We start from the raw sequence: 115,343 nt of genomic DNA, 5'->3' as shown, positions 1-115,343 counted from the left end.
GGTCCGATTGACGGACCGAACGGGCCGCTCCTACATTGAGGGAACCGATGCCGCCCAGCAGGGCCCAAACCGCGTATCCGATGACAGGAGTTTTACCCGATGAGCCGTATCGAAACCGACAGCCTTGGCCAGGTTGAAGTCCCCGATGAAGCCTACTGGGGCGCCCAGACACAGCGCTCCATGATCAACTTTGCCATCGGCGACGAACGCATGCCCCTGTCGGTGTTGCATGCCCTGGCGCTGGTCAAGAAAGCCGCCGCGCGGGTCAATGACCGCAATGGCGACCTGCCCGCCGACATCGCCCGCCTGATCGAGCAGGCGGCCGACGAAGTGCTGGCCGGCCAGCATGACGACCAGTTCCCCCTGGTGGTGTGGCAGACCGGTAGCGGGACCCAGAGCAACATGAACGTGAACGAAGTGATCGCCGGGCGCGCCAACGAGCTGGCGGGCAACCCCCGAGGCGGCAAGACCCCGGTGCACCCCAACGACCATGTCAACCGGTCCCAGAGCTCCAACGACTGCTTCCCTACCGCCATGCACATCGCCGCCGCCCAGGCCGTCCATCAGCAATTGCTGCCGGCCATCGCCGAACTGTCGGGCGGGCTCGCGGAGCTGGCGGCGCGTCACATGAAGTTGGTCAAGACCGGACGTACCCACATGATGGATGCCACCCCCATCACCTTCGGCCAGGAACTGTCGGCCTTCATTGCCCAGCTCGACTACGCCGAGCGGGCGATCCGTGCCGCATTGCCGGCGGTCTGCGAACTGGCCCAGGGCGGTACCGCCGTGGGTACCGGGCTGAACTCGCCCCATGGCTTCGGCGAAGCGATTGCCGCTGAACTGGCGGCGTTGTCCGGCCTGCCCTTCGTCACCGCGCCGAACAAGTTCGCCGCGCTGGCGGGTCATGAGCCCCTGACTACGCTGTCCGGTGCGTTGAAGACCCTTGCCGTGACCCTGATGAAGATTGCCAACGACCTGCGCCTGCTGGGCTCCGGGCCTCGTGCCGGCTTCGCCGAGGTGAAGCTGCCCGCCAACGAACCGGGCAGCTCCATCATGCCCGGCAAGGTCAACCCGACCCAGTGCGAAGCCTTGTCGATGCTGGCCTGCCAGGTCCTGGGCAACGACGTGGCCATCGGTTTCGCCGCCAGCCAGGGCCATCTGCAGCTGAATGTGTTCAAACCGGTGATCATTCACAACCTGTTGCAATCGATCCGCCTGCTGGCCGATGGCTGCAGCAACTTCCAGCAACACTGCATCGCCGGTCTCGAACCCGACGGCGAGCAGATGGCGGCGCACCTGGAGCGCGGCTTGATGCTGGTCACTGCGCTGAATCCGCACATCGGCTACGACAAGTCCGCCGAAATCGCCAAGAAGGCCTACAGCGAAGGGCTGACCCTGCGTGAAGCGGCGCTGCAACTGGGGTATCTGACCGACGAAGAGTTCGATACCTGGGTACGTCCGGAAAACATGCTGGAAGCGGGTAGCCAGGGCTGAGTCACGGTTGACGGAGAGCGAGCCTGCTCGCGATGGGCAGGTCGACACTACATCCTGTCGCCTGCCAGGCCGCTACCGTCCCAGCGCCAACCGCTCGCGCCGGGCCCTGAGCCCGGCCAGCAGCGAAGGGCCCAGGGCCACCAGGGCCGAACCCAGCACCACCAGCACCGCTCCGCCATACCCCAGCAGGTTGATCTGCTCGGCATGGACATAGTCGGGCCACCACCAGGCAGCCAGGGCCACCGCGGCGAAGGTCACCAGTGGCGTGATGGCCAGGGTCGCACTGACCCGGGAGGCCTCCCAGTGGGCCAGGGCCTCGGCGAATGCACCATAGGCAATCAGCGTATTGAGGCAGCACGCCAGCAGCAACCAGCCTTGCAGCGGGCTCAGTTGCAGCGCTTCCAACGGATGTACCCAAGGCGTGAGCAGCAACGCGCAGAACAGGTAGATCACCATCATCACCTGCAGGGAATTCCATACCGTCAGCAATTGCTTCTGGCCCAGGGCGTAGAACGTCCAGACCGTCGAAGCCAATAACACCAGCAAGACCCCGGCGGTGTAGTCGCTCAAGGACGTCAGCAGTTCCGCGAGGCGCTGGTTGAAAAACAGCGCGAAACCCACCAGCAACACCAGCAGGCCAATGCCCTGTCCCAGGCTGAAACGCTCCTTGAACACGAACAGGCTGGCGACCAGCAGCATGATCGGCCCCATCTGCACCACCAGTTGCGCGGTGCCCGGGCTCAGGCGGTTCAGTCCCATCAGGTACAGCACGTAGTTGCCCACCAGCCCCAGCACCGCCATCGCCACCAACCAGCCGCCACGCGGGCCCAGCACTTTGCGGGAGGGCAAGCGCCGGGTGGCTGCCAGGTAGATGAACAGCAAGCCGCCGGATACCAGCAAGCGAAACCAGGTCACGGTGACCGGGTCCATCACTTGCAGCACCTGTTTGAGTTTGATCGGCAGGATTCCCCACAACAGGGCGGTCAGCAGGGCGAGGAACAGGCCATAGACCCAGCGACCGGACGAAATGTGCATGCAATCCCCGAAGCTCAAGAAAAGAGCGACTATTCTAGTTGGAGATTGTCCGATCACACAGGGACAGTTGGGCTTGAACAGTTCCGGGGTAAATAATGGCACATTGCCGTCCATCGACTGGCCAAGCGCCAGTTAACGGCAACACGTAAGCTTCATTCACTTGATCTCGATGCTTTCTGGAGTTCCCATGCTTGGCAAACGCGCCCAGGACGTCGCCCCGGCGATGGTCTTTCCCAGTGACCGGATTTGCCGGATCAACGGCGAATTCTATTTCAGTACCCGGGAAGGCACCCAGGAAGGCCCCTTTGCCAGCCGTGAGGCGGCAGAGCGAGAAGTGGCGGCGTATATCGAGCGGATACAGAAAGCCGTTGCGGCCGCCAGTTGAGACGCGGCTCCAACATTTACCCCAGTAATCGTGGCAAGGGCGCCAGGGCCCTCGCCACGCTGGTTTTCGGTCTTTTGCGATTCGGCGCTACCTGACCGCCTCGAATAGCCCTGTCGCCCCCATCCCGCCACCTACGCACATGGTCACGATGCCGTAGCGCAGGTTGCGCCGTTGCAGTTCACGCACCAGGTGCCCCACCTGGCGCGAGCCGGTCATGCCGAACGGATGGCCGATGGCGATCGAACCGCCATTGACGTTGTATTTCTCGTTATCGATTTCCAACCGGTTCCGGCTGTACAGGCATTGGGAGGCGAACGCCTCGTTGAGCTCCCACAGATCGATGTCGGCGACGCGCAGGCCCTTGGCCTTGAGCAGCTTGGGCACGGAGAATACCGGGCCGATGCCCATTTCGTCCGGTTCGCAACCGGCCACGGTAAAACCGCGGAAAAACGCCTTGGGCTTGAGTCCCAGCGCGAGGGCTTTTTCCAGGCTCATCACCAGGGTCATCGAGGCGCCATCGGACAGTTGCGACGAATTGCCCGCCGTCACCGATCCGTCTTCGGCGAACACCGGCTTGAGGGCCGCCAGGCTTTCATAGGTCGTATCCGGACGATTGCAGTCGTCGCGATCCACCACGCCGTCGAGGATCTGCACCGCTCCGCTGTTCTTGTCCTCGACCCGGTACTTGACTGTCATCGGGACGATTTCGTCATCGAACAGCCCGGCCGCCTGGGCCGTGGCGGTGCGTTGCTGGCTCTGCAAGGCGTAGCGGTCCTGCTCCTCGCGGCTGACCTGGTAACGGCGCGCCACCACTTCGGCCGTCTGGCCCATGGGGAAATAGATCCCGGGCACCTGCTCCTTGAGCAGCGGGTTGATCAGGTTGTCGGTATTGACGCTTTTCATCGTCAGGCTGATGGACTCCACCCCACCGGCCACGATGATGTCGCTGCAACCGGAGGCGATCTGGTTGGCGGCGATGGCGATGGCTTGCAGGCCCGAGGAACAGAAGCGGTTGAGGGTCATGCCGGCGGTGCCGGTACCCAGCCGTGAAAGCACCGCCACGTTACGACCGATGTTGTAGCCCTGCGCCCCTTCGTTGGAGCCGGCGCCCACAATGCAATCCTCGACTCCGGCCGGGTCGATGTCGTTGCGCGTCAACAGCGCATTGACACAGTGCGCCGCCATGTCGTCAGGGCGGGTCTGGTTGAACTTGCCGCGAAAGGACTTGGCCAGGCCGGTCCGCACGCTGTCGACGATCACCACTTCACGCATGGCTCTACCTCATTGTCGTTGTCGGTTTAGGTGACAACGAGCATAGAGCCAGCGCATCAGCGGCCGCGACGATCATTCATCCCGCGTATGCATATCCATCGCCCGCTACTTCTTGCGGGCCCGCTTTGCACTGCGCTCGAACGCAGCCTCCAGCGCTTCGTTGAGGGTGCGCAAAACCTTGACCCGAGCCCAGCGCTTGTCGTTGGCCTCCACCAGTGTCCACGGGGAAATCTCGGTGCTGGTGCGATCTACCATGTCGCATATGGCCGTCCGGTAGTCGTCCCACTTGTCGCGATTGCGCCAGTCGTCCTCGGTGATCTTGAAGCGCTTGAACGGGATTTCCTCGCGCTCCTGGAAACGTTCGAGCTGGGTCTGCTTGTCGATGGCGAGCCAGAACTTGACCACCACCACGCCGGCATCGGCGATCTGCTCCTCGAAGTCATTGATCTCGCCATAGGCCCGCATCCAGTCGGCCCGGCTGCAGAATCCTTCGACCCGTTCCACCAGCACCCGGCCATACCAGGAGCGGTCGAACATGGTGAACTTGCCCCGCGCCGGAATGTGCCGCCAGAACCGCCACATATAGGGGTGGGCGCGCTCTTCCTCGGTGGGCGCGGCGATCGGCACGATGCTGTACTGGCGCGGATCGAGGGCGGCCGCCACCCGCCGGATCGCCCCGCCCTTGCCCGCCGCATCGTTGCCCTCGAACACCGCCACCAGGGCATGCCGGCGCATGCGCTTGTCCCGCAGCAGCCCCGCGAATCGCGCCTGCTCGGTGATCAGTTGTTCTTCATAGTCGGCCTTGTCCAGGCGCAGGGTCATGTCCAGGCTGTCGAGCAAGGTAATCTGACTGTCCAGCGCCGGCAGCGGGGCCACGCTGACCTTTTCCGGCTTGATCCTGTGGCGGTCCAGTGCCTGGCGCAGGCCTTCGAGCAGGATCCTGCCGACGGTGAGGCTGCGGTAGCAGGCGTCCATGCCCTCGATGACGTGCCACGGCGCGTAATCGCGGCTGGTCCGGCGCAGCACCCGCTCGCCGTACTTGACGAACTTGCCGTAGGTCTGGGATTGCTGCCAGTCCAGCGGGCTGATCCGCCAGCTGTGCAACGGATCGTCCCGGAGCCCCTTGAGCCGGGCCTTCATCTGTTTCTTGGAAAGGTGGAACCAGAACTTGAAGATCAGTGCACCCTCGTCACAGAGCATTTTCTCCAGGCGCTCGGCGGCATTGATGGCCTGGTCGAGCCGGGGGTCCTTGAACTCCCCATGAACCCGTCCCTGCAGCATCTGGCTGTACCAGTTGCCGAAGAAGATGCCCATGCGCCCCTTGGCCGGCAGCATCCGCCAGTAGCGCCAGGCCGGTGGCCGCGCCAGTTCCTCGTCGGTCTGCTGGTCGAAGGTGCGCACCTCGATCAGCCGCGGGTCCATCCATTCGTTGAGCAACTTCACCGTTTCGCCCTTGCCCGCCCCTTCGATGCCGTTGATCAGCACGATCACCGGAAAGCGGCTCTGCTGATGCAGCTCGAATTGAGCCTCCAGCAGCGCTTCACGCAAGGCCGGTACTTCGGCGTCATAAGTGTCTTTATCGATAACGTGGCCGATCTCGGCGGATTCGAACATACGCAGCTCCTTCCAGGAATGGGCAAAGACTAGCGGATTGGATGCGGCACCGTGCAGCAGATTCCATCCAGATGCTCAGTCTGTTGCGGTGGGTCAAGCAAGCCGACAGCGATCGGCTAGAATGGCCATCCAGTTTTCACCGAGCCTGCCATGACGCCCATCCAGTACCACGCCCAACTCGACTGGGACGACCAGGGTCGCCCGCGCTCGCGGGTGTTCGACGACGTGTATTTTTCCGACCAGTCCGGGTTGGAAGAGACCCGCTATGTGTTCCTCGAACAGAACAACCTGGCCGAGCGCTTTCGCGCGTTGCCGGACCACGGGCGGCTGGTGATCGGCGAAACCGGCTTCGGCACCGGCCTGAACTTCCTCTGTGCCTGGCAGTTGTTCGAACAACACGCGCCGGTCGGGGCGCGGTTGCATTTTGTCAGCGTCGAAAAGTACCCCCTCACCCCCACGGACCTGCGCCGCGCCCTGTCCCTCTGGCCATCGCTCAAGGAACAGGCCGATCAGTTGCTCGCGCAGTATGTGGCAATTCACCAGGGCTTCCAGCGCCTGGTAATGGCGGGTGGGCGTGTGACGCTGACCTTGATGATCGGCGATGCATTGGAGCAGTTGCCACAGCTGGACGGCCAGATCGACGCCTGGTTCCTGGACGGTTTCGCGCCGGCCAGGAACCCGGACATGTGGACCGCCGAACTGTTCGCCGAACTGGCGCGGCTGGCGGTCCCCGGCACCACCCTCAGCACGTTCACCAGCACCGGTTGGGTACGACGATTGCTCAACGCCGCCGGTTTCAAGATGAAACGCACACCGGGCATCGGCCATAAGTGGGAAATCCTTCGAGGAACTTATCTCGGCGGGCCGGAGCAGACGCCGGCACCATCCCCGGCGAAGCCATGGTATGCGCGCCCCGCCCCACTGGCCGGAGAGCGCCGCGCATTGGTGGTCGGCGGCGGCCTGGCCGGTTGCGCCAGTGCGGCCAGCCTAGCGGCACGAGGGTGGCAGGTCACGCTGCTGGAACGCCACGCCGGATTGGCCGAAGAAGCGTCCGGAAATCCCCAGGGCGTGCTGTACCTCAAGCTTTCCGCCCACGGCACGGCGTTGTCGCAGATGATCCTTAGCGGATTCGGCTACACCCGACGCCTGCTGGGGCAACTGCAACGAGGCGTTGACTGGGACGGCTGCGGTGTCTTGCAACTGGCCTTCGACCACAAGGAGGCCGAACGCCAGGCGCAACTGGCCGGGGCATTCCCGACCGACTTGCTGCACCGGCTGGAGCGCCCGGAAGCCGAGGCACTGGCTGGCATCGGCCTGGCCTGTGGTGGTCTGTTCTATCCCGAAGGCGGCTGGGTCCATCCACCGGCGCTGTGTCGCTGGCAGGCTTCGGCGCCGGCGATCGAGGTGTCGCTCCACCATGAGGTGCTGGACCTGCGCCGCGTCGACGGGCAATGGCAAGCCTGGGACGGCGAACGCTGCCTGGCCAGCGCACCGGTGGCGATCCTCGCCAGCGCCGCCGAGATCAAGCGTTTCGAACCGGCGGCGGGGCTGCCGCTCAAGCGCATTCGCGGACAGATCACCCGGCTACCCCAGACTGCCCGCAGCCAGGACCTGCGCACCGTGGTCTGCGCCGAAGGCTACGTGGCACCGGCGCGCCTGGGCGAGCATACCCTTGGGGCCAGTTTCGATTTCAAGAATGACGACCTGACGCCCACCGCTGCCGAACATGCCGGCAACCTGCTTATGCTGGAGGAAATTTCCGCCGACCTGGTGGATCGCCTGGAGGCCGACACCCTGGCTCCGGAAAACCTCGAAGGCCGCGCGGCGTTCCGTTGCACCAGCCCGGACTACCTGCCCATCGTCGGTCCCCTGGCCGACGGCCAGGCCTTCGCCCGAACCTATGCCGTACTGGCCAAGGACGCCCGTCAGGTTCCGGACAGCCCCTGCCCCTGGCTCGATGGCTTGTACATCAACAGCGGCCATGGGTCCCGGGGCCTGATCACCGCACCGCTGGCAGGGGAACTGATCGCCGCCTGGCTGGACAACGAACCCTTGCCCCTGCCCCGCAGCGTCGCCGAGGCTTGCCACCCGAATCGGTTCGCATTGCGGACGCTGATCCGGGGCAAACTCAACGACTGATGCCCCGCCCCAAATCTTGTGGGAGCGAGCCTGCTCGTGACGGCGGTGTATCAGTCGGCGTCAGGGCAGACTGAGTCAGCGCCATCGCGAACAGCCCGCACACAATCAGCGCAGCCCGGCCCCTTCTGTCGCCTTATAACGCATCGATATAAAACTCACGGCAATCCCCCCGGTCAGTTCCAGAGTACCCGCCATTTCGGCGCGTGCGGCTTGACCCCTCCCCAACGGAAAAACCGGTAAGGACTTATGTGCGGATTAGCTGGAGAGTTACGTTTCGATCAACAACCTGCGGACCTTGCGGCCGTGGAACGCATCACCCACCACCTCGCCCCTCGTGGCCCCGACGCGTGGGGTTTTCATAGCCAGGGCCCGATCGCCCTGGGTCATCGTCGCCTGAAAATCATGGACCTGTCCGACGGCTCGGCCCAGCCGATGATCGACAATCAGTTGGGCCTGTCCCTGGCCTTCAATGGCGCGATCTACAACTATCCGGAGCTGCGAGCCGAACTCGAAGCATTGGGCTATGGCTTCCATTCCGGCGGCGACACCGAGGTGCTGCTCAAGGGTTATCACGCCTGGGGCCAAGCGCTGCTGCCCAAGCTCAACGGCATGTTCGCCTTTGCCATCTGGGAACGCGACGCCAAGCAGCTGTTCATCGCCCGCGACCGTCTCGGCGTCAAGCCGCTGTACCTGTCGCGCACCGGCCAGCGCCTGCGTTTTGCCTCGGCGCTGCCGGCCCTGCTCAAGGGCGGCGATATCAACCCCGTGCTCGATCCCGTCGCGCTCAATCACTACCTGAACTTCCACGCCGTGGTCCCGGCGCCGCGTACCTTGCTGGCGGGCATCGAAAAGCTGCCACCGGCCACCTGGATGCGCATCGGAGCCGATGGCAGCACCGAGCAGCAAACCTGGTGGACCCTGCCATACGGCCCGCGGGCCGATGAACAGCAGCTGAACCTGGAGGACTGGATCGACCGGGTGCTCGACAGCACTCGCGAAGCGGTCGCCATTCGCCAGCGAGCCGCGGTGGATGTCGGCGTTCTGCTGTCCGGCGGCGTGGACTCGAGCATGCTGGTGGGGCTGTTGCGAGAGGTCGGCGTGCAAGACCTGTCCACCTTTTCCATCGGTTTCCAGGATGCCGGCGGCGAGCGCGGTGACGAATTCCAGTATTCGGACCTGATCGCCCGACACTACGGCACCCGGCACCACCAGTTACGCATCGACGAAAAGGAAATCATCGAACAGTTGCCAGCGGCCTTCCGCGCCATGAGCGAGCCGATGGTCAGTCATGACTGCATCGCGTTCTACCTGTTGTCGCGGGAAGTGTCCAAGCATTGCAAAGTGGTGCAAAGCGGCCAGGGCGCCGACGAACTGTTCGCCGGTTACCACTGGTATCCACAGGTGGATGGCGCCAGCGACCCTTATGCGGCCTATCGCGCGGCCTTCTTCGACCGCAGCTATGAAGAATATGCCGCCACCGTACAGCCCAAGTGGCTGGTGGCCAACGACGCGGCCGGTGACTTCGTCAAGGATCACTTCGCCCGACCTGGCGCCGACGCGGCCGTGGACAAGGCGCTGCGCCTGGACAGCACGGTTATGCTGGTGGACGACCCGGTCAAGCGTGTCGACAACATGACCATGGCCTGGGGCCTGGAGGCGCGCACGCCGTTCCTGGACTACCGACTGGTGGAGCTCTCGGCGCGGATCCCGGCGAAGTTCAAGTTGCCCGACGGCGGCAAGCAAGTGCTCAAGGAAGCGGCCCGGCGGGTGATTCCCGGCGAAGTGATCGACCGCAAGAAAGGCTACTTCCCGGTACCGGGACTCAAGCACCTGGAAGGCAACACCCTGGCCTGGGTCCGCGAACTGCTGCTGGACCCGAGCCAGGACCGCGGCCTGTTCAACCCGGCCATGCTGGACCGCCTGCTCACCGACCCCAACGGTCAGCTCACCCCATTGCGCGGCTCCCGTCTGTGGCAGCTGGCAGCGCTGAACCTGTGGCTCAGCGAGCAAGGAATCTGATTGATGAAACCCAACCCTACCGTTCACAACCAACGTCTGCTGCGTGGCCAGGCCCCTTCCTATGAACGCCTGCAAGCACGCCTGGCCGAAGACGGCAGCGAGCTGGACACCGCCCCCATCGCCGTGCATTGCGGCTGGGGCCGGCTGCTGATCGGCCACACCTTCCCGGACCCCGCGTCCCTGGGCCGGGAACTGCTCAACGAACAGCCCGGCGAACGGGACATCGCCCTGTACGTCGCAGCTCCCCAGCAAGTGCTGGGGCTGGAGCCGGCGCATCTGTTTCTCGATCCCTCCGACACGCTGCGCCTGTGGTTCAGCGATTATCGCCAGGCCACCCGGGTGTTCCGTGGCTTTCGCATTCGTCGCGCCCAGAGCGAAGCGGACTGGCAGGCCATCAACCAGCTCTACCAGGCCCGGGGCATGCTTCCCATCGATCCCCAGCGGCTGACCCCGCGCCACGAGGGGGGCCCCGTCTACTGGCTGGCCGAAGACGACGACACCGGTGCGGTGATCGGCAGCGTCATGGGCCTGAATCATCAGAAAGCCTTCAACGATCCGGAAAACGGCAGCAGCCTCTGGTGCCTGGCCGTGGACCCGCAATGCTCCAGGCCCGGGGTGGGTGAAGTGCTGGTGCGGCACCTTGTCGAGCACTTCATGAGCCGTGGCTTGAGCTATCTCGACCTGTCGGTATTGCATGACAACCGCCAGGCGAAGAATCTCTATGCCAAGCTGGGTTTCCGGAACCTGTCGACCTTTGCCATCAAACGCAAGAACGGTATCAACCAGCCACTGTTCCTGGGGCCGGGTCCGGAAGCGCAGTTCAATCCCTACGCCCGGATCATTGTCGAGGAAGCTCACCGTCGCGGCATCGAAGTGCAGGTGGACGACGCCGAGGCCGGCCTGTTCACCCTGATCCATGGCAGTCGCCGAGTGCGCTGTCGCGAGTCCCTGAGCGACTTGACCAGTGCCGTCAGCATGACGTTGTGCCAGAACAAAAGCCTGACCCACAAGGTGCTGAAAAATGCCGGGCTGAGCCTGCCGGCCCAGCAATTGGCGGGCAATGCCGATGACAATCTGGCGTTTCTGGATGAACACGAACGGGTGGTGGTCAAGCCGTTGGACGGCGAACAGGGCCAAGGCGTGGCAGTGGACCTGCGCACCATCGAAGAGGTGCAGGCCGCCATCGAGACCGCCCGGCAGTTTGACCAACGGGTCCTGCTGGAAAGCTTTCACGAAGGGTTGGACCTGCGGATCCTGGTGATCGGATTCGAAGTGGTGGCCGCAGCCATCCGGCGTCCGGCAGAAGTGATCGGAGATGGCCGCCACACCATCGGTGCCTTGATCGAGGCCCAGAGCCGCCGGCGGCAGGCGGCTACGGGGGGCGAGAGCAAGATCCCCCTGGACGCCGAGACCCAACGCACACTGAACTCGGCGGGCTATGACTACGACAGTGTCTTGCCGGCCGGGGAACACCTGTTCGTACGGCGTACAGCGAACCTGCATACCGGCGGTATCCTGGAAGATGTCACCGGCATTCTCCACCCGACCCTCGCCGAGGCAGCGGTACGGGCCGCACGAGCCCTGGACATCCCCATGGTTGGCCTCGACCTGCTGGTACCGGCCGCCGACCAACCCGAGTACGTATTCATCGAAGCCAATGAACGCGCCGGCCTGGCCAACCACGAACCACAGCCCACGGCTGAACGCTTCGTGGACTTGCTGTTTCCCCACAGCCAGGCGATGGCCTAAGCCTCTACAGATCATTCCCACGCCCGGCGTGGGAATGCCTCAAGGGACGCTCAGCGTTAAGATCACGCCGGGCGTCACCGGCTGCATTCCCACGCAGCGCGTGGGAATGATCATGCGCTCAACCCATCAGGAGTTTCCATGATCAGTAAAATTCCCGAACCGAACCTCGAATACCTGCAGAAAGTCCTGCTGGAGATGCTTGCCATTCCCAGCCCCACCGGCTTCACCGACACCATCGTGCGCTATGTCGCCGAGCGGCTGGAAGAACTCGGCATTCCCTTCGAGATGACCCGGCGCGGCACGATCCGCGCCACCCTCAAGGGCCGCAAGAACAGCCCCGACCGGGCGGTCTCGGCTCACCTGGACACCATTGGTGCCACCGTACGGGCCATCAAGGATAACGGCCGCCTGACCCTGGCGCCGGTGGGCTGCTGGTCCAGCCGTTTCGCCGAAGGCAGTCGGGTCAGCCTGTTCACCGACACCGGGGTGATCCGCGGCAGCGTGTTGCCGTTGATGGCCTCCGGGCACGCGTTCAATACCGCCGTGGATGAAATGCCCATCAGCTGGGATCACATCGAACTGCGCCTGGACGCCTACTGCGCCACCCGGGCCGATTGCGAAACCCTGGGGGTCGGTATCGGTGACTACGTCGCCTTCGACCCCTTGCCGGAATTCACCGAGAGCGGCCACATCAGTGCCCGGCACCTGGACGACAAGGCCGGGGTAGCGGCACTGCTGGCCGCGCTCAAGGCTATCGTCGAGAGCGGTGAGGAACTGCTGATCGATTGCCACCCACTGTTCACCATCACCGAAGAAACCGGCAGTGGCGCAGCCGCCGCACTGCCCTGGGACGTCAGTGAATTCGTCGGCATCGACATCGCCCCCGTCGCCCCGGGCCAGCATTCGAGCGAGCACACGGTGAGCGTGGCGATGCAGGACTCCGGTGGTCCGTATGACTATCACCTGTCGCGGCATCTGTTGAAGCTGGCCAAGGAGAACGACCTGCCGGTACGTCGTGACCTGTTCCGCTACTACTTCAGCGATGCCCATTCGGCCATCACCGCCGGCCATGACATTCGAACCGCCCTGCTGGCCTTCGGCTGCGACGCCACCCATGGCTACGAACGCACCCACATCGACAGCCTCGCCGCCCTCAGCCGCCTGCTGGGCGCCTACATTCTCAGCCCGCCGGTATTCGCCAGCGATGCACAACCGGCCCAGGGTTCCCTGGAGCGCTTCAGCCATCAGATCGAACACGATGCACAGATGGAAAGCGATACCCGCGTACCGTCGGTGGACAGCCTGGTGGGACAACGGTCGGACGGCTGATCGAAATTTTCCTCCGGCCGGTCATCCGCGGGCAGGCGGTTGCCCCTGCGGGCGCAGCCTGCTCGCGATGCGCCTCCCAAGGCTAGCCGCAAGCCTTCAATGGCCGTAGCATCAGGGCATTGTCCAGCCGAGGTAGACCATGCTGATTCCCCACGACCAACTCGAAGTCGACACGCTGACTCGCCTGATCGAGGACTTCGTGACTCGCGACGGCACCGACAACGGTGACGACACGCCCCTGGAGACGCGTGTATTGCGGGTCAGGCAAGCCCTGGCCAAGGGCCAGGCGATGATCGTCTTCGATCCTGAAAGCGAACAGTGCCAATTGATGCTCAAGCACGACGTGCCCAAGCATCTATTTGACTGAACACGCCCTGTCGACCGCAGACGCCTTGGGCGTGGCCCGGGCTTTCTTCTTCTGGATCCTTTCGTAGATTTCGAAGCGATGCACATCGATGTGCCGTGGCGCTTCCACGCCGAACCGCACGGTGGTGCCGTTGACCGAGAGCACCCGCACGGAAATGTCGTCACCGATGGAAATCAGTTCACCCACAGCACGGCTTAATACGAGCATGGTTCTTGTCCTTAAGAATGTCTGGACCTCGACCATGCCCGGCCGCTTTGGTGTTCACAAGACAACGACAAGAATTCAGTAACCCCCTACAAACAGGGCTCCTGCGACTGACGGAAACGTCCTGCAAAACCCTGTCGAATCGCCCGGATGTCAGGAAGCCGAAAAACGAGGACCGAACAGGATGACGCTGGCGCCCAACACGCAGAGCGCCACGCCGATCCAGTCGGAACCCAGGGGCCTGGCACGCTCGACCACCGCCAGCCAGCCGATGGAAGCGATGATATAGATACCGCCATAAGCGGCGTAGGCACGCCCGGCATAGGTCGCTTCGATGCGGGTCAACAGCAGGGCGAACAGCGTGAGGCTGAGCAGCGCTGGCACGATCCACCAGGCACTCTTGCCCTGGCGCAGCCACATCCAGAAGGCGTAGCAGCCGGCGATTTCAAACAGCGCGGCGAGGAAGAACCACAAGTAATTGAGCATGCACGTGTCCATCAGGAGGGCCGGATGGCGCCATCCTGAGGACACCGGGCGCTCAGGTCAACTCGAGCCCTGGCGGGCCTTGGCGCGCATCTTGTCGGCCATGGCGGTCATTTCATCGTACAGCAGCTGCGGATTCTTCTGCTTCATCGCCCAGGCCATGCGTCCCTGTTCGTGCGGCAGGATCATGAACTCCCCCTGGTCCACTTGCCGATAGATGTAATCGGCGATATCGGCGGCGGTGATGGGCGAGCTTTCCAGCAACTTGCCCACCTGGGCTTTCATCGCCGGGGTCGGGCCACGGAAAGAATCCAGCAGGTTGGTCTGGAAGAACGACGGACAGACCACGTGCACGCCGATTTCCTGCTGTGCCAGTTCCACCAGCAGGCTTTCCGACAATGCCACCACGCCGGCCTTGGCCACGTTGTAGTTGCTCATGGCTGGCCCCTGCATCAGCGCCGCCATGGAGGCGATGTTGATGATCTTGCCACGACTTTTCTCCAGTAACGGCAGGAAGGCCTTGCAACCCTTGACCACCCCCATGAGGTTGATCGCGATCTGCCAGTCCCAGTCCTCCAGCGACAGTTCGCTGAAAAAACCGCCGGAAGCCACGCCAGCGTTGTTGACGATGATATCGATGCCGCCGAGCTTCTCTTCACACGCTTGGGCAAACGCCGTCAGTTGGCTGTAGTCACGCACATCGCAGCGCTGCACGAAACCGTCACCACCGGCGTCGCGCACCAACCTGAGGGTTTGTGCAAGGCCGGGCTCACTGACATCCGACAAGGCCAGGTGCCAGCCTTCGCGGGCCCAGCGCAGCGCGATTTCGCGACCCAGGCCTGAGCCGGCACCGGTAATCATCATGCGATTTTGCATAGGAAACAGCCTTGTTGTTCCGGGAGAGATGCAGCCGAGTGTAGCGAAGGACCCGTCACGGCCCACGCACCATTAGATTGCTGAATAGCCGGGGCAAACCGTAATGGGTTTTGATCGGGCTGACCGCCTGCCATCACCCGACGGGCCTCGAAGTTCAGGGCTGTCCTGCCTCCGCAGTCATCAATTTCCTCTCCCCCCTGTTCGCGACAAAGCAGGAAGATTCATCCTTTGGAAAAACCGCGATAAGCAGCGCCCCTTCAAATACTAAAAAACTTTGAATTTTTTACAGGACGTTACGGTCGGACTAAATAAGCCCGCCCGGTTTCAATGCAGCGCGCTGGCAGTTGAAAAGTTGTCTCACTCCAAAACTGACCAATAAGGAAAAGCAACAATGGGCACGATACTTATCATCATTCTGATCCTCCTCTTGATCGGTGGCCTGCCGGTCTTTCCGCACTCCAGAAGTTGGGGTTATGGTCCATCCGGTATCATCGGCGTAGTGTTAGTGGTGCTGTTGATATTGCTGTTACTGGGCAAGATATGAACCGCCGGGCTCTGTTTGAAAAGTCTTGAGACGAAGGTCAGGCAAGGCGAAAACCGGCGAGGAACGGCCGGGGTCGCCTCGGCTTTACTGGGGTAAGTGAGCATTGCGATCGGACTCGCGCACGAGCCGGTTTTCAACGCAGCATGAACGAGTATCAAGACTTCTCGGAAAGAGTCCAGGCAAAAAAAAGAGGCCTTCTTCAAGGCCTCTTTTTTATGCTCGTCGGACTCAGTCCGGCGTACCGTGAATCACTCCAGCGGTGTTATCGATCAAGCTCTTGGTGGCGGTTTGCAAGAACGCCTCCAGCTCGAGCTTCATCTTCGCCGCATCGGGCGAGTCCTGGATAACGGTTGCACGAGGGTTGGCTCCCAGTTCATAACTGAACAGTTTCGCGTCCATGCCCTTGTCCCTGGGTACCATCAGGACCTTGTCACCGCGCAGGATAGCCGTGGTCTGGTCACTGCCCGATGGCTTGATCACGCCAAAACCGCTGTCCCCTTCCGGCAGGTTCAGCAGATCGCGCCCCCAGCACTGGTGACGCACCTGGCCACCGATCCGCCCCATGATTGTCGGTACGATATCGACCTGGGTGCCCACGGTATGGTTACGCTGGCCGAACTTTTCCTGGATGCCCGGACCGATCAACAGCATCGGCACGTTGAACCGGCCCAGGTCCATTTCGGAGATCTGACGCTCGTTGCCGAAGCCATGGTCGCCGACCACGACGAACAGCGTTTCCTTGAAGTAAGGCTCCTTGCGGGCCTTCTCGAAGAACTGTCCCAGGGCCCAGTCGGAGTAGCGCATGGCGGTCAGGTGTTCGTTCAGGCTGCCCCGGTCGGTAACCCGCTCCACCGGCAAGGGCGTTGGCAATGCGTACGGCGTGTGGTTGGACAAGGTCTGCAGCAAGGCATAGAACGGCTTGCCGTTCTCCCGCGCCTTGAGCTCGATCAGGCCGCGATCGAACATGTCCTGGTCGGACACGCCCCAGGTCGGATCGGAGAATACCGGGTTCACGAAATCGTTACGCCCGATGAAGTTGGTCATGCCCTGGTTGCTGAAGAAGCCCGACTGGTTGTCCCAGGCGAAATCGCCGTTATAGACATACACATCGTCGTAGTCTCGGGCGCTGAGCAGCTGTGGCAGGCCCGACAATTTATGACTGCCCTCCGGCGTCTGCATCAGGTACTCGAAACCCGGCAGGTTCGGGAAGCAGGCCATGGTGGCGAACATACCCTGGTGGGTGTGGGTGCCGTTGGAGAAGAAACGGTCGAACAACAAGCCTTCCTTGGACAGCTTGTCCAGGTAAGGCGTGATGTTGCCAGGAGCGCCAAGGGCGCCCACCGAATGCCCCGCCATGCTCTCCATGAGGATCACGACCACGTTCTTGATCGGCAGGGTCTTGTCGGCTGGCGGCGTGTAATCCCGGCGTACGGCGGCAGTATCGGTATCCACCAGCTTGTCGTCGGGCATCACCAGCATGTCACGCACGGTCTGTTGCGCCAGGGGTTGCTCCAGCGTGGCTTTCCAGATGTTGTCACGGTCTTCGGACAGCCGGCTCTTGGCGGCCGCCACCAGGGACAGCGTGCCATTGAGACCCAGCTGGTTGGCGAAGTTCGAATCGGTGGTGTAGACGTCGCCCCAACGCAGGGGTGGCCCCTGGCGCAGTGTGCCGCGCGCGGCGGTCACGGCCACCAACAGGCAGACCATGAATACCGCAACGCGTCCGTACCACGGGGCGATCTGGCGCGTACCGATGCTGCCACCGCTGAAAGGGCCACGTGGCCGCGTGGCACGATCGGCAGCCTTGAACGCCAGGCTGAGAATGATGGTTCCGCCGGCCCAGGCCAGCAGGTAGCGCACCACCGGGAAACCGTACCAGAGCATGCTCATTACGGTCTTCGGGTCTTCCTTCACGTATTGGAAGACCAGGCCGTTCAAACGCTGGTGGAATTCACGGTAGAAGTCCATTTCCATCAGGCCCAGGAACAGGGCGATGCTGGAGGTGAGCGTCAGCCAGAAACGAAAGAATCCGCGAGCGGCCATGGCCCGGACGCTGAACAGCGACAGCAGCAGCGGGATACTGAGATAGACCACCAGCCTCAGGTCGAAGCGCAGGCCGTTGGCAAAGGCCTCGACAAAGGTTGAAGCCGGGGTGTCGAGGATCATTTCGCGGTTATAGACCAGCAGCGCCACGCGCAGCAGGCTGAACATCACCATCATCACCAGGGCACAGAGCAAGGTATAGGCCAGGTGTGATTTGACGGTCGGTTGCAGCAGGCGATGCGTGCTTCGCCGCGTGCTCAGGGCGTCCGGAATTGCCATGTCGTTTTAGGACCTATTGGAGTGAGTGTGACAAAGGAACAACGGCGTACCCCTCTGTCGACCAAAGGGGGTTGCGCAGAGGGGGCAGATGTTGCACGAACGGCCAAGGCATTGCCATTAAATAACCGACGGCAATAAAAGCGCGGGGATTTTCCAAAAGTTCTCGTGAAAATTTCGTTCAATGCATATTCAGAAACAAAAAAGCCCGGCCTGCCGGGAAAACTGTGGTGAGGGGATTGATCCCTTCACCACAGGGGCCTTTGTTCAATGAAATTGCCGCCCGAGGCCCGCCGGTACGCCTTCTATGGTGGTGGCTTCCCAGGGGCCGTTCGGGCTGACGGAACGGCTCCAACCGTTGTCCCAGCGGTAGTAGGTACGTTGGCGGTAGAAGGTGTTGGTCTGGTTATCCAGCACATAGACCCCAAGCTTTGCATCCCAATGGCTGTTGCCACCCGGTGGCGGGGCAAAACTGGCGGAAGTGCGCGGCAGCGGCTTGGCCGGTTTGTTCGGCGTTACCGGTTTGCCCGGAGCGGTCGAGGGTGCCGGCTTGGTCGCCGGGCCGGAAGGCGGGATGGGTGGTAGCGGCGCCGAAGGCTCCGGCGGGCGATGGACCGCACAAGCGCTCAGGCCCAGAACGAGCGAAAGCAGGGTGATACGAGCGAGGGCGGTCATGGTGCGAGTTCCTGTCATTGGTCCGGGCTGTCGATAGTCAGTTGCTGCGGCGTCGTGGTGCTGCTCGCCAGGGGCTGGCTGCGGCCGATCCACTCGCCGGCGGTCGGTTGACCGGCGCGGGAGATACGCGCCACCAGTTGGACTTCGGGGAAGTTCGACAGTTTCAGTTGCGGCATCATCGCGTCCGCGTCGCCCAGCTCGACGCTGGCAGGCAGGTCGGCGACCGTCAGGCGCTTGGCCGCCAGCGGCGCGGGTGGGCCGGAGACGGCGCGGGCGAAGATGAACACGCTGTCGCCTGGCTGTACCTTGGCCTTGAGCGCCGGGGCCAGGTCGACGCGCACCTTGAGTAGCGCGGCGGCCTTGGCAGCCACGGCCGGAGCCTGGGCGACCTTGCCACCACTGGCCTGGAGCTTCTCAGTGGCACGAGCGATGCCGCCTTGCAGTGCCTCGCGGGATTTATCGCCTTGCGGCAACTGCTCCAGCAGGCGCCCCCAGTAATCGATAGCGTCCTGATAGCGCTCGCCTTCGAACGCGGCGATCCCCAGCAGGCCCAGGCTGGTGACTTCCTTGGGATCGAGCTTCAGGGCTTCGTCGGTCAGGGCCTGGACCTTGTCCGACCATTTCTTGTCATCGGCGAAATACTGCGCCTGGGCCCATTGGCCGAGCAACTCGGGCTGCCGGCCGGCCACCGCGACGGTGCGCTCGAAGATTTTCGCCGCATCCGCCGGGCGGTCCTGGGCCATGTAGGTGCGACCGAGGAAGTACAAGCCTTCGGCGTTATCCGGTTGCGCCGCCACCGCCCGTTCCAGGCGCTGGGTCATGTCTTGCATCGACTGCGGCGCCTGGGCGAATTCGCGGGTCAGTTCGACCTTGTCGCTGGCTCCGAAATGCAAGTACAGCCCCAGCCCCAGCACCGGGACCAGCACGGCGGCCAGCAACGGCAATGGTTTGCCCAGCCGCGATTCCCGTGGTGCGTCGACGCCCTCGGTGTCGGCAAGCAGTTCCCGGGCGGCTTCGGCGCGACCGGTGTCCAACTGCGCGGCGTTGAGCACGCCTTCCGCCTGCTCGGCCTGCAGTTCGGCAACGCGCTCCTGATACAACGCCACGTTGAGCGCGGTACGGTCCTCTTCCCGCTGGGCACGGCGCCCCCGCAACACAGGGATCAACAGAAAACTCAGGGCAACCAGGAGAAGCAGACCTGCGGCGAGCCAGAAATCAATCATGCTTGGTTTTATCCAACAGTTGGTCGAGGCGCTGGCGCTCTTCGACGGAAAGCGAATCGGGGGCCGCAGTTCGCTGGACCCGGCGGCGACGCACGATCACCGCGATGATGACGAAACCGCCCAGCAGCAACCCGGCGGGGCCGAACCACAGCAGCGCGGTCCTGGAACTCAAGGCCGGGTTGTAACGCACGAACTCGCCGTAGCGGTCCACCATGAAATCGACGATCTGCTGGTTGCTCTTGCCTTCACCGAGCATGCGGAAGATTTCCTTGCGCAGGTCGGCGGCAATCGGAGCATTGGAATCGGCGATGTCCTGGTTCTGGCACTTGGGGCAGCGCAGTTCCTTGGTCAGTTCGCGAAAGCGCTCTCGCTCGCCCTCGTTGGCGAACTCGTAGGTATCGATGGCGGCATGGGCCACCCCGGCCAGGCTCAGGCCGAGGACCGCCGCGGCTAGCCAACGCTTCATGGCTTGGCCTCGTCCACCAGCGCCTGGTACTTGGCGGCCAGTTTCTCGCGCCAGACCTGTTCGTCGATCACACCGACGAACTTGTCGCGGATGACCCCCTTGGCGTCGATGAAGAAGGTTTCCGGCGCCCCGTAGACCCCCAGGTTCAGGCCCAGGGAGCCCTCCTCATCACGGATGTCCAGTTGGTACGGATTGTGGAATTCGGCCAGCCATTTCAAGGCGTCGGCGTTGACATCCTTGTAGTTCACGCCATAGATCACCACGCCGTTCTGGGCCAGCTTGTTCAGCACCGGATGTTCGACCCGGCAGGAAATGCACCAGGTGCCCCATACGTTGACCAGCGCGGGCTTGCCCAGCAGGTCGGCGCGGGTCAGGGTTCGGTCACCCTGGACCGACGGCAGGGAGAACTCCGGAAATGGCTTGCCGATCATCGCCGATGGCAACTCGGCCGGGTTCAGGTAAAGCCCCCGGAACAGAAAGACCGCCACCACCAGGAACAGCGCCAGCGGCAACAGCATCAACCAACGTTTCATGCAGTGGCTCCCGTTGCGCCCAGGGCTTCGCGCACCCGGGTCTTCACCTTGACTCGATATCGCCGATCCAGTGCCGCCAGCGCCCCGCCCAGGCCGGTGAGCAGGCCACCGAACCAGATCCAGCGTACGAACGGCTTGACGTGCACCCGCACGGCCCATGCACCGTCACCCAGGGATTCGCCCAGCGCCACGTAGAGGTCGCGGGTGAAACCGGCATCGATCCCGGCTTCGGTCATCACCGAGTTCTGTACGGTATAAAGGCGTTTCTCGGGATGCAGTACCGTCACTTCCTGCCCATTGCGAATGACCCGCACGGTGCCCTTGTCGGACGTGAAGTTCGGCCCTTCGAAATGCCTGGCCCCTTCGAAGACGAACTGGTAGCCCCCAAGCTCCATGGACTCGCCCGGCGCCAGGCGCAGGTCGCGCTCGGCGCTGTTCTGGCTGGACAGCACCACGCCCAGGGCGCAGACGGCGATGCCCAGGTGGGCGATCTGCATGCCCCAGTAGCTGCGGGTCAGGGTCGGCAGGCCCTTGATCAGGCCTTTGTGGCGGGTCTTGTCGAAGATGTCGCGTACACCGGCCAGCAACACCCAGGCAGCCAGCACGAACGTCGCCAGCACCGCCCAGTTGAAGTCGCCATAGGCGATCCCGGCCACCACGGCCAGGGCAGCGGTGCCCAGCAGCACCGGTGTGAGCATTCCCACCAGCCACTTGACCGGGGTGTCCTTCCAGCGCACCAGCACACCAACCGCCATCACCACCATCAGGATCGCCATCAGCGGGATGAACAGCGCATTGAAGTACGGCGGCCCTACCGAAAGCTTGGCACCGGAAAGCGCATCGAGCACCAGCGGGTACAAGGTCCCCAGCAGGATCATCGACGCAGCGACCACCAGCACCAGGTTGTTGCCCAGCAACAGGGTTTCCCGAGACCAGAGGTTGAAGCCGACCTGGCTCTTGACCACCGGAGCGCGCACCGCGAACAGCGTCAGCGAACCACCCACCACGAACAGCAGGAAGATCAGGATGAACACGCCACGCTCGGGGTCCGAGGCGAAGGCATGCACCGACGTCAGCACCCCGGAACGCACCAGGAAGGTTCCCAGCAGGCTCAGGGAAAACGCCGCGATGGCCAGCAGTACCGTCCAGCTCTTGAAGACGCCACGTTTTTCCGTGACGGCCAGGGAGTGAATCAGCGCCGTGCCCACCAGCCAAGGCATGAAGGAGGCGTTCTCCACCGGGTCCCAGAACCACCAGCCACCCCAGCCGAGCTCGTAATAGGCCCACCAGGAACCGAGGGTGATGCCGATGCCGAGGAAGGCCCAGGCGACGATGGTCCACGGCCGCGACCAGCGGGCCCAGGCGGCATCGAGGCGGCCACCCAGCAAGGCGGCAATGGCGAAGGCGAAGGCCACGGAGAAACCGACATAGCCCATGTAGAGCATCGGCGGATGGACGATCAGGCCGATGTCCTGCAGCAGTGGGTTGAGGTCACGACCGTCCACGGGCACCTGGGGCAGGATCCGCTGGAACGGGTTGGACGTGACGATCAGGAACAGCAGGAAACCGGTGCTGATCATGCCCATCACCGCCAGCACCCGGGCCAGCATCACCTGGGGCAATTGCCGGGAAAACACCGACACCGCGAAGGTCCAGCCGCTGAGGATCAATGCCCACAGCAGCAGTGACCCCTCGTGGGCACCCCATACGGCACTGAACTTGTAGTACCAGGGCAAGGCGCTGTTGGAGTTGCTGGCCACGTATGCCACGGAAAAATCGTCGACCATGAAGGCATAGGTCAGGCAACCGAAGGCAAACACCATGAACGCGAACTGGCCCCACGCCGCCGGCTGGGCCAGGCCCATCCACAGACGGTCACCGCGCCAGGCGCCGAGCAACGGCATCACCGCCTGGACCAGGGCCAGGCACAAGGCCAGGATCATGGCCAGATGGCCCAATTCGGGGATATAGACTCCTGCGCTCATGGATCAGCCCTCCTTCACGGGAGTGGGGGCCGATTGGCCGCTTTCTTTCAAGGCCTTGGTCACTTCCGGCGGCATGTACTTCTCATCGTGCTTGGCCAGCACTTCGTCGGCCACCACCACACCGTCGGCATTGAGCTTGCCCAGGGCGACGATGCCCTGCCCTTCGCGGAACAGATCCGGGAGAATGCCCCGGTAGGTGATGGTCACGGTCTTGTTGAAGTCGGTGACGTTGAAGGTCACGTCCAGCGAATCCCCGGAGCGTACCAGGGAGCCCTTCTCCACCATCCCGCCGGCGCGGATGCGCGTGTCCTTGGGAGCTTCGCCATTGGCGATCTGGGTCGGGGTGTAGAACAGGTTGATGTTCTGCTGCAAGGCGCTGAGGGCCAGGCCGACCGCGGCACCGACACCCACCAGGATCGCAAGGATGATGACAAGACGCTTTTTGCGCACCGGATTCACTGACCACTCTCCCGGCGCAAACGACGCGCCTCTTGTTGCAGATACCGCTTGCGGGCCAGGATCGGCACCGCCACGTTGAGAACCAGTACCGCCAGGCAGATGCCATAGGCTGACCAGACATACAGGCCGTGATGGCCCATGGCGAGGAACTCGCCGAATGAAGCGAAACTCATCGAGCGGCCTCCAGGCTGTTCTGTACTTCGGCCTTCACCCAACTGGCCCGGGCTTCGCGCTTGAGCACTTCCAGGCGCATGCGCAGCAACAGCACCGCGCCGAAGAAACAGTAGAAACCCAGCGCGGTCAGCAGCAACGGCAGCCACATCTCCATCGGCATCGCCGGTTTCTCGGTGAGGGTGAAGGTGGCGCCCTGGTGCAGGGTGTTCCACCATTCCACCGAGTACTTGATGATGGGGATGTTGATCACCCCGACAATCGCCAGCACCGCACAGGCCTTGGCGGCGCTCTCACGATTGCTGATGGCGTTGCCCAGCGCAATAAGACCGAAGTACAGGAAAAGCAGGATCAGCATCGACGTCAGCCGGGCATCCCAGACCCACCACGAGCCCCAGGTCGGCTTGCCCCAGATGGCGCCGGTGACCAGCGCCACGGCGGTCATCCAGGCACCGATGGGGGCGGCGCACTGCAGGGCCACGTCAGCCAGCTTCATCTTCCAGACCAGCCCCACCACACCGCACACCGCCAGCATCACGTAGATGGACTGGGCCAGCACCGCCGTGGGAACGTGGATGTAGATGATGCGGAAACTGTTGCCCTGCTGGTAATCCGGTGGCGCGAAAGCCAGGCCCCAGACCACGCCGCTGCCAATCAGCAGCACGGCGGCGATGCTCAGCCAGGGCAATAACCTGCCACTGATGCCATAAAACCATTTGGGTGAGCCGAGCTTATGAAACCAGGTCCAATTCATTGCTGTTTCCATCACGGTCGCGGCTCGCTGTCACGAACCGCCGGGTCTGCCTTTACTTCACAGGAAGTGGTCAATTTTTGACCAGGCCTAGTTATTATTCGCCGACGCTGATCTTCAGGCCAGCGGCTATTGCAAAGGGTGTCAGGGTTATCGCCAGGGCGGTCAGGCTCCCAAGCCACAGCAGATAACCGGTTGCCGGCATGCCTTGCAGCGCCGCCTGCAAGGCGCCACTGCCCAGGATCAGGACCGGGATATACAACGGCAGGATCAAGAGCGCCAGCAACAGGCCGCCGCGCTTCAACCCCACCGTCAGTGCCGCACCTACGGCCCCCAGCAGGCTCAGCACCGGCGTACCCAGCAACAGCGACACCAACAGCACCGGCATGCAGGCCGCAGGCAACCCCAGCATCATCGCCAGGAGCGGTGAGAGCAAGACCAGCGCCAGGCCGGAAAAAACCCAGTGTGCCAGTACCTTGGCCAAAACCAGAAGGGCCAGGGGGTGCGACGAAAGGACCCACTGTTCCAGCGATCCGTCCTCGAAATCACTGCGGAAAAGCCCGTCCAGCGAGAGCAGGACCGATAAAAGCGCTGCCACCCAGACCAGGCCTGGCGACAAGGTTTGCAACAATTGAGTCTCGGGGCCGACCGCCAGGGGGAACAGCGCAATGACGATCGCAAAAAAGACCAGCGGATTGGCCAGTTCGGCCGGACGGCGGAACAACAGACGCGCTTCGCGGGCAAGCAACAGGCCAAACACAGTCATACGGCCCAATTCCCCAGATCGATATTGCGGTAGCCGGACGGCATCCGGGTCAATGTATGGTGGGTGGTCAGCAACACCATGCCGGCGTTTTCGCAGTGCCGGGCCAGATGTTCCTCCAGCTGCGCCACCCCTTGCTTGTCCAGGGCGGTGAATGGTTCGTCGAGGATCCACAACGGCGGGCTGTCCAGGTATAGACGCGCCAGGGCCACGCGGCGCTGCTGGCCGGCGGACAGGGTATGGCACGGCACATCCTCGAAACCACGCAGCCCCACTTGCGCCAATGCCTGCCAGATCGCTTCCCGTGTGGCGGGCCGATGCAGCGCACAGAGCCAGCTGAGGTTTTCCTCGGGAGTCAACAGATCCTTGATACCGGCGGCGTGACCGATCCAGAGCAGGTTGCGAGCCAGCTCGCCGCGCTGGCTGTGCAACGGCTGGCCGTTGAGCAGCACCTGGCCTGCGGTGGGCTGCATCAATCCGGCCAACAGGCGCAACAGACTGGTCTTGCCGCTACCATTGGGCCCACTGACTTGCACCATATCGCCCGGCGAGAGTCTCAATTCGAGGTGTTCGAAAAGCAGCCGCAAGTCTCGCTCACAGGCGAGGCCGACGGTTTGCAAAAGAGGACTGGTCAAGGGATCGCGGGCCTTATACGGTTCAAGTCGGCGGTGCTGCGGCCGTTAAAGAAGTGCAGCATAGATGCTTTGAGGGCCTGTTCCACAGAGCTGCGTCAAACAATGACGAGATTTTCGCCACTCCCTGAAAATACGGGCAGCATTATACATGCCGAGCTTTACATTTCCCCAAGGTCAAAGCGCAAATGACAGGCGACATGAACATCCAGCCACTGCCCCAGGCCACGGCAACGACACGTGCGCCGATGGTCAGCGGTGAGCTGCTCAAGCTGCTCACGCCCGCCGCAGGCTTGATCGCCACCGGCCAGACGGCCCAGGCCGAAGTCCTGTCCCTCAAGCAGGCGGACCAGACATTCCAGCTCTTGCTCAAGGTCACCCTGGAAAGCGGCCGCCAGACCACGGTACAGGCCACCAGCAGCCAGCCGCTGCCTCAGGGCACCAGCCTGGCGGTGACCCAACCATCGGCCAGCAACCTGGCGATTACCGTGCAACAGGCCCTCGCTTCCAGCGTCGCGACCCTCACGCGGATCGACACCAGCCAGATGCCGGTGGGCACCTTGCTGCAAGGCAAGGTCATCACCAGCCAGGCCTTGCCACAGGCCCCAGGGCAACCGGTGGTCTATCGATCGCTGGTGAGCCTGCTCAACACCGCCCAGGCCGGCCGAACCCTGGATATCGACAGTCCCCGGCCGCTGCGTATCGGCACGTTGCTCAGCGCCCAGGTACAGGATGCCCAGACACTGAAGTTCATCCCGCTGAGCAACCGCCAGGAACAACTGGCTGTGAGCCAGCAACTGGTGACCCAGGTCAGTCGCCAGGGCTCGCTGGACAGCCTGATCAGCGCCCTGCAGAACCTGCCCGTCACCGATGACACGGGTAGCGAGCTGCGCGCCGTGGTGACGCGCCTGTTGGCCAGCCTGCCGGATGTCCAGCAACTGAGCACCCCCAAGGGCCTGGCCCAGGCCCTGGCCGCCAGCGGTGCGTTCCTGGAGAGCAAGCTGCTGGCCGGGCAACCCCCTGCCCTGGCACCGGACCTCAAGGGCGACCTGCTGAAGCTGGTCGCACAGCTGACACCGGCCCTGCCCGCCTCCACCAACCTGGGCGCGATCATCGCTGCCAATACCCTGTCCCAGGCACTGCCCAGTTTCGTGCGCAACGCCCTGGGCACCCTTGGCCAGGTCAGCGCCAAGCCGCAGCCCACCAGCTTTCCCCTGCCCTCGCGCCTGTTGAAAGAGCAGGACGACGAAGGTGATCTCGAACATTTGCTGCGCCTCGCCGCGGCCGCCGTGTCGCGCCTGCAGAGCCACCAACTGTCGAGCCTGGAACAGACCGGCCTGACCGACGACGGTCGCCTGATGAGTACCTGGCAACTGGAAATCCCGATGCGTAACCTGCAGGACATCGTGCCCTTGCAGGTCAAGTTCCAGCGTGAGCAAACCCCACCCCGGGAGCAGTCGAACGAGCCTCGGGAAGAACGCGAGCCCCGACAACAGCAGCTCTGGCGGGTCGAACTGGCGTTCGACATGGAGCCGCTGGGGCCGCTACAGGTCCAGGTCCAGTTGCTCAGCGGCAGCCTGTCGAGCCAGTTGTGGGCGCAACGCCCCTATACCGCCAGCCTGATCGAAAGCAATCTGGCGGCCCTGCGTGAACGCCTCGTGACTTGCGGCCTGAACGTGGGCGACCTCGATTGCCATCTCGGCACCCCGCCCCAGGGCCCCAAGACCCGGCTCGAACAGCGCTGGGTGGACGAAACCGCATGACGACCCACACCGAACCCCGCCAGGCCATTGCCCTCAAGTACGATGGCCAGCATGCCCCGACCCTCACCGCCAAGGGCGACGAAGCCCTGGCCGAGGAAATCCTGCGCATCGCCAGGGAAAGCGAAGTACCGATCTATGAGAATGCCGAGCTGGTGAAATTGCTGGCTCGCCTGGAGCTGGGGGACAGTATCCCGGAAGAGTTGTATCGCACGATTGCCGAAATCATCGCGTTCGCCTGGACCCTCAAGGGCAAGTTTCCCAAGGGTTTTGATCCGAATGCGCCGAGTGTCGAGAAAGACGTGACAGATCGCGGAGACGATTACTGAGGCAACGAGGGGGCACCACTGCGCCTCGACTGGCACCCACGGTGGGCGGTGGTATTTATTCCCACTGGGACGCAAAGCGGCCCTGAAACCTCAGCACAGGGCGTGGCAGATGGAACGCGGCGTCTTGCTTGGGGTTGCTGCGCAAACCAGCGAGGATGAATTCCCTCGCCACAGGGTGGCGTTTCGCTGAACATCGGCTTGCATCCGACTCGGTGGCGAGCGCCAGAAAAGCCTGTGGGAGCGAGCCAGCTCGCTCCCACAGGCGATTGGGGCGAAGCGGTCAGCCGCCTCTATGCAGCTTGCTCATCAATTCCGCTTCGGCCTGGGTCAAGCCGCAGGCCTGGGTCAGTTCGTCGACGCTGGCGCCCATGCCGACCAGACGCGCGGCCTGGGCGAAAGAAAGGCTCGAGGGGTCGCGCTGTTCCAGCTGGGCCAGCTTGTCCGGCAACGGGCCGACCACGGCGCGCAGTTCATGGAGGGCTTCGCCCATGCGCACGGTGCCGTTCTGGTAATCGTCGACACGCTTGGCCAGGTCCTTGATGCGCTGATCGCGCAGCGCATCGCCCTGGGCCTGCTGCGCGGCGATCTGCCGCTGGGCGCGGATGTAGGCCAGGAACATCGCCAGCGTACCGGCCCAGAACAGGAACAGGACAATGACTGCTACCTCAAGGATCAAATCAGATACTCTCCAGTTCCGACCATTCTTCTTCGCTCATCATTTTTTCCAGTTCGACCAGGATCAGCAACTCGTTGTTCTTGTTGCACACGCCCTGGATGAACTTGGCCGATTCTTCGTTACCGACGTTAGGCGCGGTTTCGATTTCCGACTGACGCAAGTAAACCACTTCAGCGACGCTGTCCACCAGGATACCGACCACTTGCTTGTCGGCCTCGATGATCACGATACGGGTGTTGTCGTTGACTTCAGTGGAGTTCAAGCCGAAACGCTGGCGAGTGTCGATCACCGTGACTACGTTGCCACGCAGGTTGATGATACCCAGCACATAGCTGGGCGCACCCGGTACCGGAGCGATCTCGGTATAGCGCAGCACTTCCTGCACGCGCATCACGTTGATGCCGTAGGTTTCGTTATCGAGCTTGAAGGTGACCCATTGCAGGATCGGATCTTCGGAACCCTTGAGAGACGACGCCTTATCATTCATACCCTGACCCCTCGAAAAACCGCCTGTGGCGGTGTGTTCTGCCCCGTGACGCCCTGCGTCGCCGGTTGTGTTATTTCGGTTTCTGGACCGGCTTGGTGCCGCCCAGGTGTTTTGCCCCGCCGCTGGCGATCAGCTCGGCCAGCTCGGAAACGTCCAGCAAGGCGCACATGTGCTCGATCACCGTACCGGCCAGCCATGGCCGTTGCCCTCGATGGCTGCGCCACTTGATTTCGTTCGGGTCCAGGCGCAACGAGCGACTGACCTGATGCACCGCCAATCCCCACTCGTAGCCCTGCACCGAAATCACGTACTGAAGGCCCTGGCGGAAATCGTCGCGATAACGATCCGGCATCACCCAGCGCGCGGTATCCAGCACCTTCAGGTTGCCGGCCTGGCTGGGCAGGATCCCGAGGAACCATTCCGGCTGGCCGAACAACGGCGTCAATTCCTGCCCGGCCAGGGAATAAATCGATCCCAGGCAAACCAGCGGCACCGCCAGGGTCAACCCGGCCACATCGAACAACAGGCACTCGAACGCCTCGGCGGCCCAGGCCGGACGGTCGTTTCCCGGCACCGGTGGCGGCGGGCTGCTCGGCGGCAGGTGAACTTCCACCACCGGCTTGACCAGGCCCTGCAACAACGGCGCAACGGTCGAGACCGGCGCCAGGATTGGCGCGGGTACCTCCATCACTTTCACGGCCGGCTCTATCGACGGCGCTTCGACCACCGGAGCCTTGGCCACCGGGGCAACCACGGGCTTGCGTGCATCACGGGCCTGCTCTTCGAGCACGGCCGCCTGGAATTCATCCAGTACACCCTCGGCTTCGACGGACCCAGGCAAGGCCTCGATCACGCTCGGCGGCGGTGGCAATTCTTCGGTCGCTTCCTGCAACAGCCCATCCAGATAAGACTGCAGGGCCATTTGCGGACGCGAGGTTGTCTTGATCGGGCGGTTCATTGGAACAGTGCGCCCCATATGAATGTTATCGGCATGGATGCCATGGGACTTGAGCCTGCGATGATTCTGGACGCGTTCAATCAGGCCACCTGCTGTGGAACGAGCTGCTGGGCCAGGAGATGCTTGAGCAGCGCGCGGTAAGCCAGCACGCCACGGCTCTTGCCATCGAACTGCGAAGGGGTCAGGCCGGCGCGACTGGCATCGCGCAGGCGCGTGTCCACCGGGATGTAGCCTTGCCAGATGTCATCGGGATACATGTCGCGCAATACCCGCAGGGTGCCCATGGAAGCCTGGGTGCGCCGGTCGAACAGGGTTGGCACGATGTTGAAGGCCAGCGATTGCTTGCGCGAGCGGTTGACCATCGCCAGGGTGTTGACCATCCGCTCCAACCCCTTGACCGCCAGGTGCTCGGTCTGCACCGGGATCACCAGTTGCTGGCTGGCCGCCAAGGCATTGACCATCAGCAAGCCAAGCAACGGCGGGCTGTCGATGATCGCGTAATCGAAATCCTGCCACAGTTGCGCCAGACTCTTGGCGATCACCAGGCCCAGGCCGCTCTGGCCAGGCGACTGGCGCTCCAGGGTGGCCAGGGCGGTGCTGGACGGCAGCAGGGAAATCCGCTCGTCGCTGGTGGACAACAGCAACTGCCCGGGCAAGCCCTCGGGCACGCTGCCCTTGTGCAGGAACAGGTCGTAGTTGCTGTGCTCCAGGCTATCGGGATCGTAGCCAAAGTAACTGGTCATCGAGCCGTGCGGGTCCAGATCGACAATGACCACGCGCTTGCCCGCCTCGGCCAGCAATCCGGCTAAAGCGATGGAAGAGGTGGTTTTACCCACGCCCCCTTTCTGATTGGCAACTGCCCAGACTCTCATTCGTATCGTTCCTCCCGGCCGAAACAGGCTCGACCGAGAAATAGCTCGGTTATAAAGCGGGTGACGGAGAATTGACGGCGCTCGGTCTTCCCGGTGTGTTGACCGAGGTCGGTGCAGTTTGTGTGCCAGCCCGCTTCAATGCCGCATCCGGCGTCGCATGGGCCGTGCCGGTACCGGTCAGGCTGCGGCGCACGTCGAGGTTGCGCGACACCACCAGCACCACCCGCCGGTTGCGCGCACGCCCCTCGGCAGTGGCATTGTTGGCCACCGGCTGGAACTCGCCGTACCCCACCGATGCCAGGCGGCCAGGATTCACGCCCTGCATGGCAAGCATGCGCACGATACTGGCCGAACGGGCCGAGGACAGCTCCCAGTTGGTCGGGTACTGCGCGGTGCGGATCGGCTGGTCGTCGGTGAAGCCTTCCACATGAATCGGGTTGTCGAACGGCTTGAGGATCGCCGCCACCTTGTCGATGATGTTGAACGCCATGTCACTGGGCATCGCATCGCCGCTGCCGAACAACAGGCTGGAGTTGAGCTCGATCTCCACCCACAGCTCATTGCCGCGCACGGTCATCTGGTTGGAACTGATCAGGTCGCCGAACGCGGCGCTGATGTCGTCGGCAATGCTTTTCAGCGGATCGCTGCCGCCGGCGATGCCGGCATCCACCTGCTCGGTGTCCCTGACCAACGGCTTGGCCGGCGTCGTGGTCTTGGGGCGTTCGTCGCCGATGGGGATAGGCTTGAGGGCGCGGTCCGAGTCGGTAAAGACGCCGAGCAGCGCTTCGGAAATCACCTTGTACTTGCCTTCGTTGACCGACGAGATCGAGTACATCACCACGAAAAAGGCAAACAGCAAGGTGATGAAGTCGGCGTAGGAAACCAGCCAGCGTTCGTGGTTGACGTGCTCTTCATGCTGTCTGCGGCGTGCCATTGTCCCTATCCCCCATCAGTCCATGAAGCCCTGGAGCTTCAACTCGATGGAACGCGGGTTCTCACCCTCGGCGATGGACAGGATGCCCTCCAGCAACATTTCACGATAACGCGACTGGCGCAGGGCGATGGCCTTGAGCTTGGCGGCGATGGGCAGCAACACCAGGTTGGCGCTGGCCACGCCATAGATCGTGGCGACGAAAGCCACGGCGATACCATTGCCCAGTTGCGATGGATCGGCCAGGTTACCCATCACGTGGATCAGGCCCATGACCGCACCGATGATGCCGATGGTAGGTGCGTAGCCGCCCATGCTTTCGAACACCTTGGCTGCTTCGATGTCACGGCTTTCCTGGGTATAGAAATCCACTTCCAGGATGCTGCGGATGGCTTCCGGCTCGGCGCCGTCCACCAGCAGCTGCAGGCCTTTGCGCGAATAGCTGTCCGGTTCGGCGTCAGCCACCCCTTCCAGACCGAGCAGGCCCTCCTTGCGGGCGGTCAGGCTCCAGTTCACGACGCGATCGATGCCACCGGCCAGGTCGACCCGTGGCGGGAACAGGATCCAGACCAGCACCTGCATGGCGCGCTTGAAGGCGCTCATGGGTGACTGCAGCAAAGCGGCCCCGATGGTGCCGCCCAGCACGATCAACGCGGCCGGGCCGTTGGCCAGGGCCCCGAGATGGCCGCCTTCCAGATAATTGCCACCGATGATGGCGACGAACGCCATGATGATGCCGATCAGGCTGAGCACATCCATTACAGGCACGCCTCGACCAGGTGTCTACCGATATCGTCCAGGCCATATATCCCGTCGGCCAGGTCCGCTTTGACAATCGCCATGGGCATGCCATAGATCACGCAGCTGGCTTCGTCCTGGGCCCAGATCGTGCTGCCGCCCTGCTTGAGCAGGCGCGCGCCTTCGCGACCATCGGCCCCCATGCCGGTGAGCACCACCGCCAGAACTTTGTCGCCGTAGGATTTCGCGGCGGAACCGAAGGTGATATCCACACAAGGCTTGTAGTTCAGGCGCTCGTCGCCAGGGAGGATTTTCACCGCGCCACGGCCATCGATCATCATCTGCTTGCCACCCGGCGCCAGCAGCGCCAGGCCGGGACGCAGGACATCGCCATCCTCGGCTTCCTTGACGCTGATGCGGCAGAGCTTGTCCAGGCGCTCGGCGAATGCCTTGGTGAACGCGGCGGGCATGTGCTGGATCAGCACGATGGGGGCCGGGAAATTGGCCGGCAACTGGGTCAGGACCCGCTGCAGCGCCACCGGACCACCGGTGGAAGTACCGATGGCGACCAGTTTGTAGGCCTTGCGCTTGGGCGCCGGCGACGAGGCCGTGGCGGCGGGCGCGGCACGGGTTGGCGCAGCAGGCGCAGCGCTGCGCGCCGGCGCCGGATTGAAACCACCCGATGAAGCCGGGGCAGGCGCAGGCGCGGACACCGGCGCCGGGGCCGGTGGGCTGTAGGCACTCACGCGCCGGTTGCTGCGGGAAATGCTGTGGACCTTCTCACAGAGCAACTGCCGGACCTTGTCGGGGTTGCGCGAGATGTCCTCGAAATTCTTCGGCAGGAAATCCACCGCGCCGGCGTCCAGCGCATCGAGGGTCACCCGGGCGCCTTCGTGGGTCAGCGAGGAGAACATCAATACCGGGGTCGGGCAGCGCTGCATGATATGCCGCACGGCGGTGATGCCATCCATCATGGGCATCTCGTAGTCCATGGTGATCACGTCCGGCTTGAGGGCCAGGGCCTGATCGATCGCCTCTTTGCCGTTGGTCGCGGTGCCGACGACCTGAATACTCGTATCCGCTGAAAGAATTTCCGAGACGCGGCGGCGGAAGAACCCCGAATCGTCCACCACCAGGACTTTAACTACCATAAACACTCCGTTAGACGAGGCGCGGCCCTGGGCCACGCCCCCCAGAATCAAATACGCCGTGTGGCGTAACGCTTGAGCATGCTTGGCACATCGAGGATCAGCGCGATGCGGCCGTCGCCGGTGATGGTGGCGCCGGACATGCCCGGGGTGCCCTGGAGCATCTTGCCCAACGGCTTGATGACCACTTCTTCCTGGCCCACGAGCTGGTCGACGACGAAGCCGATCCGCTGGGTACCGACCGAAAGGATCACCACATGGCCTTCGCCCTGCTCCACATGGGCGGCGGAGCTGACCAGCCAGCGCTTGAGGTAGAACAGCGGCAGCGCCTTGTCCCGCACGATCACCACTTCCTGGCCGTCCACCACGTTGGTCTTCGACAGGTCGAGGTGGAAAATCTCGTTGACGTTGACCAATGGGAAGGCGAAGGCCTGGTTGCCCAGCATCACCATCAGGGTCGGCATGATCGCCAGGGTCAGCGGCACTTTGATGAGGATCTTCGAGCCCGAACCCTTGACCGAATGAATGTTGATCGAACCGTTGAGCTGGGAGATCTTGGTTTTCACCACGTCCATGCCCACGCCACGGCCCGATACGTCGGAAATCTCGGTCTTGGTGGAGAACCCCGGGGCGAAGATCAGGTTGTAGCACTCGGTGTCGCTGAGGCGGTCGGCGGCATCCTTGTCCATCACACCGCGTTTCACTGCGATGGCCCGCAATATCTCGGGGTCCATGCCCTTGCCGTCGTCGGAGATCGACAGCAGGATGTGATCACCCTCCTGCTCGGCGGCCAGGATCACCTTGCCGCTGCGGACCTTGCCGGCGGCCTCGCGCTCTTCCGGCGACTCGATGCCGTGGTCGACCGCGTTGCGCACCAAGTGGACCAGCGGGTCGGCCAAGGCCTCGACGAGGTTCTTGTCCAGGTCGGTTTCTTCACCCACCAGTTCCAGGTTGATTTCTTTCTTGAGCTGGCGAGCCAGGTCTCGTACCAGGCGCGGGAAGCGCCCGAAGACTTTCTTGATCGGCTGCATCCGGGTCTTCATGACCGCGGTCTGCAGGTCGGCGGTGACCACGTCGAGATTCGACACCGCCTTGGACATGGCTTCGTCCTGGCTGTTGAGGCCCAGGCGCACCAGACGGTTACGCACCAGCACCAGTTCGCCGACCATGTTCATGATCTCGTCCAGGCGCGCGGTGTCGACCCGAACGGTCGTCTCGGCTTCGCTGGTCGGTTTTTCCGCTGGCGCGGCAGCGGCTGCGCGAGCAGGTGCCGGGGCGGCTGGCTTGGCCGCGGCCGCCGGCGCAGGCGTCTCGGCCTTGGCTTGGGGCGCCTTGCTTTCCGGCGCCTTGGCAGCGGGCTTGGGCGCAGCCTTGGCGGCCGGCGCGGCCGTCGATGCGGCAGTGGCGGTACCGACTTCGCTGAACTTGCCTTTGCCGTGCAGTTCGTCGAGCAGCGATTCGAATTCCTGATCAGTGATCAGGTCGCTGCCGGCCGCCGCCGCGGATGGTTTGTCCGAGCCCGGTGCAGAAGCGATGGCCGACTCCAGCGCGTCAACGGCGAACGTGCCCTTGCCATGCAACTGGTCGAGTAGCGCTTCGAATTCATCGTCGGTGATGTCGGAGTTGTCGCCTGCCGCGCTGGGGGCCGCAGGTGTTGGCGTCGGGGCGACGGCATCCGGGGCGAACTGGCCCTTGCCGTGGAGCTGGTCGAGCAGCGACTCGAACTCGGCATCGGTGATTTCGTCGCTGGCCGTGCCATCGGCGGCTTGCGCCGCTGGCGCTACCGGGGCCTGGACCTGGGCTTCAGCCTTGACGGCGCTCAGGGAGTCCAGCAGTTGTTCGAATTCGTTATCGGTGATATCGCCCGACTCTTGCGCCACCGGTTCTTCGGCGACAGGCTCTTCGACAGCAGGTTCTTCAGCCGGAGCGGCTTCGTCGGCCGATTGCGGCTCGGCCAGGCGCGACAGCGCGGCGAGCAGCTCAGGCGTGGCAGGGGTAATGGGCGAGCGCTCGCGCACTTCGCTGAACATGCTGTTGACCGCATCCAGTGCTTCAAGCACCACGTCCATCAGCTCCGAGTCAACGCGACGCTCACCCTTGCGCAGGATGTCGAACACGTTCTCGGCAATGTGACAGCACTCCACCAGCTCGTTGAGCTGGAGGAAGCCGGCGCCTCCTTTTACAGTGTGGAAACCGCGAAAAATTGCATTGAGCAGATCCGCATCGTCAGGCCGGCTTTCCAGCTCGACCAGTTGTTCGGACAGTTGCTCTAGAATCTCGCCGGCCTCAACCAGGAAATCCTGAAGGATCTCTTCATCGGCGCCGAAGCTCATTAATGGCTGCTCCTAAAACAGGTAGGTCGTGATGACGGTTAATCCCGGATCGCATTGGTGTCGTGAGCGTGCCCGGCAAGGCTTGCAACGCAGCATGGCGCGCTCTGGACTCCAACCTCTCGGGGTGCGCCCCACAAGGCGCAATCCGTCGTTACTCGTCGTTCATTTGGTAAGACCAAACCACACTCCTCGTGCCTGGGTCTTGCGCCTTGTGGGGCACGGCGCGATCGGTATTAACCGTTATCACGACCTACAAACTCAAAATCCAAGGCTGGACAACAAATCGTCCACGTCGTCCTGACCGGATACAACGTCTTCTCTTTTATCGGCATGAATTTGCGGACCTTCACCCTGGGAGAGATGTTTTTTTGGATCTTTTTCAGCGAGCATCGCCGCACGGTCATGTTCGATGCCCGCAAAGCGGTCCACCTGACTGGCCATGAGCACGAGTTTGAGCAGATTGCTTTCGACTTCGGTGACCAGTTGGGTCACGCGCTTGATCACCTGCCCGGTCAGGTCCTGATAGTCCTGGGCCAGCAGAATGTCGTTGAGGTTGTTCGCCACGGCGCGGTTGTCGGCGCTGCTGCGTGTCAGAAAACCGTCGACACGGCGAGCCAGCTCCCGGAATTCCTGGGCCCCGACCTCCCGCCGCATGAACCGGCCCCAATCGGCGCTCAAGGCCTGGGCTTCGTCGCCCAGGCCGTTGACCAGGGGCGTAGCGCTTTCCACCAGGTCCATGGTGCGGTTGGCCGCGGCCTCGGTCAGCTTGACCACGTAGGACAGGCGCTCGGTCGCGTCGGTGATCTGCGAGACCTCCTCGGCCTGCGGCATGTTCGGGTCGATCTGGAAATTGACGATTGCGCTGTGCAGTTCACGGGTGAGCTTGCCGACTTCCTGGTACAGACCACGATCCCGGGTCTGGTTGAGCTCGTGGATCATCTGGACAGCGTCGCCGAAGCGGCCTTTTTCAAGGCTATCGACCAGTTCGCGGGCATGTTTTTTCAGGGTCGATTCGAAATCGCCCATTGAAGATTCGTTATGCTCCATAGCTCCCCCGTGGCGCCATTAACCGATGCGTTCGAAGATTTTCTCGATCTTCTCTTTCAACGCCTGGGCCGTGAAGGGTTTGACCACATAGCCGTTCACACCGGCCTGGGCCGCTTCGATGATCTGCTCGCGCTTGGCTTCGGCGGTGACCATCAGCACGGGAAGGTGCTTGAGTTTTTCATCGGCGCGTACATGACGCAGCAAGTCGATACCGGTCATGCCGGGCATGTTCCAGTCAGTCACCAGAAAGTCGATGCTCCCGCTGTTGAGGACCGGGATGGCGGTGGTGCCATCGTCGGCCTCAACCGTGTTGGTGAACCCAAGGTCACGCAACAGGTTCTTAATGATCCGCCGCATCGTTGAAAAATCGTCAACGATGAGGATTTTCATGTTCTTGTCCAATTCGACCTCCAAGCAGTCTTAAACGTGTCCAGCACCTGAACGCGCCATTTCAATCAATCCGGCACAACACTCGACAACGGTCCGGTGCGCACCGTACGGCGACTGATGGGAACTTGCCCCGCCAACCTCGTCCGCTGCGCTCCCCTGCCCGCTGTCAGCGCGCTCGCCACTCCCCCAAACGCCCCCGCAAACGGGCCGCGCACTGGCTGTGTAACTGGCTGACCCGCGATTCGCTGACCCCCAGGACCTCACCGATTTCCTTGAGGTTCAGCTCTTCGTCGTAGTACAGCGCCAAGACCAGTCGCTCACGCTCCGGCAAATTGGCAATCGCATCCGCCAACGCACTCTGGAAGCGTTCATCTTCCAGGTCACGCGACGGCTCCATATAGGCACTTGCGCCATCCTCATGCAGCCCTTCGTGCTCGCCGTCCTGCAACAGGTCGTCGAAACTGAACAGGCGGCTGCCCAGGGTATCGTTCAAAATCCCGTAATAATCGTCGAGACTCAACTGGAGTTCGGCCGCAACCTCGTGATCTTTAGCGTCACGTCCGGTTTTAGATTCGATGGCGCGAATCGCGTCACTGACCATGCGGGTATTACGGTGTACCGAACGCGGTGCCCAATCGCCCTTGCGGACCTCATCGAGCATCGCGCCACGAATGCGGATACCGGCATAGGTCTCGAAACTGGCACCCTTGCTGGCGTCGTATTTGTTCGCCACTTCGAGCAGGCCGATCATGCCTGCCTGGATCAGGTCTTCGACCTGGACACTGGCCGGCAGGCGCGCCAGCAAGTGATAGGCAATGCGCTTGACCAGGGGCGCGTAACGCTCGATCAATTCGTATTGGGCGTCCCGTGCCGATTTCTTGTAGAGATGGTTGTAACCGCTGGCTGTCATAACACGGGCCCTGCTGTTTGTTGCACGAGACGCTCGACGAAAAATTCCAGATGCCCGCGTGGGTTGGCCGGCAGTGGCCAGGTATCGACCTTCTGGGCGATCGCCTTGAACGCCAGCGCGCATTTGGAACGTGGAAAGGCTTCATAGACGGCACGTTGCTTCTGGACGGCCTTGCGTACGCTTTCGTCGTAGGGCACGGCCCCCACGTATTGAAGCGCAACGTCCAGGAAGCGATCCGTGACCTTGGTCAACTTGGCGAACAGGTTGCGTCCCTCCTGTGGGCTCTGGGCCATGTTGGCCAGGACGCGGAAGCGGTTCATGCCATAGTCGCGGTTCAGTAGCTTGATCAGGGCATAGGCGTCGGTGATGGACGTCGGTTCGTCGCAGACCACCAGCAACACCTCCTGGGCGGCGCGTACGAAACTGACGACCGAGTCACCGATACCGGCCGCGGTATCGATCACCAGCACATCGAGGTTATCGCCAATGTCGCTGAATGCCTGGATCAGGCCGGCGTGCTGGGCCGGGGTCAGATGAACCATGCTCTGGGTGCCGGAGGCGGCCGGCACGATGCGAATCCCGCCGGGCCCTTGCAGCAGCACGTCGCGCAATTCGCAGCGACCTTCGATGACGTCCGCCAGGGTGCGCTTGGGGGTAAGCCCCAGCAGCACGTCGACGTTCGCCAGGCCCAGGTCGGCGTCCAGCAGCATGACCCGTCGGCCAAGCTCTGCCAGAGCCAGGGACAAGTTCACTGACACGTTAGTCTTGCCGACGCCACCTTTGCCGCCGGTCACCGCGATCACCTGTACGGGATGCATGCTGCCCATGTTCGTTCTTTACCTTGTCTTACTTAGACGGAGGCCACATTACTGGCTGCGCGTTCATACTGAACATTGCATGGCAGACCATCGATGTAGGTACAAAAAATATTCATGATTACCTCAGCCGACCTGCTTGGTAGGGCTGTGGTAGATATCAGCGAACATGTCAGCCATGGCTTCTTCGCTGGGTTCGTCCTGCATTTGCACACTCACGGCGCGACTGACCAGTTGATGACGACGCGGCAGATGCAAATCATCCGGGATCCGCGGCCCATCGGTCAGGTACGCCACCGGCAGATCGTGACCGATCGCCAGGCTCAACACCTCGCCCAGGCTTGCCGTTTCGTCCAGCTTGGTCAGGATGCAACCGGCCAGACCACAACGTTTGTAGCTGTGATAAGCGGCCGTTAGAACCTGTTTCTGGCTGGTGGTTGCCAACACGAGATAATTTTTTGACCGTATACCGCGACCGGCCAGGCTTTCAAGCTGCATGCGCAGGGCCGGGTCGCTGGCTTGCAGGCCGGCGGTATCGATCAGCACGACACGCTTGCGCAGCAGCGGCTCCAGCGCCTGGGCCAGGGATTGGCCCGGGTCCACGTGGGTCACCGACACATTGAGGATCCGCCCCAGGGTCTTGAGTTGCTCCTGGGCACCGATGCGGAAACTGTCCATGCTCACCAGGGCAATGCTCTGGGAACCGTACTTGAGCACATAACGGGCGGCCAGCTTGGCAAGGGTGGTGGTCTTGCCCATGCCGGCCGGACCGACCATCGCAATCACCCCGCCCTCTTCCAGCGGCTCGACTTCCGGCGTGGCGATCATCCGCGCCAGGTGCGCCAGCAGCATGCGCCAGGCCTGGCGAGGCTCCTCGATATCGTTGATCAGCGCCAGCAGGTCGCGGGCCAACGGACCGGACAGGCCGATGCGTTGCAGGCGACGCCACAGGTTGGCCTGGGCCGGGCGGCTGCCTTGCAGCTGGTTCCAGGCCAGGGAGCCGAGCTGGACTTCCATCAGCTCGCGCAGGCTGTTGAGCTCGAAACGCATCGAATCCAGGGCCCGTGGGTCGATACCCGGGGCGGGGGCGGCCGGAGCCGGGGCCGGACGACGCGGCTCGGCCGGGGTCGGCTCGATCAGCGGCTCGGCAGCGGTCAAGGGCAGGCCGGCAGTCAGCGGCTGGCCGGCGAACAATTGACGATTGGTGCCGGCGGCGGCCTCGCCTTCGCTGCTGCGCAGGCTCAATTCGGCCTGGGCACTGGCGATGCGCGACTGGGTCTTGCGCAGCTCATCCTCAAGTTCCATGTTCGGAACCCGCGGGGCCAACGCAGACAATTTGTAGTCCAGGGCCGCCGTCAGCTCGACACCGCCGGCGATCCGGCGGTTGCCGATGATGGCTGCTTCGGCGCCCAGCTCGTCACGAACCAGTTTCATGGCCTGACGCATATCGGCGGCGAAAAAACGCTTCACTTGCATAAACCACTACCTCAGCCGTTGGGCCCTACTGTCGCAACAATGGTCACTTGCTTGTTGTCCGGTATTTCCTGGTAAGCCAGCACATGCAGGCCCGGGACTGCGAGGCGGCCGAAGCGCGAGAGCATCGCGCGAATCGGACCTGCCACCAGCAGGATCACCGGTTGACCTTGCATTTCCTGCCGCTGGGCTGCCTCGATCAACGAACGCTGCAGCTTCTCGGCCATGCTTGGCTCCAGCAGAACACCCTCTTCCGAGCCTTGTCCTGCCTTCTGAAGACTATTGAGCAATATCTGTTCCAACCTTGGCTCCAGAGTGATCACAGGCAGCTCGGACTCAGTACCTACAATGCTTTGGACGATTGCACGGGACACGCCGACCCGCACTGCAGCCACCAGGGCGGCGGTATCTTGACTCTTGGAAGCGTTGTTGGCGATCGCTTCGGCAATGCTGCGAATGTCGCGAACCGGTACCTGTTCGGCCAGCAGCGCTTGCAGCACCTTGAGCAACTGAGACAACGAAACCACGCCAGGCACCAGCTCTTCGGCCAGTTTCGGAGAGCCCTTGGCCAGTACCTGCAGCAATTGCTGGACTTCCTCGTGGCCAATCAGCTCGCTGGAGTGCTTGTACAGAATCTGGTTCAAATGGGTCGCGACCACGGTACTGGCGTCCACCACGGTGTAGCCGAGGGACTGGGCCTGGGCTCGCTGGCTGATTTCGATCCACACCGCCTCGAGACCGAAAGCCGGATCCTTGGCGGTGATGCCGTTGAGCGAACCATAGACCTGCCCCGGGTTGATGGCCAATTCGCGGTCCGGATAGATCTCGGCTTCCGCCAGGATCACCCCCATCAAGGTCAGGCGATAGGCGCTTGGGGCCAGGTCGAGGTTGTCACGGATATGCACGGTGGGCATCAGGAAACCCAGGTCCTGGGACAGCTTCTTGCGCACGCCCTTGATCCGTGCCAGCAACTGGCCGCCCTGGTTGCGGTCGACCAGCGGGATCAGGCGGTAACCGACTTCCAGGCCGATCATGTCGATGGGGGTCACGTCGTCCCAGCCCAGCTCCTTGGTTTCCATGGCACGGGCCGGCGATGGCAGCAATTCCTGCTGGCGCTTGACCTCCTGCAGGGCCTGGACCTTCTGCTCGTTCTGTTTCTTCCAGAACAGATAGGCGCCGCCCGCGGCCACGGCAGCCATGGTCAGGAAGGAAACGTGCGGCATGCCCGGCACCAGGCCCATCACCGCCATCAGGCCGGCGGCCACGGCCAGGGCCTTGGGCGAGGCGAACATCTGCCGGCCGATCTGCTTGCCCATGTCTTCGGAGCCCGAGGCACGGGTCACCATGATCGCCGCGGCTGTGGATAACAACAGTGATGGCAATTGCGCCACCAAACCGTCACCGATGGTCAGCAAGGCATAGACCTTGCCCGCATCGCCGAAACTCATGTTGTGCTGGAAGATACCGACCGCCATGCCGCCGATCAGGTTGATGAAGAGGATCAGCAAGCCGGCGATGGCGTCACCGCGCACGAACTTGCTCGCACCGTCCATGGAGCCGTAGAACTCGGCTTCCTGGGCCACTTCAAGGCGGCGTGCCTTGGCCTGGCTCTGGTCGATCAGACCGGCGTTGAGGTCGGCATCGATCGCCATCTGCTTGCCTGGCATCGCATCGAGGGTAAAGCGCGCGCTCACCTCCGAAATCCGCCCGGCACCCTTGGTCACCACCACGAAGTTGATGATCATGAGGATGGCGAACACCACGATACCGACCACGTAGTTGCCACCAATCACCACCTCACCGAAGGCCTGGATCACCTTACCGGCAGCGGCGTGACCTTCCTGGCCGTGGAGCATGACCACGCGAGTGGACGCCACGTTCAGCGCCAGGCGCAACAGCGTGGCCACCAGCAGGATGGTGGGGAAGACCGCGAAATCCAGTGGGCGCAAGGCATACACGCACACCAGCAGTACGACGATGGACAAAGCGATGTTGAACGTGAAGAACACGTCCAGCAGGAACGGTGGTACCGGCAGCATCATCATGGCCAGCATGACCAGCAGCAACAGCGGCACGCCCAGATTGCCCCGGCTGAGGTCTACGACGTTGCTGCGCGCGGTGCTGAGTAACTGAGAGCGATCCACCGATATTCCCCGTTCCGTGAAGCAAACTTTTGACGCCCAGAGCGGGCGCAGACGGGGTATTGCAAGAAGCCTTCCAACTTTTGCCGACAGCCGAAACAGAGCGGGCGAAACGAATGCACGCGGTGGCAGCGAGCCTGCCCGCGACTGCGATTTGTCAGGCGCATCCGATGGTCGAATGGAGCATCGCGTTCGCGAGCAGGCTCGCCCCCCACAGGGGGCGGGTTCATGGCTCAGGAATCGCGGCGCAGGTCCGGCGGGATCGGCAGGTCCTTGAGCGGCTCGGGACGCTTGCCCTTGCCGGCGCGGTGCTGACGGATCTGATAGACGTAGGCCAGTACCTGGGCCACCGCCAGATACAGGCCACCGGGGATTTCCTGGTCGAGTTCGGTGGAGTAGTAAATGGAACGTGCCAGCGCCGGAGATTCGAGCAGCATCACTTCATTGGCCACGGCGATTTCACGGATCTTCAATGCCAGGAAGTCACTGCCCTTGGCCAGCAATACCGGGGCGTTGCCTTTGTCAGGATCGTATTTGAGCGCCACGGCATAGTGGGTCGGGTTGGTAATGACCACGTCGGCTTCCGGGATTGCCGCCATCATCCGCCGCTGGGATACCTCGCGCTGCAACTGGCGAATCCGCTGCTTGACCTCCGGCTTGCCCTCCGAGTCCTTGTACTCGTCGCGCACCTCCTGCTTGGTCATCATCAGTTTCTGCTTGCTCTGATAGAGCTGGATCGGCACATCGATAGCGGCGATCAGGATCAAGCCACAGGCCATCCACAACGTGCTCCAGCCCACCAGTTGCACGCTATGGATAATGGCCTGCTCCAGTGGTTCATGGGCGATGCGCAGCACGTCGTCGATATCGGCCTGCAATACCACCAATGCAACGGACAGGACCAACAGGAACTTGCCGAATGCCTTGAGCAGCTCCATCAGTGCCGTGGTGGAAAACATGCGCTTGAGGCCGGCCGCCGGATTCATCCGACTGAACTTGGGGGCCAGGCTCCCGGCGGCGAATAGCCATCCGCCCAGGGAAATCGGACCGATGAAGGCTGCCAGCAACAAAAAAATCAGGACTGGCTGAATCGCCAGGATGGCGATCTTGCCGGAATGCAACAGGTACTGCGCCATCGCGCCGGGGCTCAGCAGCACCTCCCGGGGCAAGGAAAAATTCAGGCGCATGATTTCCAACAGATCCAGAGCCAGGCCGCCCCCGTAAATCAGCAGGCCGCCAGCGCCGGCGAGCATGATCGCAAGGGTATTGAGCTCCTTGGAGCGCGCGATCTCGCCCTTTTCACGGGACTCTCTACGGCGTTTCTCCGTGGGGTCTTCTGTCTTGTCCTGACCGCTTTCGCTCTCGGCCATGGTTCAGCGCGCCTGTGCCATGTCACGCAGCAACTGCAAGGCCTGGGTGGCCAGCGGCTGGTACTGGTTGAGAATATCCCCCAGGCTGACCCAGAAAATCACCATGCCCAGCACCAGGGTCAGCGGGAAACCGATGGAAAAAATGTTCAACTGCGGCGCCGCCCGGGTCATCACGCCAAACGCGATGTTGACCACCAGCAGCGCAGTGATCGCCGGCAATACCAGCAGCATCGCCGCCCCCAGGACCCAGCCGAGCTTGCCGGCGACGTCCCAGAAATGATTGACCAGCATCGCGCTGCCCACCGGCAACGTGGTGAAACTCTCGGTCATGACTTCGAAAACCACCAGGTGTCCGTTCATGGAGAGGAACAGCAGGGTCACCAGCATGGTCAGGAGCTGCCCGATGACGGCCGTGTTGACGCCGTTGGTGGGGTCGATCATGGAAGCGAAGGCCATGCCCATCTGGATCGAAATGATCTGCCCCGCCACCACGAACGCCTGGAAAAACAACTGCAGCGAAAACCCCATCAGGACTCCGATGAGGATCTGTTCGGCCACCAGCATCAGCGCACTGAGGTCCAGGGCATTGACCGGGGGCATCGGCGGCAGCCCGGGCACGATGACTACCGTGATCGCCAGGGCGAAATACAGGCGCACGCGGGTCGGCACCAGGGTCGTGCCGAAGACCGGCATGCTCATCAACACGGCGGTCACGCGAAACAGCGGCAGGATGAACGACGCCACCCAGGTACTGATCTGGGTGTCCGTCAGTGCGAGCATCGACATCGGGTCAACCGATCAACTGCGGAATACTGCCGTACAACTGCAGGATGTATTCCATGAAGGTTTGCACCAGCCAGGGACCGGCGACAATCAGCGTCACCAGCATGACCAGCAGGCGTGGCAGGAAGCTCAGGGTCTGCTCGTTGATCTGGGTGGCGGCCTGGAACATGGCCACCAGCAGCCCCACCAACAGGCTGGGGATGACCAGGATGGCAACCATCATGGTGGTCAGCCAGAGAGCCTCGCGGAACAGGTCTACCGCTACTTCAGGCGTCATATCGTCCTACTCGCGCAAGGGGTCTAAACACCGCCGAAACTGCCCGCCAGGGTGCCGATGATCAATGCCCAGCCATCCACCAGGACGAACAGCATGATCTTGAACGGCAGGGAAATGATCAGCGGCGACAGCATCATCATGCCCATGGCCATGAGGATACTGGCGACTACCAGGTCAATGATCAGGAACGGGATGAAAATCATGAAGCCGATCTGGAATGCGGTCTTGAGCTCGGAGGTCACGAACGCCGGCACCAGGATGGTCAGCGGCGCCTGGTCGGGGCTGGCGATGTCGGTGCGCTTGGACAGGCGCATGAACAGCTCCAGGTCGCTGCTGCGGGTTTGCGCCAGCATGAAATCCTTGACCGGCACCTCGGCCTTGGCCACGGCGTCCTGGGCAGTGATCTTCTCCGCCAGGTAAGGCTGCAGCGCATCCTGGTTCACCCGATCGAACACCGGGGCCATGATGAACATGGTCAGGAACAGCGCCATGCCGGTGAGGATCTGGTTCGACGGCGTCTGCTGCAAGCCCAGGGCCTGGCGCAGGATGGAAAAGACAATGATGATCCGGGTAAAGCTGGTCATCAGCATGACGAACGCCGGGATGAAGCTCAGCGCAGTCATGATCAGCAGGATCTGCAGGCTGACCGAGTATTCCTGGGCCCCTTCTGCGTTGGTCCCCAGGGTGATCGCCGGGATCGACAACGGATCGGCGGCGAACGCCAACGGCGCGGCCAGCATCAGCGCCAGCGTCAACAGAATGCGCAACGGCATTACTTCTTATCCTTCTGGTCTTTACCCAGCAGTTCCATGAGGCGCTGGGCAAATTCGGGAGTGGCCTGCTCGGTGGACGGCACCTGCACCGGCTCCTTGAGCACGTGCAACGCGGTGATCGTGCCAGGGCTCAGGCCCAGCAGGATCTGCTCGTTGCCCACCTGCACCAGCACCAGCCGGTCCCGCGGGCCAAGAGCGCGCGAGCCGACGATATCGATGACCTGGCCCTTGCCGGCCGGCCCCGCCTGTTGCACGCGGCGCAGCAACCAGGCGAGGAAAAAGATCAGCCCCAGCACCAGCAACAGGCCCAGCACCAGCTGCGCCAATTGCCCGGCCATACTGCTGCCGGACGCCGTGGCCGTGGTGGTCGCCGCCGGTTCGGCCGCCAGCACGCTGAAGGGCAGCATGAGGGCCGCTGCGATAAACCCCTTCACTCAGCGCAGCTTCTTGATGCGTTCGCTCGGGCTGATCACGTCCGTCAGGCGGATGCCGAACTTCTCGTTGACCACCACCACTTCGCCATGGGCGATCAGGGTGCCGTTGACCAGCACGTCCAGGGGCTCGCCGGCCAGGCGGTCCAACTCGATCACCGAACCCTGGTTGAGCTGCAGCAGGTTGCGGATGTTGATGTCGGTGCTGCCCACTTCCATGGAAATCGACACCGGGATATCGAGAATCACGTCCAGGTTCGGACCGTCCAGCGTCACGGGCTCGTGGCTCTTGGGCACGCTGCCGAACTCTTCCATGGGCAGGCGGTTGGACGCAGCGGCGCCGGTGTCGGCTGCCAGCAAGGCGTCGATGTCGGCCTGTCCGCTTTCGCCAGCTTCTTCCAGGGCAGCGGCCCATTCGTCGGCCAGCGCCTGGTCGTCCTGGTTGTTCATATCGTTAGCCATCGTTTGTCCTCGGCGGGCAAAAATCAGTTAGAAACGTAAAATCCGCTAAAAAGTTTCGACACTGCTCAGCGGCGTTCGATCGGCTCGATCACTTGCAACGCGAGGTTGCCTTTGTGAGAGCCCATCTTGACCTTGAAGGCCGGTACGCCGTTGGCACGCATGATCATGTCTTCCGGCATCTCGACGGGGATGATGTCCCCCGGCTGCATGTGCAGGATGTCCCGCAGGCGCAGTTGACGCCGCGCGACGGTCGCGCCAATCGGCACGTCCACGTCCAGCACGTCCTGGCGCAGGGCATTGATCCAGCGCTCGTCCTGGTCGTCGAGGTCCGACTGGAAACCGGCGTCGAGCATCTCGCGCACCGGCTCGATCATCGAATACGGCATGGTCACGTGCAGGTCACCTCCACCGCCATCGAGCTCGATATGGAAAGTCGACACCACGATGGCCTCGCTCGGGCCGACGATGTTGGCCATGGCCGGGTTCACTTCCGAGTTGATGTACTCGAAGTTCACTTCCATGATCGCCTGCCAGGCCTCCTTCAGGTCGATGAAGGCCTGCTCCAGCACCATACGCACCACTCGCAGCTCGGTGGGGGTGAATTCACGCCCTTCGATCTTGGCGTGACGACCATCTCCGCCGAAGAAATTGTCCACCAGCTTGAACACCAGCTTGGCATCCAGGATGAACAGCGCGGTGCCGCGCAACGGCTTGATCTTGACCAGGTTCAGGCTGGTGGGCACGTACAGCGAATGCACGTACTCACCGAATTTCATCACCTGCACGCCGCCGACGGCCACGTCGGCCGAACGGCGCAGCATGTTGAACATGCTGATACGGGTGTATCGGGCAAAGCGCTCGTTGATCATCTCCAGGGTCGGCATGCGTCCGCGAACGATGCGATCCTGGCTGGTCAGGTCGTAGCTTTTGACGCTGCCCGGTTCAGTAGCGGTTTCGGTTTGCACCAGGCCGTCGTCGACACCATGCAACAGCGCATCGATTTCGTCCTGGGACAACAGGTCCTGCACGGCCATGTCGTGTTCCTACTGCAATACGAAGTTAGTGAAGAGCAACTGTTCGATCACCACTTTGCCGAGTTCTTTCTGTGCCACTTCCTGCACGCTGGCCGTGGCTTTCTGACGCAGCATTTCCTGGCCGACAGGGGTGGCCAGGGTGTCGAAGTTCTGTCCGGAAAACAGCATCACCAGGTTATTGCGGATCAGCGGCATGTGCACCCGCAAGGCTTCCAGGTCGGCCTGGTTGCGACCCAGCAGGGTGATGCTGACCTGCATGTAGCGCTGACGGCCGTTCTGGGTGTAGTTGGCCACGAACGCAGGCGCCATGGGCTCGAAAATCGCCGGCTGCTTGCCGACCGGTGCCGCTTCGGCCACGGGCGCAGGCTTGCTTTGAGCGTTGTGCATGAAATACCAGGTCGCCCCCACGGATACACCGATCGCCAGCAGCAGCCCCACGACGATCAGGATGATCATCTTGAGTTTGCCTTTGGTCGCAGGGTCTTTTACAGCTGCTGCTTCGCTCTTCGCCATGCCAATAATCCGTCACTAATCGGGGGGTTTACGGTTGCATGGCAAGGCAGGAGCAAGTGTTATGCCAGAACATGTCGGGAGCACAAAGCACTGTGGGAGCGAGCCTGCTCGCCATAACGGAGTCTCGGTCACCTCGTATCGGTGACTGGTCCACAGTCATGGCGAGCTGGCTCGCTCCCACAGGGTCTGTTTGCCTGGTCAGGCGTAGTAATCCACGGCGCTGGTACCGATGACGGTGGTGGTGCTGGTGGCCACCTCGGCGACGCCGGCCGGCAGGTTTTCATCCCCGGAGTCCAGGCGCGCGCCAGTCGACGAAGCGCGCCCGGCCTGGGCCTGCTGCTGCGCCTGCTGGTCCGGGTTCTGGGAGCCACGGGATTGATCGGACACGTTGACGTCGACCTGGCCCATGCCCTGCTGGGCGAAGCTGTCGCGCAGGCGGTGCATCTGGCCTTCGAGGGCTTCGCGCACACCGGAGTGAGCGCTCATGAAGGTAACCTGGGTCTGCTGGTCCGGGATCATGTTCACCCGGATATCCAGGCGTCCGAGTTCGGCTGGCTGCAACTGGATGTCCGCCGCCTTGAGATTGGCGCTCGACAGGTACATGACCCGGTTGACGATCTCTTCGGTCCAGCCGCTCTGGTTCATGGCGATTGGCTGGTTGACCGGCACCGCGTTGGCAGTCTTGGGCGTGGCGGCCTGGGTCAGCGCCGCCAGGCGGTTGGCGAAATCATCCACCCGGGTATCGCTGGAAGCGCCCCCCAGATCCTTGAGCCCTTCGCTGATCAGGCCGCTGAAGGCCTTGTCGCCGCCCTGGCTTCCCGGACCGGTGCTGTCCTGGTCAGCCTGGACGCTGAGCATATTGGCCATGCCGGCGGCGAATGTCTGGGCCGACGTGGACGTCTGTTCGGCTTCGAGCGGCGCCGTAGCGGCTGCCTTGGACTGGCTGGCGGCGGAAACATGGCCGCTCTGCTCCATTGCCAGGCGCAGCGCCGGCAGGGCATCGAGGGGGTCAGCCTGTGGATCGAACTCCGGGTCCACCACTGGAGCCTCAGCCTTGGCCGGCGTCACTAGGGGCGCAACCGGTGCCGCCACCGCCGCGACAACCTGAGGTGCGGAGCAAACGTCCACCGGCGTGGGTGCAACGTCCACGGTCACGACCGATGCGGCAGTCTCCGGCAGCAAGGCGGGGTCCAGTGTCGGATCGACAAGCGGAGCCTCGGCCACGGGCGCTTCAGCCGTATCGTCGCGCTCCTCGCTGGCCTGCTGGTCGTCGGCGGTGACCGGTTTGTCGGTGGGCAAGGGTTTGCCGCTATCGGCAACGGTCGGTTCTGGCGCGGCAGCCGTTTCGTTGCCGGCGTCTTTCTTGACGGTGTTGTCGGGCGTCTTGTCGCGCACCGGCTTCATCGAAGGTTCAGGTACCGACGGTGATTTGACGGGGGCCTGCTTGGCGAAGACCTGCGCGAAGCTGAAGGCTCTATTTCCTGGCTCCGGGGCCGCTGCCGGTGAATTGACGGCGGTCTGGGGCTTGGCCTGGGTGGTGGCCTGCAGCAGTGTATTGGGCGTAACGGGCATAAAAAGTCTCCGCTGCACTGAAATCATAGGTACAGTCGAGACAAGTCAATGCAAGGGGCGGGCCAACGCCGCAGAGGCTGGAAATCGGTCGGTCATGCTCAGCAGTGGAAACCTTCGCGCTCTTCCCTGCAGAGGTTTCGAACATGGGCAAATTCGCTGTCGATCTCGCTGACCAGCTTCTCGATGCCACCCAGCGAGGGCTGCTTGGCACGCTGCTCCAGCTCGCCGCACAGCTCAGCCAGGCGGATGGCCCCCATGTTGCTGCTGCTGCCCTTGAAGCTGTGGGCCGTGGCGCTCAGTTTTTCAGCGTCACGAGCCTCGTGCAGCACGCGAAGGCGCGCCTCGGAATCGTTGAGAAAGGTGTCTAGCAGTTCCAGATACCCTTCCTCCATGACTTCCTTCAATGTGCTGAGCACATCGCGGTCCAGATGAATCTCACTCACTTGTTCGCTCCTTGATCAAGAATGGCGCGGATTATGCCAGAGCCTCCCAGAAAAACTCCACGCGGACACTACGACCATCGTCTGACCAACGGGCCTGATGGCTCAACTGCCGTACCAGGCTCACACCGCGCCCTGACAGCCTGTCGCAGTCCAGAGGTCGCGCCAGCACCTGGGCGACATCGAAGCCCTCGCCGCTGTCTTCGACCTCGATCACCAGGCGGCCACCCTCACCATGAGGGGTGATATGCAAGTGTACCCGGATGTGACCGTCACTCAATTCTTCCAGGCGTGAGTTGCGCTCCGTGTAATAACGCGCAAAACCCGACGCGTCACGCTTGATACTCGAATCCAGCCCCAGCACGCCATGTTCCAGGGCGTTGGAATACAACTCCGAGAGTACGCTGTAGAGCGCACCGCTCTGGGCCCTGAGCCCATGAACTTCAAGCAACAGTTGCAACAGGTACGGCATGGGATTGAACCGCCTGAGCGTCTGCGCCCGGAACTCGAAGCTCACCGACCAGTCCAGCGGGCTGGACTGGCCGCTATCGGAATAGACCGGTGGCGGCGGGTTGAGTTGCGCCGGCGCCACCATCCGCACCTCCACCATGCTGAAGTCATCGCGGGCCTCGCCGCGAAAATCCCGCAGCGCCTGCTGGATGTCTTCGAAAAGACTGTCCGGCTCGCGGTTGGCGGCGAAGACCGCCTGCAGCCGATCCACGCCAAACAGTTCGTCATCCTCGTTACTGGTATCGATGACGCCATCCGACAGCAGGAATACCCGATCCCCTACCGCCATCGGATGCACTTCGGTACGGTCATCGAATAACTGTGGCGTGAGCACGCCCAACGGCAGGTGGCGCGCCGGCAATGGCTTGCGCGCCCCGCTGAGGCTGTCATGCAGGTAGCCGTCGGGCATGCCGCCGTTCCAGATTTCCACCGTGCCGCGTTGGAAACTCAGGCACAACAGCGTCGCGCAGCAGAACATGTCGACCGGCAGGATGCGTTTGAGCTTGGCGTTCATTTCCCGCAGGATCTGCGCCAGGCCGTAGCCCTTGGCAGTCATGCCGTAGAACACCTCCGCCAGCGGCATCGCGCCGACTGCCGCCGGCAGGCCGTGGCCGGTGAAATCCCCCAGCAGGACATGCATGTCGCCGGCCGGATTGAACGCGGCCAGCAGCAGATCGCCGTTGAACAAGGCATAAGGTGATTGCAGGTAACGGATGTTCGGAGCGCTGAGACAGCCGGAGTGGGCGATCTTGTCGAACACGGCCTTGGCGACCCGCTGTTCGTTGAGCAGGTAATCGTGGTGCCGGGCGATCTGGTCGCGCTGCTCAACGACGGTAGCCTGCAAACGCCGCAACCGATCCATCGCCTTGATCTTGGCGGCCAGGATCACCTGGTTATAGGGTTTTGCCAGGAAATCGTCGCCACCGGCCTCCAGGCAACGAGCCAAGGCCTCGCTTTCGGTCAATGACGTGAGGAAGATGATCGGAACCAGCTGCTCGCCGGCCAACTGCTTGATCTTCTGCGCGGCCTCGAACCCGTCCATGACGGGCATCATCGCGTCCATCAGCACCAGGTGCGGACGCTGCTGCTGGTACACCTCCACTGCCTCGGCACCATCGGCTGCAGTGAGCACATGATGCCCCTGGCGACGGACAATGGTGGACAACAGCAGCCGATCAGCGGCACTGTCCTCGGCAATCAGGACCGTCAGCGACTCCAGATCGGACAACATGGCGGGTGATCAGGCTTTGCCCAGATGGAACTTGTCCTGGTGAGCGTGGCCGTTCTGCGCGCCATCATCTTTCGCCGCCGACTTGTCCTCCTTCGGGCCGTCGATATCGAACAGCTTGTCGAAATTGGAGATCGCAAGAATCTTGCGCACATCCGCACCGCAGTTGGTGACGCTCACATCGGCGTCTTCACCCCCGGCGTAATCACGCAGCAGGAGCAACATGCCCAAAGCGGAGCTGTCGAGATAGGTGGTGTCTTTCAGGTCCACGACGTAGGTTTCGGGCTTCTTGTGGAACTTTTCGTAAGATTCACGAAATTCCTGGTGCCGCCCGAAATCGAAACGACCCTTGATCGAAATCGTCAGTTTCTTCCCATCGTCGGATACTTCTGTAACGACTGACATAGTAGGCTTCCCTGTCATGGACATACGTGTACAAGGTGTAGCACCTGGTAGAGGACTGAGCAAGGCCTTGGATCGCCCCGCCCTCTAAATTCCAGTGCCCCGGTCAAAACGGATCCTGGCGCGGCAGGCGCTGGGACAGCTCATCCAGCAGCTTCTGCTCGCGTTTGTCTTCCAACTGTCGCGCCTCATCGATGTAACGCTGCACCAGTTTGCGCAGCCCTTCGACGCGGGCGAAAGCCTCCTGCCAACTCTGGCGCGCCTTCTCCAGGTTGTTCTGGTGCCAGACCAGGCTCTGGCGCTGCTGGTCGATGGCCGTCCCCAACTGCGCGAGAAACCCCTGATAGCCCAATAACCACTGGCCGGAAACGCCGTGGCTGCCACGGGCGATCCATTGTTCCTGATATTCCAGGCGGAAATTCTCCAGGTCGGCCAGCTTGCTTTCGGCAACGGCCACCTGGCCCTGGAAATACGCCAACCGCTGGACCGCGGTCTTCTCGGCCTTTTCCGCCATGTCCACCACGGGCGCCAGGCGCGCCGCACGACTCGTGGCCATGATCGGTTATCCGCCGGAAACCGGGGCGAAGATGGTCTGCAGGTGCGCTTCGCTGGCGCCCATGCCGATGTTGTCGTTCAGGCTCTGGCGCAGGTAGACCGCCATGGCTGGATAGAGATTGATGGCGGTGTCGGTCTCGCGATCGCCCCCGGGTACGTAGGCCCCCACACTGATCAGATCGCGGCTCTGCTGGTAGCGCGACCAGTATTGCTTGAATTGCTGGGCGCGCTTGAGGTGTTCGGCGCTGATGACCGATGGCATGACCCGACTGATGGACGCCTCGATATCGATGGCCGGGTAATGCCCCTCCTCCGCCAGGCGCCGGGACAGCACGATGTGGCCGTCCAGCACCCCCCGCGCCGAGTCGGCGATGGGGTCCTGCTGGTCGTCGCCTTCGGACAGCACGGTATAGAACGCCGTGATCGAGCCGCCGCCCTTCTCGGCATTACCGGCGCGCTCCACCAGCTTGGGAAGCTTGGCGAACACCGATGGCGGATAGCCCTTGGTGGCCGGCGGCTCGCCGATGGCCAGGGCGATTTCCCGCTGGGCCTGGGCGAAACGGGTCAACGAGTCCATCAGCAACAGGACATTCTTGCCCTTGTCGCGGAAATATTCGGCGATGCGGGTGCAATACATGGCGGCCCGCAGGCGCATCAGCGGCGCGTCGTCCGCCGGCGAGGCCACCACGACGGAGCGCTTGAGGCCTTCCTCGCCGAGGATGTGCTCGATGAATTCCTTCACCTCACGACCCCGTTCGCCGATCAGCCCCACCACGATGATGTCGGCTTCGGTGAAGCGGGTCATCATGCCCAGCAGCACACTCTTGCCCACCCCCGTACCGGCGAAAAGCCCCAGACGCTGGCCGCGCCCTACCGTCAATAAACCGTTGATGCAGCGAATGCCCACGTCCAGCGGTACGCTGATGGGGTCGCGCTTGAGCGGGTTGATCGTCGGACCGTCCATCGGCACCCAGTCCTCGGCCTTCATGCCGCCCTTGCCGTCCAGGGCACGGCCGGCACCATCCAGCACGCGCCCGAGCATGCTCATGCCCATGGGCAGCCGGCCGGTATCGGCCAGGGGCACTACCCGCGCACCGGGCGCGATGCCCGCCACGCTGCCCACCGGCATCAGAAAGACCTTGCTGCCGGAAAAGCCCATGACTTCGGCTTCGACCTGCACCGGATGGTAGGTGTCGTCATTGATGACCAGGCAGCGGCTGCCCATGGCGGCACGCAGGCCTTCGGCCTCCAGGGTCAGGCCGACCATGCGCAACAGACGTCCTTCCAGGATCGGCTGGCCGGCCAGTTCGGTGGCCTCGGCGTAGCTGCCCAGGCGCTTGCCGAAGCTGGTTCTTTCAAGGCGCATCGCGAGCATCCGGTTCGGTAGCGATCACTTCGGCGGCATCCAGGCCGGCACTGACGGCGCCCCTGGGCTCGTCCGGCAATTCCACGCTAAGGTCGGCAGCGGCCGGATGCAGGGCCTGTTCGTGCAACTGGTCGAAGAGCTTGGCCATGGCTTGCTGGATGCGGGTTTCGACAGTGGCATCGATGCGACTGTGTTCGGTTTCCACCCGGCATCCACCCGGCAGCAAGGCTTCGTCCTCGACGATGCGCCACGTTTCCTCGTGACGCTCGCGCAGAGCTTTGACCAAGGCGAAATCCTGGGGATTGATGTATAGGCGCACGTTGCCCACGCCCAATGGCAACAGCTTGAGGGCCTCGCGCATGACATGTTCGATCTGGCTCGAATCGATGGCCAGTTCGCGCTGGATCACTTGCCTGGTGATGTGTTGCACCAACCCCACCAGGGATTTTTCGATCTGCGTATCCTGCTCGGCGATGGGCTCGAACAGGTTGAGCATCAGTGTCTCCAGCGCCTGGAGCTTGGCCGTCAACGCCGTTTCGGCTTCCTGGCGGACCTTGATGGACGTGCTGTGGAAGCCTTCCTTCTCACCGATGGCGAAACCTTCGTTGTAGGCTTCCTGGCGAATGCCTTCCACTTCCTCCAGGGTCAGCGGCTGGACTTCCTCCAGCGGCACTTCCTCGATTTCCGGCAGCTCCTCCACCGGCTCGGGCTCAGGCTCCGGCACATGAGGGTCGAAGCTGGGCAGCGACCAGACGTCGAAACCACCGACATCCCGGGCGCGGATCAGGTCGCTGGGTGCATCATCACTCTTGGCAGACATAACGACCTTAGATCATCTCTTCGCCGCCCTTGCCACCGAGCACGATTTCTCCGGCTTCGGCCATGCGACGGGCGATGGTGAGGATTTCCTTCTGTGCGGTTTCCACATCGCTGACGCGCACCGGGCCCTTGGCCTCCAGGTCGTCGCGCAACAGTTCGGCCGCCCGTTTGGACATGTTCTTGAAGATCTTCTCCTTGACGCCTTCGTCCGACCCCTTGAGGGCCAGTACCAGCACATCGGAGGACACTTCGCGCAACAGCGCCTGGATACCGCGGTCGTCGACATCGGCCAGGTTGTTGAACACGAACATGAGGTCTTCGATCTGACCGGACAGGTCTTCGTCGAACTCGCGGATCGAGTCCATCAGTTGGCCCTCGATCGAACTGTCGAGGAAGTTCATGATATCCGCCGCACGCTTGATGCCACCCAGGGTGGTGCGCGAGGCATTGGAATTGCCCGAGAACTGCTTCTCGAGTATCTGGTTCAGTTCCTTCAGCGCCGCCGGCTGCACGGTGTTGAGCGAAGACACCCGCAGGATGATGTCCAGCCGCGCCTTGTGATCGAAATTGCCGAGCACTTCGCCCGCCTGGTCGGGATCGAGGTAGGCCACCACGATCGCCTGGATCTGCGGGTGCTCGTAACGGATCACGTCCGCCACGGCCCGCGGCTCCATCCACTTGAGGCTGTCCAGGCCACTGGTGTTGCCCCCCAGCAGGATCCGGTCGATCAAGCCATTGGCCTTGTCCTCGCCCAGGGCCTGGGTGAGCATCTTGCGCACGTAGTCATCGGAGCCGACGCCCAGGCTGGTCTGGTCGCCGACGATGTCGACGAACTCGCTCATGACCTGCTCGACCTGCTCACGGTGCACGTTACCCATCTGCGCCATGGCCACCCCCACACGCTGGACCTCCTTGGGCCCCATGTGGCGCAGCACCTGGGCGGCATCGGTCGACCCCAGGGACAGCAGCAGGATCGCGGCTTTGTCGACCCGGGACAATTTGGCAACGGCGGCTCGATTATCACTCATCTGCGTTAATCCACTCTTTCACGACCTGGGCCACACGACCCGGATCTTCTGCCACCAGACTCTTGATGGCGTTCAACTGTGCGTCATAGCCTTCGCTCGGGCTTGGCAACAGAATGCTCTGCGGCCCACCGAGGCTGACGCGATCGTTGGCCAATTCGCCATCCAGGCCACCCATGCCTCCCAGCTCTACATCACCCAGGCCGGCCAGTTGCTTGTTCCTGCCGCCATTGGTGATGTTGTTGAGTACCGGACGCAGCACCCCGAAGACCAGCACCAGGATGAACAGCACGCCCAATACTTGCTTGACCACATCCCAGAACCAGGGTTGCGAATAAAACGGAATATCGGCGATCACTTCTCCGCGCTCGGAGGAGAACGGCACGTTGATCACGCTGACGCTGTCGCCACGGCTGGCGTCGAAACCCACGGCGTCCTGTACCAGGCGGGTAAAGCGCGCCAATTCGTCGGCGCTCCAGGGCGCACGGGTGGTTTCGCCGTTCGCCGGGTTGACCTTGACCTGATCGTCCACCACCACTGCCACCGACAGGCGGTTCAAACGCCCTTGCTGTTGCTTGGTGTGGCTGATGGAACGGTCCAGCTCGAAGTTCTTGGTCGATTGCTGGCGCTTGTCAGCCGGGTACGGCGCGAGCATCGGCTGGCCGGTGGCCGGATCCATGATCTGCTGGCCGTTGGCATCTACCAGCGGCTGGCCTGGCTGCACCATACCGGCAGCCCCGGCGGCACCACCAGTGGTCTGCGGCGCGCTGGCAGGCGATGGCGGCTGGTTGCTCAGGGCACCGGGCACGCCTTGGGGGCCATTGCTGGCGGTGCGCTGCTCAGTCACCGACTGCTCACTGCGCAAGGCCGGTTGATCGGGGTTGAACTGCTCGGACGTCGACTCGACGGCGCTGAAGTCCACATCGGCCGACACTTCGGCCTTGTAGCGGTCATTGCCCAGGATCGGCTGCAGGATGTTATGCACACGCTGGGTCAGCATGCCTTCCATGCGACGGCTGTAGTCGAACTGCTTGCCGGCCATGGTCAGTTCGGAGTTTTCCACCTGGTCGGACAGCAGGTTGCCCTTCTGGTCGACCACGGTGATCTGCGACTTGCTCAATTCAGGAACGCTGGTCGCCACCAGATTGACGATCGCCAGGACCTGGCCAGGCTCGAGCGCGCGGCCCGGGTACAACTCGACCAGTACCGAAGCACTGGGCTTGCGCTCGTCGCGCACGAATACCGAGCTTTTCGGGATCGCCAGGTGCACACGGGCACCCTTGACGTTGTTCAGGCTGGAAATGGTACGCGCCAGCTCGCCTTCCAGGCCGCGACGATAACGGGTCGCTTCCATGAACTGGCTGGTGCCCAGGCCCTGATCCTTGTCGAGGATCTCGAAGCCGATATTGCCGTCGCTGGGCGTCACGCCGGCGGCGGCGAGCTTGAGGCGCGCACGCGCTACGTCGTCGGCCTTGACCAGCAGGGCACCGGAATTGGGCTCGACGGTATAGGGAATGTCTGCGGAAGCCAGGGTCTCCATGACTTGCTTGGCGTCCATGCCTTCCAGGCTGCCGTACAAAGGACGGTAGTCCGGCTGCTGGGACCACAGCACCACGGCGAAACCAATCGCCACGCTGGCAGCCAGGCCGACCAACAGGCCAACCTGACGCAGCATGGTCATCTCGGAGAGGTTTTCCAGGAAAGACAGCCCGAACAGCGGCGGTTTGCCGTCTGGTGCAGGGGTCTTGGCCGGAACGTTATCAACGACTGCTTCTGCCATGACTCAATAGTTTCCTTTAGACCGGCATCTGCATGATGTCTTGATAGGCCTGAACCAGTTTGTTGCGAACCTGGGTCAATGCCTGAAACGAGACAGAGGCTTTCTGCGAAGAGATCATTACATCAGTCAGGTCGACGCCACTTTTGCCAATTTCAAAAGCACTGGCCAGTTGACTAGACGCCTGCTGGGTATCGTTCACTTTATTGACGGCCTGACCGAGCATGTCGGAAAAGCTGCTGCCACCCACCTGGGGGACCGCGACCGACTTGGGCTGTGCCATGGCGTCCATCTGCATGGCCCGCATGTCCAGCATCAATCGATTAAATTCAATACCTTGGCTCATGGTCTACTCTCTCTGGCGGCCCGCATTTTTTTGACACTTACTCAGCGGGTATACAGGTGTTAGCAACAAGGGTGCCAGCTCCGTGGCCGTCATAAACAAATGCGCGCGCCGCTCCTTCGAGGCACCTGTGCAAGCGCGCCTGCTGGCGATAGCGGTGTGTCGGTCAACGTCCTCGTCGCGAGACCATGGTCGTCGCGCGCAGGCTCGTTCCCACAGGGTTCAACTCAAATTCAACTGGCGAACAGGTAGGCCTCTACGTCCATCCCCGCGTCACGCATCTGCGCCAGCTTGTAGCGCAAGGTGCGCGGGCTGATGCCCAGACGTTCCGCCGCCTCCTTGCGCCGGCCACGCTCGGCACGCAGGGTGTCGATGATCATCTGGAACTCGCGCCGCCGCAGGTCATCGCCCAAGGCCCCAGCCGACTCGCCCTCGACTTCCGCCGCCGGTACGAATGCCGCCACCGGCGCCTGCGAAGCGACCGGCAATGGGGCACAGGCCACCGGGCCGGCCAGGCAGAAATCCTCAGGCTGGATCAAGCCGCCCTGCTGCAGGATCAAGGCTCGCTGGATCGCGTTATCCAGCTCCCGGACATTTCCGGGCCAAGGGTAGGCAACCAGGCAGGCCTGCGCCGCCGGCGACAACCTGGCGGCCGCATGCTTCATTTTATTGACGTGCCGGGCCAACAACCGCTCGGCCAGCGGCAGGATATCGGCAGTGCGCTCGCGCAATGGACGCCAGGCCAGGGGAAATACCGACAGGCGGTAGTAAAGGTCTTCCCGAAAACGACCCGCCGCCACTTCGCCGGCCAGGTCTCGGTTGGTGGTCGCCACCACGCGGATATCCAGGTGGATGGGCTTGCGCCCACCGACCCGCTCCACTTCCCGCTCCTGCAGCACCCGCAACAGCTTGGCTTGCAGCCCCAGGGGCATTTCGGAAATCTCGTCGAGCAGAATGGTGCCGCCATCGGCCTGCTCGAATTTGCCGGCCTGGGCCGCAATGGCCCCGGTGAACGAGCCCTTTTCGTGACCGAACAGGGTCGCTTCGAGCATGTTGTCGGGAATCGCCGCGCAGTTGATGGCAATGAACGGTTCGTTGGCGCGCCGGGATTGCTGATGGATATAGCGCGCCAGGACCTCCTTGCCGGTGCCGGACTCACCGGAAATCAACACAGTGGAATCGCTACGCGCCACTCGCGCGGCCAATTCCAGCAGTTGCGCACTGGCCGGCTCGAACGCCACCGGCCCTTCGCCTTCGACGAGCGGGACACCCAGCGCATGGCGCGCCACCAGATCCAGCAGCGCCTTGGGTTCGAATGGCTTGACCAGGTAATCCGCTGCGCCCTGGCGCATGGCGTCCACCGCTCGCTCCACCGCACCGTGGGCGGTCATCAGCAACACCGGCAATTGTGGATGGCGGGCACGTAACAGCCCGAGCAACTGGTGACCATCCATGCCCGGCATGTTCACATCACTGACCACCAGGTTGAAGGTTTCCCGAGCCACGGCCAGCAGCGCGTCCTCTGCCGAGCCAACGGCAACATAATCATGCCCGGCCAGCACCAGCGTGTCGGCCAGCGCTTCGCGCAGGGCCCGGTCGTCCTCTACCAGTAACACCTTGATCGCCATCACTTCACTCCACCTGTGGCGAACTGGAGAACAACGGCAGGAGCACCGTTGCACAGGTCCCACGCCCCAGTCGCGACTGCAATTTCAATTCTCCCTGATGGGCACGGGCCACGGCCTTGACCACGGTCAGGCCCAGGCCGGTGCCGGTGGCCTTGGTGGTGAAGAACGGCTCGCCGAGGCGAGCCAGCACAGCCGGCTCGATACCGCTGCCGCTGTCGCTGACACACAGACGCAGGGTCTCGGCCCGGGTGTAGAGGTGAACCTTGAGACGCACGTGCTCGCCGCCGGCCTGGATCGCATTTTCGATGAGGTTCAACACCGCCCCCACCAAGGTGTCACGGTTACACAGCACCTCACCGGCATGGCTATCACACTGCCAGCGGATCGGCAGGTCCCGCACATGGGTCAATGCCGCGGCCTGCAGGGATTGCAACAGCGCCTTCGGGGTTACCCGGTCGGTCAATGGCAACTCGCCGCGGGCGAAGACCAGCATGTCCCGCACCTGATGCTCCAGCTCGTGCAGGCGCTCTTTCAAACGTCCGGCAAAGCGCTGCTGGGTTTCCACCGACAGGGGTTGCTCGGTCAAATGACTGGCGTACAACAGGGCGGCGGACAATGGCGTACGGATCTGATGAGCCAGCGACGCCACCATGCGCCCCAGGGAGGACAACCGCTCATGGCGCGCCAACTGGTCTTGCAGGTGACGGGTTTCAGTCAGGTCGTTGAGCAGCACCAACTGCCCGGGCTCGGCGTCCAGCGAACGGGTCGAAATGGACAAGCGGCGACCATCCTTGAGGGAAACTTCATGACCGTCGTCTTCACGAGGCGCGAAGCAGCGGGCAATGACGTGTCGCCACAACTCGCCCTCAAGGGGCAGCCCGAGCAGCTCGCAAGCCGCCGGGTTGGCTTCGCGGACGAAACCCTGGGCATCGATGACAATGACGCCGCCAGGCAGAAGGTCGAGCAGGTTCTGCAGCCGGTTGGCCAGACGCTCTTTTTCCGCCAGCTCTTGCATGCGCTGGGCGCTGACCACCGCCAACTCCCCCTTGAGCTCGGTGACCCGGGCTTCGAGGAGGCTGTAGGAATCGGTCAGTTGGCTGGACACCTGATTGAACAGCGAAAACGCCTGCTCGAGCCCAAGCCGGCTTGCCTGCTCGGCGGACGGCATGCCCCCCGCATCGGGGACCGAAGACATCTGAACGTGGGCGGCTTGGCTCATCGGGCTCTCTCGCTTGGCTGACCGTCAGTTAAACGGAACGTTGAGAGAGCTTTAGCAATACCCGTGCCGAAAAAAAACCGCCTGAAAATCAGGCGGTTGCAAAACAGGCGTCAATCATCCGCCTGTTCGTCTCCTTCGCGACGGCTCATGCCGTACTTGCGCATCTTTTCCACCAGGGTGGTGCGGCGAATGCGCAAGCGTTCCGCCGCACGGGCCACGATGCCGTTGGCGTCGTCCAGCGCCTGCTGGATAAGCCCCTGCTCCAGGCCTCCGAGGTAATCCTTGAGATCCAGGCCCTCCGGCGGCAGTAGGGCATTGGCGGTGAAATCCGGCGTGTGGCCGTTGATCACCACCCGCTCTTCCAGGTCGCTGCGCAGGCTGTCGACCATTTGCTCGTCTTCGTCGTCGACGTAGCGGAACTTCTTGGGCAGCTCGGCCACCCCAATGACGCCATAGGGATGCATGATCGCCATGCGTTCCACCAGGTTGGCCAGCTCACGGACGTTGCCCGGCCAGCCATGGCGACACAGGGACATGATCGCCGCCGAATTGAAACGGATCGAACCGCGCTTCTCGTGCTCCATGCGCGAAATCAGCTCGTTCATCAGCAACGGGATGTCTTCGACCCGCTCACGCAACGGCGCCATCTCGATGGGAAACACATTGAGGCGATAGTAGAGATCCTCACGGAAACTGCCCACCTCGATCATGCTCTCGAGGTTCTTGTGGGTCGCGGCGATGATGCGTACGTCGACGCTCTGGGTCTTGTTGCTGCCCACTCGCTCGAAAGTACGCTCCTGCAGGACCCGCAGCAGCTTGACCTGCATCGGCAAGGGCATGTCGCCGATCTCGTCGAGGAACAGGGTGCCGCCATTGGCAAGCTCGAAACGCCCGGCCCGGCTGGTGATCGCCCCGGTGAAAGCGCCCTTCTCATGGCCGAACAGTTCGCTTTCCAGCAACTCGGCCGGGATCGCGCCGCAGTTGACTGGCACGAATGGCGCCTCGCGACGCTTGGAATGGTAATGCAGGTTGCGCGCGACCACTTCCTTGCCGGTGCCGGACTCGCCGAGGATCAATACGCTGGCGTCGGTGTCGGCCACCTGCTGCATCATCTGGCGAACATGCTGGATCGCCCGGCTGGTACCGACAAGGCTGCGGAACAGGTTGGGTTCACGATGCCTGCCGCGCTCGCGAGCCTGGTCATACATCTCGCGATAGACCTGGGCCCGGTGCAGCGAATCGAGCAACTTGCTGTAGCTGGGCGGCATTTCCAGGGTGGAAAGCACTCGGCGACGCTGGTCCTCTGGCAAGTCAAGGGAAGAATTTTCGCCCATTAACAAAACCGGAAGGAACTCATCCCAGGTTGAGAGTGTCTTTAGCAAGCCCAAAAGAGTTGCGGGAGCATTTACGGTCCCGATAAGGACACAAATGACTTCACGACTGGACGACAAAGAGCCGACTGCCTGCTGCCAGTCATGGCTTCCGCAGGGTAAATTTTCTTCGCCAAGAAAATTCAGGATCACCGCCAGGTCGCGGCGGCGAACGCTATCGTCATCGATCAGGAGAATTTTGGTTTCACGCCACATGCAATAGCAACTTCCCTAGTCAACTCAGTGCCCGGAATTAGGGGGCAAGCTAGACGCTTGCAGACTTGTCGTGCCTGTAGACGCCTGAAAAGTGTAAACAGCCACTAGTTAAGTCAAAAAACGCTGCAGAGTCAAATTTATGGCGCAGTTTGTTCGGATTATTTGAGCAGGATCAACCGAACAAGTGGTAAACCTTGGCCGCAGCCTGTGCCTGCTGGACCTGCGACATCTCGTTGACTATCGCCTGCCGCTCCCCTGTCGCCGCCTCGAGCAATTGCCTGTACACCCCCAGCAACTCCTCAAGATTACTGCGCAAAGCTGCCTCATCCACTCCGGATTCGCTCAGGGCGTCTTCCATGCAGGAACGGCAGGTCATGTCCAACTGACCGATTGCCTCCCAATTACGCTCTGCCAAAGCATCGACCAGGGCGTCACGGGTTTGTTCTATTCGCTGCAGGACAAGACTCATGAGAGTACTCCTTAGAATTGCGGACCAGGCGTGGCAATGGCATCCCAGCCTTCCTTGACCGTGCGAAGCAGATCGGCGACTTCGTCGAGAATCTTCGGATCGGTCTTCACATTGGCTTCGGCCAAGCGTTTCATCATGTAAGCGTAGAGAGCGTCCAACTCGGCAACCGACTCGGCCTGGTTCTCCAGGTCCAGGCCTTCACGCAGGCCACCAACGATACCGATGGCCTTGCTGATGAAGATGCCTTTGTTGGCGATATCCTTGCGCTCCATCGCACCCTTGGCCTGCGCGATACGGTCCAGGCCGCCTTCCATGAGCATTTGTACAAGACGATGGGGACTTGCTTCGGAGGTTTGCGCCTGGGCACCAATCTTCTGGTATTGGCGAAGGGCTAACATCGGATTCATGTTCTACCTCATCAAAAAACTTCGGTTCGTATAAAGAGCGTATCGACGCCACGTCAAAAAACTTTAGACCCGAAAGGCAAAAGCCCGGAACGTTGTCAAAACGTTGCCGGGCTTATTTGCGTCGGTGGAAAATCAGCTGTTTCTCTGTTGCGCTGTCAACGCCTCGAACATCGAGGTGATGTTGCTCGCAGTCGCCTTCAGCTTACCGACCAGGGTGTCCATGTCGTTGTACTTTTTGGTCAGCGTGGCAGTCAGAGTCACGACCCGGCGATCCAGGGCCTCCTGGTCGTTTTTGAGCCGGGTCTGAGTCTTGTTCAGCGCCGATGTACGCTGATCGAGGATGCCGCCGGTCTGGCTGTAGGGTTCGATAGCCTTGCTCATGCGCTCGAGCAAGCCATTGGAACCGGTGAACATCGTCTGGACTTCACCACTGAGCTTCTTGTCGTTCATTGCCGCGGTGAACTTGGTGTTATCGAAGTTCAACGCGCCCGTTTTCTGGTCGGTGGTGATACCCAGCTGGGCCAGTACCGTCAGCTTGTCGCCGGCCCCGGTTTGAGACAAGGGTTCGCGGATCGCCGCCAGGAGCGAACGAGGCAACGCGTCACCGGTCAGCTTTGCAGGTACCGTCGGGTTACCATCATCGTCAAGGGTCGGCTTGGTCAGCGCGGTGATGCTGTTGGCGACCGCGTTATAGGCATCGACGAACTTCTGGATCGAGGCTTTCAGGCCGTCATTGTTCGGCGCCACGGTAACGGTTGCAGTGCCATCCCCTCCAACGCCGAGCAGATTCAACGTCAGACCGGAGATCGCCGTGCTCACCGTATTGCTCTTGCTGGTCAGTGCCATGCCATCGATGGAAAAACTGGCATCCTTGGCCACGGCACCGATGGCCCCCGCCGAGGTAGCCGTCAGCGCGGCACCGTTGGCACCCACGACATTGGTCCCATCGATCTCCAGGCCAGCAATACCACTCACCGAGATGTCGGAACCTGCACCGGTCGTGCTTGAACCCAGCACCAGGCGCGAGCCGAAAGAGTCGGTCACGATGTTGGCACTGAAACCCGCAGCCTTGAGCGAAGAATCGGCGTTTATCGCGTCACGGACCGATTGCAGGGTCGAACCATCCGGCACATTGAGGTTGTAGTTGACCCCCTTCTGCGAGATGGTCAGGGTGCCCGAGGGGATGGCGCTGGTCGTACCACCGGCGAAGGCTGCCGAAGTAACCTTGGACGCCGTGGCGAGGTTGTTGACTTTGACCGAGTAAGTCCCGTTCACCGCCGAGTTGCTGGCGGTGGCCGTGAGCACTGTCGGGGCAGAGGATGTCGCAGCAAAACCCGCGAATTGCGGGTTGGTTGTGCTGCCCAAGTCCTTCATGGCGGTATTGAAAGCCGCCAGCAACGACTTCAGGGTTCCCACCCCGGAGATACTGTTGGTAGTCGTCGTCGTCGCTCGGGTGATCTGACCTTGCTTGGCGGCCTTGTCGGAATCGACCAGCGCCTTGACGATCGCGGTGGTATCAAGGCCAGAGCCTAGACCCAAGCCAGGTAGAATTGGACTTGCCATATGGGACTCCCTTCAGTGTGTCGCCGGCCTTTTGACCTTTACAACGCCCAAAAGAACATAACTACAAAATTCGTGCCGGTTGTCAGGCTTCGGCGCTGAACAACAAGCTGTTTGCATCATTCAAACTGTTGGCCAGTTTCAAAACTTCTTCGTTCGGGATCTGGCGAATCACTTCACCGGAATCACTGGCAATCACTTTGACCACTACTTTGCCAGAAGGCTCATCGATAGAGAACTCCAGGTTGCGCTTGACCGACTGGACGAACTTCTCGATTTCCTGAACTGCTTTCTTGAGTTTGTCCTGCTCTGCGGCAGCTTCTTTAGGAGTCTGCTTGACCGGTGTCACGATAGCGACGTCAGCCTGAGGCTTCTCCACTGGCTTGTCGGCCACTGTATGCACCGGCTTGGCCGCTGGATAAGACAAGTTCAGCTTCACGCTCATATCCATGTCCATCACCTCTTGAACGGAAAAAGCGAGAGAGCACGCAAGCGCACTCCCCCGCTAAAACTCATCCGACTATTACTGAAGCAGCTTCAGTACAGCGGATGGCAGTTGGTTGGCCTGGGCCAGAACCGAGGTAGACGCTTGCTGCAGAGTCTGCTGCTTGGTCAGTTGTGCAGTTTCAGCAGCGAAGTCGGTATCTTGTACGCGACCCAGTGCAGCACTGGCGTTTTCGTTGATGTTCTGCAGGTTGGAGATAGTGCTGTTCAGACGGTTCTGGGCAGCACCGAGGTCGGCACGAGCACTGTTGATGGTGTCGATCGCGCTGGTGATTGCGTCCATGGCGGCCGAGAAGTTGGTTTCAGCAGTTGCGCTGTCGGAACCAACGATGGTGATCGCCGAGTCAACACCCAGGGTGGCAGCGTCGAAGCTGGCGCTCAGGGTCAGGGTGATCTGGTTGTCAGAACCGTTGTTCGAACCGACCTGGAAGGTCATGGTGCTAGCGGTACCGTCCAGCAGGTTCTTGCCGTTCAGGTTGGTGCTGTTGGCGATACGGGTCAGTTCGTCGCTCATCTGCGAGAACTCTTTGTTCAGAGCGATACGGTCATCTGCGCTGTTGCTATCGTTACGAGCCTGGATGGCCAGTTCACGCATACGTTGCAGAATGTTGGTCTGCTCCTGCATCGCGCCTTCAGCGGTCTGCGCCATGGAGATACCATCGTTGGCGTTCTTGATCGCCATGTTCTGACCGCGGATTTGCGAGGTCATACGGGTAGCGATCTGCAGGCCTGCGGCGTCGTCTTTGGCGCTGTTGATTTTCAGGCCGGACGACAGGCGGGTCATCGAAGTGGACAGAGCATCGGAAGCCTTGTTCAGGTTCTTCTGAACGTTCAACGATGTGACGTTAGTGTTTACTGTTAAAGCCATGACGAATTCCTCGTTGGTTGGGTACTGCGGCTTCCGGCCCTGGCAACCGCCGGGTGTGGCCTAGAGAACCTTCGTAATAGTTATCGTCGGGTTGGGAACTTGCTTGAGGGCTTTTTTCAAAAAATTTGCTAGCAGACTGCCACCCCTTGAAAAACAAGGGCTTAGCCGGGAGAAAAGGCAAGAAAAATGGCGCCAAAAACCGGTTCCGGTAAATTGCGGGCAAAAAAAGTGGGAGCGGACTTGCTCGCGAAGGCGCAGGTTCAGCAGGTAACTGTGCTGAAGGTACCGACGCCTTCGCGGGCAAGCCCGCTCCCACATCTGGGTTGCGGTGTAATCAGTCGCGATAAAGGATCGCCGATCCCCACGACAGGCCCACACCGAAACCGCTGATGGCCACGCGTTTCCAGTCAGCATCCAGGACGTGCTTTTCCAGCAGCAATGGAATGCTCGACGACACCGTATTGCCAGTCTCGACCATGTCCTTTATGAACTTCTCCGGTTCGCCTTCGAAGCGGCGCGCCACGGCATCGACAATCGCCGCACTGCCTTGGTGGATGCAGAACGCATCGATGTCGCTGGCTTGCAACGACGACTCGTTCAACAGCTCATGCAAATGAGCGGGCACCTTGAGCAAGGCGAAATTGAAGACCTGGCGACCGTTCATGAAGAACACGCCATCACTGACCTTCAAATGTGGCGCACCGGAGCCGTCGGTACCGAACTTGGACTTGCCCAACTGCCAGCTGGCGCCCTCGGCCATCCAGGTGGCCGTGGCGGCATCGCCGAACAGCATGGTGGTGTTGCGATCTTCAGGGTCGACGATTTTCGAGTACGGGTCGGCGGTAACCAGCAAGCCGTTCTTCAGGCCTGCGGCCTCCATGAAGCCTTTCAAGGCATAGATGCCGTATACGTAGCCCGAGCAGCCCAGCGATATATCGAACGCCGCCACATGGGTCGGCAGGCCAAGCTTGTCCTGCACGATAGCGGCAGTGTGCGGCAGCCCTTCTTCATCACCATTCTGGGTGACGACGATCAGCGCGTCGATGGACTCGCGCGAAAGCTGTGGATTGTTGGCGAACAATGCATTCACCGCCTCGACACACAGGTCCGAGGTTTCCTGGTCGGCGTCTTTGCGCGGCAGAAACGCCGAACCAATCTTGCCAAGGATGAACTCTTCATCCTTCTCGAATTTGGCACCCTGAGCGTAGTTATCCACACCAGCGGTCGGCACATAACTCGCTATGCTTTTTATGCCAATCATCATGGCTTCCCGATCATGTACTGCGACTAGGTTCACCCCCAAAAGCTCAGGGGCGCGTCAAAAAAGGTTGATTTCCCAGGGCGGACGCCTTGTCCTGCGAACGAACAGGCCTCCACTCCAGGGAATACAATACAGTGAAGATGCACTTTATGACCTATGCGTCACGCCGTTTTGTTCTGGAAAAGCATTTTTTCATGACAAACGAAGCCATGTCATTTCCAGCGACGGTGCCGAAAACAGGACAAGAATCTTGGGATGGCGGCGCGATTCGGGGAAGGACGCCGGCAGGTTCAGCTGCCGGCGCTGATGGAAACCACTGAGATGGGTTGCGCAGCAGGTTAGCCCAGCAAGTCGGTCCAGGGTACGTTGCGTACCGCCCCCAGGGCGAAACCCGCGCCTTCCAGCGCCAGGTTCCCGTTGTAGAACCGATCCTGGGCGAATGCCTCGGACCACTTCTCGCGAAGGGCTGCAAGCGCCTGGGGGGTGCTGGCCAGCACGCCAGGCTGGATGACCTGCACGTGTGGCGTCCATACCGTCAGATAACCGGCCTGGCCAATTCTCAGACACAGGTCGACATCACCCAAGGCCTCGTCGAACAGCCCTGTGTCGATACCGTCAGCCGCTTCGAACAACTGCCTGGAAATCATCAGGCAGGCAAAAGACACCGCCGAGCAGTTCTGCTCCACCACCAGCCTGTTCATGTAGCCTCTGGCTGTCTTCGGCTCGCCGACGAAAGCCGAGCCGACTCCGTTGTTGAGGCCCAGGATCAAGCCAGCCTGGGTGATGCTGCCGTCGCGTTCGACCAGTTTGGCGCCGACCACTCCCACTTCCGGACGCAACACTTGATTGAGCAGCGACTCGATCCAGTTGACATTGACCACTTCGCTGTCAGCCGCCAGTGTCACCAGATAGTCGCCCTTGGCATGCTGACTCGCAGCGTTGATCAAGGTCCCCGTCGCGACACCCGGTTCGATATCCAACAATCGGACGCGGCTGGCCTGGTGTCCCTGGCCACTGAGCCAGGTGCGCAGTACCGAATTGTTTGCCGCCCCGGTGGGCACCAGCACTTCGTAACGCTGATATCGAGTGCGCTGCAGTACGCTGAGCAAGCAACGTTGCAGCGCGATCAATTCGCCAATGCCATGGACGATAATCGATACCATGGGACGATCGGCAAAACGGTAATCGATTTTATGCGTGCCCGGCACCGCAGCGCTCACGTCGGCTTGATACCCACGAACCGCCAGATGACGCAGCAATGTCTTGCGCTCATCGGCATTGTCCTTCAGCGCAGGCGCCTGGCAGATCAGCAGAGGTTCATCCAGGTGGGCAAGCCCTTCCAGGCCATCCTGCTCGATCAGACGCAACAACAGGTCGAACTCCATCGCATTCTTGAACTCGCGGGAATACCCGCCGAGCTTGACCAGCGTCTCGCGGCGTACCAACCAGTGACGGGCCATCAACGCCGGGGAGTTTTGCAGCAAGTCCAGGTTGAACCCTGGCCGGAAGACATCGGCCAGCGTACCGTCGGGCTGGCGCTGAAGCTCGTCCATCGCCACGGCCTGGCACTGTGGAGCGGCCAGTAATTCCACCCCCGCGCGGAACAGGCCGCCCGGCGTCAATTCATCGCCCACCTCGGCCATCACCATCCAGTCACAATCGCTCTGGTTGACAACCTGGTTGATCTTGTCGACGTAGTTGCTTTCGTTGACCTTGACGAAATGCAAAACATTCTGCGGCGTCGTCTCGGCTGGCAGGTCGCCGGTGGTGAACACGATTATCTTGAATGCCCGGCAGTAGCCGTTGATGATGCTGTCGAAGGTCGCCTGTAATTTGAAGACGTCCGCTTCCAGGTCCAGGAGCAAAATGCCGAACTTGGGGCCTCCATCGCGAGCCGCCAGGTATTTTGATACCTGCCCGGCTTCACCAGCGCTCGGCTCACGTGCCTCGAGCCAACGCAGCAATTGACCGGAACGCGTGGCATCGAACAGTTTCGCGGTATTTTCAAATGCCGCCGCCTTGAGCCGCTGGTCCCAGGCCTGGAGCATCTGCACGTAGCGCGTGTCACCCTTGGCCTGCATGAGCCCGAGCAGTTGCTTCACCAGATCCTGGTTGAAGGCATAGCTCAGGAAAGCCCTCGCCAGCTGTTCGTCAAGCGGCTCGGCGCTGGTGTTGCGCTGCGGCCGAGACAGCTCTTTCTGCCTGAGCATGACCGCTTCCAGCTCCCGCAACTGCACCTGTCCGCTCGGTGCTGCATGGAGCAGGAATTCCAGCGTGGTGAGCACGTCAAAGAAGGCCTGGTTATAGAACGGCATCTCAACGTATTGCATCGGTTCGAAACGACGAACCGGTTCGCCACGTCGCGAGTCCCAGATTGACTCGAACAGCTTCCTGCCCTGCGGTACCGAACGTTCGTCCTGCTTCTTGACGATGGCCTTGGCATATTCCCGCGTCGGGGTATCCGTGCCGAAGGCACTGGCCAGGGCCGCGGCAAAACGTTCCTGCTCGGCGGCCGCATGCAAGTCCGAAGCGCCAGGCACCGTAACGAGCGGGTTCTGTGGTTTTTCTATGCGGCTACGTTCGTGCAAGCCATGGGGAATGTCCAGCAAACGGACCTTGCCCTGGGCCATCAACCCATAGCAATGACCGGCCTGCTGCAACCGCGAATCAAAGCCGACGGGCAACGAAGCGTAGTTTCGCCGCAAGGTTTCAGTGCGCGTCAGTGCGCTCACCAATGACGGGCAATCCTCGGCGAACACGGCCAGGCGGGCTTCGGCCGATGAGGCGCAATAGTCTTCACAGCCCTTGCGGTCGAGCAAGTAGTAATCGACACGATCGGCATGGGCTTCGAACGCCAGGCTATAGCCTTGGCAGGCACTGTATTCGGCGTGTGCTTCGAGGAAACTCAACGATTGTTCGAGCGCTTGGGGCAGCAGGAAACTATCGGCGTCGGCAATCGCCAGGTAAGGCGTGACAACCCGCTCAACGGCCTGGCGAACCTTGTCGCCAAAACCACTCGCCCCAGGGGCATGCAGGTATTGCACACCAGGGAATGCAGCCGAGATACCGGCATCGATCAGGTTCGATGAGTCGATCACCAGCATGGAGAACGAACTGTCGCGGTAGTGGCGCAACGCACGTCGCAGGGCAGTCGACTGGTCGTGAGCAAGCAGCACCAGCGTAAACCGTTCATTCAACGGAGCAGTCGATCCTGTTGGGACATTGCTTTGCATATTCATTCCTTAAAAAGTGTGAAGCCACATCGGCGATACCGGGAGTTTCGGGATCGAAATCCGTCAGTCCGGTAGCCAGCCATTGGCCCAGTACTGCAAGTTATCGCCGCGCAATACAAAGTCGCGCAGTACCACTTCACGTAATTCGTCGCCCATCCGGTAACTGGCAATCGGATCCGCCAGGTGCATACGGATCGCCTCCAGCCATTCTTCCGTGCTGTTGGTGAGAACGCGAGTGCAAGGCAAATGACCCCGGTAAGCTTCGGTGTCCGAACAGATGACCGGATAACCGCACGCCCCGTACTCCAACAGGCGAAGGTTGCTCTTGCAGTCGTTGAAAATATGGAATTCCAACGGAGCCAGAGCCAGGTCCAGGTTCAAGCTGGCAAGTTTTGCCGGATAAAGCGCCAGACTCACCCCAGGATGAAACTCATGAACATAGGGCTTGAGCAAATCGGGGCACATGCCAAAGAAAACCCACTCGACTTCATCAGCCAACTCTTTGACGACATCGGCAATGAGCTCCAGGTCACCACGGTGGCTGGTGCCTCCGCCCCAACCGATACGCGGTTTGGCGGAGGTCGCACGCTGGCTCCTGAGTTGGTTCCACAGGCCGGCGGCCAGCATATTCGGCACCACACGGATGTCGTGGTGCATGCTCGACAAGACATCCGCCAGCGGATGGGTGGAAACCACTACCCGATCACATAGGCCGATTCCCTGGCGCAGCAGATCCTCGAGGTTATCCGGCATATTGCGACGGTGTTCGTTTTTTTCCGGGACCTTGGCTATGTAATCATCCAGCTCGTAGATGCGCATGGCCTTGGAGTAGGTCTTGACTTGGGTAATGTCCTTGAACTTGCCCACGTTATAGCGACCTTGAAGCACGATCACATCCGGTGACTGGCGTTCGATGTCGATGATCGAAGGCGTATCGTAGGCAACACGACCGACTATTCGGCCCGCCGCCTCCAGCTCGAACAACGGTTGACTGACCCGGTAATGCCCCACCGCCGAAGTATTGACCGCCATTCCCAGGATTGACGGTACGTTGCGGGTGATCAACGGATTCCATCCGGTGCGTGGGCCGGGTTCCAGGCTGAAACTCTTTCCGGTCAGGGTCAGGTTACGGTTGTAGGCAGGATCATTGGCGATCCTGGGCAACCAGCGCTGATAGAACGCCTCTTGTTCGTGCTCCAGCCGCTGCTTCCACGAAGGGTCACGACTGGCCTCCACGCCAGGTGCCAGCACAACATCGCTGTACGGCGTGGTAACGATCAGGTAGCCGTTTTTTCCGACCTGCTGGCACAGCTCCAGAGAGTTGATGCGCTGCGTGGTGATGGACTCATCAAACCCACCGACCTCCTCCAGAACCTGCTTGCGCACCAGCATGCAATGATCGCCGACGGCACTCCAGTTCTGCACTGTCTGCAAGCGTTGCATATAGCCGCCAGACGTGACCGATTCGTTGACGAAGGCCCGGCCCGCCAATCCACCCAGCCCCATGATCATGCCCGAGTCGATGACCCGGCCTTGCTGGTTGAGCGTGCGGGGGCCCACGATTCCAACCTCGGGACGTTGCCCATGATTGAGCAACTCGTCCAGCCAGGCGGCTTCCAGCAGGAGGCAATTGGGGTTGAGCAACAACAGGTATTCGCCGCGAGCCTGCTGTGCGGCGAAATTGCGCAGCACTGCTTCGCTAGCGCTTCCCGGATGCAGGAAGATTCGCAGCTTTTCACTGCCCAGATCGGCCATGGCCCGCAGCCAATGCTGCAACTCGGCGTTTTCACTGGCGTTGTCGACAATGATGATTTCATAGTGAGGGTATGCGGTCGTGCTGATCAGGCTGTTTACGCAGCGCTCCAGCGCGCCCAGGTCATCCTTGACGCTGATGACGATCGACACCAGTGGTCGCTCGGCGAACAGATATTCGATGCGTGGTACCAACGCCAGGAGCGGCCCTGGGTGGAGCTTGTGCGGCACGCCGATACGCTGCAGATGAGCGCTGATCGACCTGGCATTCTGCTCGATGACTTCCGGCAGCGACAGCCATTGTGCGAAGGAAAACGTTGACTCGACCTGGACTTCAGGAATATGCCCGATGACCTGCGGCCCGTCCGTTTCCACCAAGCGCCAGATCAGGTCGTGGGGCGCCAATTCGCCCAGGCTCGAATCGAATCCACCCGAGGCCAGGAATCGCGTGCGCTCGAAAGCCAGCGTCCGACCGACATAGGGATAACCTCGCATCAGGTCGACATTGAAGTCAGGCTTGAAGATCGGCTCCGCCGATTTTTCATCCGCCAACGCTCCTTCATCGCTGTAGATACAGGCCGCACCCGGCGAGCTGACAATCCGGTCGGCCATTATCAGCAACGCTGATTCGGTCAGGCGATCGCCAGCACGCAGCAGGTAGAACCAGTCGGCACCGTCCAGTTGAGGCAGCAGCCCGTTGAGCTGCTGCGCCCAGTCTGCTTGCAGGCCGAGGCGCAACACATGGTTCTCCAGCGCCTGGCGGCCGTTGGATAACAGCAGCACGGATTCGCAGGCGTAGGCTTGGGCAGCGATACTCTGCAGGGTAATGCCCAACGCATAAGGATCGTCCTGCTCGTCGATGATGACCGGGACGATCCTCGGACGATAGGCCCAGCGGGCGATCTGCCGGGACAAGACTTGCTTGCGCAATGGGCTGAAACGCCGACAGGCCAACCACTGCACATAAAGATCCGCATAGCTTTCGATGTCAGTGCCGACTTGCGAGCCGATGACGCCCTGCCGCGTCGCAATCACCGAGTAGACGTTGATTTCTTCCCACTCGGACGCCTCCTGTTCCTTGCTCCGATCCAGCGCCTGGTAACGCACCCATCCGCTGGCTGGCGCCGGCTCGCCACTGCGCTGGGCAAGCATTTCCTTGAGCCATGTCAGCTCCACCGTTGCCGCGTCAAGCATTTTGGCCTGACGCGCCAGGCGCTCCGGATGCAAGCGCTGGCCGCTTCCCTCGGCGTACAGCTGGACCAGGTTTCCACGGCGCAACAGGCAGATAAACAAGGCGAAATCAAGGACCGCCTCGAAGCCTTCACCGGGCCGCGCCAACGCTGGCAGCAAGGCCTCGACATCGGTACGACGCATCAACGCGCCACTTAAACCGCCAAGGATATTACGGGTGGTTTTCTCAAAATACGCCAGCATGTCGCTGCCATTGAACATCGCATCGAACTGCGTGATACCCGTGTTTTCAACACGGACCGGCAACGCATAGTTGTCTGCGTCGATCAGGTGATGCTTGTTGATCACCAGCGAGACTTGCGCATGCTCCTGCAGAATGGCTGCCTGCTGACTGACACAGAACGCCAGCAATTGGTCGTCATCGCAAAGGAACTTGATGAACTCGCCCGAAGATTCTCCAAGGCAACGCAACAGGTTCTGCTGGAACCCCAACCGAGTCGGGTTACGCAGGTAGCGCACCGCAACGTCGGAAGCCGCGCCAAGCTCCTGGACAATCTGCTCGATTTCATCAGTGCGGCAATCGTCGCAAATGACAATCTCGAGGTTCTCGTAGGTCTGCTCGAGTGCACTTTGCAAAGCGAGGCGGAAAAAGCGTGGGTTGAACGCGGGGATGGCAATGCTGACAAGAGGAGCTGAATTCACACGCATGGCTCTCAACCGGTGGGCGTCAACTCAGGCGAGAGCAGGACGTCCTGAATCGTAAAGGAACAGGTCGGGGACCGTGCTTGGCATCACGGCCCCCGCCTTGGATCAGATCTTGTTGAACAGTCCCAGCTGACTGATTTTGCTGAATGCCAACTGCGACGCCTGAAGCATAGTCTGCTGCAAAGTCAGGCGCGTCATCACTTCCGCCGGGTCGGAGTCACGAATGGCCGACTGGGTTTGCGAATTCGCCAGGACAAAGCTCTGGTTGGTATCGCTCTGGGTATCGAGGGACTGGCCGCGTCCACCCACAGAGCTCAGAGCACTGGTCAACTGGTCGGTTCCGCTGGCCAGGTTACCGATACCCGAAGCCAGCGCCGCGTTCAATTTCTGGATAGCGATATTGTCGCCATCGGCCGGCGTGTTCAGAGCAGTTCGCAACTGGTTCACGGTGTCCAGGATGTTCTGCGTCTCGTGGGTATTGACCGCGATGCTGAACTGGTCGTTGGCCGCCGGAGCACCATTGAGGGTGAAACTGACGCCGGATGCGGTGGCGACGTTGCCCGCCAGAGTCCCGCTGGATACCGGCTTGCTATCAGCGGTCAGGGGCGCGGCATACAGGTCGAAATCCGTGGCGCTGGTGAACTTCAGCACCGCCGACCCCGTCGGAAAACTGCCGTGGTAGGCCACCGGATCGGTGATTTCGCTACCGGTGATCTGGGTCGCAGTGGTGTTGCCCGGGCTGCGGGCAGGAGCGAACGAGTCGGGTTTGGCAGCCAGGGTAAAAGTATGGCCGGGCAACACCGTGCCTGGCGCGTCGCCCGCATGAAGGTTGACGTTCAGGGTCAGGTCGACGCCGCGAAAGCTGACGGTCTGGCCGACCTGGTTATTAGGCTCGATGACGCCACCCTTGCTGGCTTCAGCGGTGACATCGTTGCCGCCCGAATCGGTGATCTTCAATTGGGTGCCGCTGACGAACTCCACGGTGTATGGCTCGCCGCTGCGAAACTTGCCGTTGTAGGCAACGCTGGACGACACCTGCCCATTGGTCAGCACCACGCGACCATCATCCACCGCCGGCGCGGTCATGGTGACCTGGGTGCGACTGGTGTTGACGGCTTGCTGGAACGCTTCCCAACCGGTGCTGTTGGTGGCCATCGACATGGTGTCGCCGATAGGCAGGTCAAGGGTCACCTGGTCGCCATTGTAGCTGTAGGTACCGTCGTCATTGCGGGTGAACGGTACGACATCGCCTTTGGATCCGGCAAAGATGTATTTGCCGTTTTCATCCTTGGTGTTCATCAGGCTCAGCAGCTGCTCTTCAATCGATCCCAACTCAGAAGCGACGGCCTTGCGGTCTGCGTCGGTGTAGGCGGCGTTGCCGGCACTCACGGCCAATTCCTTGGCGCGCTGCAGCACGTTGCCAATGCTGGTCATGACCGCTTCGGTCGTGCCCAGGGTCGCCTTGATGGTGGTGACGTTCGCTTCATATTGGGAAAGCATCGAAGCCTGGTTGCCCAGTTGCAGCAGACGCGAAGCGCCCACCGGATCATCGGCGGCGGTGTTCACCCGCACCAGGCTGCTGGCTTCCTCACTGGTCTTGACGACCTTGGCGAAATTCTTCTGGTAGTTCGCAGCCGTGCTTTCGTAGAACTGAGAGGTGGAAATGCGCATGGGCTACGGCTCCTTAAAGACTGTTGATCAATGTGCTGAAGATTTGTTGCGCAGCCTTGATGATCTGCGAAGACGCGGTGTAGTACTGCTGGAACTTGACCAGGTTGCCGGTTTCTTCATCCAGGTCCACGCCAGACAGCGAGTCGCGAGCGGTCTTGGCGTTGTTCAGGATCGCGCCGGTGGCGGCGCTGTCGAGCTTGCCCTGGGCGGCCTTGGCGCCAACGCCTTCCACCAGTTTTCCGTAGGCATCGTTCAGGGAAATGCCCTTGCTGGACGAGCCGGTGTCCACGGTCTTGGCGGTTTGCAGGCCGGCCAGGACGGTGCCGTTACGGTTATCCAGGCTGCCAGGCTGGCTGAGGCTGATATTGATGCCTGACCCTTCGGATGGCGCGCCGGCAATGGACATGTCGAACGTGACGGTACGCTGCACCGGCGGTACGGACGAATCCATGATCGGGTTGCCACTGGCGTCCTTGAGCGGAACGCTCAGGCTCAGGGTGTTGCTCTGGCCCGGCTTGATCGTACCGCTGCTGATCGTACCGCCTTGGGCGTCGAGCAGCTGGTAGGCCTGGCTTGTGCCGTCGGCCGAAGTCGCACCGAACACCACCTTGACCGGCATGGAGTTCTTGATGCCGTTCTGGATGATGCTGGTGGTAGCTTCATCATAGATGTCCAGCTTGGTCGTCATGGTCGGCTGGCCGCTGGCCGGAATGGTCAGCGTGCCGCTGCCGCCCGGCGTAATGGCCGCGCCCAGCGGGGCCGCGATCGCCAGCCGCTTGGAGTCGGTCATCTCGGTCTTGATGCTGCCCGCCGCGTTGCGGGTCGGGGTGATCTTGAACGAATCGCCGGCCGCCGCGGTGCCGTTGGCAAAGGTCATCGAAAAACCGTCGATCACCGGCGGCGGCGTGGTCGTGGTGCTGAATGCCCCCATCGAAGTCCCGTCGGGCAAGCGCTGTACGATATATCCAGTGGCGCTGGTGAACGTCACTTTATAGTCGTTGGTGGTCAGCTTGCCGGTGTCTTCGATGGACACGTTGAAGTTGCCGGAACCTGCGCTGTTACTCAGCGCGGCGACGCTGCGCTGGCTCATCTGCGCAGTGCTGTTGATGTTGCTGAACAGGTTGGAGCCAAACGCACCGTTCTTGTCGATGCCCGAAGCCTGGATGGTATTCATCTGGTCGGCGACGACCAGTGCCACCCGGCCCAGCTCGTTCATGGCCGGATCCAGTACGGTGCTGCGATAGCGCATCAGGCCGCCGATTTCACCGCCGGTAATTACCTGGGTCAGGTCCATGACACTCGAGCCGCTGTTGAGCTGGATGCCCATGCGACCCGGGTCGTTCTTGTCCGGCACCGCCTCGAGTTTATTGGTGATATTGCCCATGACCAGTGGCTGGCCGGAGCCGAGGTAGATGTCCAGGCTGCTGCCGTTCTCGACGACCTGGGTGCCGGTGAACGTGGACAGTTGGCGAATGGTTTCGCTACGGGCATCGAGCAGATCGTTTGGCGCGCCGCCGGAGTTGGAGACTTCGGCGATTTTCTTGTTCAACTGGGCAACAGTGGTGGCCAGACTGTTGATCTGGTCGACCATGTTCGACAGGTTGCCGTTGATGTTCTCGTTCTGGGCGGTCAACTGGCTGGCAACCGAATTGAAACGGTTGCTCAAGGCCTGGGCATCGCTGAGCAGCAGTTGGCGGGACGCATCGTCCCCCGGCTTGGCGTTGACGTTCTGCACCGAGGCGAAGAACTTGGTCAGCGCACCGTTGAGGCCGGTACCGCTGTCCGACAGCAGGGAGTCCAGCGGAGTGATCTGCCCCTGGTAGGCCGCCGCATCGCTGTTGAGCGAGGTGGTGGTTTTCAACTGCGCTTCAAGATACGAGTTATATACCCGGCGCACATCGGCCAGGGTCGTGCCGGAACCAATGAACACGTTGCCGTACTGGTTCGACGCCTTGGTGGCCTGCACGGTCTGCTGACGCGAATACCCGGCGGTATCGACGTTGGCGATGTTGTTACCCGTGGTTACCAGTGCGGTCTGGCTTGCGGACAGACCCGACATCCCGATATTGAGCAAACTCATGGTTCAGACCTTATAAAGTCGTTGTGGCGCCAGCCGACGCGTAGTTTTGGTAACTCGTCATCTGCCGGGCTATGTTCGAAATCTTGCTGGCGTAGTTCGGATCGGTGGCGTAACCGGCCTTCTGCAACTCGCGTACAAACTGTTCCGGGTTATCGGCCGACTTCAGCACATCTTGATAGCGGCTGTTGCTTTGCAGCAGGTTGACCAGGTCATGGAAACTGTCGCGGTACGAGGCGTAGGAACGGAACTCGGCCGTCTCCTTGACCATCTCGCCATTGCGGAATTCGCTGGTGATCGCCCGGGCCGAATCGCCCGTCCAGTTCTTGCTGGCCTTGATGCCGAACAGGTTGTGGCTGCTGCTGCCATCGGGCTGGCGCATGACCGACTTGCCCCAACCGGTTTCCAGGGCAGCCTGGGCCACCAGGTAACGCGGATCGACACCGATGCGGTCTGCCGCTTCCTTGGCCATCGGCAACATGGCGTTGACGAACTCGTCGGCATCGCGGAAAGCCTTGCGCGCCGGCGCCAGCGGCGGCTGTGCCACGGCGCGGCCGTAAATCTGCATGTCGCCCTTGGACTCGGCGGCCTTGAGCGTCGCCAACCAGTCGCCATTGGCCAATTCGCCAGAGGCAGGCTTGACGCCGGTAACGGCGCGGTCCGGCAGGATGTTCATCGCGGGGGCATCGGCATTGACCTTGCCATTGGCCACAGCCGAAGGCACCAGCCCGGCCAACAGTCGGTCGGCCAGTTTCGGCGGCAAGGCCAGGCGACGCTGATTGAGCAGCTCCATGTCGTTGCGGTGACCACCCTCGCCCGCTTCCTGCGGTGCCCTCACGGCCCGCGAAGCCCACAGCGGACGTTGGCCGCTGGTGCGCGAAAGAGGCCCGTCGGACAGGGTTCCGGCAGCCACAGGCGTGGGCACCGGTGCCTTGGCAACCTGATCCTGCGCCTCTTGCTGCTTGGCGGCCGACAACGTGGCCGCCTCGCCCGATGCCAGGGGCTTGTTCTTGGACATCTGACGCAGCAACACATCCGCCAGGCCGATGCCTCCGCCCTCGCGGGACATGGAAACGGCCAACTGCTGGTCGTACATTTCCTGGTACTGCTTGGCCTCGGGCGTATTCATGGGGTTGTCCTTGCCCAGCACCTCGGTGGCCGAACGCATGGACTTGAGCATCTCGCCGATGAACAGCGACTCGAACTCCTGCGCCACCTTGCGCAGGTTACCGTCGCTGTTCTTGTCGCCGACCTTGAGCTGATTCAGGCGATTGAGGTCCGAGTAGGAAGCCGAATCCCCGCTGATCAAGGCACCTTTGCGCATATCCATGGCTCGTTCCTTAAATCACGATCAGGTCGGCTTGCAACGCGCCGGCCTGCTTCAAGGCTTCGAGAATCGCCATCAGGTCGCCCGGTGCCGCGCCGACCTGGTTCACCGCCCGGACGATTTCATCCAGGGTCGTGCCCGGGCCGAACTTGAACATCGGCTTGGCTTCCTGCTCGGCATTGACCCGCGAGCGGGGAACCACGGCGGTCTGGCCGTTGGACAACGGCCCCGGCTGGCTGACGATCGGGTCTTCGGTGATGGTCACCGTCAGGCTGCCGTGAGTCACCGCCGCTGGCGACACCTTGACGTTCTGGCCGATCACGATGGTACCGGTGCGCGAGTTGATGATGACCTTCGCCACCGCCTGGCCCGGATCGACTTCCAGGTTTTCCAGGATCGACAGGTAGTCGACCCGCTGGCTCGGGTCCAGGGGCGCAGTGACGCGGATCGAACCGCCGTCGATGGCCTGGGCCACGCCTGGGCCGAGCATGTCGTTGATCTTGTCGACGATGCGCTTGGCGGTGGTGAAGTCGGAACGGTTGAGGTTCAGCGTCAGGCTGTTGCCCTGGTTGAAACCGCTCGGCACCGCACGCTCCACCGACGCACCGCCAGGGATGCGACCTGCCGACGGAACGTTGACGGTGATCTTCGAACCATCGCGCCCTTCGGCATCGAAACCACCCACCACCAGGTTGCCCTGCGCAATGGCGTAGACGTTGCCGTCGATCCCCTTGAGCGGCGTCAGCAGCAAGGTGCCACCACGCAGGCTCTTGGAGTTACCGATGGAGGAAACGGTGATATCCACTTGCTGACCGGGCTTGGCGAACGCCGGCAGATCGGCGCTGACCGAGACCGCCGCGACGTTCTTCAACTGCACGTTGCCCGAACCCGCCGGCACCTTGATGCCGAACTGCGACAGCATGTTGTTGAAGGTCTGCAAGGTGAACGGCGTCTGGGTGGTCTGGTCACCCGTGCCGTTCAACCCCACGACCAGGCCGTAGCCGATCAACTGGTTGGAACGCACGCCGGAGATGCTGGCGATATCCTTCAGGCGCTCGGCTTGAACGCTGAAGGCCGCCGACATGACCAGGACACCGAGCAACAGCTGTTTAAGATTCAACTTGACCACCTAGAAAGGGAACTTGGGGCTGAGGAAGAAACGGTCGAACCAGCCCGGCTGACTCGCATCGGCAAACGCACCGGTACCCGAGTACGTAATGCGCGCATCGGCCACACGAGTCGACGAAACGGTGTTGTCGGTCGCGATGTCATCCGCACGGACCATACCCGCGATACGCACCAGTTCGTCACCGGTGTTGAGGGTCAGCCACTTCTCGCCCCGCACGACGATGATGCCGTTGGGCAGCACATCGGCGACGGTCACGGTGATCGAACCGGTCAGGCTATTGCTCTGCCCGGACTTGCTGTCACCCTTGGTGGCCCGGTCGGCGCCATAGCCGGCGTTGAGGCTCAGGTCATTGCTGCCGATCGGGTTGTTGGTGGTCAGGCTGGAACCGAACAGCGAGGTAAGGCCGACGCTGGTCTCGCTGGTCTTGTCGATCTGCGAGTTGGCGTTCTTGCTGGCCTGGGTCCGCTCGTTCAGGGTGATGGTGATGATGTCACCGACCCGGAAGGCCTTGCGGTCGCTGTACAGGTTCTGTTCGAAGCCGGCCTGGTAGATCGAGCCGTTATTGGCGGCGGCCGGCAACGGCGTGCGCGGCAACACCGGAGCGTAGTACGGGTCATTGGGCTTGGGCGTAGGCGCGACGCAGCCCGCGAGCGCGGTGATCCCACTCAGTGCCAGTACAGATACAAAGCGATTCATGACCCTACCTCTAGGTGTTGCAGGCGACCCAGGGTCGCCCTGACGTGATTACAGATTCTGTGTAACGAACGAGAGCATCTGGTCGGCGGTGGAGATCACCTTGGAGTTCATCTCGTAGGCGCGCTGGGTGGTGATCATGTTGACCATCTCCTCAACGGTGCTCACGTTGGACGTTTCCAGGGTGTTCTGCAGCGTGGTGCCGAAACCGTTCAACCCCGGCGTGCCGACTTGCGGCGCACCGCTGGCGGCGGTTTCCAGGAACAGGTTGTTGCCCACCGCTTGCAGGCCGGCCGGGTTGATGAAGTCGGCGGTCTGCAGGTTGCCGATCACCTGGGCGGCCGGGTTGCCCGCCACAGTGATGGACACGGTGCCGTCACGGCCCACGGTGAAGGTCTGGGCATCGTTCGGGATGATGATGGCCGGCTCCAGGGCGAAACCGCTGGCATTGACGATCTGGCCATTGGAATCGAGGTGGAACGTACCGTCACGGGTATAGGACGTGGTGCCGTCCGGTTGCAGGATCTGGAAGAAGCCGCGACCGTCGATAGCCATGTCCAGCGGCTGCTCGGTGGTCTGCAGGCTGCCGGCGTTGAAGTTCTTCTGGGTGCCGACGATGCGCACACCCGTACCCACTTGCAGGCCCGACGGCAGCTCGCTGTCCTGGGTCGACTGGGCACCTGGCTGGCGCTTGACCTGATACAGCAGGTCCTGGAATTCGGCGCGATCACGCTTGAAGCCCGTGGTCGACACGTTCGCCAGGTTGTTGGAAATGGTGGAAAGGTTGGTGTCCTGGGCGGACAGACCGGTTTTGGCAACCCATAGAGCCGGAAGCATTCGATTCTCCTCGTACGCCTGTTTTTCGGCGCGACGCTGTAGTTAATGGTTAGATCTGCAAGACCCGAGCCATGGCCTCGTCGCCTTCTTTGGCGGTGTTCATCATTTTCACGTGGAGCTCGAATTGCTTGGCCAGGGCCAGCACCGACGTCATCTCATCCACGGCATTGACGTTGCTCGCTTCCTGGAAGCCCGACACCAGTTGCACGTTGGCATCGATGGGCGCCGGCTGGCCGTCCTTGGTACGGATCGTGCCGTCCAGGCCCTTGGTCATGTTCCTGGGGTCCGGGTTGACCAGCTTGATGCGGTCGACCTCAGCCATCACGCGCGGGCCTTCGCCCATGGCGCGGATGCTGATGGTGCCGTCCTGGCCGATCTCGATCTTCTGCTCCGGCGGCACGGCGATCGGACCGCCGTTGCCCATGACCGGCATGCCGTTGCCGGCCCGCAGCACGCCCAGGGCGTCAACGTTCAGGCTGCCGGTGCGCACATAGCTTTCGCCCCCGTCGGGGTTCTGCACGGCCATCCAGCCCGGCCCGCTGACAGCCACGTCCAGGTCGCGACCGGTTTCAACCAGTGCACCCGGCGTGAAGTCCGTGGCTGGACGTTCGGACATGGCGAATGCCCGCGCCGGAAAGCTGTCGCCGAACACGGGCATCGAACGTGCCTGCTCCAGGTCTTTCTGGAAGCCGTTGGTGGAGATGTTCGCCAGGTTGTTGGCATGGGCCCGTTGCGCCAGCGCATTCTGGCTGGCGCCGGTCATTGCCACATAAAGGTACTTGTCCACTTTCGTTCCTCTGCATGCCGGACGTTTGCCGTCCACTGCTGTGTTGCACAGCCTCAAGCAATTTGCAGACCAACTTTTTCCTGACGGCGCCAAGCCCGGCAAACAAAGGGGTTGAGGGACTTCGAGAGGGAGGCCATCAACCGATGGAAGACGAAAAACCGGCGGTGTCATGCCGCCAAGTGGCAAGGGCTGGCCTGGAGGCTGGAGGCATCGCCGGCCATCACGGACAAGCCAGACCAGGGACAGGTCCGATTTAAGGCGCAGCGCAAGCCGCCACCCCCACGACTTGCCTGGATATTCCTGGCCCGACAGGGCCGCCAACCCCCGAGGCCAGACCAAGGTGTGTCAGTGAAGCTCAGGTCCCTGACACGGCGTTTCGCCGAATGAGGCCTTGCAGGACAACGCCTCGGTCATACTTTCAACCAGCCAGTCAGGCTCTCATCAAGGCATTGCCCAGGGTTTCCACCACCCGACCTTGCTGGTCGTCGGTCATGCCCAGCCAGAGTGGCAGACGCAACAAACGCTCGGAATAGCCATCCGTGATTTCCATCGAGCCATGAACCCGCCCATAACGTGCGCCCGCAGGCGAAGAATGCAGCGGCACGTAATGGAACACGGCATGGATCGCATGCTTTTTCAGCGTATCGAGCACCGCCTGGCGCTCTGCGCCCGGGGCGAGGAGCACGTAGTACATGTGGGCGTTGTGCTGACAATCTTCAGGGATTATCGGACGACGCAGCACCCCTTGGAATTCCAGCTCCGCCAATGCGGCATGGTAGCTATGCCAGATCGCCAGACGGCGATGGGTGATGGCCTGGGCTTCTTCCAACTGGGCCCAGAGGAAGGCGGCAATGATTTCTCCGGGCAGGAACGACGAGCCCACCTCCTGCCAAGTGTATTTGTCTACTTCGCCCCGGAAGAAACGACTGCGATCGGTACCTTTTTCCCGAATTATCTCGGCCCGCAGCGCCAGCTCGGGGTCATTGACCAGCAAAGCCCCGCCCTCACCCGAAATCACGTTCTTGGTTTCGTGAAAGCTGAATGCTCCAAGGTCACCGATGCTGCCCAGTGCTCGGCCTTTATAGGTCGACATCACGCCTTGTGCGGCGTCTTCAACCACTGCCAGCCCATGCTTGCGGGCAATCGCCAGGATGGCATCCATCTCGCAGGCCACCCCGGCGTAATGGACGGGCACGATGGCCTTGGTCCGGGATGTGATTGCTGCCTCGACCAGACGCTCATCCAGATTCAGGGTATCGGGTCGTATATCGACGAAGACCGGCACTGCGCCACGCAATACAAAGGCATTGGCGGTGGAGACGAAGGTATAGGAGGGCAGGATGACTTCATCGCCAGGCTGGATATCCAGCAGCAAAGCCGCCATCTCCAGCGCAGCGGTACATGAATGCGTGAGCAATGCCTTGCTGCAACCAGTATTGGACTCCAGCCAGCGGTGGCACTTCTTGGTGAATGGGCCATCACCGGCGAGCATGTTTCCGAACTTGGCCTGGGCAATGTAATCCAGCTCCCTGCCGGTCATGTAGGGGCTGTTGAAGGCGATCGTTTCTTGGCTCATTGCAAACTTCCATGGGTGGGCATAGTCATCAGTGGTGCACAGCGCGAAGTCTTAAACCGCACTGAGCCGCCCACCTATCTGGCTGCCTGTTTCAAGGTTTTCATAAAAATACGGGGTGAATCCCGCGTCCTTCATTGCCTCTTGGGTTTCACCGATGTCGTATTCAATCCGATGCAGGTGGAATATCTCGCCATCCCAAGTGGCGAAACCTGCCCGGGGATCACCATCACGTGGCTGGCCGACGGAACCGGGATTGCAATAGACCTTGTCCTCGCCACTCCACAAGTGCTGGACATGGGTATGGCCTGACACGAAATGACGACCGGGAAACGGCATGAAATACGCTTGTGACGGACGCACGTATTCGTCCAGCGGATCGTTCCAGCCGCCATGGACAATGCTCAAGTCATGCTGGGTAGAGCGCTCAGGGAGCGCCCCCAACCATGCCAGGTTCTGTGAGGTGATGACGCCCCGTTGATAATCCAGGCAGGCATTGGCGCTATTGGAGCGAGGACAGCGCTCGTTCCTGGCCAGGTACCAGTCATGGTTGCCCATCACGGAAAAGATGTTCCGTTCGCGCAGGGCATCGCAGCACTCATTGACCTGGCTGTAATAACCGGCCGTGTCGCCCAGGCAGATAATGTGCGTCACACCCAACTCGTCAAGCTTGGCCAACACTGTCCGCAGGGCACTGTAATTGCCGTGTATGTCAGAAATGATCCCGATCATAGACGATGAAATCCTCTATATAACGAACAGCGAAACCACCCCGAAGGGCCGGCTGGGTCAGCGTCTTGCCGTCGAGGTAATGATCCAGGCACATGGCAGCTTCGTTGTAACCGAATGCGCGACGTATCGAACTGGTCGAAGAGATCCGCGGGTTGATCTCGAGGAGGCTCCAGGACCCGTCATGACCGCGACGGAACTGCAGATTGGTCGGTCCGACCGGCTTGAAGGCACGGCACAGCCTGGCCACGACCTGGTCCAGAGCGTCATCCCGATATACCCAGGCCTTGGCGGTCGAGCCATCCGAGGCCAGCCTGCGCTGGAAATTGATGGTGGGCCCGGTATTGCCCTGTCCGTCGCCAAAAGCCGCTACGGTGAACTCATCGGCCGCACTGCCGATGATGGGCTGCGCCATGAGGTAATCGCCGAGCAGCGCCGCATGAGGCGTAAAGTCACGCTCTTCGCGTACCCAGACCAGCCCCTTGGAGGCATAACTGCGGCGCGGCTTGAGCAGGAACGGCAGCCCCAGGGCAGCCTCGAGCGAATGAAAATCCCCCGACAGCAGGCTGGGAATACGGCTGGGATCCCCCAACGCTACCAGCGCCTGGTCCATTGCCCATTTGTCCCGGGAAAGATCGATCAGATGCGGGTTGTTGAGCACCACTTGGCAATCCCATTGGGCCAGCAGTGCCCGGTTGTCCGATAACCAATGAACGTCCTGTTCGATGCCGGGAATAAGCAGATCAACCTTGTACCTGGCCAGCGTATCGCCCAGCCACTGTCCATATTCGGAGGCTGCGGTATACGGGGCCTGCTCGAAGACATCGCTCCAGGCGCGGCCGACAGCGTCGTCGTAGATATCAGTGCCGACCAGGCGAACAGAAGGAGCCGCTTCACGCAGCGACTTGAGCAGGCCGTACCCCATGATGGCCCCTACGCCAGTCACCATGACGGTCTTCATGACAGCCCCTCCCTGTGCGCTCTCATCAGCTCGAAGCCCCGGCGAACGTCGATTCGAGGGGTGAAACCGATCTGCTGGTACAGCTCGTGCGCACACTCGAAAGGGGCAAGGTCGGGGATATCACCCTTTTCGGGCAGGAAGCGTACATCCAACGGCTTGCCGAACGCCTCGAACGCAGCCTGGACAATCGCCGAAAGACGGGGAGATTCGGGATGACCACAGTTATACAAACCAGGGATGCCCTGCTTTGCCAGCCGCACGCAGACCTCGGTCAGATCGCTCAGGTGCAGATAGTTGCGCCTGGCGTCGTTGCTGCCATACAACTCGACGCCCTGCCCCGCCTGTGCCTTATCGGCGATGGCGTACAGCAACGGCTGGTGAAGCCTGCACTGTTCGCCGTCGTCGTAGACTTGGCTGATGCGCAAAACACTAAGGGTCATGCCCCGTTCCCGGCAATAAAGACTCGCCACCTCTTCTGAATGGCGCTTGGAAAGCGAATAGATGCCGAAATAGGGATCCGTCGGCCGGTCACCCGCCGAACGCGATGAAAGCAGAATGAAATGACGAGCCCCACATTGCTCGGCCAGGCGGCAGGCCGCCAGCGTACCGACACTGTTGACCAGTTCGGCGCGGACCAGATCGTCCGGCTGGCGGCCGCCGAAATCTGCGGCGGCCAGCACGACAATGTCAAAACGCTCGTCGCACGCGAAGGGCTCCTGGCGGCTCAGGTCGAAAGCGATATCGGCATCCCGGCGCCCCGCCAGCTTGACGGGGCCAAGGCACGACAAGGCCTGGGCGACCGCCTTGCCGATGACCGAGGTACTTCCAATCACCAGGCTTTTCATGATGGGGCGACTGTCGCTTCGAGCATCAGCGCACAGCTGAGCTCCGGATAATCGATGCCCACGGTGCACATCGCGTGAAGGATGTCGCCCCCCAGGTGCAGCTCTTGCAGTTGTCCGGTGGTGAAGGGCTTGAGGAAGACACCTTCCTTGCGCGCCACCTGGAACCCGGCAGTTTCCAGCTCAGCGGTCAGGGTCTGAAGCGAATAGCTGCGCACATGGCCCAGCTCCAGATCGCCACGACCCAGCGCCATCATGTCGTCAAGCAGACCGGCAGCATGACCGAACCGCCGATGCAGCGACTCCCCATTGGGAACCAGCACGAAGCAGCGGCCACCCGGCGCCAGGTAATGCTTGAATTTTTGCAATATGGCCTGCGGATCATCGACGTGCTCAAGGACAAACCCCATCACGATGAGGTCGAAACGCTTGTCGGTATCGAATGTCTCGAAATAGCTTTCGACGATCTCGGCTGCATTGTCCGGATACTGCGCCTTGAACTGAGCGATCACCGACGCGGAGCCATCGATCACCGTGTGCTCACTGAAGAACTGCGAGAAGCGGTGGGTGCTGAAGCCATGGCCGACACCAAGCTCCAGCAGGCTTTGCTCCTTGGTGCACAGCGCCATGATGCGTTGGGGATACCAATTGAGAATGATGTTGTTGTCATACGCATAGCCAAAGCTGTCGCTGTAGGCTGCGATGAAGGTATCGAGATCGTTGCTCATGTCACATGCACTCCGCTGGGGGGCAAAGGTAATAAGTTGTACGGATCAGTCGGCCAACCAGGCCCGTCGCCAGGCGTCGAGGCGCTCGCCTTGGAGCAGCCACTGCGCACGTACGGTCGACTGCAAGGTATCGCCCAGCGTCGCGGAGGCTTCACGGTCTTCCAGGTGCATGCGAATCGTCCGAATCCATTCCTGCGCCTCGTTGTTCACCCGGGACAGCGGCAACACCTCGCCACCGATAAAACCCGGTACTCGGCTGCAAATGACCGGATGCCCGCAAGCGGCATGCTGCAGGACACGCAAGTCGCCGGAACAGGCATTGCCCAGGTTTTCCGCCATGGGCACCAGGGCAAGATCAAGATTCAAGGCGGCCATGGCCCCGGCCAACTGCTGCTGCGCGACACTTGGGTGCAGTTCTTTCAGGAAAGGTTGCAATGACGCCGGGCAGTCGCCGAGCACCACCCAATCCACCTCGCCAGCGAACGCGGGCAACACGTCGGCCAACAACTGAGCATCCTTGCAGCCCAACCAGCCCAGACGCGGCCTGGGCCCAGTGCGCCGCTTGCTTTGCACACGCCCCCACGCAGCCGGCAGCAGGGTTTCCAGCACACGAATATCGTCGTGGTGACCCTGTAGCAGTTCAGCCAGCGCGGGCGTAGGGACCAGCACACGATCGGCCTGCATCATTCCGTACCGCAGGCGCTCCAGCAGCTCTTCGGCAGCGTAATCGCCCTTCAACGCCATCTGCGGTAGATAGCCATCCAGATCATAGACGGTGAAGGCTTTGGAAAAGGCCCTCAGGCGGCTCAGGGCCAGCAGCCCAGCGTCGTCCAGGGGGCGCTGCAACACCACGGTGGTTGGTGCCAGGCGCTCGATTTCCACCGACGACAGCAGACTTGAAACAGCCACGCCTTCAATCTGCCCTGCTTCAAGCAACGTACTGAAGGGTTGAACCAGCCGCGAGTAGGCGCCCGCCTGCTGTTCGGTGACACAGACCAGCACCCTCGGTACGCTGCCTTGCAGCGCAAACCAGCACAGATCAGTGTTTTCCCGGACAAATCCCTCACCGACGCGCAGCGAAAAGTTGGCGTTGTAGGCCGGGTCGCGGGCCAGCTGTGGCAACCAGCGTGCGAGCAAGGCATCTTCCTGCTGGCTGCTCGCACGGATGCCAGCCACAGAATCCATCAACAGGCGCGCGTAAGGCGTCCAGACATTCAGATAACCTGCCTGCAGGAGCTTCAGACACAGGTCGACAGAGGTCCAGGGCGCCAGCAGCGGGTCGCTGTCGAAGCCTCCAGCCTCAATGAACAGCGCTCGACGCAGCATCAGGCATTCGGCGCCCAGGGCAGAGCAATTGCGTTCAAGCCCAAGCCGTCCCATGTAGCCCTCCGCCTCGGAGGGCAGACCTTCAAAAGCCCGGCCGACCATGGCGCCCAGCCCCAGCACCAGGTCCGCCTGGCGAATGCGACCCTGGCTATCCTCCAGCTTGCCTCCCACGGCGCCGACTTCCGGACGCTGGGCATGATTGAGCAACGACTGCAACCAACCCGGCTCCAGCACAGCGCTTTGCGCATCGAGCCAGAGCAGGTATTCCCCACGTGCGTCCTGGGCCGCCGCATTGCACATGCCCGCACGAGACTGCCCCGGCATGAAACGCAACACCTGGAACCGGCCTTCGCCCATCCGCTCGACCAGCCCCAGCCACTCCAGCAACGCGGGGTCATCGTTGCCTGGCTCGATCAGCAAGACCTCGAAGTCCACTGCGTCAGTGTGCAACAGCAGGCTTTCCAGACAGCGCTGGAAATTCGTCAGTTGACCTTCCAGGTAAATCAGAATGCTGACCGAAGCCTGCTGCTCGTGGCCGTAGTCGATACGATAGCGGCCCGCAGTCGTAGCAAGTTCAATCGCTCGCGCCCGACCGTAGCCACGTGCCTGGAGATGTGCATCGATGACCGCGCATTCATCTGCGCATTGCCAATGACGCAGCTCGTTGGCAATCAACAGCGGTTCGCTGACGTGACCGATGCTCGCCATCCCGCATTCGCTGATCAGGCGCAGTTGGTAAGCCAATTCGAAGGCATCGCCGCAGGTATCGTCAAAACCGTTCAAGCGCACCAGCGCATCGCGACGGAACATCCAGTGACGAGAAAGACCGGCCGGAAACGCCAGGAGCAGGTCCAGATTCAAATCGGGTCGCAGCGAAAGGTCGACCACACCGCCCGTACGCAGCGCCTCGTCGGCGTATACCGCCAGGCAACTGTCAGGCGCCTGGAGCAGATTCTGAGCCATCACCAGCAGCCCCGCGGCGATAAATTCCTCCCCCGCATCCACCAGCATGAACCAGTCGCTCTGGACGCCCTGGAGCAAGCCATTGATCGCGGCCGCCGGCTGCTTCGGATCGCACGCCAACCACTGGACGTTGGCTCGCCCCGGGTCGGCGCTACCGATCACGCAGACATGGATGCGTTGGTACAACTGTCTATCCAGGCTGTCCAGGGTATGCGCCAATGCCAGCTGATTGCCGTCATCGCGGACCACGACAGTGAAGGCAGGCGCCGCCGGGACCGACAACCGCTCATTGATCAAAAGCAACTGCTGCGCCGTCGGGTAGCGTTTGCGCAACCAGTCGAGCGCTCCCAGACGATTGCCGACCGCCTCACGAGCGGCGGTTGCCTGGGTTTTCGCGATAAACACATCCAGTTGCTGCCAGAAAGACGCAGTGCGCTCGACGTAACGTTGCAAGGCGTCACCAAGGCTGGCCCGGGCATGCCCCAACGGGTCCGGCTGGTCGAGCATGGCAAAGCCGACGCTGCCGAAGAAACTGGTGTCGAGCAGTGGCTGGTCGACGCCATGCCCCGGAATGAATATCACCGGGCAACCACACAGCACCGCCATGACACAGGTCATCGACCACTCATAGCTGTACATCACCTCGGCCCCGCGCAGCAGCTTGGCCAGCTCGGGCAGGGGCAAAGGATTGGCCATGCTCAACAGGCGGATATCGGCCGGCAGTTGCGAGTAATCGATCAGGCCCAGAGGGTGACGGTTCTGGTAGAGATAGCTTCCCTTGCGCTCAGTCGCGGTGCCCACCGTCGAGAACATTTCGACATCGATGGCCGGCAGGCACAACAGGTCGCCGTCAGGGTCACCTCGGTGCTCGGCGAGCCGGGCAGCGTAATAGAAGAACAGGTCGGTGGGAGCGGCATCCATGCCATTACCCGTGAGAAACCCCTCGAAATTCAGCAGAAAACGCGCCACGACCGAACAGTTGAGCGGATTGCCGGGGAACACCTCCGGATAAACCGCAATCGGCACTTTGCCCGCTGCCGCATGGCGCTGCTTGATCGTCGAATTGATCAGCGGCGTCTTGAGGTCCGGGTTGACCACCTCTGTGCCGCAGATATAGGCCTCGCGGCCACTGAGGTTGAGCATATGACAGAGGTAGTGCAACGAGACGACGCCCGACGACGATTCACGATAGGCAGGCGCGAGGAAGTAATACGGATGCTCGGGCTTGGCGTACATCAGCCGCAAACGCGCCAACGCCTGTTCGAGCGAGTAAGCGTCCTGCTGCGCAAGGTTCGACATCGGGTGCAATCTCCAGAATCAAATCAAAAGGGTGTCACTGGGAAGGCCTGCTCAGGCAGCCCTTTTCTCCAGGAAAGCCGATGCGTCCGCGCCGGTGTTGAACAACAGGTCTATGACACTGACCGCATGCTGGAACTCACCGTAGACCTGGGGATACTCGGGATAACCGGCATAACTCATATACGACACGGTAATCCCCTGGGCGGCGAAAGCCGCTTCGTCCAGGTAATGACTGGCAGCGGGTCCAGAGAGATATTCGTCGGCACCGAGGGCCTGGCATAAGTGGATCAGGCGCTCATTCTTGCCTTCTGCACGGCCCAGATCCTCGGAACGGTACAGCGGCGTGTGAATGCCCAGCAGGGGGCACAAGCCGGCGATGAACAGGTGGTTGATACGGCTCAGGTGAGTGAGGTTGGCGGCCTGTTCGTAGAGCGAGCGGATCGGCGCCTCCATCTGCCTGAAGCATGAAGCGCGCCGGTAGCTCTGCTCAATGGTCTTCCAGTGGGCTGCGGCCCAATCCGGATTGGTGACTTGTACCTCATTGATCAACTGCCCGAGACGGCCTTTCTTCTTGATCGGGATACTCAGCCAATGCTCGCCCTGGGCGGTCTTGATCTTGTTGCGGTTGCGCCAGTCACTACGGGTGTACTGGACATCGTCATACAGGACGAACGCATCGACACTGCGGATCAGATCGAAATAACCCTTCCAGGGAATGTAGTTCGACTGAACCACAGCCAGTTTCTTATGCATCCTGAACCTCACGTAGCGCGGCGGAATCCGGGGCCCTGCCCTGTCAAAAAATCGCCACCAGGCATGAATAAGTGGGGACAGATCAGGACACAGCAAATCCCATACCAGCTACCGTGATACCCAAGGCGCGTGCAATTGCGGACATGGCCCTCACATCGGACCGACGACAAGACCGAGCCAGCGCTTGACGAACATCAGGTATGAAAAGAGTGGCAGACATGGACCTTCAACTACTGGCCCTTTCCCACCTCATACTCACGCAACTTATTGGCAATGGTGGTATGGGAAACCCCTAGTCGCTTGCCCAGTTGGCGGCTGCTGGGGTGCTCGGAGTACAAGCGCTCCAGCACCGCCTTCTCGAAACGCCCGACGATCTCGTCCAACCCGCCCTCGAGTGAGAAATCACCAAGGGGCTGGCGCACGCCGTAGTCCGGCAGGCGAATATGCTCGGCCTTGACGGTACCGCCATCGCACAGGGAAACGGCCTGGAACAGTACGTTTTCCAGTTGCCGGACGTTGCCAGGCCAGTGGTAATGGCTCAGACGGTCCATCGCCGCCGGAGCCAGCCTGGGCAGCGGGCAGCCGATCTGGCGGCTGGCCTGGTCGAGAAAATGCTCCACCAGTGGCCTCAGGCCATCGAGGCATTCGCGCAACGGCGGGATGTGCAGGGACAGCACGTTCAAGCGGTGGTACAGGTCCTGGCGGAATTCTCCCCGGGCACAGAGCTCGGACAAATCCACCTGGGTCGCGCAGATGACCCTGACGTCCAGGTACACCTCCTCATCGCTGCCGACGCGCCGGAAGCAACCGTCCTGCAGGAACCGCAGCAGCTTAACCTGCAGGCGCGGGCTCATTTCTCCCACGCCGTCGAGGAACAGCGTGCCTCCGGCGGTCAGTTCCAACAGGCCGAGCTTGCCTTCGGCACGGGCGCCTTCGAAGGCACCGGGGCCGTAGCCGAACAGTTCGGTCTCGGCCATGGATTCCGGCAACCCGGCGCAATTGAGCGCCATGAGGGGGGATTGCCCCCGGGGACTGGCCAGGTGGCAGGCGCGAGCCAGCAGCTCTTTGCCGGTGCCGGTCTCGCCTTCTATCAACAGCGGCGCATCCAGCGGCGCCATCCGCCGGGCCTCGCGGACCACCGCCGCCATCACCTTCGAGCTCTGGAAAATACTGTCGAAGCCACGCAGCTCCTGCTTGCGCACGTTATAGATCCGTTCGCCGACCCGGTCGGCCCGATGCAACGTCAACACCGCGCCGGCCATGGCCTCGCTGTCGTCGTGCTCCGATTGCAGCGGGGCGATGTCGGCCAGGAACACGTCCCCCTTGACCTTGACCCGCAACCCATTGATCCGCGACTGGTTGGCGCGCACCAGTTCCGGCAGGTCGAAATCCTCGGCGTAGCGCGACAGTGGAATCCCCGGCACCTCGTCCACCCGCACTCCAAGCAGTTGCGCCGCTGCCCGGTTCGCCGCGACGATGGAACCGCCCATGTCGATGGACAGCACCGGAAACTCCAGGGCGCCAAGCAAGGCATTGAGTTCCATGTGCCGACGCTCGCTTGGCATCAGCCCTACGCGCTTGACCCCGAACACCCCGGCGATGCCTTCGAATTTCGGGCGCAACGCCTGGAACTGGATATTGATCAGGTTGGGGCAGTGCAGGTAAATCGCATTGCCATGCTCGCCCCCCACTTCGCCCCGGGCAACGTTGATGCCGTACTCCACCAACAGATTGAGAATGTCCCGCAGGATGCCGATGCGGTTCTGGCAATGGACTTTGATGCGCATGAGAAGGCCTGGTGCGTTAGGAATCGATAGGGACAAGGCCCGCAAAGCGCTGCCGCGTCGCCCGGTGGAGCAAGCCCACCAGTGTTTTTGTCTGGAGGCGCAAATAACCGTCAAGATTATGTGACAGCTGTAGGCCTTTTCCTAGCTGAAAATCTCCAGAGAATCGAAGGCCAGCAAAAAACGTCACGAAAATTTTACAGAACAAGGACGGCTATCATTGATTGGCGCGCTTGCACCTGCTGCACGATCCCCTGCTTGGGGTTATCTCTAATGCATCGCTGGACATAAAAATAAACAGCCTTTCTCCGGTTCGAAAAAACCAGAGGAAAAACAGCAGGAGAGCAGCATGAAGCAAACGCAATACGTGGCCCGCGAGCCCGATGCGCAAGGTTTTATCCACTACCCCGCCGAAGAACACGCGGTGTGGAATACGCTGATCACCCGCCAGCTGAAAGTCATCGAAGGCCGTGCGTGCCAGGAATACCTGGACGGCATCGACAAACTCGGCCTGCCCTACGACCGCATTCCGCAGTTGGGGGAAATCAACAAAGTGCTGGGCGAGACCACGGGCTGGCAAGTCGCCCGGGTGCCGGCGCTGATCCCTTTCCAGACCTTCTTTGAATTGCTCGCCAGCAAGCAGTTTCCGGTGGCCACTTTCATCCGTACCCGTGAAGAACTGGACTACCTGCAAGAGCCGGACATCTTCCACGAGATCTTCGGCCACTGCCCGCTGCTGACCAATCCCTGGTTTGCCGAATTCACCCACACCTACGGCAAGCTCGGCCTGCAGGCCTCCAAGGAAGAGCGTGTCTACCTGGCGCGCCTGTACTGGATGACCATCGAGTTCGGCCTGGTGGAAACGCCTCAAGGCCGGCGCATCTACGGCGGCGGCATCCTGTCATCGCCCAAGGAAACCGTGTATTGCCTCTCGGACGAGCCGGAGCACCAGCCCTTCGACCCGCTGGAAGCCATGCGCACGCCATATCGCATCGACATCCTGCAGCCGGTGTATTTCGTGCTGCCCGAACTCAAGCGCCTGTTCGACCTGGCCCACGAAGACATCATGGGCATGGTCAAGCGCGGCCGGGAACTGGGCCTGCACGCACCGAAATTTCCACCGAAAGCCGCGTGACCCGCGATTTTCGATCTCAATTGAGTCTGTTGCACGGCACGGCTTTGCTTTAGCGTGGGTGCATCGACGCTTTCAACTATTCGATCCAGGAACACACCATGAACACTCTGAACCAAGCCCATTGCGAAGCCTGCCGCGCCGACGCCCCACAAGTCAGCGACGAAGAACTGCCGGTCCTGATCAAGCAGATCCCGGACTGGAACATCGAAGTGCGCGACGGCGTGATGCAGCTGGAAAAAGTCTTCCTGTTCAAGAACTTCAAGCATGCCCTGGCGTTCACCAACGCCGTCGGCGAAATCTCCGAAGCCGAAGGCCATCACCCGGGCCTGCTCACCGAGTGGGGCAAGGTCACCGTGACCTGGTGGAGCCATTCCATCAAGGGCCTGCACCGCAACGACTTCATCATGGCCGCCCGCACCGATGACGTGGCCACGACCGCCGAGGGCCGCAAGTAATGCACTTCGATGCCATCGGCCGGGTGCCCGGTGACCCGATCCTCGGCCTGATGGAGGCCTACGGTGCGGACAGCAACCCGAACAAGTTCGACCTGGGCGTAGGGGTCTACAAGGACGCCCAGGGCCTGACGCCGATCCTTGCGTCCGTGAAGCTGGCCGAGCAGCGGCTGGTGGAACGCCAGGCCACCAAGACCTACATCGGTGGCCATGGCGACGCCACGTTCGGCCAATTGGTCAGTGAACTGGTGCTGGGGGCCGACTCGCCGCTGGTCATGGACAAACGCGCCGGCGTCACCCAGACCCCGGGGGGCACCGGTGCGCTGCGCCTGAGCGCCGATTTCATTGCCCAATGCCTGCCGGGCCGTGGTGTCTGGCTGAGCAACCCGACCTGGCCGATCCACGAAACCATCTTCGCCGCGGCAGGGGTCAAGACCCGCCTCTACCCTTACGTGGGCGCCGACAACCGTCTGGATTTCGAGGCGATGCTGGCCACCCTGGGCCAGGCACCGAAGGGCGATGTGGTGCTGCTGCATGCCTGCTGCCACAACCCCACCGGCTTCGACCTGTCCCATGAGCAATGGCGCCAGGTCCTGGACGTGGTACGCAGCCGCGATCTGCTGCCCTTGATCGACTTTGCCTACCAAGGTTTCGGTGATGGACTGGAGCAAGACGCCTGGGCGGTCCGGCTGTTTGCCCAGGCCTTGCCCGAAGTGTTGATCACCAGTTCCTGCTCGAAAAACTTCGGCCTGTACAGGGACCGTACCGGCGCGTTGATCGTCTGTGCGGCGGATGGCGAGAAGCTGCAGGATATTCGCAGCCAACTGGCCAACATCGCCCGCAACCTGTGGTCGACGCCACCGGACCATGGCGCGGCGGTGGTGGCGACGATCCTGGGTGACGCGCACCTCAAGAGCCTGTGGACAGACGAAGTGCAGGTCATGCGCCTGCGCATCGCGCAGCTACGCAGCGGCCTGCTGGAGGCCTTGGAGCCTCACGGCCTGCGCGAACGCTTCGCCCACATCGGCGTGCAACGCGGGATGTTTTCCTACACCGGCTTGACCCCGGAACAGGTCAGGCACCTGCGAGAGCGGCACAGTGTCTACATGGTCGGTACAGGACGGGCGAACGTGGCAGGCATCGATGCCACGCGCCTGGATCTGCTGGCCCAGGCCATTGCCGACGCCTGCCGATAATCGCAGCGCATTCGTGGCGAGGGGGCCTGCCCTTCGCCACGATGACCCAGCCGAACGGATGCGGCGGTGCGATATGGCGTTTACTGGCCGGTCCACTCGCGAACGAATTCGCTGATGTCTTCCTTGGGCGCCGTACGCGCTTCCTTCTGCGGCGTGCCCAGGTAGAGGAAACCGATCACTTCTTCCCCCACTTCCAGGCCAAGCCCCTCGGCCACGTGGGGCGAATAGGCCAGATCTCCCGTACGCCATACGCCACCGACGCCCTGGGCGTAGGCCGCCAGCAGGATTGCATGGGCCGCGCAGCCGGCCGCCAGCAATTGCTCGGACTTGGGGATCTTGAAATGGTCTTGCAGACGAGCGATCACCACCACGACCAGGGGCGCACGCAGCGGGCCATTGAGGGCCTTTTCCACAACGGCCTCAGCCACCAGCGGGTCATTGAAACGCGCCGCTTCGGCCAGCAGTTCGCCCATGCGATAACGCGCTTGCCCTTCGACCGTCAGAAAACGCCATGGCCGCAACTGGCCATGATCCGGCGCGCGCATCGCGGCGGCGAACATGACCTCCCGCTGCTCGGGCGTAGGCGCCGGGTCAATCAGGCGTGGAACGGAAACACGGTTGAGCAAAGCGTCGAGAGCCTGCATCGGCCACCTCCCTGGAAAAATGTCCGGCTATTCTAGTGGCTGTACGGCGAGTCCGTCAGCGCAAATTCGAATACCGGCTCCCAGGCCGCACCCGCCAGGCCCCGGATGGCGGTTTACATGCCATTCGCCGCAGGTAGAATGGCGCCCTTCCCTTTCAGCCCGAGCGGACTCCATGGCGTTGCCGACCCTGCGAATCATTGGTTTCATCATCGGCATCTTCCTGATCACCCTGGCGATCTTCATGGTCGTGCCCATGGCCACGTTGCTGGTTTTCGAGCGCACGGGCGACCTGCCGTCGTTTCTCTGGTCGAGCATGATCACCTTCGTCGCCGGCCTGGCCCTGGTGCTCCCGGGACGTCCCGAGCATGTGCATCTGCGGCCCCGGGACATGTACCTGCTGACCGTCAGCAGTTGGCTGGTGGTGTGCATTTTCGCAGCGCTGCCATTCCTGCTGACCCAGCACATCAGCTACACGGATTCGTTTTTCGAAAGCATGTCGGGAATCACCGCCACCGGCGCCACGGTCCTGAGCGGCCTGGACAACATGTCCCCCGGCATCCTGATGTGGCGCTCGCTGCTGCACTGGCTCGGCGGGATCGGCTTCATCGGCATGGCCGTGGCGATCCTGCCGCTGCTGCGCATCGGTGGCATGCGGCTGTTCCAGACCGAATCGTCGGACCGCTCGGAAAAGGTCATGCCGCGCTCCCACATGGTGGCGCGGTTGATCGTGGCCTCCTATGTCGGTATCACCATTTTCGGCACGCTGGCGCTCTGGTGGGCCGGGATGAGCCCGTTCGATGCCATCAACCATTCGATGTCGGCGATCTCGACCGGCGGTTTTTCCACCTCCGACCTGTCCCTGGCCAAATGGAGCCAGCCGGCGGTGCATTGGGTCGCCATCGTCATCATGATCCTCGGCAGCCTGCCGTTCGCCCTGTATGTCTCGATGCTGCGCGGCCATCGCCGGGCGCTGATCAAGGACCAGCAGGTCCAGGGCCTGATCGGCGTGCTGCTGGTGACCTGGCTGGTACTGGGCACCTGGTACTGGGCGACCACCGACCTGCATTGGCTGGACGCTTTGCGGCACGTGGCCCTGAACGTGACGTCGATCGTCACCACCACCGGTTTCGCCCTGGGCGACTACAGCCTGTGGGGCAACTTCTCCCTGATGCTGTTTTTCTACCTCGGCTTCGTCGGAGGCTGCTCGGGCTCGACGGCCGGCGGGATCAAGATCTTCCGTTTCCAGGTCGCCTACATCCTGCTCAGGGCCAACCTCACGCAACTGATCCATCCGCGCGCGGTGATCAAGCAGAAATACAACGGCCACCGCCTCGACGAGGAAATCGTGCGCTCGATCCTCACGTTCTCGTTCTTCTTCGCCATCACCATCTGCGTCATCGCCCTGCTGCTGTCGCTGCTGGGCGTGGAGTGGATGACCGCGCTGACCGGCGCGGCCAGTACGGTATCCGGCGTCGGCCCGGGGCTGGGGGAAACCATCGGGCCGGCCGGCAACTTCGCGCCGCTGCCGGACGCTGCCAAGTGGATCCTGTCGGCGGGCATGCTCCTGGGCCGGCTGGAAATCATCACAGTGTTCGTGCTGTGTATCCCGGCGTTCTGGCGTCACTGACCGGTTTGGCCGCCCGTGCCGCCCGGTACTCGCCGGGCGTCGTGTCGAACCAGCGGCGAAAGGCGCGGAAAAAATTGCTCGGATCGGCAAACCCCAGCAGATAGGCGATTTCCAGCAATGTCATGTCCGGCTGCGTCAGGTACTGCTCGGCCAGCTCGCGGCGGGTGTCATCCAGCAGATGCTGGAAGCTGGTGCCCTCTTCCTGCAGGCGTCGCTGCAAGGTGCGTTGAGACAGGTGCAATGCCTGCGCCACCACGTCACGCTTGGGTTCGCCCTGGGGCAGCAGCCGGCAAAGAGCCTGGCGCGCCTTGTGAGTCACGCGGCTTTCCGAAAAACGCGCCAGGTATTCGCCGGCGAAACGGTCATGCAGCAACGCCATGGCCTCGTTGGCCGTCGGCAGCGGTGCCTCCATGTCTGCCCGTTCGAAGATCAGCGCATCGTAGGGCGCATTGAACATCAGCGGCGCGGGGAAAGCCTGGTGGTAGGGCGTCGGATCAAGGGGCTCAGGGCCCTGGAACAACACTTTCACCGGATGCAGGGTGCGTCCGGTCAGCCAGTTGCACAGGCTCAACGCGCAGGCCAGGGATGCCTCGGTACTTTGCCGGGTGGGAGGCAGATGGTCGCCGTGCACCGTCAGGACCAGCCCGTAATGGCCCTCTATCTGACGGATGCTGGCCTCGGCGCTTTCGGCGATGATCCGCTGATAGCGCACCAACCGCTGGAAACCTTCGAGCAATGTGCGGCTGGACATCAGGGCATAACCCACAACATGGAACGACGCCGGGCGCACGATCTTGCCCATGTTCAAACCGATGGCCGGATTGCCCGACAGCTCCACCGCCAATTGCCAGAGCCGCGTCATGGAGTCCTGGGGGAAACGGGCATCCGGATCGTCCAGCGCTTCGAAGTCCAGCCCCAACTGCCCGAACATCGCGCGACAATCCAGGCCGTCCATCTCCAGCGCCTTGACAATCCCCATCGCCCAACTTGAAGAAGTCGTTCGTTCGCTCATGACATTTACTTGCATGACGAGCCGCGCGTTGCGGCCGGATTTGCGAAGGATACTAAAGTGGCGCCCATTGTCACTGTCCGTCGATGACAAGGGCTCCTAGACTTCCAGAAGAATGGCGCGATCGGCACCAGAACAATAACCACCGAGCAAGCAATCGTGGAAAACACCAAGACATTCAGCACATTCGCCGAGTTCTATCCGTACTACCTGGGCGAACACAGCAACAGCACCTGCCGGCGCCTGCACTTCGTCGGTACTTCCCTGGTCATTCTGATTTTCGTCATGGCGCTCGTCGTCGGCAACGGCGCCTGGTTGCTGGCGCTGCCCGTGGCAGGCTACGGCTTCGCCTGGGTCGGGCATTTCTTCTTCGAAAAAAACCGCCCGGCCACCTTCCAGCATCCGTTCTACAGCCTGCTGGGGGATTTCGTCATGTACCGCGACATGTGCCTGGGCAAGGTCGCGTTCTGAGCTCAAGCCGGCTCGGCGACCTTGATTGCCTTCAGCCGAGCCTCTCGCGCCTGGGCCTCCGCCAGACGATAGAGTTCGATCGAACCATCCCAGTGCTCGATCAACGCGGTGCACGATTCGACCCAATCACCGCAATTGAGGTATTCCACCTCCCCTACCTTGCGGATCTCGGCATGGTGGATGTGCCCGCACACCACGCCGTGCAGTTCGCGCTTGACGCATTCGTGGGCGATGGCTTCCTCGAAATCGCTGATGAAGCTCACGGCAGTCTTGACCTTGTGCTTGAGGTACGCCGACAGCGACCAGTAGCCATAGCCATAACGGGCCCGCCAATGGTTGAGCCAGCGGTTCAGCGTGAGGGTGAATTCGTAGGCCCAATCCCCGAGGAACGCCAGCCAACGATGGTACCGGGTGATGACATCGAACTGATCGCCATGGATCACCAGCAGGTGCCGGCCGTCGGCGGTGACATGCACCGCTTCGTCCACCAGCTGGATGTTGCCCAGGATCAGCTTCGAATAGCGACGCAGGAATTCATCGTGGTTACCCGTCACGTAGATCACTTCGGTGCCGCGCTTGCTCATGGTCAGCAAGCGCCGGATGACGTTGGTATGCGCCTGGGGCCAGTACATGCCGCCGCGCAGCTTCCAGCCGTCGATGATGTCGCCGACCAGGTAGATCCTGTCGGCGTGGTAGCCCTTGAGGAACTGTGACAGGTGCTCGGCCTGACAGTCCCGGGTGCCCAGGTGCACGTCGGAAATCCACAGGGTGCGAACACGCTGCTTGCGGCTGGGTCTGGCGAGCTCGGCGCTGGTCATGGGCAACCCCTCTGATCGTTTTCACCACTGTGCATGCCGGCGATTAATGGCCCATGACAAATACAAGTCGGTTACATGACAGGGCCATGCATCGCGACCTGGGTGTATCCTGACGGCCTGCCATGGGAGACCGCGATGAGACCGATCCTCACGCTACGCCAATACAGCCAGGACCTGATCGTCCACAGCCATGACCACCCTCAACTGGTGTTCGGGCTGTCCGGCGCGCTGGATTTCGAGGTCGAAGGTTGCGGCAGCCAGGTGGTCCGGCAAAGTTTCGTGGTGGTGCCGGCCGGTGCCCATCACGCCTGCGACAGCCCCAAAGGCAGTCGTTGCCTGGTACTGGATGTACCCGGCGGCGATTGGCTCGATCAATGCCTGGGCGATCATGCCGACGCCAGCCGCCGGTTGCTCGACACCAGTGCCCGCCTGCCCCTGGATGCGGGGCAAAGCCAGTTGGTCAGTTGGCTGGCGGGCAGCCGGATGGACGATCCGTTGATCGCCCGGCAGGGGGCGGTGCTGCTGCTGGCCAGCCTCAATGACGCGCGTCCCGCCCCGACCGGTGGCCGGCGCCTGCCCTACGCCGCCCTCGACGCCCACATCGACCAGTACGCCGCCTATCCATTGCAGGTGGCGGACCTGGCCCAGGTCGCCGGTCTCTCCAGCGCCCGCCTGCATGCGCGCTTCGTCGCCGAATGCGGACAGACCCCGATGGAATACATCCGCAGCCGTCGCCTGCACAAGGCCGTGGGGTTGCTGCGGGACTCGGACCTGCCCATCGGCGAGATCGCCCACCGGGTCGGCTACAGCTCCCAGAGTGCCTTCGCCGCCGCCGTGCTGCGCGAATTTGGCGCCTCGCCGGGCAAACTGCGACGCCAACGCTAGCCGTGCGCTAAAAACCGCTAGGATCGCGACAGACGCGCCGGGCTGTCCCACGCTTCAATACTGACCAGCCATGCCGGCGTGGCGCGGGCTTTAGTCGGGTCGCGCCGCAGCGTACTTGCACAAGGTTCTGCGTGCATCCGCCGCTTTATAGAAAGGACTGTAATGACTCCCCGTACCGCCCTCGGCGCCCTGCACATCGGCGCCCTCATGTTCGGCCTGACCGGTGTGTTCGGCAAGCTGGCTGCCGCGTCGCCGACGATCATCGTGTTCGGCCGCGCCACGTTTGCCGTGCTGGCCCTGGCGTTCTTTGCCCGGTTCGCCAGTAGCACCTCCTGGCAGAAACTCCGTGCAGCGGATAGCCGTCGCCTGTTGCTGGGCGGACTGCTGCTGGCAGCACACTGGGTAAGCTTCTTCATCGCGGTAAAAGTCGCCGGCGTTGCGGTCGCTACGCTGGGATTCGCCAGTTTCCCGGCGTTTACCGTGCTGCTCGAAGGGTTGATCTTCCGGGAGCGAATACGCGCCAATGAAATCCTGCTGGTGGTGTTGGTGAGCATCGGCCTGGTGCTGGTCACGCCGGATTTCGACCTGGCCAGCGGTGCCACCACCGGCCTGCTGTGGGCGGTGGCTTCGGGCTTGCTGTTCTCCCTGCTGTCGCTGACCAACCGTGCCGGCTCCGGCCGCGTTCCGCCCGTGCAGGCCGCGCTGTGCCAGAACCTGGTGGTGGGGTTATGCCTGCTGCCCCTGGCCGCGCCGCAGTTGAGCGATGTACGTGCGCTCGACTGGCTGTGGATCGCCCTGCTCGGGGTGCTCTGCACCGGCCTGGCCCACAGCCTGTTTGTCGCCAGCCTGGAAGTGATCAAGGCGCGCACCGCGGCGGTGGTCTTCGCCATGGAGCCGGTATACGGCATCGCCATGGCCTGGCTGCTGTTCGGTGAGAGCCCGACATTGCGCATGTTGCTGGGCGGCGTGCTGATCATCGTCGCGATCGTGGTGTCGAGCCAGCTGAGCCGTTCCAAGGCACCGCCGGCAGGCGTCGAAGCGACGTCTCACTGAACCCGGTCGTTATGGCCCAGGTCCCGCTCCGGATCGATCTGATCGCGCACCCGCTGCTTGAGCACCTTGGCCTCGGGGAAGCCGCCGTCGGCCTTGCGCTCCCAGAGCTGCACACCGTCGCAGCCAATGTGGAAAACCCCGCCAGTGCCCGGCACCAGGGAGACCTTGCCCAGATCGTCGCCGAAGGTGCTCAGCAGTTCCTGGGCCAGCCAGGCGGCACGCAGCAACCACTGGCATTGGGTGCAATAGGTGATGACGATTTCCGGTTTATGCTCGGTCATTGCGGGTCGACTCGTGGATTCGAAGGCATCGTTATACTACTCGCCTTTGACCGTCCGCCCCGAGATCGACGATGCGCCGCCTGCTGCCTTGCCTGCTTCTGCTCCTGTTGCCCTTGTTCAGTCATGCCAACGAGCCTGCCGTCCAAACCCCGCGTCCGAAGATCGGCCTGGTGTTGTCCGGCGGCGCGGCACGAGGCCTGGCCCATATCGGCGTACTCAAGGCCCTGGAAGAACAGGGTATCCGGATCGACGCCATCGCCGGCACCAGCATGGGCGCCGTGATCGGCGGGCTGTACGCCTCCGGCTACAAGATCGACGAGCTGGAAAGACTCGCCCTGGAAATCGACTGGCAGCAGGCCCTGTCCGATGCCCCGCCGCGCAAGGACGTGCCGTTCCGGCGCAAGCAGGACGACCGTGACTTCCTGGTGAAACAGAAACTGAGCTTTCGCGATGACGGCAGCCTCGGCCTGCCATTGGGCGTCATCCAGGGGCAGAACCTGGCTCTGCTGCTCGAGAGCCTGCTGGCACATGCCAGCGACACCCGGGACTTCGACAAACTGCCGATCCCGTTCCGCGCCGTGGCGACCGACATCGCCAGCGGCGAAAAGGTGGTGTTCCGCAAGGGTCACTTGCCCAAGGTCATCCGCGCCAGCATGTCGATCCCGGCGGTGTTCGCCCCGGTGGAGCTGGATGGCCGTCTGCTGGTGGACGGCGGCATGAGCGACAACATCCCGCTGGACGTGGCCAGGGAGATGGGCGTGGACATGGCCATTGTGGTGGACATCGGCACCCCGTTGCGCAACCGCAAGCAACTGGTGACGGTGCTCGACGTCCTGAACCAGTCGACCACCCTGATGACCCGGCGCAATTCCCAAGAGCAACTGGCAACTCTGAAGAAAGACGACGTGCTGATCCAGCCGGCCCTGGCGAGCTTCGGCTCGACCGACTTCGGCCAGGCCCGGGAAATGATCGATGCCGGCTATCGCGCCACCCGGATTCTCCAGGCCCGCCTGGCCCACCTGCGGCCTCCCGAGCCGACCGATCCACAACTCATGGCCGCACGCACGCCCAGCGAACGGACACCGGTCATCACGGCCATTCGCGTGGAAAACGATTCGAAAGTGGGCGATGACGTGATTCGCTATTACATTCGCCAGCAGATCGGTGAGCCCCTGGACCTGGGCCGCCTGCAAACCGACATGGGCACGCTGTACGGCCTGGACTACTTCGAACAGGTGCAATATCGCGTGGTCCACAAGGGACCGGACAACACCCTGGTGATCAACGCCCGGGGCAAGCGCACCGGTACCGACTATCTGCGACTGGGCCTGAGCCTGTCGGACGATATGCGCGGCGACAGCGCCTTCAACCTCGGCGCCAGCTATCGGGTCAACGGCATCAATCGCCTGGGCGCCGAATGGCTGACCCGGGCCCAGATCGGCGACCGGCAGGAGTTGTACAGCGAGTTCTATCAGCCGCTGGACGTAGGCTCGCGCTACTTCATCGCCCCCTACGGGCAATTCGAATCCCGCAACGTGGAATCGATCCTGGACAACGACCCGGTCGCGCAATACCGCGTGGAGCGTTATGGCCTGGGCCTGAACCTGGGCCGCCAGATCGGCAACAGCGGCGAGATCCGTTTCGGGGTCGGCCAGGCCTGGGGCAAGGCGGACGTGCGCATCGGCGACCACGACCAACCCAGCGAGGACTTCAACGAAGGCTTCTACGAGCTGAAATACTCGTTCGACTCCCTCGACAACGTGTACTTCCCCCACGAAGGCGAAGACCTCGGCCTGTCCTGGCGCCAGTACGATCCGGGCCTGGGCTCCGACCAGCGCTATCGCCAGTGGGAGCTGAAGCTGGACAAGGCCATGAGCAGTGGCCCGAACACGTTCATCCTCGGCGGGCGCTACGGGCGGACCCTCGACACGGCCGAGATCGTGACGTCGAGCTTCGTGCTCGGCGGCGCACGGCAGCTATCAGGCTTTCGCGAAGACGGCATTTCCGGGCAGAACATGAGCCTGATGCGCGCCGTTTACTACCGCCGGCTGACACCCCGAGCCTACCTGCCCCTGGATTTCCCACTGTACTTCGGCGGCTCGCTGGAGCGCGGTCGGGCCTGGAACAACGACAACGAATTCGACAGCGGCTACATCAACGCCGCCAGCATTTTCCTGGGCTTCGACACACCGCTGGGCCCGCTGAACTTCAGCTACGGCTTCAACGACGACGATGAGCAGGCGGTGTACCTGAATCTGGGCCAGACGTTCTGATGGCCAGGCAGGGAAGATTGGATCTCTGGACGGGCTTCTTCACGGGCCAGCCCGGGAAGAGGCCCATCTCCCCTGGAGGCTTTTGAAGAAGTATCAGCGAATCCCGGCCAACAGCACCCGCGCGGTCTGCTTGAGGGGTTCGTCGCCCTCCTGGAGCAGTTCTTCGAGCAACGTGATGGCGGTCTTGATATCGCCATCGTCGATACAATTCTGCGCCTGCTCAAGCTTTTCCGAATGCTCCGATGCCTGTGGATCCGGAGAGGTCGCTTCGGGCTCCAGCGACAGCGGCTCGAGCTCCAGGGACTGCTCCTCATCGGCGAACCCGTCGAGGAAAGCATCGTCCAGTGACTCGGTTTCCAACGGCGCGCCCCATTGCAGCTCCGGTTCGTCGAAACCGGAAAGCGACAAATCGTCGAGGGCCAGTGGAGGCTCGACGTTTTTGCCGCCGGTGGCCTCCTGCCCTTCCTTGAGATCCCAGCTGGAATCCATGGACAGCTCATCCAGGTTCAGCTCGAACTCGCCCGGCGGGTGTAAAGGGGCCGGCTCGGGAGCGGGAGCAGGAACAGGAATTGGCGCCTGGGGCGCCTGGGGCGCCTGGGGCGCCGGGGGCACGGCCTCGGGTGCGCTGGCCACGGCGACCTTGGGATACTTTGCCCGGACCTCCTCCAGCGTCGAGGCATCGACTCCCTGCGTGGCCAAGTGATGCTCCTGGACCTGGAAGCCGATGGCATCCCCCTGCTTGCCCAGCACATCCAGCAGCTTGAGGCCCAGGTCGGTGCGTTCCGGCTCCGCCAGCAGCGCGGCCCGGAGCAATCCCGCCGCTTCGGCGAAGCGGCCATAGGTCAGGTAGATCCCCACCCCTTCCAGCACGTCGCCCAGTGGGGTATCGCCATTATTGAACGACGCGGCGACTTCTGGCGGGTCCGTCTCCACAGTCGTTCCATAGGTATCGGTGCTGTCCTCCAGCAGGGGGGCGGGACGCTCGGTCATCGACTCCGAACCGACCTGGGCCTGTTGCCGGCGGCGAATGAACAATAACAAGGCGAGCAGCCCCAACAGGCCCACCAGCGCCGCCCCCCATGACCAGTCGATGCCCCCAGGCTCCGCCACCGGTTGCGCGTCAGCCGGCGGGGTGTCATTCACAGCCTCCGCTGCGGGGGACGCCGTTGGCGCAGACACCGTGGCACCGGGAGCTGGGGTGAGCTCGGCCAGTTTCGTCTGCAGTTCGCTGATCTGCTGGCGCTGGCCGGCAATTTCTTCGTCCTGGGCCTGGAGCCGGGCCTGCAGCTCTTCGATGGTTTTCTGTTGCTGCTGGTTCTGCAGCACGCTGGCGGCCAGTTGCTCGTTGGAATCGGCCGGGGCCGGAGCCGGAGCCGTATCAGCAGGGGCAGGCAACACGGCCGAATCGGGCAGCAACAGGCGTTGGCCGATGGAGAGCCGGTCGCTGCCGGGGTTCAGGGCCAGGATGCCCTGCATCAGCTCGTTGACCGAGGCACCGCTGCCCGCGTCATGCAGGCGCTTGGCAATGATCCAGGGGTTGTCCCCCTGCACGACGGTGTAGCGCTTGCCTTGGGTCGCCGCAGGTGGCTTGATGGCTGGCGCCGCCTGGGTCGATGCCGCTGCCTTGGGCGTACTGGCGGTCGCGTCGGTGACAGGTACGATAGCTGCCGTGCCTGGCGGGTCGATCAGCACCGTGTATTCACGCAGAAGGCGTCCATTGGGCTGATTGAGCTGCACCAGGAAATTGAGGAAAGGCTCTTCCACCGGTTTGCTGGAAGTCACCCGAATGAAACTGCGTTCGCCGCGCAGCACCGGCGTAAACCGCAGGTTGCTCAGGAAAAACACCCGCTCCACGCCGGCCCGGCTGAAGTCGTCCGGGCTCGCCAGGCTGGCCGATAGATCGCCCTCTTCGAGCCCGGCCACATCCACCAGGGCAATATCGGCGCGCAACGGCTGGTTCAAGGCGGAATGAAGCGTGATTTCCCCAAGGCCCAGCGCTGACGCCAGAGCCGGATACCCCAAGGCACCCATGACCACTGACACGTTGACCCAACTGCGCAACGTGGACTGCAAACTTCCAAGCATGGGTATCCCTTTCGATGACCAGAACAGCTTTCAATACGAGCGCAAGCTGGTGATCTCGTTCAGTTTCAGGTTGGGAAAACTGAACAAGAGCCCCCTATGGTTATAGTTCGCTAACCGCCGAATCTCAAAAGTCTGGCGCCAGGGATATGCCTCAGGACTTTTCCAGGTTGGCCAGGATCGTGCCGTGGACCCGCATGCACACTCGCATGTCCGCTTCGTCGACGCCTTCGAACAGCTCTCGACGCAGTTGCGTGGCAATGGTTTCGATCTGTTCGATCAACGGTCGGGCCGGTGCGCAAAGGACAATCTTCTTGGCCCGGCGGTCTTCGGCCACGGCCTGGCGTTGCACCAGCCCCTGGGTTTCCAGGCTGTCCAGCAGACGCGCCAGCGTCGGGCCTTCTACCGCGACGCTCTGGGCCAGTTCTCGCTGGGTCGGCGCATGTTCGAAACGGGCCAGGTGCAGCAGCACCAGCCAACGCGCCTGGGACAGGCCCAACCCGGCCAGGCGCCGGTCCAGTTCGGCACGCCAGCCTCGAGACATTTGCGCCAGTTGCATGCCAAAACGGTGTTGATCGGTCAACGACATAGAAAACTCATCAGATCTTAAAATAAGAAAAACTAATTATTAGTCAGCTAAGCATGTACATTGGAATCCGGCAAGGCCGTTTCCCATTGAATCGCGTACTGAATCGTTAAAGGTCCGCAACTCATTGATCAGACTTCGAATTCCGACTGCAAGGCAGCCCTCACGCAGTACAGGACGCCCTCCGGTACCCGACCGACGAACAGCGCGGCGACCTCCGATACCGAGGGCAACTCACCCTCGCCATCCAGGAAAGCGTCCTGCACTTCGCCCATCAACTCCTCGGGCAAGTCCAGTGCCTGTTCCAGGGATAGCTGCTGCATGCCGATGGCTTCGGCGAGCATCGCATAGACGTTTTTTTCCGAGCACTGCAACTGCCCGGCGATTTGCAATGGCGTCATGCCCGCACGCGCCAGGGTGATGAGTTCGTGGCGTACGTCGGCCACCGACTTCGGCGTCTCGGCCTCCCCGCCCAATACCTGGAGGAACGCCTCGCCATAGCGTTCCAGCTTGCGCGCACCCACACCGCTGACCCGGGCCATCTCCGCCAGGGAGGTGGGCTGGCTGCGCAGCATTTCCAGCAGCGTCGAGTCGGGAAAAATGACATAGGGCGGCACACCGTGTTCCTCGGCCAACTTGCGACGCAAGGCGCGCAGGGCTTCCCACTGATCGCGCTCTTCGCCACGCACCAGCTGGCTGGCCTGGCTCTTGCCGCTCTTGACCGCCGTCGCCGGCTTGAGGTCCCGGCGCAGCTGGAGGCTGACCTCGCCCTTGAGCAAGGGCCGGCAACTGGCGCTCAGGCGCAGCCCGCCGTAGCCTTCCAGGTCGATGTCCGCCAGGCCGCGCGCCACGAGCTGTCGGAACAATGAACGCCATTCACTCTCGGAACGGTCCTTGCCGACACCGAACACCGACAGGTGCTGATGGCCGAAGCTGCGGACCTTCTCGTTGTCCTTGCCCAGCAAGACGTCCACCAGGTGCCCCACGCCATAGCGCTGCCCGGTGCGATAGATGGTCGACAGCGCCTGGCGGGCCGGTTCGGTGGCGTCCCAGGTTTCCACGCCGTCGACACAATTGTCGCAATGCCCGCAGGGTTGGGGCATGTCTTCGTCGAAATAGGCCAAAAGGGTCTGGCGCCGGCAGCGGGTTTCCTCGCACAGGGAAAGCATGGCGTCGAGCTTGTGTTGCTCCAGGCGCTTGTGGCGTTCGTCGCCTTCGGAGTTCTGCAGCATCTGCTTGAGCATCACCACGTCCTGCAGGCCGTAGGCCATCCAGGCGTCGGCCGGCAAGCCATCGCGGCCGGCACGACCAGTTTCCTGGTAATAGGCCTCCAGGGACTTGGGCAGGTCCAGGTGCGCGACGAAACGTACGTTGGGTTTGTCGATGCCCATGCCGAACGCCACGGTGGCCACCATGATCAGGCCTTCTTCGTTGAGAAAGCGCTTCTGGTGATAGGCCCGCAGGTCATTGGGCAGGCCGGCGTGATACGGCAAGGCCGGAAAACCCTGCTCGCAGAGGAACGCGGCGACCTCATCGACCTTCTTGCGCGACAGGCAGTAGACAATGCCGGCATCGCTGCGGCGTTCGGCGAGGAATGCCAGCAACTGCTTGCGCGGCTGCTCCTTGGGCACGATGCGGTAGAAAATGTTGGGCCGGTCGAAACTGGAAAGGAATCGCTCGGCCTCCTGCAAATGCAGGCGCTCGACGATCTCTTCACGGGTACGCTTGTCGGCCGTGGCAGTCAGGGCGATGCGTGGCACGTCCGGGAACAGCTCCGCCAGTTGCCCCAATTGCAGGTATTCGCGACGGAAATCGTGGCCCCACTGGGACACGCAGTGGGCTTCGTCGATGGCGAACAGGGCGATTTCCAGGCTCTGCAGGAACGCCAGCATGCGTGGCTGCACCAGGCGTTCAGGGGCCAGGTACAGCATCTTCACTTCACCGCGCTTGATCCGGGCCGCCAGCTCGCGCTGCTGGTCGGCATTCAAGGTGGAGTTCAACGAAGCAGCGGCAACCCCCAGCTCCTCGAGGGTGGCGACCTGGTCGTCCATCAGGGCGATCAGCGGCGATACCACCACCGCCAGGCCATTGCGCAACAGCGCCGGCACCTGGTAGCACAAGGATTTGCCGCCACCGGTGGGCATCAGCACCAGGGCATCGCCGCCGCTGGCCACGCGCTCAATAATGGCACCCTGGCGGCCACGGAAACTGTCGTAGCCGAAGATGTCCTTGAGGACGCGTTGAGCCTGTTCGAGCATAGAAACTCCAAAAATCACCGAAACATCCCTGCAAGGCTGGTTCAGAATCGAAAAGGCTGCGCCGGCAAATCGTAAGGGCGCGTTTCGAACCGGCTGGACGCCGCAGGGCGTCACAAAACGCGGCAGTATACCCGAGGCCTTCGCCGCAGAGGGCGATGCTGACAAGAGGTGCTTCTGACTTTCAAAGCAAGCCAAGCTGTATGTGTGGCAAGGGGCTTCATTCCCGCCGAGCTGCGCAGCAGCCCCTCTCGGTTTATCGATTGGATCGCACACTCAAGTGACATTGGGTCTGCTGCGCAGCCCAACGGGACGGTGCGACGTTTCGCTGAATCCCCTCGCCACAGGAGCCAGGCCGGGCCTTCCTTCTTCGGTATGTCCCCCGGCTTCTTGGGCAACCCAGCCCTTGCCGACAAGGCAAATGTGCCACGCGGCTGGCCTGGGCGCTCAAGAAGGCCTAGAATTCCCGCATTGTTTATTCCCCCAAGGTAGCCCGTAATGTCCTTCGCTGAGCAACTGACCCGCCTGCAAGTCTTCCTCGACGCCGATGAGCTGCACGACGAAGCGCTGGATTACGTGGCCGCTCATGGCTATCTGACCGCCCTCTCGATCTGCTCCGAGCAGGTGCCTGACCGGGAGTGGATCGACGCCCTGTTCGCCGAAGAGCCGCATTACACCGACGAAGCCCAGCGCATCGAGATCGAAGCCACCCTGGTGGGCCTCAAGGCCCATATCGCCCGCCAACTGGCCTCGGACGAAGAATTCGAACTGCCGTGCGAACTGGACCTGGGCGACGACCCGGACGACTCGGAACTGCGTGGCTGGTGCATCGGTTTCATGGAAGGCGTGTTCCTGCGCGAAGCGGCCTGGTTCGAAACCGCCGAAGAGGAAGTCAGCGAAATGCTGCTGCCGATCATGGTCGGTTCCGGCCTGTTCGACGAACAACCGGAGTTTTCCGACATCGCCGCCGATCCGAACCTGATGGACGACATGATCGTGCAGATCCCGGAAGCCCTCACCGCCCTGTACCTGCTGTGCAACGCCCCGGACGAGAAACCGGCGATCCTCAAGCCGCGCCATCACTGAGCGACCGGGTGCCCGCGCCCATCGGCAAGCGCCCGCTGATCCTGCGTTACGCTCTGCTGGCCATCGGCTGGTTGAGCGTGGTGCTGGGGGTCATCGGTATCTTCATTCCCGTGCTGCCCACCACCCCTTTCCTGCTGCTGGCCGCCGCGTGCTTTGCCCGCAGTTCGCCGCGCTTCTATCGCTGGCTGGTCGGCCATCCGCGACTCGGCCCCTGGATCGCGGATTACCTCAGCGGCAACGGCATTCCCCTCAAGGGCAAGGTCTACGCCATCGCGCTGATGTGGGCGAGCATCCTTTTGTCCTGCTACCTGGTGCCCTTGCCTTGGGCGCGAGGGTTCATGTTGACCAGTGCGGTGCTGGTGACGATCTACATCCTCAGGCAGAAGACGCTGCACAAACCCTGAAGCAAATGTACCCCGGTCCAGCCCCGACAGTTAGCTGCTTGCCGCCCTTACCACAGAGGCTCGTTACCTTCCTTTACTAGCCGACCCAGGGCATCCCCCATCCGCCCGTCTTAAACCTGCTCTCACCTGTCAGTCCTGACAGTAGCCACCCTTCATGCATCGGCGCTCTCATATCTCCCGGCCTTGACGCGTCATTTATGAGGACCTCGACCATGCCCCTTCCATCGACACCCGCCGACCAGACCGTCCTTCTGGAGAAACCCGACCTGCCGCGCGCCACTCGCCCTGTGGTGGGGGGCGATTTCGGGGTGCCCAAGCATATCTATGACCAGGAGCCCGCGGGCTGCAAGGTCGCGGTGTTGCCTTATACAAACCAGACAGGCGGGGAGAATGTCTCGATCAACCTCAATGGCGAGACGAACATCGACAACCGGAACACGCTGGGCACCGACGACACGGTGGAGCTGTACATTCCCCATGGAAAACTATTGGCCAACGCAGTCAATCGACTGACCTACACCATAATGCGCCTCAGCGGTGTCGTTGAAACCTCCGATCCTCCTGCGGAGATCCTCTACAACGAGTTCCGGCCAGGCCTTTACGATCGCACGCCTGGCGATGGTGCGCATTCCGAGCTGGAGTTGATCCTGCCGGATGAAATCAAGAACGGAGTAGGGCCGGGCTTCACCCGGGCGACGGTGTGCGTGAGTTACCCCTATTGCCGGGCACATGACCGTATCTGGCTCAACTGCAACGGCAAGCCCAAATACCATACGGTGCCTGATACCGAGGCCCCATTGCCGCCGGACCCCGGCTCGCCGACACCCACCACGATCTGCTTCGATGTCACCAGCGCCGACCTGGGCGATGACCATGCCCAGTTCATGTTCTCCTTCACGGTCACCGACCAGTTGGGCAACTCGCCGGATCTCAACTCGCCCTGGTCCGCTGTGCAGACGGTTGACGTAGACCAGGCCGGTCTTCGACTGCCGGTGCCGATCCCGCGGGAAATCGCCAGCGACACGGCTGACGACCCCGGGATCATCGATCTCGAAAAACTGGGTACGAACCCGCTGCTGTTGATCGTTCTGACCAGCGACCCTCGTTTCCTGCCGGGAGATACGATCGAAGCGACCTACCTTGCGAAAGTGGTGGGCCAGCCGGAGGTCACCCACAGCGAGACGGGAACGGTCGAAACCGATGGTTTTGGGCAGAAGGTGGCCTGTGTGCTGGAGATTCCCAACGACAAGGTTATTTCAGGCAGCACAGTGCAGGCGTCTTACAAACTGTTCAGGGGCACGACGCTGGTCGGTACCTCAAAAACGGCCCATGCGACCGTGATCGGAGCGGCGCAGAACCTGTTGCCTCCTTCGGTGAAAGAGGCCAATGGCCCCATCCTGAACCCGGTCCAGGCCAAGGACTCGCTCCACGTCGTCGTGCCGGCCAACGCCGCGCTGCTGCCCGACGACAAACTGAAAGTCACCTGGACCGGCGCACCGGGCACACCGGCCGGGGGTTCTCACACCTCGGGCGAATGGCCGGTCAGGGATGGGTGGGAGGTTCCGATTCCCAACAGTGTGGTGGCGTTCAACCTGGGCAAGGCGGTGACGGTGACCTACACGGTGATCCAGAACGGCGTGGAGTCGCCGCCGTCGGATCCGTTTGTGCTGAATGTGCAGGCGCTCAGCCAAGACGATCTGCTGGTCGCCAGACCAAGGATCCTGCAAGCCACCAACAATGGCGAAGGGGCGGAACTGGATGTAGCAACCTTGACAGGCAACGCCACCGTGCGTATCGACGCCTGGCCCCTTATTGCCCAAGGGCAGTACGTGTGGTTACGCCTGAAGGGCAAAAACAACGATGGCACGGATTATGAACGCGTGCTTTGGAGCAGCGCCCTGGGCAGCCGAGTTTCGGCAAGCTGGGTCTCGGATGGATTCGCGACCAACACCGTGCCATTCACTGAACTGCAGGGGCTGCGCAATGGCAGTACGCTCACGGTGGAGTTCAAGGCCACGTTAAACCAGAGTGCCGAGGAAGGTCTTGCCGATACTTTTCCGTTGCGTACTTATACGGTCACGGTGATGACGGCGTTAAGAGTTGTCTCTCTAACAGCTTCGCCTCGTGGCGCGGAGCATTTGTTTTTGCCTGAGAGCGGATTTCCGAAGACAGGTTTCAACCATGCTCGATTTACAATAAATGTGGATGGTGGGCAGCCTCCTTACTCGTTTTCTGCATCGAACTCCGCGTACGCGTCCATTCATGCCCAAACAGGCGAAGTTCAAAGAACAACTTATCATGAAGTTATTTTTACGATTACAGACGCGGCGCAACCGAACCCTAATCGCGCAACTTTTATAATGAAGCAGGCGGCGCTATGGTTTACAGGACTCTATGGTTATGAGACATGGTCCACCGCCGCTGGCCGTGGCAGGCTGCCTCAGGTAGGGCACTTGACTTTAGGGCAGGGTGTTCGGGGAATAGGGACTCTCTTCGGGGAATGGGGGGATATGCAAGTTGGGTATAACTGGCCTAGTGGCGCGACAAACGAACATGGTGCTCCTGACCCAAACATTACGGAATATTGGACGCATGAAAACTCAGGGGATGGTAGCTATTACACTGTCAGCCTTAAACACGGTTATCCCTATAAACGCCCTCACAACTGGTTTATACCTCACATCGGAGTTGTAGCTCTAGGACCTGCCCCGCTACTCTTGGACGCCTTTGGGTTTCCTCCGGGGTTGCGTCCTCCAAAGGATTATCCCGATATTTGCGAACTGGAAAAGGCTTGACGACATAAGTCGCAGAATGCTGGGCAAAATCGACCACACCAACCAGCACAACAATGCCCATGACGAGAGAGTTCGCTCCCGCTGGACTGCGAAGCAGCCCCTTTGATGGGGCAGTCGCTGCGCAACCGAGCAGGAGCAGACTGCCATGAAAACAGCTCGCCGCCCGTCTTAAACCTGCTCTCACCTGTCAGTCCTGACAGTAGCCACCCTTCATGCATCGGCGCTCTCATATCACACGCCCCTGACGCGGCACT

The 115,343-nt window shown here is 61.9% G+C and carries 103 protein-coding genes and 1 pseudogene; 22 read left to right on the top strand and 82 right to left on the bottom strand.

The features are described from left to right. Positions 1-99: 99 nt before the first annotated feature. Complete coding sequence (locus BLP99_RS00515; protein ID WP_092179489.1) at positions 100-1,494, top strand: class II fumarate hydratase; 1,395 nt, start codon at positions 100-102, stop codon at positions 1,492-1,494. A 72-nt stretch (positions 1,495-1,566) separates the two neighbouring features. On the opposite strand, the gene BLP99_RS00510 is transcribed toward BLP99_RS00515, so the two are convergent. Next, positions 1,567-2,529, bottom strand: a complete 963-nt coding sequence (locus tag BLP99_RS00510) for a DMT family transporter (RefSeq protein WP_072430270.1) — start codon at positions 2,527-2,529, stop codon at positions 1,567-1,569. A 187-nt stretch (positions 2,530-2,716) separates the two neighbouring features. On the opposite strand from BLP99_RS00510, the gene BLP99_RS00505 reads away from it, so the two are divergent. Beyond that, positions 2,717-2,914 carry a DUF6316 family protein gene (locus BLP99_RS00505; protein ID WP_072389406.1) on the top strand — a complete coding sequence of 66 codons (198 nt, stop codon included), beginning with the start codon at positions 2,717-2,719 and terminating at the stop codon, positions 2,912-2,914. An 87-nt stretch (positions 2,915-3,001) separates the two neighbouring features. On the opposite strand, the gene BLP99_RS00500 is transcribed toward BLP99_RS00505, so the two are convergent. After that, a complete protein-coding gene (locus BLP99_RS00500) occupies positions 3,002-4,186 on the bottom strand; it encodes a thiolase family protein (protein WP_092179487.1) in 1,185 nt (394 codons plus the stop codon). A gap of 105 nt (positions 4,187-4,291) precedes the next feature. Further along, positions 4,292-5,800: a polyphosphate:AMP phosphotransferase gene (gene pap / locus BLP99_RS00495; RefSeq protein WP_072389410.1), complete on the bottom strand. Its 1,509-nt coding sequence runs from the start codon at positions 5,798-5,800 to the stop codon at positions 4,292-4,294. 150 nt (positions 5,801-5,950) lie between these two features. On the opposite strand from pap, the gene mnmC reads away from it, so the two are divergent. From mnmC to BLP99_RS00470, 5 genes are all read left to right on the top strand, one after another. Continuing rightward, entirely contained in the window at positions 5,951-7,939 is a 1,989-nt protein-coding gene (gene mnmC / locus BLP99_RS00490) for a bifunctional tRNA (5-methylaminomethyl-2-thiouridine)(34)-methyltransferase MnmC2/FAD-dependent 5-carboxymethylaminomethyl-2-thiouridine(34) oxidoreductase MnmC1 (RefSeq protein ID WP_092179485.1), read from the top strand. 246 nt (positions 7,940-8,185) lie between these two features. Further along, a complete protein-coding gene (locus tag BLP99_RS00485; protein WP_072389414.1) occupies positions 8,186-9,958 on the top strand; it encodes an N-acetylglutaminylglutamine amidotransferase in 1,773 nt (590 codons plus the stop codon). A 3-nt stretch (positions 9,959-9,961) separates the two neighbouring features. Continuing rightward, positions 9,962-11,707 (top strand): N-acetylglutaminylglutamine synthetase, encoded by a 1,746-nt coding sequence (gene ngg / locus BLP99_RS00480; RefSeq protein WP_072389425.1) that lies wholly within the window; start codon positions 9,962-9,964, stop codon positions 11,705-11,707. Positions 11,708-11,845: 138 nt separating this feature from the next. Further along, entirely contained in the window at positions 11,846-13,036 is a 1,191-nt protein-coding gene (locus BLP99_RS00475; RefSeq protein ID WP_072389427.1) for an osmoprotectant NAGGN system M42 family peptidase, read from the top strand. Positions 13,037-13,175: 139 nt separating this feature from the next. Next, positions 13,176-13,403, top strand: a complete 228-nt coding sequence (locus BLP99_RS00470; protein WP_072389429.1) for a YheU family protein — start codon at positions 13,176-13,178, stop codon at positions 13,401-13,403. Here BLP99_RS00470 and csrA read toward each other — a convergent pair. From csrA to BLP99_RS00455, 3 genes are all read right to left on the bottom strand, one after another. Further along, positions 13,392-13,610 carry a carbon storage regulator CsrA gene (gene csrA, locus BLP99_RS00465; protein WP_072389431.1) on the bottom strand — a complete coding sequence of 73 codons (219 nt, stop codon included), beginning with the start codon at positions 13,608-13,610 and terminating at the stop codon, positions 13,392-13,394. The genes BLP99_RS00470 and csrA overlap by 12 nt on opposite strands. Before the next feature lie 150 nt (positions 13,611-13,760). Continuing rightward, positions 13,761-14,093 (bottom strand): YnfA family protein, encoded by a 333-nt coding sequence (locus BLP99_RS00460; protein WP_072389433.1) that lies wholly within the window; start codon positions 14,091-14,093, stop codon positions 13,761-13,763. Positions 14,094-14,150: 57 nt separating this feature from the next. Then, positions 14,151-14,966: an SDR family oxidoreductase gene (locus BLP99_RS00455; protein ID WP_072389435.1), complete on the bottom strand. Its 816-nt coding sequence runs from the start codon at positions 14,964-14,966 to the stop codon at positions 14,151-14,153. 391 nt (positions 14,967-15,357) lie between these two features. Here BLP99_RS00455 and BLP99_RS00450 point away from each other — a divergent pair, with 391 nt between their 5' ends. After that, positions 15,358-15,510, top strand: a complete 153-nt coding sequence (locus BLP99_RS00450) for a DUF3309 family protein (protein ID WP_018606531.1) — start codon at positions 15,358-15,360, stop codon at positions 15,508-15,510. 228 nt (positions 15,511-15,738) lie between these two features. Here BLP99_RS00450 and BLP99_RS00445 read toward each other — a convergent pair whose 3' ends face one another. The 11 genes from BLP99_RS00445 to ccmA all read right to left on the bottom strand — a co-directional run bounded on the left by BLP99_RS00445 (position 15,739) and on the right by ccmA (position 25,490). After that, a complete protein-coding gene (locus BLP99_RS00445) occupies positions 15,739-17,832 on the bottom strand; it encodes an LTA synthase family protein (RefSeq protein WP_072389437.1) in 2,094 nt (697 codons plus the stop codon). 264 nt (positions 17,833-18,096) lie between these two features. Then, positions 18,097-18,504, bottom strand: coding sequence for a hypothetical protein (locus BLP99_RS00440; RefSeq protein WP_072389439.1), 408 nt, complete (start codon positions 18,502-18,504; stop codon positions 18,097-18,099). Between the two features lie 14 nt (positions 18,505-18,518). After that, a complete protein-coding gene (gene ccmI / locus BLP99_RS00435; RefSeq protein WP_092179483.1) occupies positions 18,519-19,727 on the bottom strand; it encodes a c-type cytochrome biogenesis protein CcmI in 1,209 nt (402 codons plus the stop codon). Next, on the bottom strand, positions 19,720-20,193 hold the full coding sequence (locus BLP99_RS00430; RefSeq protein WP_072389443.1) for a cytochrome c-type biogenesis protein: 474 nt from the start codon (positions 20,191-20,193) through the stop codon (positions 19,720-19,722). Before BLP99_RS00430 ends, ccmI begins: the two co-directional genes overlap by 8 nt. Beyond that, on the bottom strand, positions 20,190-20,726 hold the full coding sequence (locus BLP99_RS00425) for a DsbE family thiol:disulfide interchange protein (RefSeq protein WP_072389445.1): 537 nt from the start codon (positions 20,724-20,726) through the stop codon (positions 20,190-20,192). The genes BLP99_RS00430 and BLP99_RS00425 overlap by 4 nt, the downstream gene beginning before the upstream one ends. Further along, a complete protein-coding gene (locus tag BLP99_RS00420; RefSeq protein WP_072389447.1) occupies positions 20,723-22,711 on the bottom strand; it encodes a heme lyase CcmF/NrfE family subunit in 1,989 nt (662 codons plus the stop codon). Before BLP99_RS00420 ends, BLP99_RS00425 begins: the two co-directional genes overlap by 4 nt. A 3-nt stretch (positions 22,712-22,714) precedes the next feature. Next, positions 22,715-23,170, bottom strand: a complete 456-nt coding sequence (gene ccmE, locus BLP99_RS00415) for a cytochrome c maturation protein CcmE (RefSeq protein ID WP_072389449.1) — start codon at positions 23,168-23,170, stop codon at positions 22,715-22,717. Next, positions 23,167-23,343 (bottom strand): heme exporter protein CcmD, encoded by a 177-nt coding sequence (gene ccmD / locus BLP99_RS00410; protein ID WP_072389451.1) that lies wholly within the window; start codon positions 23,341-23,343, stop codon positions 23,167-23,169. Before ccmD ends, ccmE begins: the two co-directional genes overlap by 4 nt. Beyond that, the gene (locus BLP99_RS00405; protein ID WP_072389453.1) at positions 23,340-24,095 is read right to left on the bottom strand and encodes a heme ABC transporter permease; all 756 of its coding nucleotides are present in this window, start codon (positions 24,093-24,095) and stop codon (positions 23,340-23,342) included. The genes ccmD and BLP99_RS00405 overlap by 4 nt, the downstream gene beginning before the upstream one ends. Before the next feature lie 94 nt (positions 24,096-24,189). Beyond that, positions 24,190-24,858, bottom strand: coding sequence for a heme exporter protein CcmB (gene ccmB / locus BLP99_RS00400; protein WP_053154995.1), 669 nt, complete (start codon positions 24,856-24,858; stop codon positions 24,190-24,192). Continuing rightward, positions 24,855-25,490, bottom strand: coding sequence for a cytochrome c biogenesis heme-transporting ATPase CcmA (gene ccmA / locus BLP99_RS00395; RefSeq protein WP_072389455.1), 636 nt, complete (start codon positions 25,488-25,490; stop codon positions 24,855-24,857). Before ccmA ends, ccmB begins: the two co-directional genes overlap by 4 nt. Positions 25,491-25,675: 185 nt before the next feature. On the opposite strand from ccmA, the gene fliK reads away from it, so the two are divergent. Next, a complete protein-coding gene (gene fliK / locus BLP99_RS00390) occupies positions 25,676-27,250 on the top strand; it encodes a flagellar hook-length control protein FliK (protein ID WP_092179481.1) in 1,575 nt (524 codons plus the stop codon). Continuing rightward, the gene (locus BLP99_RS00385; RefSeq protein ID WP_072389460.1) at positions 27,247-27,576 is read left to right on the top strand and encodes an EscU/YscU/HrcU family type III secretion system export apparatus switch protein; all 330 of its coding nucleotides are present in this window, start codon (positions 27,247-27,249) and stop codon (positions 27,574-27,576) included. Before fliK ends, BLP99_RS00385 begins: the two co-directional genes overlap by 4 nt. 280 nt (positions 27,577-27,856) lie before the next feature. On the opposite strand, the gene BLP99_RS00380 is transcribed toward BLP99_RS00385, so the two are convergent. The 41 genes and pseudogenes from BLP99_RS00380 to BLP99_RS00180 form a co-directional block, all read right to left on the bottom strand. Then, complete coding sequence (locus tag BLP99_RS00380; protein WP_072389462.1) at positions 27,857-28,252, bottom strand: DUF2802 domain-containing protein; 396 nt, start codon at positions 28,250-28,252, stop codon at positions 27,857-27,859. Between the two features lies 1 nt (position 28,253). Further along, positions 28,254-28,739 (bottom strand): chemotaxis protein CheW, encoded by a 486-nt coding sequence (locus BLP99_RS00375; RefSeq protein ID WP_024778681.1) that lies wholly within the window; start codon positions 28,737-28,739, stop codon positions 28,254-28,256. A gap of 70 nt (positions 28,740-28,809) precedes the next feature. Further along, complete coding sequence (locus BLP99_RS00370; protein ID WP_072389464.1) at positions 28,810-29,697, bottom strand: CheW domain-containing protein; 888 nt, start codon at positions 29,695-29,697, stop codon at positions 28,810-28,812. A gap of 80 nt (positions 29,698-29,777) precedes the next feature. After that, a complete protein-coding gene (locus BLP99_RS00365; protein ID WP_053154985.1) occupies positions 29,778-30,569 on the bottom strand; it encodes a ParA family protein in 792 nt (263 codons plus the stop codon). Between the two features lie 49 nt (positions 30,570-30,618). Further along, on the bottom strand, positions 30,619-31,503 hold the full coding sequence (gene motD / locus BLP99_RS00360; RefSeq protein WP_092179479.1) for a flagellar motor protein MotD: 885 nt from the start codon (positions 31,501-31,503) through the stop codon (positions 30,619-30,621). A gap of 15 nt (positions 31,504-31,518) precedes the next feature. Next, the gene (locus tag BLP99_RS00355) at positions 31,519-32,259 is read right to left on the bottom strand and encodes a flagellar motor protein (protein ID WP_072389468.1); all 741 of its coding nucleotides are present in this window, start codon (positions 32,257-32,259) and stop codon (positions 31,519-31,521) included. Then, positions 32,259-33,389, bottom strand: a complete 1,131-nt coding sequence (locus BLP99_RS00350; RefSeq protein ID WP_072389471.1) for a protein-glutamate methylesterase/protein-glutamine glutaminase — start codon at positions 33,387-33,389, stop codon at positions 32,259-32,261. Before BLP99_RS00350 ends, BLP99_RS00355 begins: the two co-directional genes overlap by 1 nt. A gap of 47 nt (positions 33,390-33,436) precedes the next feature. Beyond that, positions 33,437-35,719: a chemotaxis protein CheA gene (locus tag BLP99_RS00345; protein WP_072389473.1), complete on the bottom strand. Its 2,283-nt coding sequence runs from the start codon at positions 35,717-35,719 to the stop codon at positions 33,437-33,439. Between the two features lie 258 nt (positions 35,720-35,977). Continuing rightward, positions 35,978-36,766, bottom strand: a complete 789-nt coding sequence (locus tag BLP99_RS00340; protein WP_072389475.1) for a protein phosphatase CheZ — start codon at positions 36,764-36,766, stop codon at positions 35,978-35,980. An 18-nt stretch (positions 36,767-36,784) separates the two neighbouring features. Further along, the gene (locus BLP99_RS00335; RefSeq protein WP_003183998.1) at positions 36,785-37,156 is read right to left on the bottom strand and encodes a chemotaxis response regulator CheY; all 372 of its coding nucleotides are present in this window, start codon (positions 37,154-37,156) and stop codon (positions 36,785-36,787) included. Positions 37,157-37,322: 166 nt separating this feature from the next. Next, the gene (fliA, locus tag BLP99_RS00330; protein WP_072389477.1) at positions 37,323-38,066 is read right to left on the bottom strand and encodes an RNA polymerase sigma factor FliA; all 744 of its coding nucleotides are present in this window, start codon (positions 38,064-38,066) and stop codon (positions 37,323-37,325) included. After that, a complete protein-coding gene (fleN, locus tag BLP99_RS00325) occupies positions 38,063-38,893 on the bottom strand; it encodes a flagellar synthesis regulator FleN (RefSeq protein WP_003184001.1) in 831 nt (276 codons plus the stop codon). Before fleN ends, fliA begins: the two co-directional genes overlap by 4 nt. A gap of 114 nt (positions 38,894-39,007) precedes the next feature. Beyond that, positions 39,008-40,357: a flagellar biosynthesis GTPase FlhF gene (flhF, locus tag BLP99_RS00320; protein WP_072389480.1), complete on the bottom strand. Its 1,350-nt coding sequence runs from the start codon at positions 40,355-40,357 to the stop codon at positions 39,008-39,010. An 11-nt stretch (positions 40,358-40,368) separates the two neighbouring features. Then, complete coding sequence (flhA, locus tag BLP99_RS00315; RefSeq protein WP_072389482.1) at positions 40,369-42,498, bottom strand: flagellar biosynthesis protein FlhA; 2,130 nt, start codon at positions 42,496-42,498, stop codon at positions 40,369-40,371. Positions 42,499-42,728: 230 nt separating this feature from the next. Next, a complete protein-coding gene (gene flhB / locus BLP99_RS00310) occupies positions 42,729-43,865 on the bottom strand; it encodes a flagellar biosynthesis protein FlhB (RefSeq protein WP_072389484.1) in 1,137 nt (378 codons plus the stop codon). Positions 43,866-43,868: 3 nt separating this feature from the next. Continuing rightward, positions 43,869-44,645, bottom strand: a complete 777-nt coding sequence (gene fliR, locus BLP99_RS00305; protein ID WP_371128577.1) for a flagellar biosynthetic protein FliR — start codon at positions 44,643-44,645, stop codon at positions 43,869-43,871. Between the two features lie 10 nt (positions 44,646-44,655). Then, on the bottom strand, positions 44,656-44,925 hold the full coding sequence (fliQ, locus tag BLP99_RS00300) for a flagellar biosynthesis protein FliQ (RefSeq protein ID WP_003184009.1): 270 nt from the start codon (positions 44,923-44,925) through the stop codon (positions 44,656-44,658). A 23-nt stretch (positions 44,926-44,948) separates the two neighbouring features. After that, complete coding sequence (gene fliP, locus BLP99_RS00295) at positions 44,949-45,698, bottom strand: flagellar type III secretion system pore protein FliP (RefSeq protein ID WP_072389488.1); 750 nt, start codon at positions 45,696-45,698, stop codon at positions 44,949-44,951. Next, positions 45,698-46,105 (bottom strand): flagellar biosynthetic protein FliO, encoded by a 408-nt coding sequence (fliO, locus tag BLP99_RS00290; protein ID WP_092179770.1) that lies wholly within the window; start codon positions 46,103-46,105, stop codon positions 45,698-45,700. Before fliO ends, fliP begins: the two co-directional genes overlap by 1 nt. A gap of 27 nt (positions 46,106-46,132) precedes the next feature. Continuing rightward, the gene (gene fliN / locus BLP99_RS00285; protein WP_072389492.1) at positions 46,133-46,591 is read right to left on the bottom strand and encodes a flagellar motor switch protein FliN; all 459 of its coding nucleotides are present in this window, start codon (positions 46,589-46,591) and stop codon (positions 46,133-46,135) included. Between the two features lie 65 nt (positions 46,592-46,656). Beyond that, positions 46,657-47,625 carry a flagellar motor switch protein FliM gene (gene fliM, locus BLP99_RS00280; RefSeq protein WP_072389494.1) on the bottom strand — a complete coding sequence of 323 codons (969 nt, stop codon included), beginning with the start codon at positions 47,623-47,625 and terminating at the stop codon, positions 46,657-46,659. A 9-nt stretch (positions 47,626-47,634) separates the two neighbouring features. Continuing rightward, positions 47,635-48,138, bottom strand: a complete 504-nt coding sequence (fliL, locus tag BLP99_RS00275; RefSeq protein ID WP_053154955.1) for a flagellar basal body-associated protein FliL — start codon at positions 48,136-48,138, stop codon at positions 47,635-47,637. A 198-nt stretch (positions 48,139-48,336) separates the two neighbouring features. Beyond that, a complete protein-coding gene (locus BLP99_RS00270; RefSeq protein WP_092179477.1) occupies positions 48,337-49,710 on the bottom strand; it encodes a flagellar hook-length control protein FliK in 1,374 nt (457 codons plus the stop codon). A gap of 98 nt (positions 49,711-49,808) precedes the next feature. Then, on the bottom strand, positions 49,809-50,153 hold the full coding sequence (locus BLP99_RS00265; RefSeq protein ID WP_042731736.1) for an Hpt domain-containing protein: 345 nt from the start codon (positions 50,151-50,153) through the stop codon (positions 49,809-49,811). 31 nt (positions 50,154-50,184) lie between these two features. Further along, positions 50,185-51,891, bottom strand: a complete 1,707-nt coding sequence (locus BLP99_RS00260) for an ATP-binding SpoIIE family protein phosphatase (RefSeq protein WP_072389498.1) — start codon at positions 51,889-51,891, stop codon at positions 50,185-50,187. A 102-nt stretch (positions 51,892-51,993) separates the two neighbouring features. After that, a pseudogene (locus BLP99_RS00255) lies at positions 51,994-52,293 on the bottom strand (STAS domain-containing protein); the annotation flags it as partial. Between the two features lie 103 nt (positions 52,294-52,396). Then, complete coding sequence (gene fliJ, locus BLP99_RS00250) at positions 52,397-52,846, bottom strand: flagellar export protein FliJ (RefSeq protein ID WP_053154949.1); 450 nt, start codon at positions 52,844-52,846, stop codon at positions 52,397-52,399. 6 nt (positions 52,847-52,852) lie between these two features. Then, complete coding sequence (gene fliI, locus BLP99_RS00245) at positions 52,853-54,211, bottom strand: flagellar protein export ATPase FliI (RefSeq protein ID WP_053154947.1); 1,359 nt, start codon at positions 54,209-54,211, stop codon at positions 52,853-52,855. Further along, on the bottom strand, positions 54,201-55,031 hold the full coding sequence (gene fliH, locus BLP99_RS00240) for a flagellar assembly protein FliH (protein WP_092179474.1): 831 nt from the start codon (positions 55,029-55,031) through the stop codon (positions 54,201-54,203). The genes fliI and fliH overlap by 11 nt, the downstream gene beginning before the upstream one ends. A 7-nt stretch (positions 55,032-55,038) precedes the next feature. Further along, positions 55,039-56,058 carry a flagellar motor switch protein FliG gene (gene fliG, locus BLP99_RS00235; RefSeq protein ID WP_053154943.1) on the bottom strand — a complete coding sequence of 340 codons (1,020 nt, stop codon included), beginning with the start codon at positions 56,056-56,058 and terminating at the stop codon, positions 55,039-55,041. Beyond that, positions 56,051-57,835 carry a flagellar basal-body MS-ring/collar protein FliF gene (gene fliF, locus BLP99_RS00230; protein WP_072389502.1) on the bottom strand — a complete coding sequence of 595 codons (1,785 nt, stop codon included), beginning with the start codon at positions 57,833-57,835 and terminating at the stop codon, positions 56,051-56,053. Before fliF ends, fliG begins: the two co-directional genes overlap by 8 nt. A gap of 16 nt (positions 57,836-57,851) precedes the next feature. Beyond that, entirely contained in the window at positions 57,852-58,178 is a 327-nt protein-coding gene (gene fliE / locus BLP99_RS00225; protein ID WP_072389504.1) for a flagellar hook-basal body complex protein FliE, read from the bottom strand. A gap of 230 nt (positions 58,179-58,408) precedes the next feature. Beyond that, positions 58,409-59,803: a sigma-54-dependent response regulator transcription factor FleR gene (fleR, locus tag BLP99_RS00220; protein ID WP_072458138.1), complete on the bottom strand. Its 1,395-nt coding sequence runs from the start codon at positions 59,801-59,803 to the stop codon at positions 58,409-58,411. A gap of 4 nt (positions 59,804-59,807) precedes the next feature. Then, positions 59,808-60,998 carry a sensor histidine kinase gene (locus BLP99_RS00215; protein WP_172834668.1) on the bottom strand — a complete coding sequence of 397 codons (1,191 nt, stop codon included), beginning with the start codon at positions 60,996-60,998 and terminating at the stop codon, positions 59,808-59,810. A 134-nt stretch (positions 60,999-61,132) separates the two neighbouring features. Next, the gene (locus tag BLP99_RS00210; RefSeq protein WP_072389509.1) at positions 61,133-62,608 is read right to left on the bottom strand and encodes a sigma-54 dependent transcriptional regulator; all 1,476 of its coding nucleotides are present in this window, start codon (positions 62,606-62,608) and stop codon (positions 61,133-61,135) included. Positions 62,609-62,780: 172 nt separating this feature from the next. Further along, positions 62,781-63,077, bottom strand: a complete 297-nt coding sequence (locus BLP99_RS00205) for a flagellar protein FliT (RefSeq protein WP_072389511.1) — start codon at positions 63,075-63,077, stop codon at positions 62,781-62,783. An 11-nt stretch (positions 63,078-63,088) separates the two neighbouring features. Further along, positions 63,089-63,484 carry a flagellar export chaperone FliS gene (gene fliS, locus BLP99_RS00200; protein WP_072430256.1) on the bottom strand — a complete coding sequence of 132 codons (396 nt, stop codon included), beginning with the start codon at positions 63,482-63,484 and terminating at the stop codon, positions 63,089-63,091. 132 nt (positions 63,485-63,616) lie between these two features. Continuing rightward, complete coding sequence (gene fliD, locus BLP99_RS00195; RefSeq protein WP_072430255.1) at positions 63,617-65,047, bottom strand: flagellar filament capping protein FliD; 1,431 nt, start codon at positions 65,045-65,047, stop codon at positions 63,617-63,619. Positions 65,048-65,129: 82 nt separating this feature from the next. Further along, on the bottom strand, positions 65,130-65,495 hold the full coding sequence (locus BLP99_RS00190) for a flagellar protein FlaG (RefSeq protein ID WP_072430254.1): 366 nt from the start codon (positions 65,493-65,495) through the stop codon (positions 65,130-65,132). Between the two features lie 72 nt (positions 65,496-65,567). Continuing rightward, positions 65,568-66,416: a flagellin domain-containing protein gene (locus tag BLP99_RS00185; RefSeq protein ID WP_039593098.1), complete on the bottom strand. Its 849-nt coding sequence runs from the start codon at positions 66,414-66,416 to the stop codon at positions 65,568-65,570. A gap of 334 nt (positions 66,417-66,750) precedes the next feature. Then, positions 66,751-67,677, bottom strand: coding sequence for a ketoacyl-ACP synthase III (locus tag BLP99_RS00180; RefSeq protein WP_072430559.1), 927 nt, complete (start codon positions 67,675-67,677; stop codon positions 66,751-66,753). A 149-nt stretch (positions 67,678-67,826) separates the two neighbouring features. Here BLP99_RS00180 and BLP99_RS26350 point away from each other — a divergent pair, with 149 nt between their 5' ends. Further along, positions 67,827-67,997, top strand: coding sequence for a hypothetical protein (locus tag BLP99_RS26350; RefSeq protein WP_176776485.1), 171 nt, complete (start codon positions 67,827-67,829; stop codon positions 67,995-67,997). An 18-nt stretch (positions 67,998-68,015) separates the two neighbouring features. On the opposite strand, the gene BLP99_RS00175 is transcribed toward BLP99_RS26350, so the two are convergent. From BLP99_RS00175 to BLP99_RS00095, 17 genes are all read right to left on the bottom strand, one after another. Beyond that, positions 68,016-70,910: a glycosyltransferase family 2 protein gene (locus BLP99_RS00175; protein ID WP_092179472.1), complete on the bottom strand. Its 2,895-nt coding sequence runs from the start codon at positions 70,908-70,910 to the stop codon at positions 68,016-68,018. Positions 70,911-70,973: 63 nt separating this feature from the next. Continuing rightward, positions 70,974-74,555 (bottom strand): glycosyltransferase, encoded by a 3,582-nt coding sequence (locus BLP99_RS00170; protein WP_072458158.1) that lies wholly within the window; start codon positions 74,553-74,555, stop codon positions 70,974-70,976. 108 nt (positions 74,556-74,663) lie between these two features. Beyond that, positions 74,664-76,229, bottom strand: coding sequence for a flagellar hook-associated protein 3 (locus tag BLP99_RS00165; RefSeq protein ID WP_072430252.1), 1,566 nt, complete (start codon positions 76,227-76,229; stop codon positions 74,664-74,666). A 13-nt stretch (positions 76,230-76,242) separates the two neighbouring features. Then, on the bottom strand, positions 76,243-78,309 hold the full coding sequence (flgK, locus tag BLP99_RS00160) for a flagellar hook-associated protein FlgK (RefSeq protein WP_092179470.1): 2,067 nt from the start codon (positions 78,307-78,309) through the stop codon (positions 76,243-76,245). Between the two features lie 10 nt (positions 78,310-78,319). Continuing rightward, entirely contained in the window at positions 78,320-79,636 is a 1,317-nt protein-coding gene (flgJ, locus tag BLP99_RS00155; protein WP_072389551.1) for a flagellar assembly peptidoglycan hydrolase FlgJ, read from the bottom strand. Positions 79,637-79,646: 10 nt separating this feature from the next. Further along, entirely contained in the window at positions 79,647-80,717 is a 1,071-nt protein-coding gene (locus tag BLP99_RS00150) for a flagellar basal body P-ring protein FlgI (RefSeq protein ID WP_165887907.1), read from the bottom strand. Between the two features lie 45 nt (positions 80,718-80,762). Continuing rightward, on the bottom strand, positions 80,763-81,458 hold the full coding sequence (gene flgH / locus BLP99_RS00145; protein WP_072389553.1) for a flagellar basal body L-ring protein FlgH: 696 nt from the start codon (positions 81,456-81,458) through the stop codon (positions 80,763-80,765). A 48-nt stretch (positions 81,459-81,506) separates the two neighbouring features. Then, the gene (gene flgG / locus BLP99_RS00140; protein ID WP_053154880.1) at positions 81,507-82,292 is read right to left on the bottom strand and encodes a flagellar basal-body rod protein FlgG; all 786 of its coding nucleotides are present in this window, start codon (positions 82,290-82,292) and stop codon (positions 81,507-81,509) included. Positions 82,293-82,341: 49 nt separating this feature from the next. Then, positions 82,342-83,079: a flagellar basal body rod protein FlgF gene (locus tag BLP99_RS00135; RefSeq protein WP_072430250.1), complete on the bottom strand. Its 738-nt coding sequence runs from the start codon at positions 83,077-83,079 to the stop codon at positions 82,342-82,344. A gap of 430 nt (positions 83,080-83,509) precedes the next feature. Next, the gene (gene rffA / locus BLP99_RS00130) at positions 83,510-84,655 is read right to left on the bottom strand and encodes a dTDP-4-amino-4,6-dideoxygalactose transaminase (protein WP_072458140.1); all 1,146 of its coding nucleotides are present in this window, start codon (positions 84,653-84,655) and stop codon (positions 83,510-83,512) included. Positions 84,656-84,706: 51 nt separating this feature from the next. After that, positions 84,707-85,384 carry a metallophosphoesterase family protein gene (locus BLP99_RS00125; protein ID WP_072458141.1) on the bottom strand — a complete coding sequence of 226 codons (678 nt, stop codon included), beginning with the start codon at positions 85,382-85,384 and terminating at the stop codon, positions 84,707-84,709. Beyond that, on the bottom strand, positions 85,365-86,342 hold the full coding sequence (locus BLP99_RS00120; RefSeq protein WP_072430247.1) for an ATP-grasp domain-containing protein: 978 nt from the start codon (positions 86,340-86,342) through the stop codon (positions 85,365-85,367). Before BLP99_RS00120 ends, BLP99_RS00125 begins: the two co-directional genes overlap by 20 nt. Further along, positions 86,339-87,187 carry an NAD-dependent epimerase/dehydratase family protein gene (locus BLP99_RS00115; protein ID WP_072458143.1) on the bottom strand — a complete coding sequence of 283 codons (849 nt, stop codon included), beginning with the start codon at positions 87,185-87,187 and terminating at the stop codon, positions 86,339-86,341. Before BLP99_RS00115 ends, BLP99_RS00120 begins: the two co-directional genes overlap by 4 nt. After that, a complete protein-coding gene (locus BLP99_RS00110) occupies positions 87,184-87,912 on the bottom strand; it encodes a class I SAM-dependent methyltransferase (protein WP_072458144.1) in 729 nt (242 codons plus the stop codon). Before BLP99_RS00110 ends, BLP99_RS00115 begins: the two co-directional genes overlap by 4 nt. A 45-nt stretch (positions 87,913-87,957) precedes the next feature. Then, entirely contained in the window at positions 87,958-91,500 is a 3,543-nt protein-coding gene (locus BLP99_RS00105; protein ID WP_092179468.1) for a glycosyltransferase, read from the bottom strand. Between the two features lie 51 nt (positions 91,501-91,551). After that, positions 91,552-92,253 (bottom strand): WbqC family protein, encoded by a 702-nt coding sequence (locus BLP99_RS00100; protein ID WP_072430243.1) that lies wholly within the window; start codon positions 92,251-92,253, stop codon positions 91,552-91,554. A 230-nt stretch (positions 92,254-92,483) separates the two neighbouring features. Next, positions 92,484-94,040, bottom strand: coding sequence for a sigma-54-dependent transcriptional regulator (locus tag BLP99_RS00095; protein WP_072458146.1), 1,557 nt, complete (start codon positions 94,038-94,040; stop codon positions 92,484-92,486). A 274-nt stretch (positions 94,041-94,314) separates the two neighbouring features. Between BLP99_RS00095 and phhA the strand changes: the two genes are divergently transcribed. The 3 genes from phhA to BLP99_RS00080 all read left to right on the top strand — a co-directional run bounded on the left by phhA (position 94,315) and on the right by BLP99_RS00080 (position 96,820). Then, positions 94,315-95,172: a phenylalanine 4-monooxygenase gene (gene phhA, locus BLP99_RS00090; protein ID WP_256327604.1), complete on the top strand. Its 858-nt coding sequence runs from the start codon at positions 94,315-94,317 to the stop codon at positions 95,170-95,172. A 98-nt stretch (positions 95,173-95,270) separates the two neighbouring features. Further along, positions 95,271-95,627 carry a 4a-hydroxytetrahydrobiopterin dehydratase gene (locus BLP99_RS00085; protein WP_072389559.1) on the top strand — a complete coding sequence of 119 codons (357 nt, stop codon included), beginning with the start codon at positions 95,271-95,273 and terminating at the stop codon, positions 95,625-95,627. Further along, positions 95,627-96,820 (top strand): amino acid aminotransferase, encoded by a 1,194-nt coding sequence (locus tag BLP99_RS00080; protein WP_092179464.1) that lies wholly within the window; start codon positions 95,627-95,629, stop codon positions 96,818-96,820. Before BLP99_RS00085 ends, BLP99_RS00080 begins: the two co-directional genes overlap by 1 nt. 80 nt (positions 96,821-96,900) lie before the next feature. On the opposite strand, the gene BLP99_RS00075 is transcribed toward BLP99_RS00080, so the two are convergent. Next, positions 96,901-97,464: an NAD(P)H nitroreductase gene (locus BLP99_RS00075; RefSeq protein WP_072389563.1), complete on the bottom strand. Its 564-nt coding sequence runs from the start codon at positions 97,462-97,464 to the stop codon at positions 96,901-96,903. A gap of 172 nt (positions 97,465-97,636) precedes the next feature. Here BLP99_RS00075 and BLP99_RS00070 point away from each other — a divergent pair, with 172 nt between their 5' ends. Continuing rightward, on the top strand, positions 97,637-99,091 hold the full coding sequence (locus BLP99_RS00070) for a TrkH family potassium uptake protein (RefSeq protein WP_072389565.1): 1,455 nt from the start codon (positions 97,637-97,639) through the stop codon (positions 99,089-99,091). Here the strand turns inward: BLP99_RS00070 and BLP99_RS00065 are convergent. After that, a complete protein-coding gene (locus tag BLP99_RS00065) occupies positions 99,048-100,103 on the bottom strand; it encodes an AraC family transcriptional regulator (RefSeq protein ID WP_072389567.1) in 1,056 nt (351 codons plus the stop codon). The two genes, BLP99_RS00070 and BLP99_RS00065, sit on opposite strands and share 44 nt — an antisense overlap. Before the next feature lie 156 nt (positions 100,104-100,259). Here BLP99_RS00065 and BLP99_RS00060 point away from each other — a divergent pair, with 156 nt between their 5' ends. Continuing rightward, positions 100,260-100,571, top strand: coding sequence for an Mpo1-like protein (locus BLP99_RS00060; RefSeq protein WP_072389569.1), 312 nt, complete (start codon positions 100,260-100,262; stop codon positions 100,569-100,571). A 2-nt stretch (positions 100,572-100,573) separates the two neighbouring features. Here the strand turns inward: BLP99_RS00060 and BLP99_RS00055 are convergent, their stop codons facing one another. Beyond that, positions 100,574-101,389, bottom strand: coding sequence for a UDP-2,3-diacylglucosamine diphosphatase (locus BLP99_RS00055; RefSeq protein WP_072389571.1), 816 nt, complete (start codon positions 101,387-101,389; stop codon positions 100,574-100,576). Between the two features lie 135 nt (positions 101,390-101,524). Here BLP99_RS00055 and BLP99_RS00050 point away from each other — a divergent pair, with 135 nt between their 5' ends. Both BLP99_RS00050 and BLP99_RS00045 read left to right on the top strand, forming a co-directional pair. Beyond that, complete coding sequence (locus BLP99_RS00050; RefSeq protein ID WP_072389573.1) at positions 101,525-102,274, top strand: helix-turn-helix transcriptional regulator; 750 nt, start codon at positions 101,525-101,527, stop codon at positions 102,272-102,274. 162 nt (positions 102,275-102,436) lie between these two features. Next, positions 102,437-103,327 carry a DMT family transporter gene (locus BLP99_RS00045; RefSeq protein ID WP_072389575.1) on the top strand — a complete coding sequence of 297 codons (891 nt, stop codon included), beginning with the start codon at positions 102,437-102,439 and terminating at the stop codon, positions 103,325-103,327. Here BLP99_RS00045 and BLP99_RS00040 read toward each other — a convergent pair. After that, positions 103,321-103,608, bottom strand: a complete 288-nt coding sequence (locus BLP99_RS00040; RefSeq protein WP_072389577.1) for an Rdx family protein — start codon at positions 103,606-103,608, stop codon at positions 103,321-103,323. The genes BLP99_RS00045 and BLP99_RS00040 overlap by 7 nt on opposite strands. Positions 103,609-103,679: 71 nt before the next feature. Here BLP99_RS00040 and BLP99_RS00035 point away from each other — a divergent pair, with 71 nt between their 5' ends. Next, positions 103,680-105,881, top strand: coding sequence for a patatin-like phospholipase family protein (locus BLP99_RS00035; RefSeq protein ID WP_072389579.1), 2,202 nt, complete (start codon positions 103,680-103,682; stop codon positions 105,879-105,881). Positions 105,882-105,974: 93 nt separating this feature from the next. On the opposite strand, the gene BLP99_RS00030 is transcribed toward BLP99_RS00035, so the two are convergent. The 3 genes from BLP99_RS00030 to recQ all read right to left on the bottom strand — a co-directional run bounded on the left by BLP99_RS00030 (position 105,975) and on the right by recQ (position 110,807). Further along, the gene (locus BLP99_RS00030) at positions 105,975-107,966 is read right to left on the bottom strand and encodes a motility hub landmark protein FimV (protein WP_092179462.1); all 1,992 of its coding nucleotides are present in this window, start codon (positions 107,964-107,966) and stop codon (positions 105,975-105,977) included. A gap of 151 nt (positions 107,967-108,117) precedes the next feature. After that, the gene (locus tag BLP99_RS00025; RefSeq protein ID WP_072389583.1) at positions 108,118-108,552 is read right to left on the bottom strand and encodes a MarR family transcriptional regulator; all 435 of its coding nucleotides are present in this window, start codon (positions 108,550-108,552) and stop codon (positions 108,118-108,120) included. Between the two features lie 128 nt (positions 108,553-108,680). After that, the gene (gene recQ, locus BLP99_RS00020; RefSeq protein ID WP_072389585.1) at positions 108,681-110,807 is read right to left on the bottom strand and encodes a DNA helicase RecQ; all 2,127 of its coding nucleotides are present in this window, start codon (positions 110,805-110,807) and stop codon (positions 108,681-108,683) included. Positions 110,808-111,302: 495 nt separating this feature from the next. Here recQ and BLP99_RS00015 point away from each other — a divergent pair, with 495 nt between their 5' ends. The 3 genes from BLP99_RS00015 (at position 111,303) to BLP99_RS00005 (ending at position 115,089) form a co-directional block, all read left to right on the top strand. Further along, complete coding sequence (locus BLP99_RS00015; protein ID WP_072389588.1) at positions 111,303-111,890, top strand: UPF0149 family protein; 588 nt, start codon at positions 111,303-111,305, stop codon at positions 111,888-111,890. Between the two features lie 8 nt (positions 111,891-111,898). Beyond that, positions 111,899-112,294 carry a YbaN family protein gene (locus BLP99_RS00010; protein WP_072389590.1) on the top strand — a complete coding sequence of 132 codons (396 nt, stop codon included), beginning with the start codon at positions 111,899-111,901 and terminating at the stop codon, positions 112,292-112,294. A gap of 212 nt (positions 112,295-112,506) precedes the next feature. Then, complete coding sequence (locus tag BLP99_RS00005; RefSeq protein ID WP_092179460.1) at positions 112,507-115,089, top strand: hypothetical protein; 2,583 nt, start codon at positions 112,507-112,509, stop codon at positions 115,087-115,089. Positions 115,090-115,343: the final 254 nt, after the last annotated feature.

The organism is Pseudomonas sp. NFACC32-1, assembly GCF_900101215.1.
GTDB lineage: Bacteria > Pseudomonadota > Gammaproteobacteria > Pseudomonadales > Pseudomonadaceae > Aquipseudomonas.
This window is presented reverse-complemented; position numbering and strand designations above follow the sequence as displayed.

Bases quoted from the DNA above. Each gene is read 5' to 3' on its own strand.
- BLP99_RS00035 (WP_072389579.1), top strand. From the start codon at position 103,680: ATGCGCCGCCTGCTGCCTTGCCTGCTTCTGCTCCTGTTGCCCTTGTTC.
- BLP99_RS00455 (WP_072389435.1), bottom strand. From the start codon at position 14,966: ATGCAAAATCGCATGATGATTACCGGTGCCGGCTCAGGCCTGGGTCGC.
- BLP99_RS00045 (WP_072389575.1), top strand. From the start codon at position 102,437: ATGACTCCCCGTACCGCCCTCGGCGCCCTGCACATCGGCGCCCTCATG.
- fleN (WP_003184001.1), bottom strand. From the start codon at position 38,893: ATGGGCAGCATGCATCCCGTACAGGTGATCGCGGTGACCGGCGGCAAA.
- fliR (WP_371128577.1), bottom strand. From the start codon at position 44,645: ATGCTCGCACTGACGGACACCCAGATCAGTACCTGGGTGGCGTCGTTC.
- fliH (WP_092179474.1), bottom strand. From the start codon at position 55,031: ATGTCTGCCAAGAGTGATGATGCACCCAGCGACCTGATCCGCGCCCGG.
- fliA (WP_072389477.1), bottom strand. From the start codon at position 38,066: ATGACAGCCAGCGGTTACAACCATCTCTACAAGAAATCGGCACGGGAC.
- rffA (WP_072458140.1), bottom strand. From the start codon at position 84,655: ATGAGCCAAGAAACGATCGCCTTCAACAGCCCCTACATGACCGGCAGG.
- BLP99_RS00125 (WP_072458141.1), bottom strand. From the start codon at position 85,384: ATGATCGGGATCATTTCTGACATACACGGCAATTACAGTGCCCTGCGG.
- BLP99_RS00375 (WP_024778681.1), bottom strand. From the start codon at position 28,739: ATGAATGATAAGGCGTCGTCTCTCAAGGGTTCCGAAGATCCGATCCTG.
- BLP99_RS00370 (WP_072389464.1), bottom strand. From the start codon at position 29,697: ATGAACCGCCCGATCAAGACAACCTCGCGTCCGCAAATGGCCCTGCAG.
- BLP99_RS00405 (WP_072389453.1), bottom strand. From the start codon at position 24,095: ATGAATTGGACCTGGTTTCATAAGCTCGGCTCACCCAAATGGTTTTAT.
- BLP99_RS00210 (WP_072389509.1), bottom strand. From the start codon at position 62,608: ATGTGGCGTGAAACCAAAATTCTCCTGATCGATGACGATAGCGTTCGC.
- BLP99_RS00185 (WP_039593098.1), bottom strand. From the start codon at position 66,416: ATGGCTTTAACAGTAAACACTAACGTCACATCGTTGAACGTTCAGAAG.
- motD (WP_092179479.1), bottom strand. From the start codon at position 31,503: ATGGCACGCCGCAGACAGCATGAAGAGCACGTCAACCACGAACGCTGG.
- BLP99_RS00065 (WP_072389567.1), bottom strand. From the start codon at position 100,103: ATGAGCGAACGAACGACTTCTTCAAGTTGGGCGATGGGGATTGTCAAG.
- BLP99_RS00270 (WP_092179477.1), bottom strand. From the start codon at position 49,710: ATGCCCGTTACGCCCAATACACTGCTGCAGGCCACCACCCAGGCCAAG.
- fliL (WP_053154955.1), bottom strand. From the start codon at position 48,138: ATGGCGAAGAGCGAAGCAGCAGCTGTAAAAGACCCTGCGACCAAAGGC.
- BLP99_RS00055 (WP_072389571.1), bottom strand. From the start codon at position 101,389: ATGACCAGCGCCGAGCTCGCCAGACCCAGCCGCAAGCAGCGTGTTCGC.
- fliS (WP_072430256.1), bottom strand. From the start codon at position 63,484: ATGAATCCGATGTTAGCCCTTCGCCAATACCAGAAGATTGGTGCCCAG.
- BLP99_RS00075 (WP_072389563.1), bottom strand. From the start codon at position 97,464: ATGCAGGCTCTCGACGCTTTGCTCAACCGTGTTTCCGTTCCACGCCTG.
- pap (WP_072389410.1), bottom strand. From the start codon at position 5,800: ATGTTCGAATCCGCCGAGATCGGCCACGTTATCGATAAAGACACTTAT.
- BLP99_RS00350 (WP_072389471.1), bottom strand. From the start codon at position 33,389: ATGGTAGTTAAAGTCCTGGTGGTGGACGATTCGGGGTTCTTCCGCCGC.
- fliI (WP_053154947.1), bottom strand. From the start codon at position 54,211: ATGCGCCTTGAAAGAACCAGCTTCGGCAAGCGCCTGGGCAGCTACGCC.
- BLP99_RS00510 (WP_072430270.1), bottom strand. From the start codon at position 2,529: ATGCACATTTCGTCCGGTCGCTGGGTCTATGGCCTGTTCCTCGCCCTG.
- fliK (WP_092179481.1), top strand. From the start codon at position 25,676: ATGACAGGCGACATGAACATCCAGCCACTGCCCCAGGCCACGGCAACG.
- fleR (WP_072458138.1), bottom strand. From the start codon at position 59,803: ATGGCGATCAAGGTGTTACTGGTAGAGGACGACCGGGCCCTGCGCGAA.
- ccmD (WP_072389451.1), bottom strand. From the start codon at position 23,343: ATGAGTTTCGCTTCATTCGGCGAGTTCCTCGCCATGGGCCATCACGGC.
- fliD (WP_072430255.1), bottom strand. From the start codon at position 65,047: ATGGCAAGTCCAATTCTACCTGGCTTGGGTCTAGGCTCTGGCCTTGAT.
- BLP99_RS00440 (WP_072389439.1), bottom strand. From the start codon at position 18,504: ATGACCGCCCTCGCTCGTATCACCCTGCTTTCGCTCGTTCTGGGCCTG.
- ccmI (WP_092179483.1), bottom strand. From the start codon at position 19,727: ATGATTGATTTCTGGCTCGCCGCAGGTCTGCTTCTCCTGGTTGCCCTG.
- fliM (WP_072389494.1), bottom strand. From the start codon at position 47,625: ATGGCCGTGCAGGACCTGTTGTCCCAGGACGAAATCGATGCGCTGTTG.
- BLP99_RS00335 (WP_003183998.1), bottom strand. From the start codon at position 37,156: ATGAAAATCCTCATCGTTGACGATTTTTCAACGATGCGGCGGATCATT.
- BLP99_RS00365 (WP_053154985.1), bottom strand. From the start codon at position 30,569: ATGAGAGTCTGGGCAGTTGCCAATCAGAAAGGGGGCGTGGGTAAAACC.
- BLP99_RS00475 (WP_072389427.1), top strand. From the start codon at position 11,846: ATGATCAGTAAAATTCCCGAACCGAACCTCGAATACCTGCAGAAAGTC.
- BLP99_RS00150 (WP_165887907.1), bottom strand. From the start codon at position 80,717: ATGTCGGCGGCCTTCAGCGTTCAAGCCGAGCGCCTGAAGGATATCGCC.
- flhF (WP_072389480.1), bottom strand. From the start codon at position 40,357: ATGCAAGTGAAGCGTTTTTTCGCCGCCGATATGCGTCAGGCCATGAAA.
- BLP99_RS00515 (WP_092179489.1), top strand. From the start codon at position 100: ATGAGCCGTATCGAAACCGACAGCCTTGGCCAGGTTGAAGTCCCCGAT.
- BLP99_RS00070 (WP_072389565.1), top strand. From the start codon at position 97,637: ATGGCGTTGCCGACCCTGCGAATCATTGGTTTCATCATCGGCATCTTC.
- fliF (WP_072389502.1), bottom strand. From the start codon at position 57,835: ATGGCAGAAGCAGTCGTTGATAACGTTCCGGCCAAGACCCCTGCACCA.
- fliG (WP_053154943.1), bottom strand. From the start codon at position 56,058: ATGAGTGATAATCGAGCCGCCGTTGCCAAATTGTCCCGGGTCGACAAA.
- BLP99_RS00420 (WP_072389447.1), bottom strand. From the start codon at position 22,711: ATGAGCGCAGGAGTCTATATCCCCGAATTGGGCCATCTGGCCATGATC.
- ngg (WP_072389425.1), top strand. From the start codon at position 9,962: ATGAAACCCAACCCTACCGTTCACAACCAACGTCTGCTGCGTGGCCAG.
- BLP99_RS00505 (WP_072389406.1), top strand. From the start codon at position 2,717: ATGCTTGGCAAACGCGCCCAGGACGTCGCCCCGGCGATGGTCTTTCCC.
- BLP99_RS00345 (WP_072389473.1), bottom strand. From the start codon at position 35,719: ATGAGCTTCGGCGCCGATGAAGAGATCCTTCAGGATTTCCTGGTTGAG.
- flgG (WP_053154880.1), bottom strand. From the start codon at position 82,292: ATGCTTCCGGCTCTATGGGTTGCCAAAACCGGTCTGTCCGCCCAGGAC.
- BLP99_RS00190 (WP_072430254.1), bottom strand. From the start codon at position 65,495: ATGGATATGAGCGTGAAGCTGAACTTGTCTTATCCAGCGGCCAAGCCG.
- BLP99_RS00470 (WP_072389429.1), top strand. From the start codon at position 13,176: ATGCTGATTCCCCACGACCAACTCGAAGTCGACACGCTGACTCGCCTG.
- BLP99_RS00115 (WP_072458143.1), bottom strand. From the start codon at position 87,187: ATGAAAAGCCTGGTGATTGGAAGTACCTCGGTCATCGGCAAGGCGGTC.
- fliJ (WP_053154949.1), bottom strand. From the start codon at position 52,846: ATGGCCACGAGTCGTGCGGCGCGCCTGGCGCCCGTGGTGGACATGGCG.
- BLP99_RS00105 (WP_092179468.1), bottom strand. From the start codon at position 91,500: ATGTCGAACCTTGCGCAGCAGGACGCTTACTCGCTCGAACAGGCGTTG.
- BLP99_RS00175 (WP_092179472.1), bottom strand. From the start codon at position 70,910: ATGCAAAGCAATGTCCCAACAGGATCGACTGCTCCGTTGAATGAACGG.
- BLP99_RS00385 (WP_072389460.1), top strand. From the start codon at position 27,247: ATGACGACCCACACCGAACCCCGCCAGGCCATTGCCCTCAAGTACGAT.
- BLP99_RS00005 (WP_092179460.1), top strand. From the start codon at position 112,507: ATGCCCCTTCCATCGACACCCGCCGACCAGACCGTCCTTCTGGAGAAA.
- BLP99_RS00085 (WP_072389559.1), top strand. From the start codon at position 95,271: ATGAACACTCTGAACCAAGCCCATTGCGAAGCCTGCCGCGCCGACGCC.
- BLP99_RS00040 (WP_072389577.1), bottom strand. From the start codon at position 103,608: ATGACCGAGCATAAACCGGAAATCGTCATCACCTATTGCACCCAATGC.
- BLP99_RS00180 (WP_072430559.1), bottom strand. From the start codon at position 67,677: ATGATTGGCATAAAAAGCATAGCGAGTTATGTGCCGACCGCTGGTGTG.
- mnmC (WP_092179485.1), top strand. From the start codon at position 5,951: ATGACGCCCATCCAGTACCACGCCCAACTCGACTGGGACGACCAGGGT.
- BLP99_RS00165 (WP_072430252.1), bottom strand. From the start codon at position 76,229: ATGCGCATTTCCACCTCTCAGTTCTACGAAAGCACGGCTGCGAACTAC.
- BLP99_RS00215 (WP_172834668.1), bottom strand. From the start codon at position 60,998: ATGTCTTCGGTCCCCGATGCGGGGGGCATGCCGTCCGCCGAGCAGGCA.
- BLP99_RS00450 (WP_018606531.1), top strand. From the start codon at position 15,358: ATGGGCACGATACTTATCATCATTCTGATCCTCCTCTTGATCGGTGGC.
- BLP99_RS00460 (WP_072389433.1), bottom strand. From the start codon at position 14,093: ATGCTCAATTACTTGTGGTTCTTCCTCGCCGCGCTGTTTGAAATCGCC.
- BLP99_RS00445 (WP_072389437.1), bottom strand. From the start codon at position 17,832: ATGGCAATTCCGGACGCCCTGAGCACGCGGCGAAGCACGCATCGCCTG.
- flgK (WP_092179470.1), bottom strand. From the start codon at position 78,309: ATGAGTTTGCTCAATATCGGGATGTCGGGTCTGTCCGCAAGCCAGACC.
- BLP99_RS00050 (WP_072389573.1), top strand. From the start codon at position 101,525: ATGAGACCGATCCTCACGCTACGCCAATACAGCCAGGACCTGATCGTC.
- fliP (WP_072389488.1), bottom strand. From the start codon at position 45,698: ATGCCGTTGCGCATTCTGTTGACGCTGGCGCTGATGCTGGCCGCGCCG.
- BLP99_RS26350 (WP_176776485.1), top strand. From the start codon at position 67,827: ATGACCTATGCGTCACGCCGTTTTGTTCTGGAAAAGCATTTTTTCATG.
- fliN (WP_072389492.1), bottom strand. From the start codon at position 46,591: ATGGCTAACGATATGAACAACCAGGACGACCAGGCGCTGGCCGACGAA.
- flgH (WP_072389553.1), bottom strand. From the start codon at position 81,458: ATGAATCGCTTTGTATCTGTACTGGCACTGAGTGGGATCACCGCGCTC.
- BLP99_RS00500 (WP_092179487.1), bottom strand. From the start codon at position 4,186: ATGCGTGAAGTGGTGATCGTCGACAGCGTGCGGACCGGCCTGGCCAAG.
- BLP99_RS00340 (WP_072389475.1), bottom strand. From the start codon at position 36,766: ATGGAGCATAACGAATCTTCAATGGGCGATTTCGAATCGACCCTGAAA.
- csrA (WP_072389431.1), bottom strand. From the start codon at position 13,610: ATGCTCGTATTAAGCCGTGCTGTGGGTGAACTGATTTCCATCGGTGAC.
- BLP99_RS00355 (WP_072389468.1), bottom strand. From the start codon at position 32,259: ATGGATGTGCTCAGCCTGATCGGCATCATCATGGCGTTCGTCGCCATC.
- fliQ (WP_003184009.1), bottom strand. From the start codon at position 44,925: ATGACGCCTGAAGTAGCGGTAGACCTGTTCCGCGAGGCTCTCTGGCTG.
- ccmB (WP_053154995.1), bottom strand. From the start codon at position 24,858: ATGACTGTGTTTGGCCTGTTGCTTGCCCGCGAAGCGCGTCTGTTGTTC.
- BLP99_RS00260 (WP_072389498.1), bottom strand. From the start codon at position 51,891: ATGTTGTCCGATCTGGAGTCGCTGACGGTCCTGATTGCCGAGGACAGT.
- BLP99_RS00425 (WP_072389445.1), bottom strand. From the start codon at position 20,726: ATGAAACGTTGGTTGATGCTGTTGCCGCTGGCGCTGTTCCTGGTGGTG.
- recQ (WP_072389585.1), bottom strand. From the start codon at position 110,807: ATGCTCGAACAGGCTCAACGCGTCCTCAAGGACATCTTCGGCTACGAC.
- BLP99_RS00015 (WP_072389588.1), top strand. From the start codon at position 111,303: ATGTCCTTCGCTGAGCAACTGACCCGCCTGCAAGTCTTCCTCGACGCC.
- flhB (WP_072389484.1), bottom strand. From the start codon at position 43,865: ATGGCCGAGAGCGAAAGCGGTCAGGACAAGACAGAAGACCCCACGGAG.
- BLP99_RS00080 (WP_092179464.1), top strand. From the start codon at position 95,627: ATGCACTTCGATGCCATCGGCCGGGTGCCCGGTGACCCGATCCTCGGC.
- BLP99_RS00095 (WP_072458146.1), bottom strand. From the start codon at position 94,040: ATGCGCATCAAAGTCCATTGCCAGAACCGCATCGGCATCCTGCGGGAC.
- BLP99_RS00025 (WP_072389583.1), bottom strand. From the start codon at position 108,552: ATGTCGTTGACCGATCAACACCGTTTTGGCATGCAACTGGCGCAAATG.
- BLP99_RS00205 (WP_072389511.1), bottom strand. From the start codon at position 63,077: ATGAGTCTTGTCCTGCAGCGAATAGAACAAACCCGTGACGCCCTGGTC.
- BLP99_RS00120 (WP_072430247.1), bottom strand. From the start codon at position 86,342: ATGAAGACCGTCATGGTGACTGGCGTAGGGGCCATCATGGGGTACGGC.
- BLP99_RS00485 (WP_072389414.1), top strand. From the start codon at position 8,186: ATGTGCGGATTAGCTGGAGAGTTACGTTTCGATCAACAACCTGCGGAC.
- BLP99_RS00100 (WP_072430243.1), bottom strand. From the start codon at position 92,253: ATGCATAAGAAACTGGCTGTGGTTCAGTCGAACTACATTCCCTGGAAG.
- fliE (WP_072389504.1), bottom strand. From the start codon at position 58,178: ATGAGCCAAGGTATTGAATTTAATCGATTGATGCTGGACATGCGGGCC.
- BLP99_RS00110 (WP_072458144.1), bottom strand. From the start codon at position 87,912: ATGAGCAACGATCTCGATACCTTCATCGCAGCCTACAGCGACAGCTTT.
- fliO (WP_092179770.1), bottom strand. From the start codon at position 46,105: ATGCTGCCCTTCAGCGTGCTGGCGGCCGAACCGGCGGCGACCACCACG.
- BLP99_RS00430 (WP_072389443.1), bottom strand. From the start codon at position 20,193: ATGAAGCGTTGGCTAGCCGCGGCGGTCCTCGGCCTGAGCCTGGCCGGG.
- BLP99_RS00030 (WP_092179462.1), bottom strand. From the start codon at position 107,966: ATGCTTGGAAGTTTGCAGTCCACGTTGCGCAGTTGGGTCAACGTGTCA.
- flgJ (WP_072389551.1), bottom strand. From the start codon at position 79,636: ATGGATATGCGCAAAGGTGCCTTGATCAGCGGGGATTCGGCTTCCTAC.